This window comes from Blautia faecis, assembly GCF_020554845.1.
Lineage (GTDB): Bacteria > Bacillota > Clostridia > Lachnospirales > Lachnospiraceae > Blautia_A > Blautia_A faecis.
The window spans coordinates 1-93,452 of sequence record NZ_JAJCIA010000015.1 but is presented as its reverse complement, the minus strand read 5'-3'; the positions used below and the strand labels follow the sequence as shown (position 1 = coordinate 93,452).

At 41.7% G+C, this 93,452-nt stretch carries 90 protein-coding genes and 7 tRNA genes; 78 read left to right on the top strand and 19 right to left on the bottom strand.

The window, feature by feature from the left end:
- The first annotated feature begins 177 nt into the window (after positions 1 to 177).
- Entirely contained in the window at positions 178 to 1,347 is a 1,170-nt protein-coding gene (locus LIZ66_RS09445; RefSeq protein ID WP_148461774.1) for a PP-loop family protein, read from the top strand.
- A gap of 330 nt (positions 1,348 to 1,677) precedes the next feature.
- Here LIZ66_RS09445 and LIZ66_RS09440 read toward each other — a convergent pair whose 3' ends face one another.
- A complete protein-coding gene (locus LIZ66_RS09440) occupies positions 1,678 to 2,814 on the bottom strand; it encodes a sodium ion-translocating decarboxylase subunit beta (RefSeq protein WP_148461773.1) in 1,137 nt (378 codons plus the stop codon).
- Between the two features lie 553 nt (positions 2,815 to 3,367).
- Here LIZ66_RS09440 and LIZ66_RS09435 point away from each other — a divergent pair.
- The 6 genes from LIZ66_RS09435 to LIZ66_RS09410 all read left to right on the top strand — a co-directional run bounded on the left by LIZ66_RS09435 (position 3,368) and on the right by LIZ66_RS09410 (position 11,942).
- Positions 3,368 to 4,387, top strand: a complete 1,020-nt coding sequence (locus LIZ66_RS09435) for a threonine aldolase family protein (RefSeq protein WP_148461772.1) — start codon at positions 3,368 to 3,370, stop codon at positions 4,385 to 4,387.
- A gap of 316 nt (positions 4,388 to 4,703) precedes the next feature.
- Positions 4,704 to 5,795: a GntR family transcriptional regulator gene (locus LIZ66_RS09430; protein ID WP_148461771.1), complete on the top strand. Its 1,092-nt coding sequence runs from the start codon at positions 4,704 to 4,706 to the stop codon at positions 5,793 to 5,795.
- Between the two features lie 127 nt (positions 5,796 to 5,922).
- Complete coding sequence (gene araA, locus LIZ66_RS09425) at positions 5,923 to 7,422, top strand: L-arabinose isomerase (protein WP_148461770.1); 1,500 nt, start codon at positions 5,923 to 5,925, stop codon at positions 7,420 to 7,422.
- 103 nt (positions 7,423 to 7,525) lie between these two features.
- Positions 7,526 to 9,130, top strand: coding sequence for a xylulokinase (locus tag LIZ66_RS09420; protein WP_118581787.1), 1,605 nt, complete (start codon positions 7,526 to 7,528; stop codon positions 9,128 to 9,130).
- A 252-nt stretch (positions 9,131 to 9,382) separates the two neighbouring features.
- A complete protein-coding gene (locus LIZ66_RS09415) occupies positions 9,383 to 10,798 on the top strand; it encodes an MBOAT family O-acyltransferase (RefSeq protein WP_227200724.1) in 1,416 nt (471 codons plus the stop codon).
- Between the two features lie 10 nt (positions 10,799 to 10,808).
- Entirely contained in the window at positions 10,809 to 11,942 is a 1,134-nt protein-coding gene (locus LIZ66_RS09410; RefSeq protein ID WP_173772828.1) for an alginate O-acetyltransferase AlgX-related protein, read from the top strand.
- Positions 11,943 to 12,185: 243 nt separating this feature from the next.
- Here the strand turns inward: LIZ66_RS09410 and LIZ66_RS19295 are convergent, their stop codons facing one another.
- On the bottom strand, positions 12,186 to 12,338 hold the full coding sequence (locus LIZ66_RS19295; RefSeq protein ID WP_308768401.1) for a DUF6783 domain-containing protein: 153 nt from the start codon (positions 12,336 to 12,338) through the stop codon (positions 12,186 to 12,188).
- Here LIZ66_RS19295 and LIZ66_RS19290 point away from each other — a divergent pair.
- From LIZ66_RS19290 to LIZ66_RS09375, 8 genes are all read left to right on the top strand, one after another.
- The gene (locus LIZ66_RS19290) at positions 12,270 to 12,443 is read left to right on the top strand and encodes a DUF6783 domain-containing protein (RefSeq protein WP_308768402.1); all 174 of its coding nucleotides are present in this window, start codon (positions 12,270 to 12,272) and stop codon (positions 12,441 to 12,443) included. The genes LIZ66_RS19295 and LIZ66_RS19290 overlap by 69 nt on opposite strands.
- A complete protein-coding gene (locus tag LIZ66_RS09405) occupies positions 12,440 to 14,101 on the top strand; it encodes a hypothetical protein (protein ID WP_173771189.1) in 1,662 nt (553 codons plus the stop codon). The genes LIZ66_RS19290 and LIZ66_RS09405 overlap by 4 nt, the downstream gene beginning before the upstream one ends.
- 204 nt (positions 14,102 to 14,305) lie before the next feature.
- Positions 14,306 to 15,589 carry a phosphodiester glycosidase family protein gene (locus tag LIZ66_RS09400; RefSeq protein WP_173734929.1) on the top strand — a complete coding sequence of 428 codons (1,284 nt, stop codon included), beginning with the start codon at positions 14,306 to 14,308 and terminating at the stop codon, positions 15,587 to 15,589.
- Between the two features lie 313 nt (positions 15,590 to 15,902).
- Entirely contained in the window at positions 15,903 to 16,436 is a 534-nt protein-coding gene (locus LIZ66_RS09395) for a methylated-DNA--[protein]-cysteine S-methyltransferase (RefSeq protein WP_173734928.1), read from the top strand.
- Positions 16,437 to 16,873: 437 nt separating this feature from the next.
- Entirely contained in the window at positions 16,874 to 17,134 is a 261-nt protein-coding gene (locus tag LIZ66_RS09390; RefSeq protein WP_118581766.1) for a DUF4160 domain-containing protein, read from the top strand.
- 19 nt (positions 17,135 to 17,153) lie between these two features.
- Positions 17,154 to 17,438, top strand: a complete 285-nt coding sequence (locus LIZ66_RS09385) for a DUF2442 domain-containing protein (RefSeq protein WP_118581763.1) — start codon at positions 17,154 to 17,156, stop codon at positions 17,436 to 17,438.
- 67 nt (positions 17,439 to 17,505) lie between these two features.
- Positions 17,506 to 17,727, top strand: coding sequence for a DUF3791 domain-containing protein (locus LIZ66_RS09380; RefSeq protein WP_173719176.1), 222 nt, complete (start codon positions 17,506 to 17,508; stop codon positions 17,725 to 17,727).
- A 149-nt stretch (positions 17,728 to 17,876) separates the two neighbouring features.
- Positions 17,877 to 18,158 carry a hypothetical protein gene (locus LIZ66_RS09375; protein WP_118581757.1) on the top strand — a complete coding sequence of 94 codons (282 nt, stop codon included), beginning with the start codon at positions 17,877 to 17,879 and terminating at the stop codon, positions 18,156 to 18,158.
- Between the two features lie 58 nt (positions 18,159 to 18,216).
- On the opposite strand, the gene LIZ66_RS09370 is transcribed toward LIZ66_RS09375, so the two are convergent.
- Positions 18,217 to 18,522 (bottom strand): helix-turn-helix domain-containing protein, encoded by a 306-nt coding sequence (locus LIZ66_RS09370; RefSeq protein ID WP_173719177.1) that lies wholly within the window; start codon positions 18,520 to 18,522, stop codon positions 18,217 to 18,219.
- 158 nt (positions 18,523 to 18,680) lie between these two features.
- On the opposite strand from LIZ66_RS09370, the gene LIZ66_RS09365 reads away from it, so the two are divergent.
- The 6 genes from LIZ66_RS09365 (at position 18,681) to LIZ66_RS09340 (ending at position 24,546) form a co-directional block, all read left to right on the top strand.
- Entirely contained in the window at positions 18,681 to 19,151 is a 471-nt protein-coding gene (locus LIZ66_RS09365) for a hypothetical protein (protein WP_173719178.1), read from the top strand.
- A 143-nt stretch (positions 19,152 to 19,294) separates the two neighbouring features.
- Positions 19,295 to 20,197, top strand: a complete 903-nt coding sequence (locus LIZ66_RS09360; RefSeq protein ID WP_173719179.1) for a zinc ribbon domain-containing protein — start codon at positions 19,295 to 19,297, stop codon at positions 20,195 to 20,197.
- Positions 20,198 to 20,200: 3 nt separating this feature from the next.
- Entirely contained in the window at positions 20,201 to 20,908 is a 708-nt protein-coding gene (locus tag LIZ66_RS09355) for a hypothetical protein (protein ID WP_173719180.1), read from the top strand.
- A gap of 37 nt (positions 20,909 to 20,945) precedes the next feature.
- Positions 20,946 to 22,712 (top strand): hypothetical protein, encoded by a 1,767-nt coding sequence (locus LIZ66_RS09350; RefSeq protein ID WP_173719181.1) that lies wholly within the window; start codon positions 20,946 to 20,948, stop codon positions 22,710 to 22,712.
- A 15-nt stretch (positions 22,713 to 22,727) separates the two neighbouring features.
- Positions 22,728 to 23,834 carry a hypothetical protein gene (locus LIZ66_RS09345; protein ID WP_173719182.1) on the top strand — a complete coding sequence of 369 codons (1,107 nt, stop codon included), beginning with the start codon at positions 22,728 to 22,730 and terminating at the stop codon, positions 23,832 to 23,834.
- A gap of 109 nt (positions 23,835 to 23,943) precedes the next feature.
- Positions 23,944 to 24,546: a DUF4258 domain-containing protein gene (locus LIZ66_RS09340; RefSeq protein ID WP_227200725.1), complete on the top strand. Its 603-nt coding sequence runs from the start codon at positions 23,944 to 23,946 to the stop codon at positions 24,544 to 24,546.
- Positions 24,547 to 24,648: 102 nt separating this feature from the next.
- On the opposite strand, the gene LIZ66_RS09335 is transcribed toward LIZ66_RS09340, so the two are convergent.
- Positions 24,649 to 24,864 (bottom strand): helix-turn-helix domain-containing protein, encoded by a 216-nt coding sequence (locus LIZ66_RS09335; protein WP_173719184.1) that lies wholly within the window; start codon positions 24,862 to 24,864, stop codon positions 24,649 to 24,651.
- Between the two features lie 340 nt (positions 24,865 to 25,204).
- Here LIZ66_RS09335 and LIZ66_RS09330 point away from each other — a divergent pair, with 340 nt between their 5' ends.
- From LIZ66_RS09330 to LIZ66_RS09270, 13 genes are all read left to right on the top strand, one after another.
- Entirely contained in the window at positions 25,205 to 27,811 is a 2,607-nt protein-coding gene (locus LIZ66_RS09330; protein ID WP_173771187.1) for a hypothetical protein, read from the top strand.
- A 917-nt stretch (positions 27,812 to 28,728) separates the two neighbouring features.
- Positions 28,729 to 29,046 (top strand): helix-turn-helix domain-containing protein, encoded by a 318-nt coding sequence (locus LIZ66_RS09325; protein ID WP_173771185.1) that lies wholly within the window; start codon positions 28,729 to 28,731, stop codon positions 29,044 to 29,046.
- Positions 29,047 to 29,105: 59 nt separating this feature from the next.
- A complete protein-coding gene (locus tag LIZ66_RS09320) occupies positions 29,106 to 29,564 on the top strand; it encodes a hypothetical protein (protein WP_173771184.1) in 459 nt (152 codons plus the stop codon).
- Between the two features lie 504 nt (positions 29,565 to 30,068).
- Positions 30,069 to 30,233 carry a rubredoxin gene (gene rd / locus LIZ66_RS09315; protein ID WP_005608410.1) on the top strand — a complete coding sequence of 55 codons (165 nt, stop codon included), beginning with the start codon at positions 30,069 to 30,071 and terminating at the stop codon, positions 30,231 to 30,233.
- Between the two features lie 77 nt (positions 30,234 to 30,310).
- Positions 30,311 to 30,745: a bacteriohemerythrin gene (locus tag LIZ66_RS09310; RefSeq protein WP_118579835.1), complete on the top strand. Its 435-nt coding sequence runs from the start codon at positions 30,311 to 30,313 to the stop codon at positions 30,743 to 30,745.
- Positions 30,746 to 30,924: 179 nt separating this feature from the next.
- Positions 30,925 to 31,113 carry a CatA-like O-acetyltransferase gene (locus LIZ66_RS19285; protein WP_306467787.1) on the top strand — a complete coding sequence of 63 codons (189 nt, stop codon included), beginning with the start codon at positions 30,925 to 30,927 and terminating at the stop codon, positions 31,111 to 31,113.
- 263 nt (positions 31,114 to 31,376) lie between these two features.
- Positions 31,377 to 31,718, top strand: a complete 342-nt coding sequence (locus LIZ66_RS09300; RefSeq protein WP_173771182.1) for a DUF3848 domain-containing protein — start codon at positions 31,377 to 31,379, stop codon at positions 31,716 to 31,718.
- On the top strand, positions 31,715 to 32,215 hold the full coding sequence (locus LIZ66_RS09295; RefSeq protein WP_173771180.1) for a JAB domain-containing protein: 501 nt from the start codon (positions 31,715 to 31,717) through the stop codon (positions 32,213 to 32,215). The genes LIZ66_RS09300 and LIZ66_RS09295 overlap by 4 nt, the downstream gene beginning before the upstream one ends.
- Before the next feature lie 41 nt (positions 32,216 to 32,256).
- Positions 32,257 to 33,189, top strand: coding sequence for a DUF932 domain-containing protein (locus tag LIZ66_RS09290; protein WP_173719761.1), 933 nt, complete (start codon positions 32,257 to 32,259; stop codon positions 33,187 to 33,189).
- Positions 33,190 to 33,464: 275 nt separating this feature from the next.
- Positions 33,465 to 34,409 (top strand): YqaJ viral recombinase family nuclease, encoded by a 945-nt coding sequence (locus LIZ66_RS09285; RefSeq protein ID WP_173771178.1) that lies wholly within the window; start codon positions 33,465 to 33,467, stop codon positions 34,407 to 34,409.
- A gap of 14 nt (positions 34,410 to 34,423) precedes the next feature.
- Positions 34,424 to 35,128, top strand: a complete 705-nt coding sequence (locus LIZ66_RS09280; protein WP_173771176.1) for a hypothetical protein — start codon at positions 34,424 to 34,426, stop codon at positions 35,126 to 35,128.
- A gap of 143 nt (positions 35,129 to 35,271) precedes the next feature.
- Positions 35,272 to 36,186: a DUF5688 family protein gene (locus LIZ66_RS09275; protein ID WP_173718870.1), complete on the top strand. Its 915-nt coding sequence runs from the start codon at positions 35,272 to 35,274 to the stop codon at positions 36,184 to 36,186.
- On the top strand, positions 36,186 to 36,800 hold the full coding sequence (locus tag LIZ66_RS09270) for a recombinase family protein (RefSeq protein WP_173718871.1): 615 nt from the start codon (positions 36,186 to 36,188) through the stop codon (positions 36,798 to 36,800). The genes LIZ66_RS09275 and LIZ66_RS09270 overlap by 1 nt, the downstream gene beginning before the upstream one ends.
- A 189-nt stretch (positions 36,801 to 36,989) precedes the next feature.
- Here the strand turns inward: LIZ66_RS09270 and LIZ66_RS09265 are convergent, their stop codons facing one another.
- Positions 36,990 to 38,711: a hypothetical protein gene (locus LIZ66_RS09265; protein ID WP_173718872.1), complete on the bottom strand. Its 1,722-nt coding sequence runs from the start codon at positions 38,709 to 38,711 to the stop codon at positions 36,990 to 36,992.
- A gap of 99 nt (positions 38,712 to 38,810) precedes the next feature.
- On the opposite strand from LIZ66_RS09265, the gene LIZ66_RS09260 reads away from it, so the two are divergent.
- Genes LIZ66_RS09260 through LIZ66_RS09240 form a run of 5 tightly spaced genes read left to right on the top strand, consistent with a single transcriptional unit; the run spans position 38,811 to position 43,522 of the window.
- Positions 38,811 to 40,766 (top strand): hypothetical protein, encoded by a 1,956-nt coding sequence (locus LIZ66_RS09260; RefSeq protein WP_227200726.1) that lies wholly within the window; start codon positions 38,811 to 38,813, stop codon positions 40,764 to 40,766.
- 18 nt (positions 40,767 to 40,784) lie between these two features.
- Positions 40,785 to 41,849 carry an ATP-binding protein gene (locus tag LIZ66_RS09255; RefSeq protein ID WP_173718874.1) on the top strand — a complete coding sequence of 355 codons (1,065 nt, stop codon included), beginning with the start codon at positions 40,785 to 40,787 and terminating at the stop codon, positions 41,847 to 41,849.
- Between the two features lie 45 nt (positions 41,850 to 41,894).
- Entirely contained in the window at positions 41,895 to 42,059 is a 165-nt protein-coding gene (locus LIZ66_RS09250; RefSeq protein WP_173718875.1) for a hypothetical protein, read from the top strand.
- Positions 42,060 to 42,107: 48 nt separating this feature from the next.
- Entirely contained in the window at positions 42,108 to 42,311 is a 204-nt protein-coding gene (locus tag LIZ66_RS09245) for a hypothetical protein (protein ID WP_173718876.1), read from the top strand.
- Positions 42,312 to 42,367: 56 nt separating this feature from the next.
- A complete protein-coding gene (locus tag LIZ66_RS09240) occupies positions 42,368 to 43,522 on the top strand; it encodes a tyrosine-type recombinase/integrase (RefSeq protein WP_173771173.1) in 1,155 nt (384 codons plus the stop codon).
- A 54-nt stretch (positions 43,523 to 43,576) separates the two neighbouring features.
- Here LIZ66_RS09240 and LIZ66_RS09235 read toward each other — a convergent pair whose 3' ends face one another.
- Positions 43,577 to 44,569, bottom strand: a complete 993-nt coding sequence (locus tag LIZ66_RS09235) for a Fic family protein (RefSeq protein WP_173718878.1) — start codon at positions 44,567 to 44,569, stop codon at positions 43,577 to 43,579.
- A gap of 524 nt (positions 44,570 to 45,093) precedes the next feature.
- On the opposite strand from LIZ66_RS09235, the gene LIZ66_RS09230 reads away from it, so the two are divergent.
- Positions 45,094 to 45,264: a hypothetical protein gene (locus LIZ66_RS09230; protein ID WP_173734927.1), complete on the top strand. Its 171-nt coding sequence runs from the start codon at positions 45,094 to 45,096 to the stop codon at positions 45,262 to 45,264.
- A gap of 178 nt (positions 45,265 to 45,442) precedes the next feature.
- Here the strand turns inward: LIZ66_RS09230 and LIZ66_RS09225 are convergent, their stop codons facing one another.
- Together LIZ66_RS09225 and LIZ66_RS09220 are read right to left on the bottom strand one after the other, a co-directional pair.
- Entirely contained in the window at positions 45,443 to 46,927 is a 1,485-nt protein-coding gene (locus LIZ66_RS09225) for a tagaturonate reductase (protein ID WP_173734926.1), read from the bottom strand.
- Positions 46,928 to 47,036: 109 nt separating this feature from the next.
- Entirely contained in the window at positions 47,037 to 48,518 is a 1,482-nt protein-coding gene (locus LIZ66_RS09220; RefSeq protein ID WP_173771171.1) for a UxaA family hydrolase, read from the bottom strand.
- A gap of 258 nt (positions 48,519 to 48,776) precedes the next feature.
- On the opposite strand from LIZ66_RS09220, the gene uxaC reads away from it, so the two are divergent.
- The 16 genes from uxaC (at position 48,777) to ade (ending at position 58,675) form a co-directional block, all read left to right on the top strand.
- The gene (gene uxaC / locus LIZ66_RS09215) at positions 48,777 to 50,183 is read left to right on the top strand and encodes a glucuronate isomerase (RefSeq protein WP_173771169.1); all 1,407 of its coding nucleotides are present in this window, start codon (positions 48,777 to 48,779) and stop codon (positions 50,181 to 50,183) included.
- 136 nt (positions 50,184 to 50,319) lie between these two features.
- Complete coding sequence (locus LIZ66_RS09210; protein WP_227200727.1) at positions 50,320 to 51,327, top strand: LacI family DNA-binding transcriptional regulator; 1,008 nt, start codon at positions 50,320 to 50,322, stop codon at positions 51,325 to 51,327.
- 127 nt (positions 51,328 to 51,454) lie between these two features.
- Complete coding sequence (locus LIZ66_RS09205; RefSeq protein WP_148461761.1) at positions 51,455 to 51,772, top strand: rhodanese-like domain-containing protein; 318 nt, start codon at positions 51,455 to 51,457, stop codon at positions 51,770 to 51,772.
- 143 nt (positions 51,773 to 51,915) lie between these two features.
- Complete coding sequence (gene yfcE / locus LIZ66_RS09200) at positions 51,916 to 52,458, top strand: phosphodiesterase (RefSeq protein ID WP_118579808.1); 543 nt, start codon at positions 51,916 to 51,918, stop codon at positions 52,456 to 52,458.
- Positions 52,459 to 52,475: 17 nt separating this feature from the next.
- Positions 52,476 to 53,657: a THUMP domain-containing class I SAM-dependent RNA methyltransferase gene (locus tag LIZ66_RS09195; protein ID WP_173716167.1), complete on the top strand. Its 1,182-nt coding sequence runs from the start codon at positions 52,476 to 52,478 to the stop codon at positions 53,655 to 53,657.
- Positions 53,654 to 54,244, top strand: a complete 591-nt coding sequence (locus tag LIZ66_RS09190) for an XTP/dITP diphosphatase (RefSeq protein ID WP_118579802.1) — start codon at positions 53,654 to 53,656, stop codon at positions 54,242 to 54,244. The genes LIZ66_RS09195 and LIZ66_RS09190 overlap by 4 nt, the downstream gene beginning before the upstream one ends.
- Positions 54,241 to 54,720, top strand: a complete 480-nt coding sequence (locus LIZ66_RS09185; RefSeq protein WP_148461758.1) for a metallophosphoesterase family protein — start codon at positions 54,241 to 54,243, stop codon at positions 54,718 to 54,720. The genes LIZ66_RS09190 and LIZ66_RS09185 overlap by 4 nt, the downstream gene beginning before the upstream one ends.
- Positions 54,721 to 55,007: 287 nt before the next feature.
- Positions 55,008 to 55,082 (top strand) — tRNA-Pro (locus LIZ66_RS09180).
- A 33-nt stretch (positions 55,083 to 55,115) separates the two neighbouring features.
- Positions 55,116 to 55,186 (top strand) — tRNA-Gly (locus LIZ66_RS09175).
- 20 nt (positions 55,187 to 55,206) lie between these two features.
- Positions 55,207 to 55,280: transfer RNA gene (locus LIZ66_RS09170), tRNA-Arg, on the top strand.
- 5 nt (positions 55,281 to 55,285) lie between these two features.
- A tRNA-His gene (locus LIZ66_RS09165) sits at positions 55,286 to 55,359 on the top strand.
- Between the two features lie 9 nt (positions 55,360 to 55,368).
- A tRNA-Gln gene (locus LIZ66_RS09160) sits at positions 55,369 to 55,440 on the top strand.
- Between the two features lie 8 nt (positions 55,441 to 55,448).
- Positions 55,449 to 55,521, top strand: a tRNA-Lys gene (locus tag LIZ66_RS09155).
- Between the two features lie 62 nt (positions 55,522 to 55,583).
- Positions 55,584 to 55,664: transfer RNA gene (locus LIZ66_RS09150), tRNA-Leu, on the top strand.
- A gap of 301 nt (positions 55,665 to 55,965) precedes the next feature.
- Positions 55,966 to 56,724 (top strand): RNA polymerase sigma factor region1.1 domain-containing protein, encoded by a 759-nt coding sequence (locus LIZ66_RS09145; RefSeq protein ID WP_148461757.1) that lies wholly within the window; start codon positions 55,966 to 55,968, stop codon positions 56,722 to 56,724.
- Between the two features lie 253 nt (positions 56,725 to 56,977).
- A complete protein-coding gene (gene ade / locus LIZ66_RS09140) occupies positions 56,978 to 58,675 on the top strand; it encodes an adenine deaminase (protein WP_148461756.1) in 1,698 nt (565 codons plus the stop codon).
- A gap of 152 nt (positions 58,676 to 58,827) precedes the next feature.
- Here ade and LIZ66_RS09135 read toward each other — a convergent pair whose 3' ends face one another.
- The 4 genes from LIZ66_RS09135 to LIZ66_RS09120 form a co-directional block, all read right to left on the bottom strand.
- The gene (locus LIZ66_RS09135; protein ID WP_227200728.1) at positions 58,828 to 61,473 is read right to left on the bottom strand and encodes an ABC transporter permease; all 2,646 of its coding nucleotides are present in this window, start codon (positions 61,471 to 61,473) and stop codon (positions 58,828 to 58,830) included.
- Positions 61,474 to 61,488: 15 nt separating this feature from the next.
- Entirely contained in the window at positions 61,489 to 62,160 is a 672-nt protein-coding gene (locus LIZ66_RS09130; RefSeq protein WP_227200729.1) for an ABC transporter ATP-binding protein, read from the bottom strand.
- A gap of 135 nt (positions 62,161 to 62,295) precedes the next feature.
- Positions 62,296 to 63,195, bottom strand: coding sequence for a sensor histidine kinase (locus tag LIZ66_RS09125; RefSeq protein WP_173734922.1), 900 nt, complete (start codon positions 63,193 to 63,195; stop codon positions 62,296 to 62,298).
- Entirely contained in the window at positions 63,188 to 63,865 is a 678-nt protein-coding gene (locus LIZ66_RS09120) for a response regulator transcription factor (RefSeq protein WP_173734921.1), read from the bottom strand. The genes LIZ66_RS09125 and LIZ66_RS09120 overlap by 8 nt, the downstream gene beginning before the upstream one ends.
- 704 nt (positions 63,866 to 64,569) lie before the next feature.
- On the opposite strand from LIZ66_RS09120, the gene hflK reads away from it, so the two are divergent.
- The 6 genes from hflK (at position 64,570) to LIZ66_RS09090 (ending at position 71,187) form a co-directional block, all read left to right on the top strand.
- Positions 64,570 to 65,520 carry an FtsH protease activity modulator HflK gene (gene hflK, locus LIZ66_RS09115; protein ID WP_173769614.1) on the top strand — a complete coding sequence of 317 codons (951 nt, stop codon included), beginning with the start codon at positions 64,570 to 64,572 and terminating at the stop codon, positions 65,518 to 65,520.
- 37 nt (positions 65,521 to 65,557) lie between these two features.
- Positions 65,558 to 66,421, top strand: a complete 864-nt coding sequence (hflC, locus tag LIZ66_RS09110) for a protease modulator HflC (protein WP_118579775.1) — start codon at positions 65,558 to 65,560, stop codon at positions 66,419 to 66,421.
- A gap of 62 nt (positions 66,422 to 66,483) precedes the next feature.
- The gene (locus LIZ66_RS09105) at positions 66,484 to 66,756 is read left to right on the top strand and encodes an acylphosphatase (RefSeq protein WP_118579773.1); all 273 of its coding nucleotides are present in this window, start codon (positions 66,484 to 66,486) and stop codon (positions 66,754 to 66,756) included.
- Positions 66,757 to 66,998: 242 nt separating this feature from the next.
- Entirely contained in the window at positions 66,999 to 67,499 is a 501-nt protein-coding gene (locus LIZ66_RS09100; protein ID WP_148461750.1) for a MarR family winged helix-turn-helix transcriptional regulator, read from the top strand.
- Between the two features lie 23 nt (positions 67,500 to 67,522).
- Complete coding sequence (locus tag LIZ66_RS09095) at positions 67,523 to 69,280, top strand: ABC transporter ATP-binding protein (RefSeq protein WP_195699123.1); 1,758 nt, start codon at positions 67,523 to 67,525, stop codon at positions 69,278 to 69,280.
- 59 nt (positions 69,281 to 69,339) lie between these two features.
- Complete coding sequence (locus tag LIZ66_RS09090) at positions 69,340 to 71,187, top strand: ABC transporter ATP-binding protein (protein ID WP_334292553.1); 1,848 nt, start codon at positions 69,340 to 69,342, stop codon at positions 71,185 to 71,187.
- Positions 71,188 to 71,318: 131 nt separating this feature from the next.
- Here LIZ66_RS09090 and LIZ66_RS09085 read toward each other — a convergent pair whose 3' ends face one another.
- From LIZ66_RS09085 to ilvB, 3 genes are all read right to left on the bottom strand, one after another.
- Positions 71,319 to 72,257 (bottom strand): DMT family transporter, encoded by a 939-nt coding sequence (locus LIZ66_RS09085; protein WP_173716183.1) that lies wholly within the window; start codon positions 72,255 to 72,257, stop codon positions 71,319 to 71,321.
- 83 nt (positions 72,258 to 72,340) lie between these two features.
- Positions 72,341 to 72,853, bottom strand: coding sequence for an acetolactate synthase small subunit (ilvN, locus tag LIZ66_RS09080; protein ID WP_118579761.1), 513 nt, complete (start codon positions 72,851 to 72,853; stop codon positions 72,341 to 72,343).
- A 19-nt stretch (positions 72,854 to 72,872) separates the two neighbouring features.
- Entirely contained in the window at positions 72,873 to 74,591 is a 1,719-nt protein-coding gene (gene ilvB / locus LIZ66_RS09075) for a biosynthetic-type acetolactate synthase large subunit (protein ID WP_173716158.1), read from the bottom strand.
- 3 nt (positions 74,592 to 74,594) lie between these two features.
- Between ilvB and LIZ66_RS19960 the strand changes: the two genes are divergently transcribed.
- Positions 74,595 to 74,720, top strand: a complete 126-nt coding sequence (locus LIZ66_RS19960) for a DUF6783 domain-containing protein (RefSeq protein ID WP_368356910.1) — start codon at positions 74,595 to 74,597, stop codon at positions 74,718 to 74,720.
- 249 nt (positions 74,721 to 74,969) lie between these two features.
- Positions 74,970 to 76,130, top strand: coding sequence for an AI-2E family transporter (locus LIZ66_RS09070; RefSeq protein ID WP_173716157.1), 1,161 nt, complete (start codon positions 74,970 to 74,972; stop codon positions 76,128 to 76,130).
- A 141-nt stretch (positions 76,131 to 76,271) separates the two neighbouring features.
- Here the strand turns inward: LIZ66_RS09070 and LIZ66_RS09065 are convergent, their stop codons facing one another.
- Positions 76,272 to 77,507, bottom strand: a complete 1,236-nt coding sequence (locus tag LIZ66_RS09065) for an argininosuccinate synthase (RefSeq protein WP_173716156.1) — start codon at positions 77,505 to 77,507, stop codon at positions 76,272 to 76,274.
- Positions 77,508 to 77,952: 445 nt separating this feature from the next.
- On the opposite strand from LIZ66_RS09065, the gene argC reads away from it, so the two are divergent.
- From argC to LIZ66_RS09045, 4 genes are all read left to right on the top strand, one after another.
- The gene (gene argC, locus LIZ66_RS09060; protein ID WP_148461744.1) at positions 77,953 to 78,993 is read left to right on the top strand and encodes an N-acetyl-gamma-glutamyl-phosphate reductase; all 1,041 of its coding nucleotides are present in this window, start codon (positions 77,953 to 77,955) and stop codon (positions 78,991 to 78,993) included.
- A gap of 100 nt (positions 78,994 to 79,093) precedes the next feature.
- Positions 79,094 to 80,317, top strand: coding sequence for a bifunctional glutamate N-acetyltransferase/amino-acid acetyltransferase ArgJ (argJ, locus tag LIZ66_RS09055; protein WP_148461743.1), 1,224 nt, complete (start codon positions 79,094 to 79,096; stop codon positions 80,315 to 80,317).
- Between the two features lie 109 nt (positions 80,318 to 80,426).
- Positions 80,427 to 81,323 (top strand): acetylglutamate kinase, encoded by an 897-nt coding sequence (gene argB, locus LIZ66_RS09050; RefSeq protein WP_118579746.1) that lies wholly within the window; start codon positions 80,427 to 80,429, stop codon positions 81,321 to 81,323.
- The gene (locus LIZ66_RS09045; protein WP_118579743.1) at positions 81,310 to 82,500 is read left to right on the top strand and encodes an aspartate aminotransferase family protein; all 1,191 of its coding nucleotides are present in this window, start codon (positions 81,310 to 81,312) and stop codon (positions 82,498 to 82,500) included. The genes argB and LIZ66_RS09045 overlap by 14 nt, the downstream gene beginning before the upstream one ends.
- A 278-nt stretch (positions 82,501 to 82,778) precedes the next feature.
- Here LIZ66_RS09045 and LIZ66_RS09040 read toward each other — a convergent pair whose 3' ends face one another.
- Positions 82,779 to 83,108 carry a DUF1292 domain-containing protein gene (locus LIZ66_RS09040; RefSeq protein WP_173718892.1) on the bottom strand — a complete coding sequence of 110 codons (330 nt, stop codon included), beginning with the start codon at positions 83,106 to 83,108 and terminating at the stop codon, positions 82,779 to 82,781.
- 340 nt (positions 83,109 to 83,448) lie between these two features.
- Here LIZ66_RS09040 and LIZ66_RS09035 point away from each other — a divergent pair, with 340 nt between their 5' ends.
- Positions 83,449 to 83,664: a helix-turn-helix transcriptional regulator gene (locus tag LIZ66_RS09035; RefSeq protein WP_118579737.1), complete on the top strand. Its 216-nt coding sequence runs from the start codon at positions 83,449 to 83,451 to the stop codon at positions 83,662 to 83,664.
- A complete protein-coding gene (locus tag LIZ66_RS09030; protein ID WP_173718893.1) occupies positions 83,657 to 84,460 on the top strand; it encodes a DUF3169 family protein in 804 nt (267 codons plus the stop codon). Before LIZ66_RS09035 ends, LIZ66_RS09030 begins: the two co-directional genes overlap by 8 nt.
- Here the strand turns inward: LIZ66_RS09030 and LIZ66_RS19280 are convergent.
- Positions 84,429 to 84,710, bottom strand: coding sequence for a DUF6783 domain-containing protein (locus tag LIZ66_RS19280; RefSeq protein WP_308768403.1), 282 nt, complete (start codon positions 84,708 to 84,710; stop codon positions 84,429 to 84,431). The two genes, LIZ66_RS09030 and LIZ66_RS19280, sit on opposite strands and share 32 nt — an antisense overlap.
- On the opposite strand from LIZ66_RS19280, the gene LIZ66_RS19275 reads away from it, so the two are divergent.
- The 8 genes from LIZ66_RS19275 to holA all read left to right on the top strand — a co-directional run bounded on the left by LIZ66_RS19275 (position 84,630) and on the right by holA (position 92,871).
- The gene (locus LIZ66_RS19275; RefSeq protein ID WP_308768404.1) at positions 84,630 to 84,803 is read left to right on the top strand and encodes a DUF6783 domain-containing protein; all 174 of its coding nucleotides are present in this window, start codon (positions 84,630 to 84,632) and stop codon (positions 84,801 to 84,803) included. The two genes, LIZ66_RS19280 and LIZ66_RS19275, sit on opposite strands and share 81 nt — an antisense overlap.
- Positions 84,785 to 85,219, top strand: a complete 435-nt coding sequence (locus LIZ66_RS09025) for a DMT family transporter (protein WP_173769620.1) — start codon at positions 84,785 to 84,787, stop codon at positions 85,217 to 85,219. The genes LIZ66_RS19275 and LIZ66_RS09025 overlap by 19 nt, the downstream gene beginning before the upstream one ends.
- Positions 85,220 to 85,345: 126 nt before the next feature.
- On the top strand, positions 85,346 to 86,182 hold the full coding sequence (locus LIZ66_RS09020) for a helix-hairpin-helix domain-containing protein (protein ID WP_226837378.1): 837 nt from the start codon (positions 85,346 to 85,348) through the stop codon (positions 86,180 to 86,182).
- Positions 86,183 to 86,195: 13 nt separating this feature from the next.
- On the top strand, positions 86,196 to 86,885 hold the full coding sequence (locus LIZ66_RS09015; protein ID WP_173771138.1) for a response regulator transcription factor: 690 nt from the start codon (positions 86,196 to 86,198) through the stop codon (positions 86,883 to 86,885).
- A gap of 3 nt (positions 86,886 to 86,888) precedes the next feature.
- Positions 86,889 to 88,316, top strand: coding sequence for a sensor histidine kinase (locus tag LIZ66_RS09010; protein ID WP_148461740.1), 1,428 nt, complete (start codon positions 86,889 to 86,891; stop codon positions 88,314 to 88,316).
- Between the two features lie 10 nt (positions 88,317 to 88,326).
- Entirely contained in the window at positions 88,327 to 89,265 is a 939-nt protein-coding gene (locus LIZ66_RS09005) for a GerMN domain-containing protein (RefSeq protein WP_195477720.1), read from the top strand.
- Between the two features lie 61 nt (positions 89,266 to 89,326).
- Positions 89,327 to 91,705 carry a ComEC/Rec2 family competence protein gene (locus LIZ66_RS09000; protein WP_226837375.1) on the top strand — a complete coding sequence of 793 codons (2,379 nt, stop codon included), beginning with the start codon at positions 89,327 to 89,329 and terminating at the stop codon, positions 91,703 to 91,705.
- Between the two features lie 179 nt (positions 91,706 to 91,884).
- On the top strand, positions 91,885 to 92,871 hold the full coding sequence (gene holA, locus LIZ66_RS08995) for a DNA polymerase III subunit delta (RefSeq protein ID WP_226837372.1): 987 nt from the start codon (positions 91,885 to 91,887) through the stop codon (positions 92,869 to 92,871).
- Between the two features lie 123 nt (positions 92,872 to 92,994).
- Here the strand turns inward: holA and rpsT are convergent, their stop codons facing one another.
- Complete coding sequence (gene rpsT, locus LIZ66_RS08990; protein ID WP_330382769.1) at positions 92,995 to 93,258, bottom strand: 30S ribosomal protein S20; 264 nt, start codon at positions 93,256 to 93,258, stop codon at positions 92,995 to 92,997.
- Positions 93,259 to 93,452 lie beyond the last annotated feature (194 nt).

The window sequence follows — 93,452 nt, the reverse complement described above, 5'->3', positions numbered from 1 at the left end:
CGCAATTCTCGGGTTTTCTGTGAACTTTGTTCACAAAAAACGCCTCGCGGAACGTGACCAGTGAACAGTAACAATCATATTCAGCAAGGTTTCTTCTGAGCAGGAACGAGTTACAGTTTTGTTGAGATCGTGATATAAAGTATGGACATTATAGAATATATTCAGGGAAGGATTTAAATGAGCAGTATAACAATAGAAGAATTAAAAAAGTTACCAGCGGAGTCCTATCAGATCATTGATGTCCGCGACGAGATTGAGATTTCCCATGGCGCTGTTAAGGGGGCTTTGGCCTGTAAGCCAGAGGAAATCATGGAGAATCCGGAAGTGGATAAGACCAGAAAACTGGTTATTTGCTGCAGCCGCGGAATCAATAGTAAAGAAATCGCTAAGAAGCTCGAGGAAGAGGGGCTGGATGCAGTAAGCCTTGAGAAAGGGTACATTGCCTGGCTTATGGATGCCATGAAGAGTTCACAGGACGAAGATTTTGTGAAAAATGTGGAGATCAGTCTTCGCAAGAAATTTAAGAAAAAAATCTGGTCCAGGTTTACCAAGGCAATCAATACTTACGAGCTTGTGAAGCCGGGAGATAGGATTGCAGTCTGTATTTCCGGCGGCAAGGACTCTATGCTGATGGCAAAGTGCTTCCAGGAACTGAAGCTTCATAATAAATTTGATTTCGAGGTGAAATTTCTGGTTATGGATCCGGGCTACAGTCCGGCCAACCGTCAGGTAATCGAGGAAAACGCCAGAAGGTTAAATATTCCTATTCGTATTTTTGAGTCTGATATTTTTGAGTCTGTATTTAATGTGGAGAAATCTCCTTGTTATCTTTGCGCAAGAATGCGCCGCGGGCATCTCTATGCTTTTTCAAAAGAAATGGGTTGCAACAAGATTGCACTGGGTCACCACTATGATGATGTGATTGAGACCATTCTTATGGGCATGCTTTACGGTGCCCAGGTACAGACTATGATGCCCAAGCTTCACAGCACCAACTTTGAGGGAATGGAATTGATCCGTCCATTGTATCTGGTGCGGGAGGATGATATTAAGGCATGGCGTGACTACAATGATCTCCATTTTATTCAGTGTGCATGTAAATTTACAGATACCTGCACTACCTGCAATAACGAAAATCGCTCCAAACGTGTAGAAATCAAGGAACTGATCCGTGACCTGAAAAAGGTGAATCCGTTTGTAGAGGGCAACATTTTCAAGAGCGTAGAGAATGTAAATATTGATACAGTTGTGGGATATAAACAATATGGTGTGAGACATTCTTTCCTGGAAAATTATGATGGGGAGCCCGGTTCTGCCTCTGAGAATGCTGCTGATGCAGTAGAGTAACAGAGAGAAAATGTGGATTTTAGACCTGCACACTCGGATCTACATCCTACGCGATTGGTATAGTTATTTACGAAACGATGTATTAGTAAAAATATTGAGCCAAGGTCAATGCTGCATGTGACCTTGGCTCGTTTTTTGTCGGGGATGAAAAGAGAAGCGCTATAGATATATTGGAGTATTTATTTTCCGATTTTTCCGAGAAGCCATACACAAAGAATGATGAACAGAATGGCAGTAAAGATTCCTGCCATTCCTTTTGCCATGATTTCAAGTGCAATAATGATATTGGATGTATTCATAGATAAGACCCTCCTCATTATAAAAATTTTTTTATAAAAATTTTGTGACCAGGTTGATAACCATGCCGCCTGCGATTACAGAAGCAATCTGTCCGGACACGTTGGCACCGGCGGCCTGCATGAGAATTACATTTGTGGGATCTTCTTCCATGGCCATTTTCTGAACAACTCGGGAGGACATTGGAAATGCAGAAATTCCGGCACCGCCAATCATTGGGTTGATCTTTTTTTTCAGGAAAAGATTCATAAATTTTGCCAGGAGAACGCCGCCGATGGTGTCCATGACAAAAGCAAAAAGTCCAATCACCAGGATCAGTAAAGTCTCTTTTGTTACAAACTGGTCTGCACGCATGCTGAAGGAAATGGTGATTCCAAGAAGCAGGGTGATCAGATTTGCCAGAATATTCTGGGCTGTGTCGGACAGGGTGCCCAGGACGCCGCATTCCCGGATCAGGTTGCCGAACATGAGAAATCCAACCAGCGCAACAGATTGAGGTGCTACCAGCCCAACGATTACAGTAACTATAATGGGAAAAGCAATTTTCATGGTTTTGGAAACGGATTTCGGATTATATTCCATGTGAATGCAGCGTTCCTTCTTTGTAGTGACAAGCCGGATGGCAAAGGGCTGTACAATTGGGACAAGTGCCATGTAGGAATAGGCGGCAACTGCAATGGCGCCGATATATTTGGAATTCAGGACCTGGGATACCAGAATGGAAGTAGGTCCGTCGGCAGCACCGATGATTCCGATAGAAGCAGCGTCTTTTAGGTCAAATCCAAGGATGGTGGACAGTAAAATTGCAGCAAAAATTCCAAGCTGTGCACCTGCGCCAAACAGGAACAAAGAGGGATTGGAAAGCAGGGGACCGAAGTCGATCATAGCGCCAATTCCGATGAAAAGTAAAATCGGCATGACTTCTGAGGCTTCAATTCCCACATGGAACAGCCATTCAATGACTCCGTTTGCCTGGATCCCGCCAGCCAGAGTCTGGTTTAAAACTCCGGAAAAAGGCAGGTTCACAAGTATGGCACCAAAGCCCATTGGCAGAAGCAGGGCTGGTTCAAATCCCTTTTTGATAGCCAGCCAGATCAGGGTGATTCCGACGGCAAACATCACAATTTGCTGCCAGGTTAATGCAAGGATTCCGTCTGTTAAAAATTCCATTTCTTTTTCCTCCTTTTGGGTGTTTGAATGTAAGTGCTTAAATAGATAAAAATACTTGCATAATGTTAATATTGTTATAAAAATGAAAGCTTTGTAGGGAAGGAATTTTATAACCTGTTTTTGGGGTATAAAAAAGACTTTTATTACAATACTGCATATCTGAAGATATGCGACTATTGTAATAAAAGTCTTGCCATTTCAATTTTCTGCGGGCGACAGATTCATGGAACTGTCTACCGTTCTGACGCATGAAAATCCATATACAAAAATGCACTAAAACAGAAACAATGCATTTGATATGCCAGCTACTCCCTTTTATTGAAGCGTGACTGCAAATGTATTTTGTTGTGGTAATTATAATTCGGCAAAGGTGGGAATGTCAACCCTGAATTATATAAAAGAAAGAATTTATTGGCCATTTGGTTACGGAACTGTTATCCGGAAACATTTTTCTTGTAAAAAATTCAGGGCAGGTATATGATTAAAAAACGAAATCAAAGTAAAATATACCTGTATGGTACAAGTGAAAAATATGAAACAAAGGAGTTACATCATGTTGTATTTTGAAAATGATTATTGTGAAGGTGCTCATGAGGCAATCTTAAAAAGATTAATGGAAACCAATATGGAAAAGGTTCCGGGATATGGACAGGATCCTTTCTGTGACAAAGCGAAGGAAAAAATAAAAGAGGCATGTGGCTGTCCAGATGGGGAGGTCTATTTCCTGGTAGGGGGTACCCAGACAAATGCAGTGGTGATCGCGTCCGTGTTGAACCGGTATGAAGGAGTGCTTTCCGCAGTTACCGGTCATGTAAATGCGCACGAAGCCGGAGCAATTGAATTTACCGGACATAAAGTTCTTCCACTTCCCCAGGACAATGGTAAAATTTCTGCCGCAAATCTGAAAGATTATCTTCAGACCTACTATGCAGACGGAAGCTATGACCACATGGTTTTTCCGGGCATGGTTTATATTTCACATCCGACAGAGTACGGAACTCTTTACACAAAGCAGGAACTGGCAGATATTTCCAGTGTATGCAGGGAATATGAGATCCCGTTATTTCTGGACGGAGCCAGACTGGGCTATGGACTGGTGGCAGAGACAGATGTGACTTTGAAAGATATTGCAAATTATACAGACGTATTTTATATCGGAGGAACCAAGGTTGGTGCCCTGTGCGGTGAAGCAGTCGTTTTTCCGAAGAAAGCACCGAAACATTTCTTTACTATGATCAAACAGCAGGGAGCGCTTCTTGCGAAAGGCAGACTGCTTGGAATTCAGTTTGATACTCTTTTCACAGGAAATCTGTATCTGGAAATCAGCAAAAATGCTATCGAAACCGCTGCAAAACTGAAAGCTGCATTAAAAGAGAAGGGCTATGAATTTTTCATTAATTCCCCAACCAATCAGATTTTTGTTATCCTGGAAAATAAGAAAATGGAGGAATTGGGCGAAAAAGTGAAGTTCAGCTTCTGGGAAAAATATGATGATAGTCATACAGTAGTCCGCTTTGCAACAAGTTGGGCAACGAAAATGGAAGACATTGACTCGCTGATTGAGACATTGTAATAAAACAAGAAAAAGTTATGTTTCGCGAGTGTTGTTTGTTATCGTGCAGGCGGTAAGGTCCTGTGAAAGCATGAATTTCGGATGCCCATTGTGTAAATGAGATAACACTTGTGTAAAACAGATGGCTATGTAAGCGTTGATTTACATAGCCATTCTGTAAATAAAATCTTATGTTTTCACTTCTTTCATTTTAGAATCCCCAACATTTGTTAAAAAAGCATAAAATATAGCTGATTATTTTGTATACAATATCCAAACACAACAACTTGTCCGTATGTGCGTACAAGTTGTAAGATGGAAACAGGAGGAAGGAAGAATGACTGAAAATGGCAAGCCAAAATATTTTACTCTGATGGAAGAACTAAAAGAGAAGATCATTTCCGGCAGGATTCAGCCAGGAGAGAAGCTGCCATCAGAGAATCAGTTTACAGTACAATATTCCCTCAGCCGGCATACGGTGCGAAAGGCACTTAGTCTTCTGGAACAGGAAGGCTATATAGAAGCCTGCCATGGAAAAGGAACTTTTTGTTCCGAGAAAATGCGCCATATGAAAAAGTCCAGAAATATTGCGGTAGTGACAACTTATATTTCTGACTACATTTTCCCAAGGCTGATTCAGGGAATGGATAATGTACTGTCTGAACAGGGCTACAGCATCATTTTGAAAAATACAGGTAACAGCCGTCAGAAAGAGGCAAAATGTCTAGAAGAGCTTTTGCAGAAAGATATTGATGGTCTGATCATAGAGCCAAGTAAAAGCCAGCTTAGCTGTCGGCATCCTGGCCTTTACGAAAATCTAGAGAAATATCAGATTCCATACATTTTTATCCAGGGAATTTACACGGAAATGAAGGACAAGCCCCACATTCTTATGGATGATGCCAGGGGCGGCTATCTGGTGACAAAGTACCTTCTGGAGCAGGGACACCGCAGGATTACCGGTTTTTTCAAGGCAGATGACATTCAGGGTATCCAGAGACATAAAGGGTATGTGAGGGCATTGCAGGAGGCTGGTATTCCTTATGATCCAGATCTGGTAGTATGGTTCCACACCGAAGATCGGCGGAGTAAACCATCTATGATGGTAAAAGAAATGGTAAAAACCGGATCGCTTCCTCATGGAATCGTCTGCTACAATGATCAGATTGCTGTACAGGTGATTGAATCTCTTGAAGATTGTGGTCTTCAAGTACCAAAGGATATTTCCGTCACAGGCTATGACAATTCCCTCTATGCCCAGCGCGGAACCGGAATCACAACCATTGCCCATCCACAGGAGCGGCTTGGAGAGATGGCAGCAGAATTGATATTAGAAAAAATCAATGGAGTGTCAGAAGAGGATAGCAAAGTAGAACGTCTGATTCAGCCGGAATTAATTGTTCGTGGTTCCTGCAGAAGGCTTAAATGATATTTTCTGCAAAGAATTACTGATAATTGTTTCCTTACAATTGGAAATATACATTGCAAACCATCACCTGAAAAATTGAATCAATAACAATATTTACAAAAATATAATAAACAGGAGGATTTTTACAATGAAAACAGGAAGAAATTACAAATTCTGGTTTTGTACAGGTTCACAGGATCTTTATGGGGATGAGTGTCTCCGTAAAGTAGCTGAGCATTCCTGTATTATTGTGGAAGAGCTGAACAAATCCGGTATGTTTCCATACGAGATTATATGGAAACCAACCTTGATTACCAATGAACTTATCCGTAAGACTTTCAATGAGGCAAATGCTGATGAAGACTGTGCTGGTGTGATCACCTGGATGCATACTTTTTCCCCGGCAAAATCCTGGATACTTGGTCTGAAAGAATATAGAAAGCCTCTTTGCCACCTTCACACACAGTTCAACCAGGAAATCCCTTACGACACCATTGACATGGACTTTATGAACGAGAATCAGTCCGCACACGGTGGCCGCGAGTATGGTCACATGGTAACCCGCATGGGAATCGAGCGAAAGGTAATTGTGGGCCACTGGGCTGACAAAAAGGTTCAGGAGCGTCTGGCTTCCTGGATGCGAACTGCTGTTGGCATTATGGAGAGCAGCCACATCCGAGTTTGCCGTGTGGCCGACAATATGCGAAATGTTGCCGTTACAGAGGGGGATAAGGTAGAAGCTCAAATTAAATTTGGCTGGGAAGTTGATGCCTATCCGGTAAATGAAATCGCAGAATATGTGAACGCTGTTTCCAAGGGAGATATTGACGCTCTTGTGGAAGAATATTATAATAAATATGACATTCTTTCTGAGGGAAGAGACCCGGAAGAATTCAAACGTCATGTAGCAGTACAAGCAGGAATTGAGATAGGCTTTGAGAAATTCCTGGAAGAGAAAAACTATCAGGCAATCGTAACTCATTTCGGTGATCTTGGAGCACTGAAGCAGCTTCCGGGACTGGCAATCCAGAGACTTATGGAGAAGGGCTATGGATTTGGCGCAGAAGGTGACTGGAAAACAGCTGCAATGGTTCGTCTGATGAAGATTATGACAGCAGGCATGAAGGACGCTAAGGGAACCTCCATGATGGAAGATTACACCTACAATCTTGTTCCTGGAAAAGAGGGAATCCTGCAGTCACATATGCTGGAGGTTTGCCCATCCGTAGCAGATGGCAAGCCGGCTATTAAAGTCTGCCCGCTTAGCATGGGTGAGAGAGAGGATCCTGCGAGACTTGTATTTACATCCAAGACAGGCCCTGCAATCGCAACATCCCTTGTTGATCTGGGGGATAGATTCCGTCTGATCATCAATGATGTAGATTGCAAGAAGGTTGAGAAACCTATGCCGAAGCTTCCTGTAGGAAGTGCATTCTGGACACCACAGCCAGATCTGGCTACCGGCGCAGAAGCATGGATCCTTGCAGGTGGAGCACATCATACTGCCTTTACTTATGATCTTACAGCAGAGCAGATGGGTGACTGGGCTGCAGCAATGGGAATTGAAGCTGTATACATTGACAAAGATACTACAATCCGTAACTTCAAGAATGAGCTTCGCTGGAATGAAATTGCGTTTCGAAGGTAAAAACGCATAGAATGGCAAACACGCTCTGGAGCCTGTTTACGGCGTTGGGTTGAACAGTGAAGAATGTTACACATTATAAAAAGACAACGGGAGGATTTTACACATGGGAGCAGCAGAAGCAAAGCAGGCAATCCTGGATAACAGGACAGCACTTGGAATCGAGTTCGGTTCCACAAGAATCAAGGCAGTTCTGGTAGATGGAAATAATGCACCAATCGCATCCGGCGGACACGAGTGGGAGAACCGCTATGAGAATGGGGTATGGACATACAGTCTGGAAGATATCTGGTCCGGTCTGCAGGACTGTTATCAGCAGATGGCAAAGGACGTAGAGGAGAAATATGGTGTAGAGCTGACAAGCGTTGGTGCTATTGGAATCAGCGCCATGATGCACGGCTACATGCCATTTGACAAAGAAGGAAATCTTCTGGTTCCGTTCAGAACCTGGAGAAATAATATTACGGGAGAGGCAAGCAGAAAACTGTCCGAACTTTTTCAGTATAATATTCCTCAGAGATGGAGTATCGCACATCTGTATCAGGCAATTTTAAAAGGCGAGCCTCACGTAAAAGATATTGATTACATTGCCACTCTGGAGGCATATGTACATTGGAAACTGACTGGAAAAAGAGTTCTTGGAATTGGCGATGTTGCAGGAATGTTCCCGGTGGACAGCACTACCAGGGATTACAATGAAAAAATGGTTCAGCAGTTCGATGAGCAGGTTGCTTCTTATGGATTCCCATGGAAGCTTCGCGGCATTCTGCCGAAATGTCTTGTTGCGGGACAGGACGCTGGCTGCCTGACAGAAGAAGGAGCAAAGCTTCTTGATGTAACAGGCAGGCTGAAAGCCGGAATTCCTATGTGCCCGCCGGAAGGTGATGCTGGCACTGGAATGGTAGCTACCAACAGCGTTGCAAAGCGTACCGGAAATGTTTCCGCAGGTACTTCCGTATTTGCCTCTATTGTTTTGGAAAAGGAGTTATCTGCACCATATTCTGAAATTGATATGGTTGCGACTCCATCCGGACATCCGGTTGCAATGGCACACTCTAATAACTGTACTTCTGATCTGAATGCATGGGTAAATATTTTCCGTGAGTTTGCAGAAGCAATGGGTATGGAAGCTGATATGAACAAGCTTTTCGGAACCTTATACAACAAGGCTCTGGAGGGAGATGTGGACTGCGGCGGACTTTTGTCCTACTGCTATTTCTCCGGTGAGCATATGACTGGATTTACAGAAGGAAGACCACTGTTTGTACGTTCTCCAGAGAGCAAATTCAATCTTGCCAACTTTATGAGAACCAATCTTTATACCTGCCTTGGCGCTATGAGAGTTGGTCTTGACATCCTGTTTAAGAAAGAGGGGGTAAAGGTTGACCGTCTTCTTGGTCATGGCGGACTGTTTAAGACAAAAGGTGTTGGACAGCAGATCCTTGCAGATGCTGTAAATGCCCCGGTTTCTGTTATGGAGACTGCCGGTGAAGGCGGTGCATGGGGAATTGCAGTGCTCGCTTCCTATCTTGTAAACAAAGAGGAGAATGAGACCCTGGAAGACTTCCTGGATACCAAGGTATTTGCAGGAAATCAGGGAAGCACCCTGAATCCGGATCCGGAGGGTGTAGAAGGCTTTAATATGTTCATGGAAAGATATATGAAAGGCCTGCCGATCGAGCGCGCAGCTGTGGACTCCAAAATCTGGTAAGTGGCTTGAAATGAGGCGGAGATGCCTCAGATCATTCCTGCAATCTGCACGCGAAAAAAGTTCTGTGTAGTTATAAAACGAAATAAGTGAGAACGGATGGATTTTTCTCTCAGTTAAAAACGGAGACCTTTCTCATACCAGAATGTGAATTTTTTCAGGATACTGGTATGGGGAGGGTCTTTTATGTTATAATACTGAGCATTGACAGACAAACATGCTCCAGAGCCTGTTTGAAAAATAAAGGAGATACACATGGTTTTCAGCTCGATGCTCTTTCTATGGATCTTTCTGCCCTTAGTACTGGCAGCATATTATATAAGTCCCGGAAAAATCCGAAATGGAATCCTGGTATTTTTCAGTCTGCTTTTTTATGCATGGGGAGAGCCGCTTTATGTTTTCCTTATGCTGTTTTCCGTGGCGGTGAATTTTACCGGCGGAATTCTGATTGAAAAATATCAGACCAGGAAAAAAAAGATTCTTGTGGCAACTTTGATTATTAATCTGGGGTTGCTGGGATATTTCAAGTATTTTGGCACTCTGACAGAAGCCATAACCGGACTTTTTTCAGCAGATGGAACAGGAACCACTCTTTTTCAGGTGGCGCTTCCAATTGGAATTTCTTTTTATACTTTCCAGGCGTTGTCCTATGTGATCGATGTGTACAGGGGAGAGGTGCCGGCACAGCACAATTTCTGGCATATGCTTTTGTATATTTCCTTTTTTCCACAGCTGATCGCAGGACCTATTGTAAAATATCGCGACATTGCAGCTCAGATTACAGGAAGAAAAGAGACTATCCGAAAATTTGCAGCCGGGATAATGCGTTTTTGCTGGGGACTTGGGAAAAAGGTTCTCCTTGCCAATTCCTTTGCCCGTGTGGTGGATGAAATTTTTAAATATGGTCCATATGCGGTATCCAGGAAGGCTCTGTGGCTGGGCGCAATTCTTTACATGATGCAGATTTATTACGATTTTTCAGGATATTCCGATATGGCCATTGGTCTTGGAAAAATGTTCGGATTTGAATTCCAGGAGAATTTCAATTATCCCTATACAGCTGGTTCCGTGCAGGAATTCTGGCACAGATGGCATATTTCCCTGTCTTCCTGGTTTCGTGATTATGTCTATATTCCTTTGGGAGGAAATCGTAAAGGCGCGGCATGCACCTATCGAAACCTGCTTATCGTATTTTTCCTTACCGGAATGTGGCATGGGGCTGGAATGGCATTTATCCTCTGGGGGCTTTATCATGGCCTTTTTCTTATACTGGAACGTGTGTGGCTTGGAAAAAAACTGGAAAAACTGCCTGGAATTGTGGGCTGGGGCTACACGGTGACCGCGGTGTTTTTTGGATGGATTCTGTTCCGTGCAGAAAATATTTCCCTGTTTTTTACTTATGTGAGAAATATGTTTGTGGCACATGGAGGAACCATTCTTCTTTCTGCATATCTTGACAGCAAAATGATCTTTCTGATCGTTATGGGTGTTTTATTTGCAGGAGTTTTGCAGAAGATATATGAGAAGGTCCGGGTACATTCAGATGGAAAAATCCCTGCCAATGGAATGGTGACAGTTCCGAGAATGATCGCCTGTCTGGTGATTTTCTGGCTGAGTGTAGCGGCACTTGTAAATAACAGCTATAACCCGTTTATTTATTTCAGATTTTAACAGGAAGCATATGAGAAAACAGAAAATTCTGATCGTATTATTTGCAGGAAGTCTGGTTCTGCCAGGAGTGGTGTGGACTGGATTTTCCGGCAGATTTGATACGGAAAACAATGAAAACAGAAAACTGGCTGAATTTCCGGAGGTGAATCTGGAATCTCTGGGAGACTTCCCGGAGCAGTTTGAGGCGTATTATAAGGATCATGTGCCCTTCAAAAATGACCTGGTGAAGTTCTGCAACTTTATTGATACGGAAGTTTTCCGCAATACAAAGATCGGGGATGTGGTGATCGGAGAAGATAACTGGCTGTTTTACCTGCCGGAAAGGGAGGGAGAAAATGCCATGGCAGATTACCAGAAAACCAATGTGTATACACTGGAACAAAGTGCGGAAATTGCATCCGGAATTGCAAAAGTGCGGGACTGGTTTCTGGACAGGGGTGTGGAACAATTCCATTACTACGTGGCTCCCAACAAAGAGACACTTTATTCGAAGTATATGCCGGAGAAGCCAAAGGTGATTGGAATCGGGGATTCCAGAATGGAGACTTTTGCAAAATATATGAAAGAAAATTCCGACGTGGAATTTGATTTTCTGGCAGATTATCTGAGGGAGTTTACTGAAAAATACCAGCTGTTCCGAAAATATGATACTCACATGAACAATTTAGGCGGATATATTACCAACGAGAAAATTGTACAGGATATGACAGGTGAAAGTCTGCCCATCGAAGATATTCAGGTTATGATCGGGACTAAGCCTTGCAGGGGGGATCTGTCCAGGATGATCGGGCGATATAAAGAGCTGGATGATGACAGGGAATATGGGTTGAAGTATTTTCACGATGGTATCCGTTACAAGGTGAAAAAAGAGGAGAGCGAAGGCGGCGAGGAGATCCTGAAAGTGTTTAAATCCAATTCGGATAATGAGAAAACTTTAATGGTGATCGGGGATTCTTTTCGCCTCCGCCTTGAAAAATACATGCCCTATCGCTATCAGAAAACCTTATTTGTGAGAATTGATGACTTTGACCAGGAGCTTTTGGATAAATATGAACCGGACGACGTGATTGTGATTACTGTTGAGCGTGATCAGAGGTATATGGAAAAGCTGGATAGTTATATTATACAGGACAGCGGAGAGTAAATGGTACAATATAACATATCAGAGCCTGTCCGGAATTATAGGATTTGTTTGTGGGAAAAATTTTTGTTTTATTGGTCACAGATGGAACAGTAACCTTTTTTGTCACGGGAATCGTCAGAATATTTATGGGTTATTGACAATAAGTTCGGCAAATGCTATTCTGATATTAACTTGTTTTGTCAGATATGTCTATTATGGATCATTGTATGGTCTGTAGCGGATCATTGACAGAAACCGGCTGTTTTACTGGTAATGAGAGCAGTTGGGAATGTTACTAGAGCCTGTTTGAAAAATCATTCCCGCAATCTGCACGCCCCACTTTGCGGTATATTTTGCCCGAATTCGGTTGCCGTAGCCCGCTACGGCGCCCTCATCCGGACAAAATCTCCCACAAATTGTGACGCACATCTTGCAGAAAGCCTTTTTCAAACACGCTCTAGTGAACAGCAACGGAAAGATTGCAGAATCCGTAAGGATTTATACCAAAGGAGGATCTTATGAAGAGAAAGAAAATTACCGCAATTTTGTTAGCATCCCTTATGGGAATCAGTGCAGTACCGGCTACCACATGGGCAGCAGATTCTTACAAGGAAACTGAGAAAGCAGCCTTTGCCAAAATGATCGAGGAATTTGGTGCAGATTACGCAAAGAGCCTTTCTGAAATGGATACAGAAGAAGTTAAGGGAAATGCGGAAATAAAGGTCAGTCTGGAAGATGGTGGAAAAGCAATTCTGGGAATGCTTTCTCCTGTGGATATCTCCTGGCTGGCGGATGCTTCCATCAGTGGAAATGTAAGCATGTCTGATAAGTCCATGACTGAGTTTATGGATGTGAATGTAAATGGAACCAAGATCTGTACAATAGAATATTATTTTGATACAGAGAATTCTGAAATTTATATGAGAATTCCGGAGCTGAGTGATGGCTATATTAAAATGAACATGGAGCAGATGACTCAGGAAGCTGTGGAAGAGGCAGATCAGGAACTGGATTCTTCCTTTACCACGAGTCTTGATCTGGCAGATAGCATGAACAGTTATTTTTCCACTCTGGAGAACCTTCCGGAAGCAGACTTAGTGACATCTATTCTTACAAGATACACAGATATTATTTTTGATAATGTTGCAGATGCTGAGAATCCTGGAGCACAGGAAGCTGTTGCAGGAGATGTAAGTCAGGAGCTTAGCGTTCTGGAAGGACATGTTACACAGGCAGAGGCACTTCCAATGTTCCAGCAGATTCTGGATACAGCCAAGTCTGATGAAGAACTGAAGGGGCTTATTGAGACCTGGACAGAAGCCATGAATGATCCGGATTATACTTATGAGACTTTCCTGGAAGCAATCGAGGATATGGAGAAAGATCTGGATACAGAAGCTGATGAGACTGACGAGTCCGGATTTATTTTAAGGGCATGGGTTGACAGTGATGGAGAGGTTGTTGGACGCCAGTTCCTTCTGAATGATGATGAGCAGGAGGAAGAGCTTTTCGGATATCTGTGTACAGCGGATGGAGAGAAGAGAGGATTTTCCATGCAGCTGGGTTCCGGAGATGACAAGGTTGCCATTGAAGGAAGCGGTGAGCTGAATGGTGATCTGTTAAGCGGAACTTACACGCTTTCTTCCGGTGACGCAGATGCTGCTGTTATTGATGTTGCAGACTATGATACCAAGGCAGTACAGGACGGAATCTGGAAGGGAACTTACACAATTTCCGGAGCACCTGTGGAAGATGAAGATGGAAATTCCTATGATCCATTTGGTGGAATGCAGCTGATCTTTACAGCCGATGGTGCAGATGAGGACAGCATTGACTGGAATCTTGCTATTGCAGCAGGTGGTGCGACTCTTGGTTCAGTTTCTCTGACCGGCGGCAATGGCGGTGAGACACTTGCCGCAGTTGATGTTGCTTCTCTGACAGATGTTTATGATTTCAGTAATGATGATGAAGTTGAGGCTTATACAGCTTCCATGAATATGGATGCAATCACAGAGAATCTGACCAACGCAGGCATGCCTGAGGGATGGCTGGACGATGTGATCGCTGCTACAGGCGACAGTGATATTGAGAGTGCGGAGACAGATGGTGTTGCTGAGTCCGAAGAGCAGACAGATATGGCTGGAGATACACTGGATGACAGTGAGACACCGGCAGCTTAATCAGTAATTTATGCGAGCAGGCGACCGCATAATAATTACCTGCAGCAAGGCAAATACAGCGGGGCAGACGAAGTAATTTGTCTGCCCCGTAATTTTTTATAACCAGAAAGTAAAGGTTTAGTGAGTTCGGTGCATTACGGAGCGTGTAACTGTGAAGGTACTGAACCGTTACGATTTTCTTATTGAAATGAGGGGGAGAAGGAATTGAAAAAAAGAAGCTTTGGGATTATCTGTTTTTTGTTTTTGATATTTACCATGTGTTCCTCTTCGGTGTGGGCCGCTTCTTATGTGAAGGCTTCCAATACGACTGTGAGTATCACTTCGAAAAAGCATGGATGGGTGAAGCGGGGGAAAGACTATTATTTTTATAATTCCAAGGGAAAACTGCTTTGGGGAAAAATTACCTACAAAGGTCAGCGTTATTACAGCACAAAGAATGGCAAACGCTATACAGGCTGGCTGAAATCAGGCGGAAAACGGTATTATTATAACCGGAAGAATGGCATTATGTTCCGTAACCGCTGGGCTACTGGAACAAAATACTCTTATTATTTTAATAAGTCAGGTGTTGCAATTGCCAACCGCTGGCTAAGCTACGGAGGAAAGCGATATTATTTCCTTCCTAATTCCAGAATGGCAACAGGATGGCAGAAAATTGGTGAATATCGTTATTATTTTGATAAGAAAACAGGTGCTTTGTATACAAATGTGTGGGTGGGGAAATATTATGTAAATGATAGCGGGAGAAGAACAGGACAAACCAGACCGGATGTGAAGGTGAATGATAACCGCTATACATATAAAAGCAGCTCTCTTAATATTGATCTGCGCAGAAAATTCACACATAATGTTCCTTACTGGGTAGCGCTGATAAAGATCAAAAATTCCAGACAGCTGAAATCTGCTCTGTCTTATGGAAGCTATGGTGGTGCCAGACAGACTACCTCCGGTGCAGTTTCTGGTAATGGGGGTATTATCGGAGTGAATGGAAGTGCGTTTAGTTACCAGACAGGGCGGCCGTCACCTCTTGGAATGTGCATCAAGAATGGTGTGATTTATGGAAATTATGAGACCAGTTACAGTGTAATGGCTGTAAGGTATGATGGCACTATTTATACACCAAAGCAGGGATTGAAAGGCGAAGCTCTTCTGGAAGAGGGGGTAAAAGATACCTATAATTTTGGCCCAATCCTGATCAAAGATGGCCAGGCCCAGCCGGCCTGGTCAGAAACAGCCAAATATTATCCGAGAACTGCTGTGGGAATGGTGAAACCTGGCATTTATGTGCTTCTTGTCACCGACACTGGCAGTTACGCCGGCCTGAACCACTGGGATCTTGTTAATATCTTCAACAGCTATGGCTGTCAGTACGCTTACAACCTGGACGGCGGCGGCTCCGCCACATTGTATTACAATGGTCAGGTCATGAATAAGCTGATTAATAATTACGAGAGACCATGTGGGGATTTTCTTTATTTTACGAATTGATGTGTTGACAATGAAAAGCATTTAAGGATCATGTTGTTTGAACGACGGTAGTGTAAAACGAATTAAGAAAAAATTATCTCTTTTTTCCTTGGTGCTGACCAAGTATATTTTACTTACGGAAACCCCGTCAAGGCTGAATTTTACGGGCTTTCAGCCCGGCCTTGACAGGTTTTCCAACGTAAAATTAAGGTCACCTAAACCAAAGAAAGGGGAGGTAAAGGCTATATAGCCCAGAATCGTTGATTTTACTGGGGGTGAGCCGATTTTGGAGGTATGAAGTTGACACTACCTCATGCATTTTTGAGGTATAAATATGATATACACATACAAATATAAATCGCCGTTAGGGCGTATTTTACTGGCGGCAGATGAAGTGGGAATTACTGGTCTATGGTTTGAAGGACAGAAATATTTTGGGAATACACTTCCAGACAAGCATATTCCACAGGAAACAGAGATTCTCACGGAAGCAAAAAAATGGCTGGATGTGTATTTCTCCGGTGAAGAACCGAAATTTACGCCGCCACTCCATCCGGACGGCTCAACATTCAGACAGGCAGTGTGGAAGATTTTATTGCAGATTCCCTATGGACAGACGATCACATACGGAGAAATTGCCCGCAAAATGGCAGAGCTGAAAAATGTATCCCGCATGTCTGCCCAGGCAGTTGGAGGTGCGGTTGGACACAATGAAATTTCTATTATCATTCCCTGCCATCGTGTGATAGGCACAAATGGAAGTCTGACAGGGTATGCCGGAGGAATTGATAGAAAGCTTTCGCTGCTTGAACTGGAACACGCGGATATGAGTTATTTATTTGTTCCAAAGAAAGGGACAGCATTGTAGGAGGCAGTGATAAAACTGTCCTCATTTTGGGTTATTTTGGAGAGCCAAGATTGGACGGAAAATAGAATTTTGGACATATTTTGGACATATCTATTAAATATTACAGAAATATTACAAGAATGGTGAACCCCAAAATCCCGCAAACCCTTATAAATCCAAAGAGAAACACCCGGTAGGGGAGCTACCGGGTGTTTCGAGGGGAGTATAAATAATTAAATAAGGGGTTATAAACGGCATAGTTTGATAGGGTATGAAATGGCGTAAATACGCGGAAAATCGGGTGTTGAAGTTTACGAAAGTTTATAGGTGAGGAAGAAATCTTGGGTATATTTTGGGTACGGAAACAGAATGAAAAGGCAAATTCTTATCCTATTTTATGGCGCTTATTATAAAAAAATGGTACACTATAAAAAAGCATTGAAAAGGAGATGTTGTATATGCCAGAGATATCATTATTTTATGGGATTCGGGTAACGATGTATTATAATGACCATATGCCACCGCATTTCCATGCAGAGTACAATGGACATAAAGCATTAGTTGATATCAACAATATACAGGTAATAAAGGGATCATTACCAAATAAGCAATTACGATTGATACTGGCGTGGTGTACAATTCACCAGGACGAATTGATGCAGAACTGGGAGCTGTCAAAGGACATGAAGCCGTTGAACAGAATTAATCCGCTTATATAATATGTGGAGGTGAACGTTTATGAATGAGTATTTTCCTACAGTTGTACAGGTGATTCCTTTGGATAATTTTCATGTACAGGTCTTTTTTGATGATGGAAAAATAGTTGATTATGATGCTACAAACGATTTAAAGGCTGAGATTATGGCACCAATGAGGGATATTGAGAACTTCAAAAATGCTTGTACGGTAATGAATGGAACGCTTGCCTGGGATATTTCTGGCAAATGGGACGAAGCTGATTGCGTAGATATTGATCCATTTACGTTATATGAACTCGAGGAAATCAATGGTATGATAGCGTGAAATGCTGTCAGTCAGAAGTAAAGTATTGAATGACGATTACGTGACACGTAGAGAAGGGACGTGAGAGATGAGTAAGGAATCAAATTTCTTAATTTACTGCATGGAACGATACCGCCATTTTAAAGGACTTTCTAGAGCTGATGTGACAAAAACTTTTGAAAAATACGGTATCTGTGGGGATATTACAAAGTATTTTGAATCGCTGCATACAATGGGAGATCATTGCATTGTACAGGACATTGACGATTATATCAGCAGTATTACAGGCAATGGTTTGGGAAAGGCATAATTTAGCTGATATTCCAAAAGGTGATGAAGGATTGTAATTTTATATAGAAGATTGATTAGAGACTGGAAATTTGAATTCTGGTCTCTTTTTTTATATCTTCAAATCTGTAGCAAGGTGTAAATATTTAGATATGCTCATAGAAGGGAGAATTGGAACCAGAGCAGGTTCAGAACATTATGGACAGTATGATAAAAAAATTGTATGACATGGAACTGGAAGAACTGGGACGGAGCGGCTGGCAGGATGAAAAATTACTGTCAGAAGTCAGAAAACTTCTGGAAAATAACAAGGCTTCTATCCAGGTTGAAGATAAAACTGGACGAGAAGGCGTTGATCTGGCATTTGCGATTGCTGAGATAGGAGAAGAAATTGGGTTTACACAAGGCTTCAAGTGTGCCTTTCAGCTTTTTATGGAATGCAAAAGGGAATAGGTTCAAATGATACAAGGTGTTAAAGAGAAGGCTATGCGTGGGGAATACGCATAGCCTTTTAAAGAGTCTTTATAAATTCGATTAATGCAAGCTGTTGTTCTTCTGAGAGGGCTGCTGATGCTTCAAGTAAATTTCTCTGCGTTTTGGTAAGCACATAGGGTTCCTCGTTTTCAGAAAAGAATTGTGAGAGGGTAATCCCGAAAGCACTACATATTTTTTCAAGAGAAGGAATTGAAGGCACTAAATCTTTCCGATACCAGGAAGAGATGGTTGATTGAGTCAGACCAGATTTTGTAGCAAGCTGGTATTCTGTCCAGCCTTTTTGATTACGATAAGATGTAATTCTATCAAGCACAGGCACCATAATATCACCGTCTTTCTGTTAGTATATGGTTTATAGTAGAGGAAAAACAGTGATAAAATAATATGCTATATCGTATTTAAATAACGAATATTAGTTGAATAACGAAAAAAAGCTGTTATAATAGTAAGTACATAAGAGAAAAGAAGGGGGACTGCTTTATGTCAATTGGAATTGCAGCAACAATAGGAATGATCGCAACAGTAGCAGCAATCGTGCTGTTATATGTGAAGGTATTGCCAAAGAAATATGATGGCAAACTGGACAACAAATATTTACAGTGGTTACATAATTATTTTAATTTTAAGAGGTTGTATATAGAGGACATCTTAAAGTTCTTATTTGTAGTGGGAACAGTTATGTGCGTATGTTTTGGATTTTTTATGATGTTCTCAGTTACTGAAACGTATTTCGGGGATCAGAGTAACTTTACAACTGGATTGGTACTTTTAATCGTTGGACCAATAACAATGCGCTTCATTTTTGAATTACAGATGATGGGCGTCATGCTGGTTCGTAATGTTATGGATATCAATAAAAAAATGAATAAATCATTATCAGAAAATGAGGATTCAATTAGAAAGGAAGATTCTATCAATCCGGTTAATTCACAGCCAAAGATTAAAGAATAATAAGGAAAAGACATTGAACTATAGAAAAAAAGCTATATTCAATGTCTTTTTTTATTGAGATTAAACAAAATATATTGTAAAATAATACGTATAAACGTATAAAAATAACGATAAAAACAAATGCTAGGAAAGGGTGGGAGAATATGTATTGTGAAAATTGTGGTAAGTTAATTGAGGAAGGTAATAAGTTCTGTCCATATTGTGGAACCAAGTTGGTAGGAACAGAAGAAAAAGTTGAGGAAGAGATTTCGCATGAAATACGAACTGACGAAATACCCGAACAGGAAATACCCAAAAGAAGTACCATGCAAGATAATATGGAAGAAAAACAGGTAAATCAGAGAGAAAGCACAGAAGAAAAGACTGTGCAGAAAAATAGTGGAAACCCAAAGGGGGCAGTTATTGAAAATCCAGGTGTTCCTAAAAAGCAATCTCATTTGATAAGAAATGTTGTTATTGCTGTAGCTGCATTATGTGTTGTTGGTTATGCTGTTTCCAGAAGTCAGAATAAAAATAAGCTCAGTCAGGAAAAGATTGATATAATCACCGAGCTCAAGGAAAATGCACCATTGCAATCTGAATATTTTGAGCAGTGGGATGGCACAATATATAGTTTTTGCAACGGAGACAAATGGAAAATTAAATATTCGGATGAAAATGTTTCGGTACGAATTACAGAGCCAGAAATACAAGAATGTCTTTCAGGCTGGTTTGATACGGATAATCTCGGAAATGATGGAACATTTGCATATATTTTTAATAAAAATCAGATAAATATATATCTTGACGTCGATACTTCGGAAGGCAATATATCTATTTTAATGTATGATGTTGGAAAGGATGAATATACTCTTATGTCTGATGGAGATACATATTACATATCAGATGAGTTGAAAGATTATCTGAATACATATGGACTAAGTGAAATTTTGTTAGACGATGTGGATAAATTCAGAACTGATATATCGTCTATGGATTTAACTGTTCAAGATATATTGAAATTGGATAACACAGATATTGAAAAATATTTGGCAAAGGATAAGTAAAATATGAAGTATTGTGAAAAATGTAATAAATATTATTCTGAAGATAAACGCTATTGTTCTGAATGTGGGTGCATATTGATTAATAAGGATAAATCGCAAAATAGTAGTAAAGCAGGGAATGTGCATTGCGATATTGAAAATTTAGAGATACCACCATATGAACATTTTCTAATGCAATTTTTGATTCCTACTGTAATTGGGCTAAGTATTGCAGAACTAATTTTTACATGGCAAATGCTTGCAACTGGTATTCCGAAGATATTGGATGGATTCTGGGGAAGTTTTGTATTTTATGTTGTTATATGTGCAGGGCTAACGAAAGCTCGAGAATGGCTTATAGAAAAATACGCTGGGAACACTGAAATGCGAACATTTGGTATTAGTAGAACAATTTTGAGCGATTTAGAGAATGCATTAAGCTGGCTGTATCCGGTTGTTGAAATTTTATGTGGGATTCTTTGTTTAAGATATGCAGGAGAAGTTCTTGAACTTTTCGAGGGGGCTCCAGATTGGACGAGTGTCGAGTTTTATGTAGACTTTTTGTTGGTTTGCTTACGTTGGGCGTATAAAGTGAAAGATTGGGTGATGATACCTAAGGGAGTGGAATTACTATGGAATATTTCAACTGTACATAGAAAATTTGATAAGGATATAAAGATTGGGGGTGTATGGAAGAAGATTAAGGAGCGAATACTTAATTGTTTGCCATAAAAAAATGATGTAAATGGTTGAAAAATGGAGGGAATAAATGAAAAGATTTCTTATATGGGGAATAAAGTGGACTTGTCTTAGTCTGTGTGGTTTTGCGTTATGTGGAAATATGGCATATGTAGCTGTTAGTGCTAATAGTTTGGCTTATGATGAGGATAGCTCAAGTGATGAATCGTATACGAATAGTAACGATTATACAGAAAACAGTTTTGCAGAATCAGATACCAGTGTGAAAAATTTTGCAGAATCAAATGATAATGATGATGAAAGTTATTCAGAACCCAATGATTATGAACAGCCAGATGAAATACAGGAGGCACAGGACAATGAACCAGAAACAGGATTAAAGGCTATACAGGGATTTGGGAAAAAATCTGAAGAGAATATAGCGGAGAAAATCTCTAATCCTTACGGTGTATACTATACAACACCTAAATGCGAGGATATGGATGATTACTGGGGAGAAAAACATCACGACAGCATTATATTTGTAATATCAAAATCTTTGGATAACAAGGAAAATTATGCGATTATTGATATTACAGCAGCTATAAATGATAGCTTAGACGATACGATACAAGTAAAATATAATTCAGAAAAAGAAAGATGGGAAGGCAAAGGCAATATTTTGTTGGAATACGATTCTGCTTTAGGTAAGTATGTTTTTACGAACGACAAAATTAGAGTTTGCTTAGAAGAAATTACATCAGAAAGTGCTGCTTTGTATGACAGCTCGCACCAACAATATAGCTATCAAGATCCTATGCTTGAAGGAGCCTTTGTGTCAGAAGTTGGGATGAATAATGGTTTGACGGTGTATATATACAACTTATATAATACGAAATACTATTGCGTCATGTTAGAAACGAAAGATGGGACAACCACCGTAATTGGAGAAAAACAGACACTTGGCGAATATATTTATAATGATTTCACGATTAATATAGATGGTACGGAGTATTATATTGATGGAGTAGATTTAGATGAAAATAGAATTGCAACTGCCATTCGCGTATATTCGTTGTTAGGTGAAGATGAAAATGAATATTATCTAAAACGTTCAGAAGATTATTTTGATGGAGCATTGAATCAAGATATATATTCTGGTACATATAGTATTAAAGATCTTAATGCTACTATAAATTTGAAATATGATAAAGAAAGCGAATTATTTTCTTATGATATATCTGTAAATGGAACAAGCATTGATACAAGTTCTTCAACTGCAATTTGTACTGGGAATCTTGGATATAGAATAGTGTCAGCTGATTTTATAATGGATTATTCGGATTACATATTGAATGGTTCTGATATACAAATTAAAATTCCAAGTATTAGTTCGGAAACATATTCATGTGTACTTGAATCATCAGGAAATACTGTGAATTATCGTGCAGCATTCCAGTATATACTTGAAGATGCATATAAACATTATGGAGAGTCTTGCAAATATACTCTGTTTGATCTTGACAATGATGGTGTAAAAGAGCTGATTCTTTCAGAAGGTACATGTAATGCAGATTGGATTAATGATGTATATTGTGTGAATGACTATGGGTTGGGACTTGGAATTGGATCATTTGCCAGACCGGTTGTGTTATACGAAGCTCCGGATGGCAATGGAATTTATGCAGTCTGGGGAAATCAAGGCTTAGAAGAGGTTACACGAATCACAAAGAATGGTTCAGAGCTAGAGGAAGAATTGATTTTATCGGACAGCATAAATTATGATGAGAATTATATCACATATCCGAATGAAATAATGACCGCGTATGCAAATGATTATTCGTTGTTAGAAGGATGACAAAGGAGGGGGCTTATGAGAAAAAAAGCAATAGAAACAGTATCGGGTATATGTTTACTGATTTCTGGGATGTTTATTCCGATGAAAAATGTAGAGGCGTTTGATACTTATACTGCTAGTCTGGCAGAATCGGAAAGTGATACTTCTGATGATTGGTATAATGAAACAAAGAAGAGACTATTAGGAGATATTAGAGACCCATATGGTTTTTATTATACTATACCATCGTGTGAAGAGTCAGAACTATATTATGGTTCGGGACTGGGAGATACGCTTTATATTTGCATATATCCAGGAGAAAGCGATAGCATTTTTGTTTCTATGCAGAGTTTACTTGGGGATGATTTATATGCGTCAAATGAACATCCTGTAGAATTGTATTTTGATTCGGATGGGGAAAAATGGGTAGATGATAATGGAGCTTTTTTAGCATTTGATGAAAATAGTAGTAGGTTTATTTATTCAGATTCCAGTATACAAATTTGCCTGGAGAAGTTTTCTGTTAGTTCTGCTTGGGAGGGACCAACTCATTTATGGGGAGATATACATCCAGAGGGAGAATATATTGCGGATGATGGGACAACGATAACTGTTATTGATTTATACAATAGGTTTTATGATATTATTTTGAGTGATGATATTATACTTATGGCAGAAATGGACTTTGAAACTGATGATACATATGATATATATCAAAGTGGAAGAACAAAAGTTCTTGAAATGACTTGCTCGGATGTAACTGATGATACAGTTGATACACTGACGTTTACAGATCCCGATACAGGAGATTATCAGATTTTCCATAAAAACTCATCGGCATATGATATATATTTAAGGGCAGCTGATTTTTCAGGGAAATATAAAATTACAGGTGGATTAGCTGGAGATGATTCATATATAACTATGGAGTATGATCCGGATGGTCGCTACTATACTTACAAATTTATATGGCAAGGCAAGGAATTAGTTGAACTTGGTACTGCATTTCCAAGTAATGTATCTCAAATTCAGTCAGAAACATTCTGTATGAGCTTAGCTCCGTATATTAATGGAGAGGAAGAGTACATTGAAACATTTATTCCAAGATTTGGAGACTATTTTTATTTATATCCTGAAGAGTGACAGTATTTAATTATTGGATTTTAAGCATATGTTGTAAAGGTATATGTTATCAGGTCAGAGAAGTGTATACTTTTTTGTCTAAAAACTTTTATACAAGGAGGATGCTATTATGTCAAGGAAAAAAAGATTGTTTGTATTATTAATCTCTATTATTTTGTGTTTTGCTATGGCTGTACCGGTAAGTGCTGGAACAACTTACAACCAGCGTAAGAAAGCTTCTCAGAAACTGTTTAATGCTATTTACTATGGTAAATATAGTAAGAGTTATAAGCTTGGTAGCGATTGCTATATGTATGATATGGATATTAATAAAGATGGATATCCAGAGCATGTTGTTACCAATTTGGATGAGGATATGTGCATAATATATACTATCTATAAAAGCAAAATACGAAGGTATGTATTTAAAAATGCATCTGTAAGTAGATACAAAAAACAGTTTCTTATAACAACAAATTATGATAATGATGATTCTGGCATTCAGATATTAGAAAGTAAATTTTATAATGTCGTAAAAGGTAAATTGGTATCTAATCCAAAGCAGAAATTGACAGATGTAAACGATTGGCTTAATGGCTACGAGTCAAAATATCTTAAAGCTGGCAAAGAAATTTCAATAGATGCTTATTACAAAATATTTAATAAGCAGAAGCGATTAAAATCAAGCTCTTATTGGAGCAAACTGTTTAACGCTACCAAAAACTTTAGTTAAATAAATTGAGGGTGATCGATGATCACCCTCTAAAATATAGATAAGGTATGGTGCTGTGAGATAGCATCATTTTTTTGTTTTAATAATGAAAATCTGTTTGAATTAAAGTTCCGAAGCATTCAAAATATAATTCTCCAAAGCCATTCGGCTGATCTTCCAGGTAGCCCCCATACGGAATCCTTTAAGGCTACCGTCATTAAGCAATTCATAAACTCTGTTCTTACCCACGCCGAGATACTCAGCAACTTCTGAGACACTTAAAACAGTCAAAATAGAATTTTCCTTCCCTGCAGGCACTGAATTAGATGTAGTTGACATAATAGTTACCTCCTGTCTGATATTTGGTTTTACTTATATGTGAGCAAGGTTAGTTTTGTAAGAAATAAATATAAGCAGAACAGTCCTGTAAAAATGCTATAGATGAATTTCAAATGCCATATAAAGTTTTTTCAAGCTCAAACACTTATATGAACCGTAACTGGAGCTACTGAGAGCTGATATGAGCAGATTGTAAGCAAAAGTGTATATTTATAGAAATCTCATAGGTTTAAATAGAGCATTCCCAATTTGCTTACAAACTGCCATGCCATATTTCCAGAGTGCCCAGTTTAGCCTGAATAAAGTATGTCAGTATGAAATTTATCGGAAAGGAAGAATAATGCTTATAAATATAGATTCTAACAAATATAAGGATATGACACTTGCTTCATTACATATGGGACTGATTGCTGATCGTTTTAAGAAGAGGCAAAGTATTAAAGACTTAACCATAAAAGAAATTATAGAGAGCGTTGGAAATAATGGACAGGCTTTTTGCAGGGCTTTATTAGATGGTGGAACAGATGAGGAAAACTTTGTAGGACAGACACTTTTGGTATTGGAATTTGATGGTGATCTGAAATATCGTGAGTTTAAAGAAAAATGTGAAAAATATAGCTTGTCCTATGCTTTTACATATAAAACACTTGGAAGCTGTGCAAACCAAAAGGGATTTGGAGCTGTTTTTTTGATGGATCGTTGGATAAAGAATCCTGCACTTGCGAAAGCTGCTAATATTCTGCTAAGGGCATTTTTTTCACCTGTGGGTGCAGAATGCCTTAATTTAGGCGGGTATTTTCTCGGAGGAAAAGGGATAATAGAGAAGAAGCCGTATGCAAAAATTAATATTGTGGAGCTTGCAAGGAATCTGGAAATTTATTATAGGGAGACAAAGGGGCGTAATAATAGTAAGGAACTAAAAAGACTTGGAAAAAAGAGCGGGATATGTGTTAAGAACGGAGAACTATGTATTTACAATGAGAATGAATTTGATTTAGAAGGAATTGAAGACAAAATTAATGATAACGGCATAATCATGCTTCCATATAGCGAAGGCAAAGCGTGTGAGGGAGATTCTGCGAAAGAGCAGAAAATAAGAAAGGATATTCCAACACTGACCGGATATAACCAGGAATCATTATGTAAACTATGTCCTCTGTTAAATGACTTTGTTAATGGAGAAGACATACATTATGATCAGGAGTTCCTTCTTGTGACCAGTCTGGTACATATAAAAGGTGGAAAAAAATTATTTTTTGATAATTTGCAGAAACGTACTGGTAAATGGAACCATACTTTAAACCAGAATAGAAAACATAATATATTAAATGGCAGCCCTATGTACTGTGAAAATTCAAAAACAACCTGTCCATATTATAATAACTGTAAAGGTAAATCCCTCTATGACAAAGCAAGCAGGAAAATCAGAAAATTAGAAAATACAGAGGTTTTTTACAAAATTGATAAATGTGTATCTGTGCTTAAAAAAATGCTTGAGGAAGCGGTAGCTGCCAGAAATGCAGATATCCACATTATAAAAGCACAGACGGCTTTAGGAAAAACGGAACAGTACGCTGAGATTGTAAAAAACTGGATAGGTAAGAAATTTATCATAGCAGTGCCTACAATCAAGCTGCAGCGTGAGGTGGCTGAAAGAATAGAAGCCAAAGGTGTTGAGTGTGAAATAACAGAAAGTATGTATACCAAGATTGCACAATTAGGTCTTCCGGATTTAGAGGAGAAACTTAACAAGGACTTTTCCAAGGGGTTCACCAAGAGAGGAAAAAAGACCATACTGGAATATAAAAAGGAACATATGGATGAACTATCCCCAAGACAGTTAGAGATATTTAACGAGATACTGAAAAAAAGAAAAATAGGCTACAGCGGAGCGCGGTGTATTGTTACGACACATGCGCTTTTTTTAATGAAAGAATTATACAAAATGCAGGACTATGAAATTATCATTGATGAAGACCTGCTTATGACATTATTTCATTTTACAAGTAGTTTACCGCTGTCAGATATTGAGAAATTATTGGAACTGCCATTTATAGATGCGGATAATAGAGAGCAGCTTGAGAGAATTTTAGAACTGGATAATGAAGAAACCATTCAGGTCAATTTCACCAGTCTGTCAGAATCAGTTTTGGAAAAGCTGTATGAGCAAAGAAATGAGTTTACAGGACCGGTTCCAAAGTTGTTTGATAGTACCCATGTTATCATGTGCAAAAATAAGAAGGAAATTGTGTTTATTAAGAAGTATGATTTCGGAGACTGTAGTAAGATGACTATATTATCAGCAACTGCTGACAGAGCTTTATATGAGGATTACTTCTCTGGAAAAACCATTAATTTCAGAGAAGTATACAAGGCTGAATATAAAGGAAAGGTGCTCCAGTACACGGCACATACTCTCAGCAGAGCTTTTTTCAATAAAAATGGAGGGACAGATGTTCTGGAAGAGATAAAGGAAAAGTATATCGGGGATATTCCGATTATCACCTTTAAAATGCTGGCACCAGACTCAGAAATTCATTTTGGTAAGACGGAGGGATTTAATGTATATCGTGGAATGGATATAGCTGTAATAGGTACACCACATAATTCACCAGTTCTGTATAAAATGGTAGGAGCAATGCTTGGATACGATACAAGTGGCAGCTTACACAGATACCGTGTGGAAAGAGGTGGATATAGTTTCCCTATGATGAGCTACGCTGATAAGAAAATGAGAAATATGCAGCTCTTCTTCATTGAGTCAGAATTGGAACAGGCTGTGGGAAGAGCAAGACTTTTAAGAGAGAATTGTACCGTATATGTTTTTTCTAATTACCCCTGCCAGCAGGCTGAAATTATTGAGAATCCATATCTGAGAGTAAAAACAGAAGAGGATACAGAGAAAAACGAAGATGAAATAATCCAGAATGAGACGATGGAATATTAAGAATAAATTCTTCAGAAACATATATGTGGCGGACTCTGATCGAACAGGGTTGACAGTCATCCCTTAAAATATTATAGGCAACATACTTAAAATGATAATATGGAGAGGAATATACGAATCGGGCACTGCCAGGATTGATACATCTGCCTGGCAGTTAGCCAGAAATATTATAATTTCTGGCTAGGCGGGAATCAGACACTTCGGTTGGACGGAGACATGTCTGGCAGTATCCCGGACATGTGTGTTTGGGAGAGGGCGTATATTCCGTGAAAGAGATGTTGAGAAGGTCACAAATGTCATTGGCATTTGTGACTATTGATTTGCTAAAAGCAATAATATGTTAATATGCGACATGGGTAGAAATGTTTGAAAATTTCAGTGGGAAGGATTGAGGCAAATGCATAAAGACCAGGCTCGCGCGAAGCGATAGAGCCTGGTCACCTAGGCATTTGTCTCAAGACTTTACAGTGAAATTTCTCAAAGATTTCTATCCGTGGAGCTGGTTATATTTAACTTGATAAGAGAAGGCTAATTATAATCTCCCACGAGGTTTTGGCACGATGCGATAGCAGAGTGACAATAACCGAGTCAATAAAACGAGGGCACTGATAATTACATTATTATTAGGCTACTTTTATGGATAAAGAAATGAAAAAGATTCATCTTCAAATTGTGCAATGGAAGATTATTATATTAGACAAAATAACTCATACATGGTAGAATAAATTTGTTATTATAATTGGTATCAGTAAAACACGATACATAAGAACCGGAACATATCTTCGCTTTAGTAAATTTTCTTTTTTTGTATAAATACTTTTTAAAACACAACTAAATGCTTGCGTAATATACCTCTAATAAAATGCTGAGATTGAAGGTAAAATAAAACCAGTAATGATGAACGGAGGTGTATTTACTTGCAGATAGAAGAGTATGTTGCTGGGAATATAAAAGATTTATGCAAAAAACGTCATGTGAGTAAATACAGACTGGCACAGCTGACAGGAATTGCACAGTCTTCCCTTGGAAGGATTATTGCAAATGAGAGTACACCATCATTACAGACGCTTGAAAAGATATGCAGTGCACTGGATGTAACACTGTCCCAGTTTTTCCAGGATGAAAAAGAAAATCATCTGACGGATAAACAGAATGAAGTGATGGAGATATGGAATGATCTGAGTGCTGATGAGCAGGCTGTTGTATTGGCAATGCTTCGAGGACTTAAGAAGTGAGGGAACAGTTCGAACGTATTTGTTTGACTGTTCCCTTTTTGTCTACAAGGAGAAGATAAATGCTGATAGAATGTAAATATTATGACGTTGCAGCTAAGGAAATGGAAGAACTGGATAAGCAGATAGCAGAAGAATCTGAGAATCTTTCTGAAGGAGAATTACAGCTGGAAAATGACCGGAGAGATTTTCAGTTAGCAGAAATTATCAGAAGCTTTAAAGAGAAGGAAAAAATGAAAGAGATTGTTCCTGATCCCGAGAAGATTGCTTTGTTTATCAGACTGCAGAGAGCTTCGATGGAACTGGCTAAGTTATTGGAATTGAACATTGTGACCATGAAAAAAGATGATGATACCTATGGGTATATTGAATTATCTTATGGAATTTCCTGGATTCTTTCAGATTCTCCGAAGATGTGTAAAAAGACAATGGCAATGTTATATGAGAATGCAGATCAGATTTGTTCTGAGGTAAAGGATAACTGTGTTGTACAAAGGTTTGAGTTCGAATTGGAGAAATAGAAACGATAGTGGCAATATCTTTGACTGCAAGGTATAATATTACCACAAATTCTTTAGGTTAGAATCGATGATGGAGTAAACGAAAAAGCAGTTTTGACATTTCAGTGAACTGCCCCTTCGTTTACTCCATTTTCGATTTGACCTAATTGAACAAAGTGAGCGTCCGAGTAGCTACTACCTATGGACTTTTAATCGTTTGTTCAATCGGAATTTGGAGGAATATATATGGTAAATTCATATAGGATAATGAATGATGCTACATGAGAAAGAGCAATGCACTGTCAGATTTTCAGAAATAGTGTAGAACCAGTCTTTTTCGTAACATTTTAGTCAGATATTACTGAATTTAAAATACACAAAATAAAAATAATAACAATTACTATTATTGACATAATAGAAAGTATCATGTATAATACAGACATACATAAAAAGCAACAAAATACTGAAAAATTCAGTAGGAATCTATTAACAAAATGAATCAACATTGAAAAGGAGAAAATAACTATGAAAAAATATGAATGTGAACCATGTGGCTATATTTATGATCCGGCAGTAGGCGATCCAGACGGAGGTATCGCTCCAGGAACTGCATTTGAGGATATTCCAGATGACTGGGTATGCCCGATATGTGGATTAGGAAAAGATGTTTTTGTTCCTGTAGAAGACTAAGCAGAAAATGCAGGTGTGAAACTGACAGACACAAAAAAATCCCAAGAGAACATATAAAAAGAAATGGAGACCAGATTATGACTTACGATTTAAATATTACCTTTGATGACAATTTAGTAACAGGAAATGAAACAATTGATACCCAGCATAAAGAATTGATCGACCGTATCCAGAACTTTGTAACTGCCTGTCAAAATGGCGACAGCAAAGTAAAAGCAATCAAAATGCTGGATTATCTGGATGAATATACTGACTTTCATTTCAAAGAAGAGGAAAAGCTTCAGGAAAAATCCGGTTATCCAGAGCGTGAAAACCATCATGAAAAACATGAAGAGTTTAAAAAGACAATTCAGGAACTGCATGAATACCTTCAGGATTATGAAGGACCAACTGATCGGTTCAGTGAACTTGTACAGAAGAATGTGATTGACTGGCTGTTTGGACACATTAAAACATATGACCGCTCTGTAGCAGAATTTATCTTTATGAGAGAAAATCCAAAACGATACTAAAATAAAACAGGGAAGGTGTTCCCTCAGAGAATTCAGACAAAAGGGTGAATATTTCTATGATGGATAACCTTAGAGAATACTGTGTCAATGCTAAGAAGATTACAAATAAACAAGAACCCTATTTCACAGGCCCATTTGGGAATGATATTTTTCAATGTTCCCCTAGCTGCGAATAAAATATGTACATGTTTCTCATACAAATTCAGCTAAAAAATAATACCACACCTTTATTGGACTGGGGAAAGTATTGGGAAAAAGATGTAAGGATAATGGTGCCTATATCTGTACAGACTCATTACTCATTTATTGATGGAATTCATATTGGTGAGTTTGTAGATTCATTAGAAAAATATTTTGCAAGTTTTTAACAATCAAGTTCCAGTTTGTGGAATTGGAGTAGTGTAAAAACAAGTTCAAAATTTCAATTACATATTATAATTATGAAAAAGCAAAGGCTGAAACATTCCTTTGCTTTTTTCATGTCCAAATATATCAGAGAAAGGAGTTATGCCAATGGATTTTTCATGGGAGCTGTTATTTGAACTGCTGGGTAAGGTTGCAGATACAATCGGTAATGTTCTCGGCGGCACAAAGAAAGATTGAGAAAAACGAAAACAGGAGGTGATGAAACATGGGAGAGGATGAAATTGTAAGGCTGTTCAATGCCAAGATCAAGCTGGAACGGAAGCAGTATAAGAAGCGAGTATTACAGTTAGCCCCAGAGAGGATTTACCAGAGGGCGTATCAGATCAACTGCCGGGAGAATATTGCAGAGACTTTGCTTGAAAAGAGCAGTGAGATGAAATCAGAGGTCCTGCGCTGTCTTCTGGTCCTGCCAAATGTGATCCAGTTCTTTTATGCCAGGTGGATGGGAAAAGGAGATTCCTTCCAGCTGGAACTGGAAAACAGCATGGATACCGGGATCAAGGAAATTGGCTTGCTCCTGGAGCAGGAAGAAACGGAGGCGGCATGAAGAAAAGAGTCATGTGTGTACATACGGAGCTGGTAAGGGAAGGCTCCGTATTATACGAAGGGAAAGATGGAAACACTGGTATTACAACAACGGAGGAGGCTGCAGGTTTTGCAGCCTCTTTTTTCGGCAAGCAGGATAAGGAACTGCTCTATGTGTGCGCTGTGAATGGGGAACTGGAGCCTGTATTAATGGAACTGGTTGCAAAAGGCAGTAAAAATGTGTGCTATGCAGAACCGGCAGATATATTTAAGTCAGCAATCCTGGCGAATGCATACGGCATCTTCTGTTTTCATAACCACCCGGGAGGAAGGGCAAAAGCGAGTAAGGAAGATATAGACCTGACTGCAAGGCTGGAAGCCTGCGGTGTCATGCTGGGGATTCCGTTGCTGGACCATATTATTATCAGCAGCCAGGGAGAAGCTTACAGCATAAAAGAACAGGACGAGGAAAAGCTTAACGAAACCATGAACAGGATGTTTGATAAAAAGAAGCAGTAGAAAGAACGAATAAAAATCAATGGAAAAAGGAGAATGAAATTATGGCTGCAGAAGTTGAAACAATGTTTTATACAAGAGAAAAACCATGGCACGGACTGGGAACCCTGGTGGCAGAAGCACCGGAATCAAGGGAAGCACTGCGGATTGCCGGACTGAACTGGAAAGTCCTCCAGGAACCTGTCTATACGGAGAATGACGAGCTGATCCAGGGCTATAAAGCAAATGTAAGGGATTCTGACAGGAAGATATTAGGCGTGGTCACAGACCGCTACAAGGTCATCCAGAATGAGGAAGCCTTTGCATTTACAGATGCCCTGTTAGGAGAGGGCGTGCGCTACGAAACAGCAGGCTCCCTGCAGGAGGGGAGAAGGGTGTGGCTGCTTGCAAGACTTCCAAGGGAATATATCATTGCCGGCGAGCGTATCAGCCCATACATGGTATTTTCCAATACCCATGACGGTTCCGGGGCGGTGAAGACGGCGCTTACCCCTATCCGTGTAGTATGCAATAATACGCTTAACCTTGCCCTGCGCACGGCAAAGAGGAGCTGGTCTATGATCCACACAGGGGATATCAGCGGAAAGATCGAGGAAGCGAAGAATACCCTGTTCCTGGCGGACGAGTATATGTCTGCTCTTGGAAAAGAATTTGAAAATCTGAGGGGAATCAGGCTGTCTGAAAAACAGGTCATGGATTATATCGAGATTCTGCTTCCGGTAGAAGAAAATTTCACCCCACAGCAGAAGCGTGGCATTGAAAGACTGAGGGAAGACATGAGAATGCGCTACTTTGACGCTCCAGATCTGAAAGACGTAGGAAACAATGGCTACCGCTTTATCAATGCAGTATCGGATTTTGCAACCCATTCTACCCCAAGAAGAAAGACTGCAAACTACAGGGAGAATATTTTTGCCAGAACCGCGGACGGAAACCCGCTGATCGACAAGGCGTACCAGATGGTGCTGACAGCATAAGGAGGAACAGATGAAAAAATTCGGTTTGGTAGAGATTATCATTGTTTTATGCTTGCTGATCCTGGAGGTGCTGATATTCCGGGATCAGCTTATTTCATTTATAAGGGCTGTAATAACCGGAATTTAAGAACGGAGGAATGGCTGAAAAGCCTGTAGAAAGTAAGGATGAAGATTTTTGAGATCATAGCAGGGATCTGCATATTGGTAGTTGATGTTTTGGTAGCTGTAAATCAGTTTATGAAAGTAATGGATATTTTTACAGGGGAGAATGCAGAATGAAGAATATTATGATTCCGACAAAAGATTTAACAAGGGAAGAGTGGCTGGAACTCCGCCGAAATGGAATCGGAGGCTCTGATGCTTCCGTGGTGATGGGGAAGAATCCCTGGCGTTCCATCCAGCAGCTGTGGGAAGACAAGACTGGCAAAACGCCGGTGCTGGAGAACTCCAATGAGTATACATACTGGGGCAATGTGATGGAGGGGATTATCCGTAAGGAATTTATGAACCGTACAGGTCTGAAGGTACGGCAGAAACATTTTATGATGTTCCATCCGCAGTTTTCATTCATGTTTGCGGATGTGGATGGAATTGTCACTGACGAGCAGGGGGAAAAATGTATTTTTGAAGCCAAGACTGTCAGTCAGTATCGGGAGGATGAATGGAAGAATGGAAAGATTCCTACAGAGTACATGATGCAGGTCCAGCATTACCTGGCAGTCTGCAATATGCAGAAAGCGTACATTGCGGCTTTGATCGGCGGCAACCATTTTATATATTATACGATCTTGCGTGATGAAGAGATGATTGCTGATCTGGTCTATGCAGAGAAAAAGTTCTGGGAGTATAACGTAAAGTGCGATATCCGCCCGGAGATAGATGATTCTGAGGCTACGAAAGAGTTTCTGGACAGAAAGTATAAGGAATCCGTGAAGGACAGTGTCCCGCTTGACCGTTCCCTGGTGAAAGTCCTGAAGGAATACCAGGATGTAAGTGACCAGCTGAAGGATATGGAGAAGCGGAAAACAGGTCTCTCCAATCAGCTGAAAGCGGCTCTAGGGGAGCATGAAGAGGGAAAATTTGACAATGGGCAGATCGTACGCTGGAAACGGATTGAGAAGAATTTACTGGATTCTAAAAGGCTGAAAGCAGAAAAGCCGGAGATTTATAACCAGTATACCAGTGTAAATGCTTACCGTACCCTGTCCATTGCGTCTTAAAGGGGGCTGGTACTATGGCTGTGGAATCGAAGATAAGAAGCTTACATGCAGATGAAATCGAATGCAGGGTAGGCAGTATCGGTGAGAAAGGAATCTCGCTTCTGTTATATAAGAATGCAAGGGTAGACCAGGCAATCCTAGATGAAGTCTTTGGCATATATGGCTGGCAGAGAAGCCATATGATGATTGGAAATTCCCTGTACTGTACCGTGAGTATCTGGGACCCGGAGAAAAAGACCTGGATATCCAAGCAGGATGTGGGAACAACAGGGGATTTTGAAAAGGAGAAAAGTGCTGCTTCGGATTCGTTCAAAAGAGCATGCGTGAATCTGGGAATTGGAAGGGAGCTGTATACGGCTCCCTTCATTTTTATCCCAGCCAGTAAAGTGGTGGTTACAGAGAAAGACCGGAAGAAGGTTGTGAAAGACAGTTTTAGTGTAAGTGCAATCACTATTTCGGCAGATAAGGTCATTACAGGGATTTCGGTTATCAATCAGAAGAAAGCGGAGGTTTTCAGATGGGGAAACTTAAACGCTGCAGAGAAGAACAATGGAGATGCAAACGAGGAATGGCAGGAACTGTACAGGGAGCTGGAAAGGACGAAGGTGCCAGAGGAACAGATTCTAAAGCGGTATGGTGTTAAGTCTCTTTCCGAACTGGATGAGGTATCAAGGAAAAGAGCACTGAATGGACTGAAACGAACAAAATCAGCCGCCTGATTATGGGCGGCTGATCGAGAAGCTGGAAATTGTAGATATGGGATGACGCAGCATTTAGTTATGTCAGACCCAAGAAAAAATGTACGGCAGTCAGAAGTACCGCTGCGGAGCTACAAAGAGTAAAAATAACGGAGGAATTGCAGATGGATTACATGGAATTTAAAAATCAGATGTTAGCAGAGATAGAGGAACGCCTTACTGAAAAAGAATATGCCTGTTATGAACCGGCAGATGGCAATATGCTGGAAGAAAGTCTGGTGATCCAGGAAGGAAACGAGCTGATAAGATTTGGTGCGACTACGACAAGCATGTACCGGGCTTATAAATCCGGTTACAGTATAAAGCAGATCGCAGAAGAAATCATAAGGGAAAAAGAGGCACATAAGGAAATCAAGGGGCTGGAAAAGATCAGAATGCTTGATGATTATGAGCGTGTGAAGGAAGACTTATATATTCGTATTGTCAGTACAAATAAAAAAGTGACAGTACTGGAACGAGGAATTTACAGAAAGATTGGAGATATCATTTTGGGGGTGTATCTGCGGATAAATGAGGATGATGGAAAACTGTACACAACACTGATAGACAATACTTATCTGGATAAGTGGGAGCTGTCAAAAGAAGACGTTTTGGAGCAGGCTATGGATAATACCGTGAAAATGGCACCGCCAAGATTTTATGACGGTATGCAGCTGAAGCTCTCTATCCTTACTGGCAGATATGGTGGAATTCCCATAAAAGAATTCAGTCCTACGGAGAATGAGAGAAGATATGGCTGTTTTCTAAGCACGGATAAAAAAACGAATGGTGCGACGGCTGTGTTCTATCCCGGAGTAGCAAGGATGATATGTCTGGCATATGGTACACAAGCTATTTATATTGTACCGACCAGTATCCATGAAGTTGCGATACATGACAGCAGATACACAGAGGATGTAGAGATGCTGTCAAAATGTCTGGAAGCTGTAATACAGGAATCAACACCAGATGATGAAGTCGCAAGCAATCATGTTTTCATGTATGAACTGGAGACAGACAGGATTACCGAGGTGATGTGATGATATATGGTTACGCAAGGGTAAGTTCTACAGAGCAGAATCTTGACCGTCAGATCCTTGCATTGCAGAAATATGTGGAACCAAAAAATATTGTAACCGACAAGCAGTCAGGTAAGAATCTGGACCGCCCTGGCTACAATGCATTGAAAGGAATATTCGGCTTGCGCCCAGGGGATGTCCTATATATAGTGAGCCTGGACCGTCTCAGCAGGAACAAGGAAGATATCAAGAATGAGGTGGCATGGTTCAAGGCGCACAAGGTAAGGCTGATGATTTTAGACCTCCCAAGCTCCATGGTGCAGGTGCCAGAGAACCAGAAATGGATCATTGACATGATACAGAATATTCTGATAGAAGTATTATCTTCCATGGCAGAGCAGGAGCGTCTGACAATCCGCAAAAGGCAGAGGGAAGGGATCGAAGCAGCCAAAAGGAAAGGCAAGCACCTGGGACGTCCTTATCTGAAAGTGCCCGATAATTTTGAAGAGGTGTATGCCGAGTGGAAGTCTGGAGCAATCACAGCCAGAGCAGCACAAAAGAAACTTGGAATGTCCAGTGCGAGTTTCTATCGTATGGTGAAAAAGCAGCAAGCGGCTGAATCAAAAGGTGTGTGATTTTTGTTACATGTATCAAATGCAGAAACTAAGATTTTGAGAGACCAGATAAGGGGGCTTATCTGGTCTCTCGTAAGGTAGAGGTTGTGAAAATGTCCTCGTTTGAAAAAAATCAAAGGAAAAGTTGAATTATAAGGTTATTTTTAGAAAAACTATAATTTTTTTTCTAAAAGAGGGCAGATTTAATCTTTACTCGTGAAAGAGGCGGAAGATCTCTTGTGCTCGTTTATATTGGAAATTATATAATTCAATCTCAGCAGGATCTTTGCTTAACCCAGCCTTATCTTGAGAAATATAAGAAAAGGGATATAAACTCTTGGAGCTTACTATAGAAGATTTCATGGGACGAAGCAGAAATCCACGTAACAAGGAACTGTTGAATGAATTATTTGCGGCTTTAGAAAAATGCTCAGAATAAAAAGCCTGGTCTGGTGCTGCCAAATTTTGTGAAACATGGATATCGACTGTCTGTTTTGTTACACATAGCGCTTCAATGCTGTGAACGAACTGACTCCAATAGAGATCTGAGTTGTTGATAGAATTACATTTTCTATAACAAGCTAAAATGTCAGTATGACTTAAATGTGTAAAATCAGCAGTAAGAAGACGTCGGTGTTTCTCAATGTATGACTGAAAATACCTGGTTGGTTCTTTCGTCATAAAATCTGGAATAAGATGTTGGAGAGTCGTTTTCCAGAGTGCTGAAAATATAGGAAGAACCATTTGGTTAAGTGTTTGAAAAAATTGATCTAATAACTCTTTGCCTCTTAAACTTTTTTGTATGTCATTTAAAACTTTGCTGGGAACGGAACGAGTTATTACTGATTGCGGAGTGTACTGTAAATACTTTGTTTCCAATGTATTATTGTCCTTAAGTGCTTCTAAGGCATAATGAAGAAAAAAGTGTCTGGAATATACTAATGGGCAGAGAGCTAAATTTTCCAGCAAGTTATTGAAGTCTGTTCCGGCAAATTTTGAAGGAACGGACTCTAAATCTGTTTTAGATCCATCTATTTCTGAACTAATGTCCATAATATACGAGAAAGTAGAAAATCCAAAGTAACGTTCATTTAAAGTATGAAAGAGATATGCGTCAGTAGCTGAAAAAGAATGAGCATTTTTGGGGGCGTCTGAAAGTTCCTTATATAACTGTGCATAAAGTGAAAGTCTAGTTCGGGCAGCACTCTTGGTATTTGAAGACAGATTGCGACTTAGGGCACTAACTGCATTTCCGCTAAAATATGTGTAAAGTGGAAATTTATAAATCCAAGGAACATATATTTCTGAGTTGGTTGAAGGTGCAATTTTTTTACAGTCGTTAAAAACAAAATGAATGAAATCTTGTTTATTCTTACCTTTTACATTGTTCTTATGGTACCACCAATTTTGGCGGCGATCGTCTGTTGGATCTGAATTTAGGCTGGAGGATTTTTCATAGTCTGAATTGGAAAAGTACCCAGAACTAAAATAATCTTCATATTTTACAGATAAAGGCGAACAGCGCTTAGGATCGTTGTAAAAATAATCCTGCTCAAGATAGTGAAAGAAACCTTCTGAAATGCAGTAATTATAAAGCGAAAGCTTGAGAAGTGCAGCCAACGCAGAAAGTAATGATTCAGAATCTTTATACTTCTCTTTATTGTCATCTGCTGGTTCTCCAAAAAAGGAATCTTTGAATCCATTTGTAGGAATAAATTTTACGTATTGATAAGCATGGGTATATACATGGTGAAAGAGTGTATGGAAAAAGAGCTCAATATTCTCAGAATCAATATCTAATTCTACTATCCCCTTTTGTTCTAATTCTGCGTGTACCTCAGTAGCTATGGCTTGTGGATCAAGAAGATAGAAGTACTTTAGGATATATTCTTGTTCCAATAAAGAATTGGTACTGAAAAAATCTAAATTCATATTATCATCTCCTGCAAAAATATTTTACATTTGATTGAATTATACAATATAAATCTAAAAATGTAAAATAAAATCACATTATTAAATCATATATATGAAATGGTAATATTACAAAAATGGATATATTATAATAGCATAAAAACAAAGGAGGACATGAAGATGACAAACGGATTTAATCCTGGCTATCCAATGAATACTTGCACAGGACCGGGAATGAGTATCCCAGTGAGCGAGCCAGAAAGAGTTCTTTATGAGGTTACAAAGAGTAATGCAGAGATGGTGGCTGCTGTAAACACGCTGCATAATAATACGCAAAAGAGCTTGTATGACAATCAGAAGCTCATGGAACGGATGGCAAGGAAGAGCAAAAAACTACATGGAAAACCTTGTATTATGATAGGTGGGAATGGAGTTTATTGCCTTGCTCAGTTATATGATGATGGGACTTCTACGCAATCTCAACTTATTTTTAACATAACCGGCGAGTGTGATATATACAATCTCAGTTTTCCAAAATTACATGGAAAAACGAAAAGATATGTAGCGATTATTTTTATGAACGAAAGGACATGGGTTATATGCGATAAAGAAAAAGTAACTGGAATAAATCTATATAAATGGTTCGTGGAGGCTGGGATTCAGTTTGATCCATGCTTTAAAGATAAGCTGATTAAGGAGGCTCTCTTTGATTATTTTGCCCCGAAAATTGCAAATGCTAGAAGTATAAAGGAATTGGATGGAATGGCAGGATGGTGGCAAAGCCAATGGAGGTATGCCGAATGGTTCCAGACATTTATACCTAGCGGTATGCCGGAACTTCCGGTTATGGATAAACACTTTACAACAGAATATCGTGGAAAGGAACTACTGGAAAAGTTTCTGAAGGGAATTGCCAGTATAGAAAGTAAGCATTACCGCGTTGTAGTGCTGGAGACACTGGTTAGCGGTGTACTGGCAAACCTTTTTCAAGAGGCAGGGATTTATAGTAATTACTTTTTGAACTTTGTGTTAATCGGTAGACTGGACAAGGAACTGTTCTGTCGGTTATATCAGGTGTTCAACAGAGGAATTTGGGAAATCCAGGAAGCAAATGTTAGATCAAAACTAATTTCAGATTATGTTCGTACCATAAATGATGAGGTGTTGATAGTACATGTACCAAGTGACGAAGATTCTCATAGGCGGAAGAGTATAGAACGGAATCTGGGAGATATTGTGAATAAAATATGTGAAAGAGACTGTTCATCCTTGAATATCCCATGGAAGGTAAACGCTTCTCTAGTGGTGCTAAATGAATTTGTATCAGATTTGGACAGTGCGATCAATATTATCGCTGATGAATGTATTTTTACATCAGAACTTACAGACATGCTAAAAGGAAATGCAGTTGACGCATTCCTGTATGAGCTAGTGACATATGTAGAAGCACATATGGCTGAGGTAAGGGCTGTTATAAAAAAGTGGTCGAGCAACCAGGACGGCAATATGAGCCTGGTGCTTCTGAAAGCAATTTGGGAAATACTGTCAGAGTTTGCAAGAGATAAAGGCATTGATCTTGCAGCTGCTTTGGGAATACCTGGAAGTCCAGATTGGGGAGTTATGTGGCGCAGCTTAACTGACCGACAAGAAATGGGCGAAAGGATGGTAAAGGCTGTGAGAAGCTCGATGAGTAAGTTCTACGTTAAAGAGAAGTATTTCGGTTGTGGATATGTGAAGGACAGTTGTTACTATGACAACGAATATTTCTGGATTCCAATTAAGGTGTTCAAGGAAATAATGAAAACCAACTGCATTCCATCCAATAAGTATCGGGAGACGCTTGTAAAATGGAAACAGCAGGAACTTTTATTACCAGATGAGAGTGGGCTGACATACAAACTACGTGTGGATGGAGCAGCTATACAAACTTATCGGTTTAGAAAGGCATTATTCGATCAGCCGCTTTTTGTTCCGATTGAAGGACTCGGAAAAGATGAAGAGCATGAAAGTGAAAAGGGTATGCGTGTAGTTTGGCACCCTCAAAACAGTGAAAACTATAAACAGTGTAAACACTAGAAAGGAGACCACAGTACAATGCTGAGAGATTTAGAAGGAAACATAATAAACCTAAAAGAATTCCCGGATGCGTTAAATAACCATAGACTTATTTGGGGTAAATCCGGTAGTGGTAAAACCTGGTGCTGTTACAGGATGATTGAAGAGGCAGTAGAACAGAAGAAAAAGTGCGTGATTTTTGACTACTCTGGAAGTTATACCACAAAAGAACAGGAAAGAAGCAAGTTTGCTAGCAGGGATCAGACATATGTGTTTGATGGAAACCAGCCGGGGATTACATACTGGTATACAGGCAAGAATGTCTATTCTGCTTTTGAAGAGGCATTGATAGTGGCGCTCCCATTTAGGGGACACCGACAGCGGGAGTTTCTGCACAAAGTGATGGAACTTCTAAAGGAACAGGAGAAGGAGCTTACGTTTGCTTCGGTAATATCTGTTCTGGATGGGTATGTGCAAGGTTTGACGGATGACGAGAGTAAGGAACGTGGTGAGAAACTGTTAGATATCATTGGACAATATGAAAAGCTTGATATCATTTTTCGCAAGAAGACGCCAGAGATGGACAAGGAGCTGGAAGATAACAAACTTGTCACTATAATGCAGTTTACTGAACTTGAAGGTGGCACGAAAAAGTTTTTGACGGAATTTATGTCAGCGTTGCTGTGGCAGAGTGTGAAAGATGAAGGTAACAGTGCAGATTTACACAGTGTAGATTACATCTTGTATGATGAGTTTCAGAATGTTGCACTTGGCAAAGAGAGTACACTTGGAGCAATGCTGCGTGAAGGACGCAAATGTGGACTGGGTGTATGGCTGGCAACTCAGATTCTTTCAAATTACAAGCCAGAGCAGATTGATACGTTACAGCAGGTAGATACAATGTTGCTGTTTCAGCCTTCAGATCGAAGTATGAAGGGGATTGCACAGCTTGTAGATTGTGAAGCTTGGGAAAGTTGTCGGAGCGCACTATCAGATCTGCAAAATGGACAGGCCATCTTAAAAGGAAAGTACAGTGTTAATCACAATTCAAAAATTTGGGACATACCGATCATATGTGCGGTGGATTCAAAGTCCAGTAACTGAAAACTTGTCAGAATTTGAAAATAAGAAAGGTCAGGGATTGATATTATGAAGAAAAAAGAAAGCACTGATTTAGAAGTAAAGGTTGTAGATTGCAGTAAATTAGAAGAGCGTGATTTAAACAAAGTTTTGGGGAAAATCTTTGAAGAGGCATATGGATCTGCAGAAGATGGCAGTACCACGTTGCAGAAACCATTTGTTCTTATCATTTGAAACATCGTGAAAAGCTAATAATACAGGGGAAAACTAGGAGGAATTGCTATGACAGACACTACTATTAATGAGATTTCAGCTACTCCGGTATGTGTAAACCGGAAGGAATTTATGAAAATTCTGGGCTGTGGACAGTACACCGCTGACAAGATCGCACGCCAGTCTGGGGCGCGGGTTGAAATTGGAAGGCGGGTACTGATTTATATGCCAAAGGTTAATCAGTATCTTTCAGATGTAACAAACTTAAAGTGATGTCTATGGTGCTCTCCAGTAAATGCTGGAGGGCACTTGAAAACTGGAGGGATAATATGAGCACAGATTCTAAAGAAAAAAAGCTACCCAAGGGTATAAGGCGTAGAAAAAGTGGACTATATGAAGCTCGTTTTACCTATAAAGGAGAATTATATACTTTATACAATACAAATCTCAAATTGCTTCAGAGTGAAATTGCTGAAAAAAGATATGAAGTTGAGCATGGGCTTTATGCGAAAGAAAGCAATGTGACTGTAGATTCCTGGTTTTATACATGGATGGAAGAGTATAAAAAGAACAGTGTAAAATACGGAACTTACAAGGTATATCTGGATGAATATAAATCACATATCAAAGAACCCTTTGGCAGAAAGCACTTGAAAGATATCAGAGGAGAACACATACAGAAGTTGTTTAATGATATGGCACGTCGTTATAGTTCCACGACCATTAACTTGGTGAAGGTTATATTGAGTGGGATGTATACACAGGCTGTACGCAATGGAATGGTACTGCGAAATCCTGTTAAGAACACTTCTGTTAAGAAAGAAAAGAAGAAAAAGAAGATACGAGTAATGTCGATAGAAGAACAGAATTTGTTTATGAGATATTCGAAGAACAGTCAGTTCTATGATCTTTATATGGTAGCCCTTGGAACGGGAATGCGTAACGGAGAACTGCGTGCGTTGCAATGGGCAGACATAGATTTTGATAATAAAATTATACATGTGAATGGGACTTTGAAGTACATAGCGAAGGCTAAAGTAAAATATATGATTGATGAGCCAAAGTCTGAAACAAGCAAAAGGGACATTCCAATGCTTGACAATCTGGTGACCGTACTGCGAGAGCACAGGAAGCGCCAGCTCGCGACAAGAATGCTTCTGGGTGATAAATGGAGACCAGAGCCAGGTTTTGAAAATCTGGTGTTTACAGGCAGTTTTGGAAGGTGCATTTCTGAGAATGCATTGTATCAGGACATGAAAAAAATCATAGTTCAAATCAGGGAGGACGGACACACGTTTGGAGAGCATACACCCCATTCGCTTCGTCATACATTTGCAACACGCGGTTTTGAGAGGGGAATCCCGCCAAAGGTCATGCAGGAAATTCTGGGGCATAAGTCAATCACGATGACTTTGGATATCTATTCTCATGTACTTCCGGACAAGAAGGCTGAGGAAATTAACAAGTTAGCAGCGATGTTTTAGCAAGGGGGAGCAAAGTCCCCCCTTGAATTTTTCTGCCAGAAAGTCTGCTTGGGTTCAAAGCTTAATATATTTCTGACTTCTGCTCCTGGGCTTATCCGGGATAGTCATGCGGATCAGATCAAGCTTAATGGCAGGATGTAAATAATTTTTTCGGAAAGTTTCTTTTGATTTCAAATCTAGTTTTTTCATTAGTGCGTTGCTGGTATAAGGAATGTCATACTCCATTACAGAAAGTAGTTTCTGAACATAATCTGAGAGCAGATGGTTTTCTTCATTGATTTGGGCCGGGATGTCATCCAGGATTTTATCAATCTGTGACAGCATAAATTCAATAAAGCCAGTGGAAGAGCCTGCCCTATGGCATTGGGCGATTGCGTCATAATATTCAGTCTGGAATTTCTCAATCTGGCTTTCGATAGGAATATATTCAAATATAGGCTTCCATTTTGCGAGAATAGCGGTGTGCCATAGCCTTGCCATTCTGCCATTTCCATCAGAAAATGGATGGATAAAAACAAATTCATAGTGGAACACGCTGGCAAGAATCAAAGGATGGATCGTGTTTCTGGATTTATTCATCCAGTTAAAAAGATCACTCATTAATTCTGGAACAAAGTGTGCGGGTGGAGCCATGAAAATACACTGGTCACCATTAAAAACGCCTTCTTCCCCATGTCTGAAGTCCCCAGATTCATTTACAAGATATCTGGTCATTATGCCGTGAAATGTTTTTAAATCTTTGATACTGTAAGGGTCGATTTCTGACAGGCATTCATAAGCTTCGTATGCGTTTTTTACTTCCTGTATTTCTGTTTGTTTTCCAAGAACTGTTTTTCCCCCTATTACATCCCGGACTTGTCCTAAAGAAAGGGAGTTGGCTTCAATTTTCAGAGATGAGTGGATGGATTTAATGCGGTTGTTTCGTCTAAGGTGCGGCTTGGATTCAAGGCTGCTGGTAGCTGTAATGCGTCCGATTTTTTCTGAAATAGAGGACACATATGTTAGTATTTTGTTGGTAATGGTAAAAGGTGGTGCGTAATCTCCCATAAAATACCTCCGTGTATAATGATTAACTTGCTTATTAACTTGCGTATTTTCTTGCTTAATTATACATGGGAAGAAAGAAAAAAACAATTTCTGTTTTTGAAGAATTTGAGTGAGGGTGGTTAAAAGCTGCCCTCATTTTTGCGTCGGAGGAAACTGATTTGGGTACTTGAAATGCAATCTTGGGTATATTTTGGGTACGGGGAGTAAATGTTACAGAAATATTACGAGAATGGTGAACCCCAAAACCCCGCAAACCCTTATAAATCCAAAGAGAAACACCCGGTAGGGGAGCTACCGGGTGTTTCGAGGGGAGTATAAATAATTAAATAAGGGGTTATGTAAAAAAATTTTTGAAGGGTAAATTCTTTTACAAAGTCAATTATAATATAAATTGGAAAAAAAAGCAATATCATTTTGATGAATATTCTTTCTGTAATTGGTCACAATACACAAAGTAATCTGAAAACAGCTGCTGGATGCGGAACAGAACGTGGACAGCGGCATTCAACAGGAGGAATACTCAAATGGCTAAAAATTATGAGTCTGAAAACAAGAACAGCAAAAATGCAACAAACAGATCTTATGAAAGTGAGATAAATTCTCAGGATTGCAAGAACTCTTACACAAAAAACAGCAGCAAAAACAAGAGCCGCAATTCTTACGAGTCAGGGGAAGATACTACTTCCAGATATTAAAATATTTTAAGAAAGGGCGCAGGGTCTGTTGACTCTGCGCCCATGTTGGGAGGTTTAATGTATGCCAGACGTTTTTGATGAGTAATCAGGAATGATTTTTCAGACACGCTCTAACGCTGCACGCGTCCTGCACCGTCGCTTTCAATCATGGAAAGAACTTATGATTCTGTAATATAATTTAAGCCAGTGCTTTCATTACTTCATACGCACCATTTTCACGGATCTGAGTTAAGTAATTGCATACAACTGCTTCAAATCCGGAAATCTGTGTCAGATCTTCGCCCCAGAAGGAAGTATTGGTGCAGACTGCATGAACAAGATCCGCTGCGGAATCATCTTTATGTGCAAGGTAGAATTCGAGAACTGCCTTGTCATCTTTTACAGTGTATTCATTAGCTGCTCTTTTTGCTGTAAGTACGTCTTCGCTCATAGCATATCCGTTATAGAATGCAATGTAGAAGGCGAAAGAAGCTGTGATGCATGCAGGAAGTGTACCTTTGCGTTCTACATATTTTTTGAGTGACGGCATAACACGTGCTTTCCATTTTGATGTAGAATTCAGAGAAATGGAAAGAAGAGCATGGTCGATAAATGGGTTTTTGAAACGTTCTGTAACAGCTGCAGCAAAATTTTCGAGTTCTGTTTTTGGAAGGTCCAGAGTAGGAATAATCTCGTCATAAATAGTTTTGTTCATAAATCCACAGATTACATCGTCGTTCATGCAGTCTCTTACAATATCCTGTCCTGCAAGGTAGGCACCCAGCACAAAGGAGGTATGTGCACCATTTAAGATACGTACTTTTCTCTGCTTATATGGTTTGTGATTGTCTGTGATCAGGATTGGAAGGTTCGCTTTGTCAACCGGGAATTCGTCTTTGATTGACTGAGGACCTTCGATTACCCAGAAGCCAAAGATTTCACCTGTGTCGATCAAGTTATCTTCATAGCCAAGTTCTTCACAGATTGCAGCAGCTTCAGTTCTTGGATAACCTGTTACAATACGGTCTACAAGTGTAGAGCAGAAGATGTTTTCAGTTTTGATCCAGTTGATAAAGTCTTCGCCGAGATTCCACTGCGTTGCATATTTTAATACACATTTTTCAAGCTCTTTTCCATTATCCTCGATCAGCTCACAGGAAAGAATGATAAATCCTTTGCCGGCTTCCTGACCGAATTTCTGGAAACGACGGTACATAAACTGAGTAAGTTTTCCAGGATAGCTACCAGCCGGAACATCATTAAACTGACAGGAAGAATCATAAGTAATTCCGGCTTCTGTTGTATTACATGCGATAAAACGGAGGTCCGGGTTATCTGCACATGCGAGAACTGCTTCAAAATCCTTATATGGATTGAGACAGCGGCTTACACAGGAGATAACACGTTTTTTATTTATTTTTTTGCCATCCTGGAATCCACGGAGAAATAAGGTATAAAGACCCTCCTGTTCGTTGAACCTGTCATCAAGATCTGGAGCGATTGGCTGGCACAGAACAACTTTGGAGTTGAATCCGGCTTTTTCGTTTAACTCATCTATAAAATAATCTACAAATGCACGGAGGAAGTTTCCTTCACCAAACTGAAGTACACGTTCCGGCGCTGATTCAAGAAGGTATCCATCATAGCCCTGTTCTTTTAAAACAGCATAAGATAATTTTTTCATTTTCATTTTTCCTCATATATAATGATATGAGTGTTAAAAGGTCTTTTGACACTCATTTGATATCCGGATTGCTACGCAGCTACGCTGCTTCCGCAATTCGATTTATGTTTTATAAAGTAACGCCCTGTTTGAAGATTGCCATATCATGGAAACCTGCTTCTTCGGATTTTGATTTCTTTCCGGATGCAATCTCAAGGACAAAATCCAGAAGATTTTCTGAAAGCTCATCAAGAGGAGTATCATTTACCATGACTCCACAGTTGAAATCAATCCAGTTCTGCTTCTTTTTTGCAAGCTGGTTATTTGTGGAGATTTTTACTGTAGGTACAGGACTTGCAAATGGTGTTCCGCGTCCGGTGGTAAAAAGTACAATGTGTGCACCGGATGCAGCAAGGGCAGTAGAGGCGACAAGATCATTGCCAGGTGCACTCAGCAGGTTTAATCCTTTTTCCTTTACAGGTTCTCCATAAGAAAGAACTCCCATGACAGGTGCACTTCCGGATTTTTGCGTACATCCGAGAGATTTATCTTCCAGACTGGAAATACCGCCTTTTTTGTTTCCAGGAGAAGGATTTTCATAAATGGTCTGGTTGTGACTTTTAAAATAGTTTTTGAAATCGTTGACAAGGGCAACTGTCTGGTTGAACAGATCTTCTGTCTCGCAGCGGTTCATAAGTAATTCCTCAGCACCGAACATTTCAGGAACTTCTGTAAGAATTGTAGATCCTCCCATAGAAATCAGTTTGTCAGAAAATGCACCAACAGTAGGGTTTGCCGTGATTCCGGACAAACCATCAGAGCCGCCGCATTTCATACCGATTATCAGTTCAGATGCACGGATTGGTTCACGTTTAAATGAGGATGCATAGGAAATCAGTTCTTTGACAGTTTCAATACCATCACGGATCTCGTCTTCACATTCCTGGGCAACGAGAAAACGTACACGCTCAGGATCATAGTTTCCGATAAATTTCTTTAATTCATCGATGTTGCTGTTTTCGCAGCCAAGTCCAAGAACCAGAACACCGCCTGCATTGGGATGGTTCACTAAATCAGCAAGAATCTGACGTGTGTTATTCTGATCATCACCCATCTGGGAACATCCGTAAGGATGGGGAAAAGCGCAGACACCATCAATCTGGTCTGTCATGTATTTCTGTGAGGCCCGCTCAATAGCAGATGCGACATTGTTAACGCAGCCTACTGTAGGGATGATCCAGATTTCATTACGTACACCAACACGGCCGTCTTTTCTGCGATAGCCCTGGAAGAATTTTGGCTTCTGGTGTGGAAGCTCTGTGACATTTTTATTGTATGTATAAGTAAGAAGATCTCCCAGCCCTGTTTTTAAATTGTGAGTATGAATCCAGGAACCTGCGGAAATTTCTGTGGTTGCACATCCAATGGGATTACCATATTTAATAATGGAATCACCAGGCTTGAGATTTTTTAATGCAAACTTGTGTCCTTGCATGATGTCTTCTGTAAGAGTGAGTGTGGAGTTATCAAGTTCGATCACAGTGCCTTTCGCCAGAGGCTGAAGCGCAACGGCTACATTATCTGAAGGATTAATTTTAATAAAAGATTTCAAGAAATCAACAACCTCCTTTATGTGAAAATAATATATGTAAGAGCTTACATTCAAATTACATCAACAAAACAGGAACGTCAATAGAAAATGGAAAAAAAGCTAAAAATGGTAAAAATACACAATATATCATGCGTAAATTTGGCTGTTCTTCAAATGCTGTATGAATTGAAAATGACACTTATTTATCGTATACTGTGATTAAAATGTAAGACCTTACATTTTCGCTGGAACGGATAGAGAGAAGAGGAGAATTATTCTATGAAAGCATTTATGGACAAAGATTTTTTACTTTCAACAGAAACTTCAAAAAAGTTATTTCATGAGTATGCAGAGACAATGCCAATTGTAGATTACCATTGCCATATCAATCCCCAGGAAATTGCAGAGGACCGTAAGTTTGAGAATATTACCCAGGTGTGGCTTGGCGGTGATCATTATAAATGGCGTCAGATGCGGTCAAATGGAGTAGATGAGTACTACATTACTGGTGGTGCCAGTGACCGTGAAAAATTCCAGAAATGGGCAGAAACTCTTGGTAAAGCAATCGGAAATCCGCTCTATCACTGGAGCCATCTGGAATTGCAGAGATATTTCGGATATACAGGATATCTGAACGGAGATACAGCCGAAGAAGTGTGGAACCTGTGTAACAAAAAGCTTCAGGAAGATGATATGTCTGTAAGAAACATTATTCGCAAATCCAATGTAAAATTAATCTGTACAACAGATGATCCGATAGATGATCTGAAATGGCATAAAGTTCTTGCAGAAGATGAAAGCTTTGAGGTAAAAGTGCTTCCTGCATGGCGTCCGGACAAGGCAATGAATCTGGAAAAACCGGAATATCCGGAATACATGAAAAAGCTTTCACAGGTTAGTGGCGTTGAAATTGCTGATTTCGCAGATCTGAAAGAAGCCCTTCTTAAGAGAATGGAATTCTTTGCACAGATGGGATGCAGTGTATCTGACCATGCACTGGAATATGTTATGTATGCGCCTGCGGCAGAAGAAAAAGTAAATGAAATCTTTAAAAAGAGACTGAATGGCGAAAGCATCTCAAGAGAAGAAGAAATGATCTTCAAGACAGCTTTTATGCAGTTTGTTGGAAAAGAATATCATAAAAAGAACTGGGTAATGCAGATCCATTATGGATGCAAGAGAGACAACAATGCATTTATGTATGAGCAGCTCGGACCGGATACCGGATATGACTGCATCAATAACTATGCGCCAAGTGCTCAGACAGCAGATTTCCTGAACTCTCTGATCGCATCAAATGAACTTCCAAAGACAATCCTGTACTCCCTCAATCCTAATGATAATGAGGCAATCGGAACAATCCTTGGCTGCTTCCAGGGAACAGAGGCAGCAGGCAAAATTCAGCAGGGAAGTGCATGGTGGTTCAACGATCACAAAACCGGTATGATCGCACAGATGACATCACTCGCAAATCTGGGACTGCTTGCAAACTTTGTTGGCATGCTTACTGATTCAAGAAGCTTTTTGTCTTATACCAGACATGAGTATTTCCGCAGAATTCTTTGCGAGCTTATTGGCGGATGGGTGGAAAATGGAGAGTATCCAGCTGATTATAAAACTTTAAAGGAAATTGTGTGCGGAATTTCGTACAATAATGCAGTAGACTATTTTGGATTTGACCTGTAAAATTATTGATGTTAAAATAAATAAACAGCTTGATAAAAGCATATCAGATATGAATCTGTCTGATATGCTTTTTCAATAGAATGTATTAAGCGAATGCTTATTTTCTATTATTACCAGAACGAACAGGAGAACTATAGTGAATATATATGATATTGCAAAGCTGGCAAATGTTTCCATCGCAACAGTATCCAGAGTGGTCAATAACAGTCCGAAAGTCAGCCCGAAGACAAAAGAAAAGGTTCTTACGGTTATGAAAGAAAATGAATACACGCCGAATGCGTTTGCCAGAGGCCTTGGTCTTGGATCGATGAAAACAGTAGGAATCATCTGTCCAAACATTGACGATATCTATATGGCAAAAGCAGTATCTTATCTGGAGCGAAATCTTCATGCTCATGGATATGACTGTATTCTTGGCTGCAGCGGATTTAAACAGGAAGAAAAGGTGGATTATGTCAGACTCCTTTTGTCTAAGAAAATAGACACGTTGATACTGGTTGGTTCTACATATGCAGGAAATGGTAAAGATGAATCTGACACAGATTATATTCGGGAGGCAGCGGAACAGGTTTCGGTATTTATGATTAACGCAAAGGTTTCAGGCGATAATATTTATTGCACCTATGCAGATGATTTTCAGGCTACTTATGAAGTGACAAAAGCTTTTATCCGAAGAGGAAAAGAGAAAATTCTTTTTATGTATGATTCAGAATCCTACAGTGCCAGACAGAAAATGGCGGGATACGAAGCTGCATTGCAGGACGCCGGATATCCCATTCGTGGAAATCTGAAATTCAAGACCAAAAATGACATTGAATATACGCGGGATATGCTGCTTGAATACAACCGGACCCTCGATTTCGACAGCGTCCTTGCAACGGAGGATGGAATTGCAATCGGAGCAGTAAAGTATGCAAAGATTAAGGGACTGGCGATTCCTGAGGAACTGGCGGTCGTCGGATATAATAACTCAATTCTTGCAATCAGCAGTGATCCTGAGCTTACATCGGTGGACAGTAAGCTGGGGGTAATGTGCAAAAAGACAGTGGAACGGATGATAGACCTTCTTGAGAGAGAAATACAAATTGAAAAGAATGTGTGTGTTCCATGCGAAATAGTCCGCAGATGTACAACGGATTTCTGATCTTGTTTCATATTTAACCGAATCAAGTAAGTCCCCTGCGGAGGTTGCGAAAAGCAATACTTAAAAAAGGTGCATTTTGGCACCTTTTTTGTATTTGCGGATATACTGATAAAAAAGGGGATTTTCCATGTTTCCTGTAGAGCCGATTTCCGGAAAAATGCTGGATTATTATGTTGGACGGAAAGATTCCTTTCTTATAGATTTAAGAAATCCGAAAGAGTACCATACCGGACATATAAAGGGAGCGGTAAATGTGCCATATGAGGAATTTGAAGAAATGCAGACATATGATTTTCCAAAAGGGAAAATACTGGTGCTGTATTGCGACCGGGGCGGGGCAAGTCTTCAGGCGGCCAGGATTCTGGCGCGAAATGGATATAAGACAAAAACGGTGATCGGGGGAATGAAGGAGTACAGAGGGAGAAATCTGATATGCGATATATGAGAAAAAATTCAAAAGAGTACTATCTTGTAATTTCCATCAAGGCATGATAATGTAAAGAAGAAAAATGTCCTTTTCATGAGGTTATGTAAACCGAAAAGGAGAGAGACAATTCGAACACTAAAAACAGAGGAGAAACCAAGTTTATGAAATATATGTTTGCTTCTGACATCCATGGTTCTGCTTACTATTGCAGGAAAATGCTGGATGCTTTTGAGAAAGAAGGGGCAGAGCGCCTGGTTCTGCTGGGCGATCTGCTTTATCACGGACCAAGAAATGATCTGCCAAAAGAATATGCACCTAAGCAGGTAATTCCCATGCTGAATGCCATGAAAGACAAAATTTATGCTGTGCGCGGTAACTGTGAGGCAGAAGTGGATCAGATGGTTCTGGAGTTTCCGGTGATGGCAGATTACTGTATTCTGTCAATTGACGGCAAGACACTTTATGCGACGCATGGACATGTTTATAATCAGAATAACCTTCCGCCTTTATGCGAGGGAGATATTCTGATCCATGGTCATACCCATGTGCTGAAAGCAGAGCAGATGGAGGGATACATTCTTTTGAATCCGGGTTCCGTATCCATTCCGAAAGAAGGAAATCCGCCTACCTATGCGGTGCTTGAGAACGGTGTTTTTTCCATCATGGATTTTGAAGGAAATATTGTAAAAAGCATAGTGCTTTAAGAAGGGAAAAACGGTGAATGAGTACAGAAAGATTTGAACTGATCGCTCCCTGCCATTTTGGTCTGGAAGCGGTTTTGAAAAGAGAAATACTGGATCTGGGCTACGAGATCAGCAAGGTGGAGGATGGTAAGGTTACTTTTCTGGCAGATGCCCAGGGAATTGCAGATGCCAATGTTTTTCTGCGTACCACAGAGCGTATTCTACTGAAGGTTGCGGAAGTGAAAGCCGAGACATTTGATGAGCTTTTCGAGGCAACGAAAGCTTTGCCATGGGAACGTTACATTCCTGCAGATGGCAAATTCTGGATTGCGAAAGCCAATTCAGTGAAGAGTAAGCTGTTCAGCCCGTCTGATATCCAGTCTATTATGAAAAAAGCCATTGTAGAGCGTCTGAAGGGCGTATATAACGTGTCCTGGTTCCCGGAGGATGGGGCAAGTTTTCCTATCCGTGTGGCGTTTATGAAGGATGTGGCAACTATTGGAATCGATACTTCCGGTGTTTCTCTTCATAAGAGAGGGTATCGTCAGATGACCGTGAAGGCACCTATTACAGAGACTCTTGCCAGCGCATTGATTATGTTAACTCCGTGGAAAAAGGACAGAAGTCTTGTGGATCCCTTTTGCGGAAGCGGTACTTTTCCAATCGAGGCAGCTATGATGGCTGCAGATATTGCACCGGGTATGAACCGTTCTTTCCTTGCCGAGGACTGGAAGCAGGTTGTGCCGAGAAGATGCTGGTATGAGGCTGTAGAAGAGGCTCAGGACAGAGTAAATCTGAAAATCGAGACAGATATTCAGGGCTATGACATAGATGCTGAGGCACTGAAGGCAGCCAGGGCAAATGCAAAAATGGCAGGGGTAGAAAGCCTGATCCATTTTCAGCAGCGTCCTGTGAAGGAGCTTCATCACCCGAAGCCTTACGGATTTATTATTACGAATCCACCTTATGGTGAGCGTCTGGAAGAAAAAGCAGCTTTGCCGCAGCTTTACCGCGAGATCGGTGAGAGCTACCGCGGCCTGGATAAGTGGTCTATGTACCTGATCACTTCTTATGACAAAGCTGAGAATGACATTGGACGCAAGGCGGATAAGAACCGTAAAATCTATAACGGAATGCTGAAAACATATTTTTACCAGTTCCTGGGACCAAAGCCTCCAAGACGTGCGGCACAGGAAAAGAAAGAGGGCACTGATAAATGAAGAAGATAATTTTTGCAACAGGAAATGCAGATAAAATGAAAGAAATCCGTAAAATTCTGGCAGATCTGGATGCAGAAGTGGTATCTATGAAAGAAGCCGGGATTCAGGCTGATATTGTGGAAGATGGCAAAACCTTTGAGGAAAACGCAGTGATCAAGGCGACTGCCATCAGCAAGCTTACCAGTGATGGCGAAATTGTACTTGCAGATGACTCGGGGCTTGAGATTGATTATCTGAATAAAGAGCCGGGAGTTTATTCTGCTCGTTATATGGGCGAGAATACAGACTATCATATTAAGAATGCAAATTTGATCCAGAGACTGGATGGCGTGCCGGATGAGCAGCGTACAGCCCGTTTTGTCTGCGCTATTGCAGCTGCCTTTCCAGACGGAAGAGTGGAAACTGTGCGTGGAACCATGGAAGGCCGTATTGGATATGAGGAAAAGGGTGCCAATGGATTTGGGTATGATCCTATCTTTTTCCTGCCGGAATATGGCTGTACATCTGCAGAGCTGTCTATGGAAGAAAAAAATAAAATCAGCCACAGAGGAAAAGCTTTGCAGGCAATAAAGGAAGAATTACGATGAAGGTGCTGGTTGTCAGTGATACTCATGGGAGAGATGAGTCACTGGAGATGGCAGTAGCTTTGGAGCAGCCCTTTGACTATCTGATCCATTGCGGCGACGTGGAGGGCAGGGAATTTTTTATTGAAGCGCTGGCAGAATGTCCCTGTACCATTGTGGCAGGAAATAATGATTTTTTCAGTGATCTTCCAAGAGAGGATGAGATTTTGCTGGAAGGACATAAGATCATGGTGACTCATGGGCACAATTATGGTGTGTCCATGGATCTTTATGGGGTTTCGGAAGAGGCGGCAGCCAGAGGCTGTGAGATTGTTTGCTTTGGACATACCCATAAGCCAGTGGTGGAGAAGAAAAATGGTGTACTGGTGATCAATCCGGGAAGCCTTTCTTTTCCGAGACAGGAAGGCCGCAGACCAAGTTATGCGGTGATGGAGCTGTATAAAGGGGAAGAGCCGGAAATTGAAATTCGGTATTTGTAACTGAAAATACTTGTATGTTTGACTGTGGAAATGAAATGTTTTTTGAAATATTTTTTTGAAAATAGTCGAAAAAGAGAAAAATGCAGGTGGTGGAGGGCCTGAAAACCCGCATTTTTAGCGGGTTTTCGGGAATTACATCTTTTTTCGAAAAAAATATAAAAATTTATAAAAAAGGTGTTGACAAATGGGAGACCATATAATATAATAACTCTTGCCTTGAGCGAGAGAAAAGAAATTCTTGAGAGCACAAGGAACGACAACTTCATAGAAATGATGTTGTAAGACATCGGGGTGTGGCTCAGTTTGGCTAGAGCGCCTGGTTTGGGACCAGGAGGCCGCAAGTTCGAATCTTGTCACCCCGACTGCTGTAACAACATTACCGTTTCAGCGTAAATGCGGGTGTAGTTCAATGGTAGAACACTAGCCTTCCAAGCTAGATACGTGGGTTCGATTCCCATCACCCGCTTCTCTGATGAAGAGAGATATGTGTCAGTAGCTCAGCTGGATAGAGCAACGGCCTTCTAAGCCGTGGGTCGGGGGTTCGAATCCCTTCTGACACGCTGTGGTGGGTATAGCGCAGTTGGTTAGCGCGCCAGATTGTGGCTCTGGAGGCCCAGGGTTCGAATCCCTGTATCCACCCTTTGCCTTTGGGCTATCGCCAAGCGGTAAGGCACAGCACTTTGACTGCTGCATTCGCTGGTTCGAATCCAGCTAGCCCAGTCCTATATGGAGCATTAGCTCAGTTGGTAGAGCACTTGACTTTTAATCAAGTTGTCCGGGGTTCGAATCCCCGATGCTTCACTTGCGAATGAGAACCGGAAGCCTTATGATTAGGGCATTCCGGTTTTTTAAATAATATATATGCGGATGTGGCGGAATTGGCAGACGCGCCAGATTTAGGTTCTGGTGTTTACGACGTGCAGGTTCAAGTCCTGTCATCCGCAGGAAATGAGGAATGATCTGGATCGGATTTTCGAGATGAAAATTAGATCTGGGTCATTTTTTTAATTTGTTTGTTGCTGTTCACTGGTAACGTTCCGTGAGGTGTTTTTTGTGAACAAAGTTCACAGAAAACCCGAGAGTTAAGTTTGCGCAGCAAACGCTACTTCTTGTGCTTGTCACAAGAAGGTTCGTCTTTCTGTGCATCGCGAAGCGCGTTACTGTGAACGGAGTGAACAGTAATGCCTTGATTTTACAGGACGGATTTGTTATAGTTTACACAACGAAGAAGCATGGAGGAATAATATGGACGTTGTTCAGTTTCAGGAGAAATTAAGAGAGATTTGTGAGCTTGGAAAGCAGAATAGGAATATGCTGACACATGAGCAGATCCGGGAGCATTTTGCAGGTACTGATCTCGAGACCAGTCAGATGTTAAAGGTACTGCAGTATCTGAAACTGCAGGGAATTATGATAGAGGGAGACACTGCCCCGGTGGAGACAGAGGAAGTGGGCGAGACGGAGCCGGAGTCAAAAGGAACCAGCACCCCGCTTACTTCAGAGGAAGAAGCATATCTGAAGGATTACCTGGCAGAGGTAAGCAACGGTAAGGAAGTGAGTCCGGAGATGCTTCACACATTGTTTGAGAATCTGGCAGATGGGGATGCCATTGCAGAGGCAGCTCTTACCAGCATTTATCTGCCGGTAGCGGCAAATATGGCCGCTGATATGAACTGTACAGAGATTCAACTTGCAGATCTGATTCAGGAGGCGAATGTGGTGCTGCTTACGGCTCTTTCCGACCCGGAGACAGAACGTAAAGATGATGCTTGGCTACGTCTTCAGCTTCGCAAGGGAATCATCGCTGCCATTGAGGAGCAGACACAGCAGAAATTCCAGGATGATTGTCTGGTAACGAAGGTGGAGAAACTGGAATCGGCAGTGAAGGATCTGACGGACGATGACGGGGAGAACCGTTTTACCATTGATGAGCTGGCGGTTATTCTCGATATGAATGTGGATGAGATCCGGGATATTCTGCGTCTTACAGGAGACGATAAATAATTATGGCAAGTGAAATTCCGGGAAAATTATGGAGATAAGGCTATCCTGTCGGAAATGAAAAGAATGCTTTAGAATTGATGGAAACACCGGAGGTGATTTAAAAGTAAAAATCATCTCTGGTGTTTTTTTGTCTTTTCTGGATGTTTTGAAATTTACATTGAAATTTCACTGTACAAGTGTTACTATCATAAATAATAATCAAAATATTTTTTCGTACAATAAATATTATTTGATAAATGAAAGGAGGATATATATGAATTTGGAAAAATATCAGCAGTATTCCAGAATTGCAAGAGGTTTGGAAAAGGCAGACCTGGTATTGAAGGATGCGAGGATTGTGAATGTTTTTACGGAAGAGATCATCCGCGGAGACATTGCCATACAGGATGGGATTATAGCAGGAATTGGAAGCTTCCATGGGAAAGAAGAACGTGATCTGGCCGGCAGATATGTATGTCCGGGATTTATTGACAGCCATCTTCATCTGGAATCTACACTGGTTACACCGGCTGAACTGGTAACAGCTGCCTCCAGGCACGGAACCACTACTTTTATCGTGGATCCCCATGAATCAGCCAATGTGTCCGGTTTGGCAGGAATTGATTATATTCTGGATCAAACCGAAGATGTGAAAGCAAATGTATATGTGATGATGCCATCCTGTGTTCCTGCTACTGCCATTGATGATAATGGATGCACTCTTACTGCTGAAGATATGGTTCCTTACCTTCATAACAGCCGGATTCTTGGACTTGGAGAAGTAATGGACAGCATTTCTGTGGTACAGGGCGAGAAAAGCATGCATGACAAGCTAGAACTGTTTGAGGGCAGAATCCGTGATGGCCACGCTCCGTTTCTGGAAGAGGGAGATCTTCAGGCATATGCTATGGCAGGGATTGCTACAGACCATGAGTGCAGCTTCTTTGATTATGCCATGCGAGAACGGCGGAACGGTCTTACCATTCTTGTAAGGGAAGGCAGCGCTGCCCGAAATCTTGAGGCACTTGTGGGCGGTCTGGTACAGAGACACATGAATGGTGACGGATTCTGCTTCTGCACAGATGACAAGCATATTGAGGATATCCAGCGGGAAGGGCATATTGACCATAACGTGCGAAAAGCTATCCGCCTTGGCATGAATCCGGTGTCCGCTATTAAGATGGCAACCATCAATGCAGCTAATTGTTATGGACTGAAAGACAAGGGGGCAGTGGCACCCGGCAGACAGGCAGATCTTTTGGTTCTTTCGGATCTTGTCAGTGTGACCATAGAAGATGTGTACTTTAAAGGGCAATTGGTAGATAAAAATGCAAAGATTGTTATAAAGCCGTGTGCCCCTGAATTGAAAAATACAGTGCATGTGGCTGAATTTTCCAGAGAGGCATTTCAGCTGGAGTCTGCAGATGGAATCTTTCCGGTGATTCTGGCAGAAGAAGGACAGATTACTACCAGAAAGGGAACTCTGAAAGCAGGGGATGGTCCCTGCAAATTCCAGTCCGATGACGATTATCAGAAGATTGCAGTTGTAGAACGTCATAAGATGACGGGTAAAATCGGCTGTGGCGTGATCGGAGGTTTTGGTATCCGTGGTGGAGCAATTGCGTCCAGTGTATCCCATGATTCCCACAATATTATTGTGATCGGAGATAATGATGAGGACATGGAGCTTGCTGTGCGGGAACTGATGCGTACTCAGGGAGGCTATACGATCGTAGAGAATCATAAAGTATTTGACACTCTTGCCCTTCCTGTAATGGGACTGATGAGTGATAATGGTTTTGAGAAAGACAATGAGACTCTTGGGCGAATGATCCATAAAGCTCATGAAATGGGTGTGAAAGACGGTCATGATCCGTTTATTACGCTGTCCTTTATGGCTTTGCCGGTTATTCCGCAGATCCGAATTACACCGAGAGGCGTTTTTGATGTGGAAGCGTGGAAGTTTTTATAAGATACCAGGATTGCGGGAGTGCAATACACGAGACGGTTGTCTTGTTTTGAACGAAACCCCGAAACCTATTTAAGAACTGTGACGGAATATAAACCCGTAGATTTTCAGCCCTCTGCCTTTTCATTGGCAGAGGGCCGTTTTTTGCTTAACAGTTATTGAGCATCCCTTAATTGCTCTACAACACTGCATTTCGCTGCGTTGTCATACATCATGCAAGGAATCAGCCACCCCAGCAGAAGAAATACCGGAATTGTCAGCAGGACAGGCAGAATGGTGAATCGATACTCAAAGAACCAGAACATACTGCCCAGCATTTTTCCCGCAAGAGGTCCCACCGCCAGCGACAAAATAAAGGCCGCCGCTACAGAAGACATTGCGTAAAACAACCCCTCGTAGATCAGCATGGTTTTGAGCTGCCGGTTCGTCATTCCTACAGCCTGAAGCACAGCAAATTCACGGCGGCGGGAAAGAATACCGGTCATCATGGCGTTGAAGAAATTTAAGAGTCCCACCAGCCCAATGATAGCACAGAGGATACCACCTATCAGAAGGAACATCTGCCGGAACTGAGCAAATTCAGAGCGAGCCGTGGCTTTGCTTTCATACATCAAGGGCGAAAACTCACCGGCAGTGAGCTTCGATAGATATTGCTCTGCTTCGGCCTCGTCAACTTCGTCCGCTGTGTCGAACAGGTAGAGCATCGGAATGGCTGCACCACCGCTGTCCCTCTGTGCGGTGTCCACAGACAAAACTGCGTCATATCCAATACCACCATAACGATAACTCATGGAATTCGGAAGTTCTACCAAGGCGCAGACCGTGTACTCTACATCTCTGGCTCCATACAATTTTGCCTGAAAGTACTCCTCCGGTGTATCTTCGGTGCGGAGTTCCCCGGTGCGGCTGTCGATATATTTCACATCATCCGCATAGGTAGCGGTAATCGTGTCTCCCACCTTGGGGTAGTATTCAGGATTGAGCAGATTGCCGTAATCATCCAAAGAAACCGCAATGGCAATAGCGTTATTGTTTGGCTCCAGCATAGGAGAAATATCTCCGTCGAGCACTTGCAGCTTGTCAAACAGACTGTTATCCAGAGCCTCGATTCTGGTATCTCCCATCACCATATTGCCCCGGTGCTCCAGACGGCTCATATGGCTGTCCAACTGCTCAGCACTTTCGTACCTTGCATAGTCCTGCCGCAGAGCATCCTCCGTCATCCACAGGTATGCGGGTTTTCGCACAGCATATCCCGTGCCGGAAAGATTGGCCTTTGTGTTTGCTGCGATCTCTTCGATTTGTTCTGGCGTGATGAATTCATCTGCCGGGTTGTAACGGAAATAGTCGGGCGTGCTGACGATAAAATCGGCGCAGGTCATGAAGGATACATACTTCTCCATGCTGAAGCCTCCCACAAAGGCACACAGCGCATTGAACAGTGTCACCGACAGTGCCAGAGACACCACCACCAGCACCGTCTTTTTCTTGTTTCGTCCCAGATTGGCAAAGGCCATCTGATGGAGCTTGGCTCCCCGGGTGCTGCGCTGTTTTTTCTTAGTCTGCATTGCATCCGTATATTTGGTAGCCTCTACCGGAGAGACCCTGGCTGCCATTTTTCCGGGCTTGGAACAGGACAAAAGCACCGTCAACAGGGCAAACAGCATGGAACCAAGGAAGATCACAGACGAAGTGCTGATGGTGGTGATGCCTGCATCCAACTGGGTGGAGCGCAAGACAACAGGTACCAGAACAGCGCCGATGCCGTAGCCCAGCAACAGTCCTGCCGGAATGCCGATCAGACAAAGTAGAAGTGCCTGCTGGCGAATGATACGTTTGAGCTGCCGGGGCGTTGTGCCAATGGTTTTCAGAAGTCCGTAAAACCGGATATCCCCTGCAACAGAGATCTGAAAAATGTTATAGATGATAAGATACCCCGTGAAAATCACCAGCAGCAAAAAAGCTGCTATGGCGATCATCAGCTCTGGATCGAGCTGTGACTCCAGCTGGGATGAGGTATATCCCCAGTTGACGCCGATCCGGACGCTGTTGGGATCGGTATAGCTGTCCCATGTGTAGCCAAGATCGGTATCCACCTGCTCCATCTGCCCTTGAATATTTGTGCTGGAGGCCAGCATGACATTCAAATCGGTGCGGAAAGGCTGTAACCCTGTTTTCACTGCCTGCGCTTCGATGTCATCTGCGTAATCACGGCTGATGTTGATGTAATGAACAGGCATTAGTTCATCATAGTCCCAATAGCCCACCAGCGTAAAGGTATCTGTTACAGTAAAGGCGGTTTGATCCTTGTCCGTGATGGAATAGGAAACCGTGACCTCGGCGCCCAGCTCCGGCGTTACGCCAAGCAGCTGCAACGCTGCCGTATCCATGGCTACTTCTTTGCCGCTTTCGGGCATCCGCCCGGTAGTAGGGGTGGCATAGCTCCATTTGGTGCAGTTGGCATCCATGTAGCTGATCTCTGCAGGCGTTTTGGAAAAGACACCATCCACAGTGATGCCGATCACCTTCCGTGCCCCCGCAGCCTTCACCTTTGGGTGGGCAGCGATACGTTCCGCCTGCTCGGGGGAAACATCTTTAAAGGTACCGTGTGCATAGCCACCTACCTGCCGAAACTGGTAGGTTTCATAACTGGCGTTCAACGACAAGACAATGGTGAACATGGACGTAAATAGCATCGTTGTCAGCGCAATGGCAAAAATGGCGATCAGATTGCGGCGGCGGTTCGTATAAAGGGATTTTAAGCTGAGCTTTCGAATACATTTTCTGTTTTTGACATTCATCGTAGCCACCTCCCGTTAGTTCTGGGAGACGATCCGACCGTCTTCGATACGGATAATGCGGTCTGCCATCTGCGCAATTTCTTCGTTGTGGGTAATCATTACGATTGTCTGGGCGAACTTTTGACTGGTTACTTTCAAAAGGCTCAATACATCCTGGCTGGTTTTGGAATCCAGATTACCTGTCGGTTCATCTGCCAGAATGATAGCGGGTGCTGCCGCCAGCGCACGGGCGATTGCCACACGCTGCTGCTGACCGCCCGAAAGCTGATTGGGCAGGGCATCCAGACGCTCATCCAGCCCAAGGGTCTGCACGATCTGCTGTACGAAATCCTTGTTGACCTTGCCGCCGTCCAGCTCAATGGGTAGAACGATATTTTCATACACATTCAGCACCGGAACAAGATTATATGCTTGGAACACAAAGCCTATTTTTCTGCGGCGGAAGATGGTCAAGGCTTCCTCCTTCAGGGAGAAAATATCCTGTCCGTCCACCATGACCGTGCCGCTTGTAGGGCGATCCAGCCCGCCCAGCATATGCAGCAGTGTGGATTTGCCGGAGCCGGATGTGCCGACAATCGCCACAAATTCACCTTTCTGCACACTTAAATCCACTCCGTCCAACGCATGAACCGCATTATTGCCGGAGCCATAAATTTTTCTCAGGTTTTTTGCCTGTAAAACTTCCATAAACGAGTACCTCCATGAAAAAATCTGTATGTATGCAAAGAAATCATCCTTTGATACATACAGATTATCGCATAGGATTCTTTCCACATTCTTTCCAGCGGAAAATGAAATCTAACAGTTTTGAAAGAATGGATGCTATTTCGGCAGAAATATGGAAAACGTACTTCCTTTTCCCGGAACGGAAGCGACCTTGATATAACCGTCCTCGCCGGATATGATCTGTCGGGCAAGGTATAAGCCGATGCCTACACCTTCTTGTTTCCGCACACTATTTGAGCGGTAAAAGCGAGCAAATATCTTCGCTTGCTCGCTTTCCGAAATGCCCGAACCGGTATCCGATATATCGATCCTTGCAAACATTTCATAGCTTACAGCAGAAATCCTGATTGTGCCATGCTCTGTATATTTGATGGCATTATCTACGATATTAGCCAGTGCTTCCGCTGTCCATTTGAAGTCGAATACAGCAAAAGCATCGGTATCTTGCAGTTGCAAAGACAATCCTTTTTCAGAAACCTTGGCGGCATATTGTTCTGCAATACCTTGAAGCAGTGGCTGTAATGCTGAGCGCTGCGGCGATAGTGAAATAATTCCGTTTTCCAGCCGGGACAGCTTTACAAGCGAGTCAATCAAAAATCGCAATTTCTCCGATTGATTGTACAGTGCCTCCATATTTGCCTTCGCCGATACAGGCAGAGTTTCCTCCATCAAAAGCTCGCTGTATAACAGCAGGTTTGCAATCGGCGTTTTTGTCTGGTGGGAGATGTCCGCAATCAAGGTCTTAATTCTGTCCTTCTCCTGTGCTACATTTCGAGAGGAAGTTTCTGCTGCGGAAAGATAGTGTGCAAACTTTGTTTCCAAAGCAGACAGCTGGCTTTCATCAAAAGTGGCTTCAGAAAAGGAGCCGGTCATGGCAGCGTCCAGCATCCTTTCGATTTCTTCCATCGTTTTTCTGACCTTTCTCCGCTCCCATAATACAGTAGCTATCGCCGCCAGAAAACATAGCAGTATGATCACAATGCCGGTTTTATTCATCTTTTGTCACCCAGCTATAACCGATTCCATAGATGGTTTTAATGTATTTCTGTGCACCAAGCTTATCCCTCAGACGCTTGATCGTAACAGACAAAGCATTTTCATCCACATATTCTGCGCCATCTGTCCAGATCCGGTCGACAAGGTCTCCACGGGTCATGGTTCGACCACGGTTTTCAACAAGCAGACGCAGTAATTTTTGTTCTGTTTTACTCAATTCCACTTTTGAATCTCCCACATAAAAGGTCATAGCCTCAAAGTCAAAGTGAAATAGATCCATATGGAACGGCGCATTTTTTTGGTTTGACGCTTGCTTTCGCAGTTGGGTATTCACCCTTGCCCGCAAAACCGAAAGAGAAAAGGGCTTGGTAATGTAATCATCAGCGCCCCGCTCCAGTCCGTCTACGATGTCCAGATCAGTGTCATTGGCAGTCAGCAGAATAACAGGAACTCCGGGCAGGTTTTTCTTGACCTCCCGGAGCAGCTCAAGCCCACTGCCATCTGGTAGATTGATATCCAGCAGGATCAGGGATACACTACCGCAAAGCAATTGCTCTCTTGCCGCTTTTAGCTCATGGCAGGATATAATTTGACGGTCATCTGCTTTTAGTGCTTTACTTAAACCTTGATTCAACCCTATATCATCTTCAATAATCAATAATTGTTCCATGTATCTCACTCCCTCGTTATTCAAAGGCCGCCATCATTTCCTTGGGCAATTTTTCGTTCTCACAGTTCAGAAGATAGGCTATTGGCTATTGCTCTGTTTGCAAATTTGTTTGTTTTCGCTGTATCCCAATCAGCAAGCCGGATGATCTATGCTGTGCCGTTTTTTTACTTTCTTAATTGTATCATGCTAATGTAAAGAAATCCATATTCTCTAAAAAGTTGTCCTGTTTTTTGAAACAGGGTTGTTACTGTTCACTGGTAACATTCCGCGAGGCGTTTTTTGTGAACAAAGTTCACAGAAAACCCGAGAATTGCGGCGCGAAATCATGCGAATGCATGATTTCTGTGCATCGCGAAGCGCGTTACTGTGAACGGAGTGAACAGTAACACAGGGTTAGCCCCTGAACAGCAACAAGGCATTAATAAGAACTGAAAAACATAAAAAAACATCTTGATTTTCATGAATACTTATGATATGATATCGCTCAAAGAAAAGGGAGTAGCGGCCATGAAGAGATAAAAGGAAATCCATTTTTTCTGAATGGTGCATAAATGCGTCAGAACGGTAGATGAAACTACCCGCATTATGAGATAATCAGCGAGACTTTTATTTCAGGCATTATAACAGTGCCTGGGATAAAAGTCTTTTTTTTCCCTTTTTGAACGCTTTACAACTATTGTTAGTAAGAGAGATGGAGGAGAAAAATGAGTAAGCGAAATGGAAAAATGAAATATCTGGCAATCGGTGCTATTGGGCTTATAGCGGCAGGGGGATTGGCTCTGGATACAACTTACCAGATTCAGGAGCAGGAACAGGCAGTACTCACAACCTTTGGAGTGCCAAAGGCAGTGAATGAAACGGGATTACATTTCAAAGTCCCTTTTGTACAGCAGGTGCAGAAGGTAAATACCACGATCCAGGGATTTCCAATAGGATACAGTATGGGGAACAATGCGGTGGTGGAAAATGAAGGAATCATGATCACTTCGGATTACAATTTTATTGATGTGGATTTCTTTGTAGAATATCGAATTTCAGAACCTGTAAAATACCTTTACACCTCTGAGCAGCCGGAAGAGATTTTAAAAAATATTGCGCAAAGCTGTATCCGAACTGTAATAGCAAGCTATAACGTGGATGAGGTTCTGACCACCGGAAAAGGAGAAATCCAGAGCAAGATCAAAGAAATGATTTTGAATCAGATGGAGGAACAGGATCTGGGAATTCAATTGGTCAACATAACAATACAGGATTCCGAGCCGCCTACTGAAGAAGTGATGAAAGCATTTAAAGAGGTGGAAACTGCGAAACAGGGAAAAGAAACGGCGCTTAACAATGCTAATAAATACAGGAACGAAAAGCTTCCCGAAGCGCAGGCCCAGGCAGACCAGATTATTCAGGATGCGGAGGCACAAAAACAGGTGAGGATCAATGAGGCAGAAGCTGAGGTGGCAAGATTTAATGCAATGTATGAGGAATATGTGAAGAATCCGGAGACCACAAAAATGCGAATGTTCTATGAAACCATGGAAGATGTGCTGCCTGGTATGAAGATTGTGATCGACAACGGAAGTGGCGTGGAAAAGATATTGCCGCTGGATTCTTTTTCCGGAGACTGGAAAACAGAAGAAGATACAAGTGAAGAAACTAAGTGAAGTTAAGATAAGTATCTGATAGAAAGGATAAAAAATTATGAAAATGAAAAAAGCGGCACTTATAGCAGGCATTCTCGGAGCAGTAATAATCGGTTCTTCCATAACTATAACCCAACAAAATGAATACAAGCTGATCCGTCAGTTTGGTAAAGTTGACAGAGTGATCTGCGAACCGGGAATCAGCTTTAAAATTCCATTGATAGAAAGAACACAGTCTTTACCAAAGGAAACGTTGTTATATGATTTGGAAGCATCTGATGTGATTACCAAGGACAAGAAAACCATGATCAGTGACAGCTATGTTTTGTGGAGAATTACAGATCCACTTAAATTTGCACAGACTCTGAACTCTTCTTTGGAAAACAGCGAAAGCCGAATTAATACGGCCGTATATAATGCCACAAAAAATGTGATCAGCAGTCTTTCCCAGGACAGAGTGATCACAAGCCGGGACGGAGAATTATCGGATATGGTGATGGAAGCCATTGGAGATAATATGGAACAATATGGAATAGAGCTGATTAAATTTGAAACAAAGCAGCTGGATCTGCCGGACGATAATAAGGCTGCTGTGTATGAGAGAATGATCTCAGAGCGTGATAATATTGCTGCTACATATAAAGCAGAAGGCGATTCAGAAGCAAAGGTAATCCAGAACAAGACGGATAAGGAAGTGACCATTCAGATTTCAGATGCGAAGAAGCAGGCTGAGATTTTGAAGGCAGAAGGGGAACAGGAATATATGAAAATTCTTTCCCAGGCTTATGGGGAAGATGAGAGAAGTGAATTTTATTCCTTCGTAAGAAGTCTTGAAGCACTGAAAGCTTCTATGCAAGGAGAAAACAAGACCGTTATTTTGTCATCGGATTCCCCGATTGCTCAGATTTTTGAGGGAAAATAATAAAAATTCTTGCATCTGCCGGTATTGACGTATATCATAAGGTACATAAGGAGTGACAAAAGATGGCGATAGTGAGAAAACACATATATTTTTCCGGGCAGGTGCAGGGCGTTGGATTTCGTTACCGTGCCAAAAATGCGGCGAGAGCCAATGATCTTACCGGCTGGGTGGACAATCTGTGGGATGGCAGAGTGGAAATGGAAGTCCAGGGAGAGCTTTCCGGAATTGAGCGTATGATTCAGGAAATCGAGATGGGAAGTTTCATCCGGATTGAGAATTATCAGATGGAAGACCTGCCTGTGGATGAAAGGGAGTGGAGCTTTTATTCGAAATAAAAAGGGATACCAGGAGCAATGGGAATTTTGCTTCTGGTATTTTTTTGTGTAATAGGAATATTACGGAGTAATTTCCTATTACACAAAAAACGCTCCGCGAGCAAATAGCAAAGCGGATATTGAAAAAACAGGATTGACATTCAGAAACATGCCCCTTATAATTAGTTCGTGCACGAACAGTTCGAACCCGAACAGTTCGCACATGAACTATTTTGTATGGAAGTATATGAAAGAAGGGAAAGATGGAGAAAAAGAAGAAAACTGGTCCTGATGAGTGCTGCAGGGCGGAACGGCAAATAGGGTATGAGGTTCGTACTCTCAATCAGGTAATTGGGCGTCTGGTGAATTCGTATCAGTCCAAGGTGGATGAAAAAGCCGGAATTAACCGCATGCAGGGGTGGATCATTGGTTATCTGTACCGACATTCAGAAGAGGCTGTTTTCCAGAAAGACCTGGAAGCAGAATTTCAGATGGCGCGTTCTACTGCTTCAGGAATCCTTCAGGCAATGGAGAAGAAAGGGCTTATTACCAGAGAACCTATTCCAAGAGATGCCAGACTGAAGCGTCTGGTGCTTACAGAAAAGGGAATGGAATTTCAGATGGAAATTATGGAGAATTTTGACCGGATCCAGAAAGTATTGAAGTCTGACATTCCCCAGGAAAAACTGGAATGCTTCCTGGAAGTTCTGGACATGATCCGGGAAAATGCCCAAAGAGAGTGCTGTCTGCGGGATGAAAACTAACAAAAAAGAAAGGGGAGAACCTGATGATAAAGACATTACTTGCCCAGGTAAAGGAGTTTAAGAAGGCCTCCTTCCTCACACCGGTATTTATGATACTGGAGGTTGTGGTGGAGACAATGATTCCGCTTGTAATGGCAGATATGATCGACAACGGTGTGGAAGCCGGTAATATCAGTTATCTTTACAGAAAGGGTGCCATTATGGCGCTTCTTGCTGTTGCAGGACTTGTTACCGGTATTCTTGGGGGAAAATACGGAGCATACGCATCCTCCGGTTTTGCCCGTAATCTTCGTAAAGCAATGTATACTAACATTCAGACATTTTCATTTTCAAACATTGACAAGTTCAGTACTGCAAGTCTGATCACACGTCTGACTACAGACGTGACCAACCTGCAGAATGCATACCAGATGATCCTGCGTATGTGTACCCGTGCCCCGGCCAGTCTGATCTGTGCCATGGCGATGGCGTTTATGATCAATGCAAGAATTGCCAGCATTTACCTTATTGCCGTTATTTTTCTTGGATGTTTTCTCGTATTTATTATGAAAAAGGCGACGAAGTATTTCCGGGAAGTATTTGAGAAATATGACGATTTAAATGCCAGCGTACAGGAGAATATCAGCGCAGTCCGCGTTGTGAAGGCTTATGTACGTGAAGAATATGAGACCACTAAGTTTCAGAAAGCCTGCAATAAAGTTTACGAAATGTTTGTAAGAGCTGAGAAACTGGTAGTTATGAATATGCCGGTTATGCAGTTTACAGTATATGCATGTATTCTTGGAATCAGCTGGCTGGGTGCGAATATGATCGTTGGCGGCAGTCTGACTACAGGTGAATTGATGAGTCTTCTTACATATTGTATGAATATTCTTATGAGCCTTATGATGCTTTCCATGGTATTTGTTATGGTCACCATGAGCGCAGCAAGTGCAGAGCGTGTAACTGAGGTTATCAATGAAACAGCAGATCTTCATGATCCGCAGGATCCGGTTATGGAAGTTGCAGACGGAAGTATTGAATTTGACCATGTGGATTTCAGCTATAAGAAGGACAGTAAGGAGCCGGTGCTGAAGGATATCAATCTTTCTATCCGCGCAGGAGAAACTATTGGTATTATCGGTGGAACCGGAAGTGCCAAGTCCAGTCTGGTAAACCTGATCAGCCGTCTTTATGATGTGAGCTCCGGATCAGTGAAAGTTGGCGGCGTGGATGTGCGTGACTACCATATGGATAGTCTGCGTAACCAGGTAGCAGTTGTACTTCAGAAGAATGTGCTGTTTTCCGGTACCATTCTGGAGAATCTGCGCTGGGGAAATAAAGAGGCTTCGGAGAAAGAGTGCCGCAGAGCGTGTCAGCTTTCCTGTGCGGATGACTTCATTGAGAAAATGCCGGACAAATACAATACTTATATTGAGCAGGGCGGAACCAATGTTTCCGGCGGTCAGAAACAGCGTCTGTGTATCGCCAGAGCTCTTCTTAAGAAACCCAAAGTACTGATTCTGGATGATTCCACAAGTGCGGTAGATACTGCCACAGATGCACGTATCAGAAGAGCTTTTGCAGAAGAAATTCCGGATACTACCAAGCTGATCATTGCACAGCGTATTTCCAGTATTCAGAGTGCGGACAGGATCATTGTCATGGATGAGGGAAAAATCAGCGGATTTGGAACTCATGAGGAACTGATGAAAACCAATGCCATTTATCAGGAGGTTTATAATTCACAGATAAAGGGTGGTGGAGATTTTGATGAGAATAGAGGAGGTGAGCAGGCATGAGCAATGAAAGACCGATAAAGAAGCCAGGCCGCAGCGGGGCAGCCTTCCGTTCAGGCCCTATGGTAGAGAATCCGGGCAAGATGCTTGGAAGACTGATGGGGTATATTTTTAAGAACTACAGGATCCATATTATTGTAGTTGTGATCGGCATTGTGGTAAGTGTTCTTGCTAATGTGCAGGGAACCATGTTTATGAAGACTTTGATTGACCAGTATATCATGCCTATGCTTCAATCTGAGACTCCGGATTTCCATCCTCTTGCAATGGCAATTCTTCGTGTAGCCTGTTTTTATGCAATTGGGGTGGCGTGCACATATACGTACAACCGTCTGATGATCTATGTCAGTCAGGGCACCCTACGCAATCTTCGAAATGAGATGTTTGAGCGCATGGAAACACTTCCTGTTAAATATTTTGATACACATGCACATGGCGATATCATGTCTATCTACACCAATGATATTGATACACTGCGCCAGATGATCAGCCAGAGTATTCCACAGCTGATCTCCAGTGTGATTACCATTGTCAGTGTATTGGTAAGTATGATTATTTTGAATGTGCCTCTTACCATCGTGACTCTGGTCATGGTTGGAGTGATGCTGGTGGCAAGTAAAAATCTTGCAGGACTCAGCGGCAAGTATTTCATGGAGCAGCAGAAGAATCTTGGTATTGTAAATGGTTACATCGAGGAAATGATGGAAGGCCAGAAGGTTGTAAAGGTATTCTGCCATGAGGAAGAAAGCCTTGAGAAGTTTAATGAGCTGAATGACCAGCTGTTTGAGAGCGCGAATAATGCCAATAAATTTGCAAACGTGCTGATGCCTACCTGTGCGCAGATTGGAAATATCAGCTATGTGCTGTGCGCCATTGTTGGCGGTGTGCTTGCCGTAAACGGTGTGGGTGGATTTACTCTTGGCGGCCTGGCAAGTTTTCTCACTTTTAACAAGAGCTTCAGCCAGCCGATCAACCAGGTAAGCCAGCAGTTTAACAGTATTGTTATGGCACTTGCCGGAGCGAAGCGTATCTTCGATCTTCTGGACGAGAAGCCGGAGGTAGATGACGGATATGTGACCCTGGTAAATGTGAAAGAAGAGAATGGTAAGCTGGTTGAGTCCAAGAAACGTACAGGACGCTGGGCGTGGAAGCATTTTCACAAAGCCACCGGCAAAACAGATTATATCGAATTGAAAGGTGATATTGTTCTGGATGGCGTTGATTTCGGATATCGTGATGACAAGATCGTGCTTCACGATGTGAAGATGTATGCGAAGCCAGGACAGAAAATTGCATTTGTCGGCTCCACGGGTGCCGGTAAGACGACAATTACCAATCTTCTGAATCGTTTCTATGATATTCAGGATGGTAAGATCCGTTATGATGGCATCAATATAAATAAGATCAAAAAGGGTGATCTGAGACGTTCCATGGGTATCGTTCTTCAGGATACTAATCTGTTTACTGCTACCGTTATGGAGAATATCCGTTATGGAAAACTGGATGCCACAGATGAGGAAGTTATTGCAGCTGCCAGGCTGGCGAATGCGGATGGCTTTATCCGAAGACTGCCGGATGGTTATCATACTATGCTTCGCAATAATGGTGCTAATTTAAGCCAGGGACAGAGACAGCTGCTTGCAATCGCCAGGGCGGCAGTAGCAGATCCGCCGGTTCTGATCCTGGATGAGGCTACCAGCTCTATTGATACCCGTACAGAGAAGCTTGTACAGGATGGTATGGATAAGCTGATGGAAGGCAGAACTACATTTGCAATTGCACATAGGTTATCCACAGTCAGAAACAGTGACTGTATTATGGTTCTGGAGCAGGGACGTGTTATTGAGAGAGGCTCTCATGATGAGTTAATTGCGCAGAAAGGTAAATATTATCAGCTGTATAATGGGTGATATGGGGTAAATAAGTAAGAGGTAACGTTTGGAAGGTTCAAGCGTTACCTCTTACTTTTGGTTTTGGAAGATTTAGAGCGTGTTTGAAAAAGGCTTTCTGCAAGAATTTTTCAAACAGGCTCTAGAGCGCGTTATTTTTCACTGGCAGTTTCTTTCTGCGGCAACTGGGCAAGAACGATAGCCCCGAACATTACCACACAACCGATGATTTCCCGGGTGCTTAATTTCTGTCCTAAGATAATCCAGCCGGCGAGGACAGAGATGCAGGATTCCAGACTGAGAATCAGGGAGGCTACGGTTGGGTTCATATTTTTCTGGCCCACGATCTGGAGGGTGTAGGCGACACCGCAGGACATAACGCCGGCATAGAGAGTAGCGCCCCAGGCACCACTGAATGAAGAAAGACTGGGATGCTCCAGAATTATGGCTGGGATAGCAGTGAGGATTCCGCAGACCAGAAACTGGATGCAAGACATTTTTACTCCATCTGTCTTTGGTGAAAAGTAATCAATGACCAGAATGTGCAGGGAAAACAGGAAAGCACAGATCAGGACCAGAAAGTCTCCCTTTCCAATGGAAAAGCCGTCTGTGATGCAAAGCAGATAGAGACCAATCAGTGCCATTACAACCGCAACCCAGATAAAAGGACTGCATTTCTTTTTCATAAAAAGTCCAAGGATCGGGACGATGATAATGTAGCATGCAGTGAGAAAACCTGCTTTTCCAACGGAGGTGTACTGGATACCAAACTGTTGGAAGTTGGAAGCAAGACACAGGCAGATACCGCAGATTATGCCGCCGGCAATTAAGGTTTTGTTGCGGGAAAATGGATTTGAACCGCTGGATGCCATTGGCTGTCTGTCGGATTCTGTGAAATCAGCTGAATTGCTCTGTGGATTTATTTTATTGAGCAGTAAAATAACCGGGATCAGCACCAGAGAACCGATAATGTTTCTTGTGGCATTGAAAGTGAGAGGGCCGACAGCTTCACCGCCCTCACTTTGTGCTACAAAGGCGATTCCCCAGATCGTTGCTGTCAAAAGGAGAATCAGTGAATTTTTTAATGGTATTTGTTGTTTTTTCATAATGGATTATCCCCTCGTAAAATTTACAAAAATGCCCTCCTTTAACAGGAGGGGCATCATCGTTTAAATTATCTTTCCATCATGCTGATGGATTCAATTCCTACACTTCCACCTCGGACTACTTCGATGCGGCCGAATTCTTCTTTGATCAGTTTGACAACTGCATCATTTTTGGTCGCTGTCTGTACGAATTCCAGAAGCAGGCTGTCTTTACCGTAATCAATGACTCTGGCTTTGAAAGTCTCAGCAATCTGGAATAATTCAACTTTGTCCTCAGAAGAGCAGTTAAAAACCTTGATGTAAAGAATCTCTTTCATGCGGACGAACATATTGGTGAAATCAATAACTTTGATGACTTCTACCATTCGGTTCAGCTGTTTCTTGATCTGTTCGAACGTTTCATCGTCGCTTACAGTTCCGATGGTCATTCGGGAAACGGTAGGATCCTCTGTAGTACCAACGGTGAGGCTGTCCAGGTTATAGCTTTTGCCGGAGAAAAGTCCGGAAATCTTGGACAGAACACCTACCTGGTTTTCTACGTAGAGGGAAATCCATCTTTTTTTCATGCCTTTATCTGCCATTGGATAAACCTCCTGTTAATTAACAATCCATAATTAAATCTTCCAGTGTTCCGCCAGGCTTTACCATCGGATAAACCATTTCTTCAGGATCAATGATGAACTCGATCAGGGTCGGAACTTTGGTATTTTTCTTTGCTTCTTCAAAGGCTGCGGCAACCTCATTTTTATTGAAAACCCGGATCCCTTTGGCACCGTAGCTTTCTGCCAGCTTTACAAAATCCGGTGTATATTTCGGGTATTCCTCGCCATTTGTACGGCGGGAAAGGGCACCGGAGCGAAGATTGGTCATGCTGTAGCGTTTGCCATAGAAAAGCTTCTGCCACTGACGAACCATACCAAGATATTCGTTATTAAATACACAAAGAATCAGTGGGAGCTCTTCCAGAACAGCTGTGGCAAATTCCTGAATATTCATCTGCATTCCACCGTCGCCGGAAATAACGATAACCGGTTTGTCCAGATTACCGATCTTTGCTCCTACACCACCAGGAAAACCGTATCCCATGGTACCAAGGCCCCCGGACATAACAAGCTGCTTGCCTGGTGTGATCTCAGCATACTGGGAAACCAGCATCTGGTGTTGTCCGACATCCGTGACAATGATGGCTTCTTCAAACTGGCAGTTGATCTGGTTAATGATGTCAACCGGACTTAATCTGTCATTTGGACGCATTACAAGAGGATGTTCCTGCTTCCAGCTGTTTATCTCACTGTTCCATTTTTTGCTGGCATAGTCGGAAACGTATTCGGACATTTTTGCAAGGGCATCTTTTGCATCTGCAACGATTGGAATATCTACCTGGATGTTTCTGGAAATAGAGGCCGTGTCAATGTCAATATGGATAATCTGGGCATTAGGGGCAAATTCATGAAGCTTTCCTGTGATTCGGTCGTTAAAACGTGTTCCAATGGAAAAAAGTACGTCACAGTTGCTTACAGCCATATTGGCTGCATAGGCACCGTGCATGCCAAGGTTTCCGATAAAAAGCGGATGGTTGGTAGGGATTGCACCTCGTCCCATAATAGTAGTTACAACCGGAACACCGGTCTTTTCCACTACTTCCTGGAATACCTTATTGGCATGGGAAATATTGATTCCGCCGCCTGCCAGGAAGAGAGGCTTCTTTGCCTTGGAAAGTGTTTTGATCGCACGTTTCAGCTGTCCGATGTGGACACTGGTGTTTGGCTTGTAGCCGCGGATATTTACGCTCTTTGGATATTCTGCACTGCCCAGTTCAGCCATTACATCCTTGGGCAGGTCAATGAGAACCGGTCCAGGGCGTCCGGTACGTGCAATATAGAAGGCTTCCTTGATGATACGTCCAAGATCTTCACGGTTGCGTACAGTGACTCCATACTTGGTAATACTGCGGGTAATTCCTACAATATCAACTTCCTGGAATGCATCGTTTCCAATCAGATGACGTGCTACCTGACCGGTGAAGCACACCAGAGGAACGCTGTCGTAATTGGCTGTAGCAAGGCCTGTGACAAGGTTGGTAGCACCAGGACCGCTTGTTACAAGACATACGCCAACTTTTCCAGTGGTACGTGCGTAAGCATCGGCTGCGTGAACCAGTGCCTGCTCGTGACGTGGAAGGATTACGGTGACATCATCCTGTTTGTATAATTCATCGCTGATATCAATGGTACATGCTCCGGGATAACCGAAAACGTACTCAACATCTTCTTCTTTCAGTGCTTTTACCAGCAGCTTATTGCCTGATATCTGTTTCATTTAGTGAAGATACCTCCTTTTCGCCGGGGAAAAACCCACAATATAATTATAAAAAAATCTTCCACAAGTTGTGACGCACATCTTGCAGAAAGCCTTTTTCAAACACGCTCTAGAGCAAACGATATTTAATCAATATTATAGCGTTAACGTGGAAAAGTGTCAATAAAGTTCACAGAAAACCAGAGAATTGCGGCGCGAAATCATGCAAAGCATGATTCTTTTGCATCGCGAAGCGTGTTACTGGTCACGGAGGGAACAGTAACACGTTGAATTAAAAGAGGTGGGAAAAAGAAAGGGATAACTGGTCAAAAAGTGGATTTTGTGGTAAGATATGCAGAACAAAAGTGTACTGAGAAAGAAAGGAGGAGGTTGAAAATAGTGGAACTAAATAAGGAAAATATGAAAAAGATAAGGTGGCTGATCGCTTTTTCAGTGCTTCTGTATCTGGGAGTGCAGAATCTGGATGTGGTGCTGAAGTATGTGAAAATTGTGTGGGGACTTCTTCTGCCATTTGTGTTGGGTGGAGCTATGGCGTTTGTGCTGAATGTACCTATGGCATTTATTGAGCGGCATGTTTTTGGAAAAGCAAAGGAAAAAGAAAACAGGAGGGGACGTGCAGCAGCAAAATTTGCAAGACCGGTGAGCCTGATCTTTTCCATTGTTCTGGTGGTGCTGGCGATTCTCGTTGTAGTACTGATTGTGGCACCGGAGCTTGGAAGAACTCTGGTAAATGTTGTGAAAAAGGTGGAAGAAGATATTCCGTTAGTTCAGAAATGGCTGACAGATACCTTCCAGAGTGATTCTGAAATTGTGAAATGGGCATCTACCATAGAAATTGATCCGCAGAAAATTATTGATTCTATTGTGAGCGTTTTGAGAAGTGGGGCGGACAATCTGGTATCCTCCACTATTACCGTGACTATGGGACTGGTGAGTATGGCTATGAATTTTGCAATTGGTTTTGTGTTTTCCTGTTATGTGCTCCTTCAGAAAGAGAAGCTGGGCAGGCAGGTCCTGAAAGCGGCTTATGCGATCTTACCTGTGAAAACAGTGGAATATCTGGGACATGTTTGTACACTGGCAAGTAAGGTGTTTTCAAGCTTTATTACCGGGCAGTGCATAGAGGCGGTGATCCTGGGAAGCATGTTCTTTGTTTCCATGACGATCGGAAGATTTCCATATGCAATGCTGATCGGAGTGCTGATCAGTTTTACGGCGCTGATTCCTGTGTTTGGCGGAATTATTGGATGCTGGGTGGGATTTTTCCTGATTTTGATGGTAAGTCCTCTGAAAGCTTTGGCATTTCTTATATTGTTCTTGATCCTGCAGCAGATTGAGGGAAATCTGATCTATCCTCACGTAGTTGGAAACTCTGTGGGACTGCCGGCAATCTGGGTACTGGTTGCAGTGACTCTGGGCGGAAATCTTATGGGAATTGTGGGAATGCTGATTTTTATTCCGTTGGTGTCTGTAATTTATACATTGTTTAAGGAATGGGTGTCTGAGAGGCTGGAGCAGAAGAAGGTAAAAATCAGTTGAGAAAATTTTTAATAAGTGCTGGTTGCTAAATAAAATAAGCGCTGGAAAATAATTGGTTTACATAAAACAAAAAAGTTGTAAAAAACATCTCCGGGAGGATTAAGAACTTCCGGAGATATTTTTTGCTTATTTTTATGAAGATCAGTCGTTGGTCTGTTTCTGACTTTCTACTTCTGCAAGCTTCATTGCACGAACCTTCAGCGGCAGACCGAACAGAGTGATGAATCCGTCTGCATCATGGTGATCGTACATATCACCTGTTGTGAAGGAAGCAAGAGATTCATTGTAAAGGCTGTATGGAGAAGTGGTTCCGGCTTTGATGATGTTGCCTTTGTAAAGTTTGAATTTTACTTCACCGGTTACATATTTCTGTGTGGACTCTACGAATGCCTGGATTGCCTCACGAAGTGGTGTGAACCATTTTCCTTCGTAAACAACCTGAGCCAGCTGGCTGCCAAGTTTCTTCTTGGTTTCCAGAGTTTCACGATCAAGGATCAGCTCCTCAAGCTGTTCATGTGCTTCCATAAGGATTGTTCCACCAGGAGTCTCATAAACACCACGGGATTTCATACCTACAACACGGTTCTCAACGATATCGATAATGCCGATTCCGTTCTCGCCGCCAAGCTTGTTCAGTTCTGTGATGATCTCGGAAACTTTCATTGCCTTTCCATTTAAGGTCTTTGGAACACCTGCCTCAAATGTCATGGTGATTTCGGTCTCTTTATCCGGAGCTTTCTTAGGTGTTACGCTGAGTACTAACATATCATCATAGTTTGGAGCCTGCGCCGGATCCTCAAGTTCAAGTCCCTCATGGCTGATGTGCCACAGGTTACGGTCACGGCTGTAGCTGTGTTTTGCATCGAATGGAAGGTTGATACCATGAGCCTGGCAGAACGCGATCTCGTCTTCACGGGACTGCATGGTCCAAACGTCTGTCATACGCCATGGAGCAATGATCTTGATGTCTGGTGCAAGAGCTTTGATTCCAAGCTCAAAACGGATCTGGTCATTTCCTTTACCAGTTGCGCCGTGACAGATTGCAACAGCGTTCTCTTTTCTTGCGATCTCAACCAGTTTCTTGGCAATAGCAGGACGTGCCATGGAAGTACCAAGAAGATATTTGTGCTCATATACAGCACCTGCCTCAACACACGGCATAATATAGTTGTCGCAGAAGTCATCTACGATATCCTCAATATATAATTTGGAAGCTCCGGAAAGCTTTGCTCTTTCCTCAAGTCCGTCCAGCTCATTTCCCTGTCCGCAGTTAACGCAGCAGCAGACAACATCATAATCAAATGTTTCTTTCAGCCACGGAATCAATGCTGTGGTATCAAGTCCGCCTGAATATGCAAGTACAACTTTTTCTTTCATAATATTTACCTCTTTTCTTTTATCCCTCTGAAACAGATAGGGTTATAAAGCATATTAAATTTTGAATAAATATTCATCGTGATAACGGCTCTTACGTTCTGTACGTTATTCACAAAGAATAATATACAACAATACTCATAAATATGCAATAGTAAATTTGAAAAAATTTATAAAAACTTTGCATAAAAATGCATAATATAATAGGTAAATACGCGTTGAAATGCACAAAAAAAGATAGATTGAATGGAAAATAAGGAAAAAATGACTATTGCATAATATGCAAAGAAGATGTATAATTCATTCATCATTGTTTATAAAGCACATGTTACTGTTCACTCCGTTCACAAAACGGACATTGTTGCCAGTGAACAGAGTAACAAGTATGAGTTCCAGAGCCTGTTTGAAAAAGCATGCTTTTGACACCATAATAATGGAGGACACTAAAATGATAAAAGCTGGAATTATTGGAGCAACCGGTTATGCGGGAAATGAAATTGTACGTCTCCTTCTGGGACATAAAAATGTGGAAGTAGCATGGTATGGATCCAGAAGCTACATTGATAAAAAATATGCAGGAATTTATCAGAACTTTTTTAAGCTGGTAGATGCAAAATGTATGGACGATAACATGGAAGCTCTGGCAGATGAGGTTGATGTGATTTTCACTGCAACACCGCAGGGGCTGTGTGCTTCTCTTGTAAATGAGGGAATCCTTTCCAGAGCGAAAGTAATTGATTTAAGTGCAGACTTCCGTATTAAAGATGTGAAGAAATATGAAAAATGGTACGGAATTGAGCACAAATCCCCTCAGTTTATTGATGAAGCTGTGTACGGATTATGTGAGATTAACCGTGAGGACATCAAAAAAGCTCGTCTGATCGCGAATCCGGGATGCTATCCAACTTGTTCTACACTTTCTATTTACCCATTGTTAAAGGCTGGAATGATTGATCCGAACACGATTATTATTGATGCTAAATCCGGAACGACGGGTGCTGGAAGAGGGGCTAAGGTTGATAATCTTTATTGTGAAGTAAATGAAAATATCAAGGCTTACGGTGTTGCCACACACAGACATACACCAGAGATCGAAGATCAGTTAGGATATGCCTGCGGACAGGAAGTGACCATTAATTTTACCCCGCATCTTGTTCCAATGAACAGAGGCATTCTGGTTACAGCATACGCTTCCCTGACAAAGGATGTGACCTACGAAGAAGTAAAAGCTGCTTATGATGCATGCTATGAGAATGAGACATTTGTGAGGGTTCTGGATAAGGATGTGTGTCCGCAGACAAAGTGGGTAGAGGGCAGTAATTACGTGGATGTGAATTTCAAGATCGATCCGAGAACCCACAGAATCATCATGATGGGAGCTATTGACAACCTGGTAAAAGGTGCTGCCGGACAGGCAGTTCAGAATATGAATCTGATGTTTGGGTTTGATGAAGCGGAAGGATTATTACAGGTTCCGATGTATCCGTAAAAGTGAAATTGGAGACAGGCTCCGGGCCTGATTTCAGGACTGAGTTACATTGAAAAATAAACATATAATTTGCTTGATCGGGCAAAGGAGGAGTATCAATATGGAAATAATTACAGGTGGTGTTACCGCAGCAAAGGGGTTTAAAGCAGCTGCGGCAGCAGCAGAAATTAAATACAAAGGCCGTACAGATATGGCCATGGTTTACAGTGAAGTTCCATGTGTTGCAGCTGGCACTTTTACAACAAATGTGGTGAAGGCAGCTCCTGTAAAATGGGATCAGAATGTGGTCTATAATCACCCATCTGCACAGGCTGTGATCTGCAACAGCGGTATTGCAAATGCATGTACCGGAGCAGAAGGATATGGCTATTGTAAGGCGACTGCTGATGCAGCTTCTGAGATACTTGGAATCCCTGCAGATAGCGTGCTGGTTGCATCTACAGGCGTGATTGGAATGCAGATTCCGATTGACAGAATTGTAAATGGTGTAAAGGCTATGGCTCCGAAGCTTGACGGTTCTTTAGAGGCCGGAACAGAGGCAGCCAAGGCTATCATGACTACAGATACCGTAAAAAAAGAGGTTGCTGTACAGATCGAAATTGGTGGAAAAACAGTAACAGTTGGCGGTATGTGCAAGGGATCCGGAATGATCCATCCTAATATGTGTACCATGCTTGGATTTGTCACAACAGATGCTGCAATTTCCAAGGAAATGCTTCAAAAAGCACTAAGTGCAAATATTAAAGATACCTTTAATATGGTTTCTGTAGATGGCGATACTTCCACAAATGACACTGTTCTGCTCCTTGCAAACGGCATGGCAGGCAACCCTGAGATCACAGAAGAGGGTGCTGATTTTGATAAATTTATGGAGGCTTTGAATTATATTAATACCTGTTTATCAAAGAAAATTGCAGGTGACGGAGAGGGCGCGACTGCACTTTTTGAAGTGAAAATTGTGGGCGCTAAGACAAAAGAAGATGCAGTTACGCTTAGCAAATCCGTAGTAACTTCTTCTCTTACAAAGGCTGCAATTTATGGTCACGATGCAAACTGGGGACGGATTTTGTGCGCTATGGGATACTCTGGAGTGCAGTTTGATCCGGAAAAAGTTGACCTGTATTTTGAGAGCCGCGCAGGAAAATTAAAGATTATTGAGAACGGTGTTTCAACAGGATATGATGAAGCAGAGGCAACCAGAATCCTGTCTGAGGATGAGGTAACAGCTATTGCAGATGTGAAGATGGGTGACGCAAAAGCAACTGCATGGGGCTGTGATCTTACTTATGATTATGTGAAAATTAATGCAGATTATCGTTCTTGATATTAAAGCTTGAGAGTGTGTAAATTAGATGCCAGAGGAAGACTGAAAGGCATGCAGTTGTAGGACTTTTGTAACATAAAAATATAGGAAAGAAAGGTTAAGAGAAAAAATGGTAAATCAGAAATATCTTGATAAGGCAGAGGTACTGATTGAGGCGCTTCCTTACATACAGCGTTTTAACCGTAAAATTGTTGTAATAAAGTATGGCGGAAGTGCTATGCTGGATGAAAAATTGAAGGCGAATGTAATTAAGGATGCAGTTCTCCTGAAACTGGTTGGATTTAAGCCAATTATCGTACATGGTGGCGGCAAGGAAATCAGCAAATGGGTTGGAAAAGTAGGCATGGAGGCTAAGTTTATCAATGGTCTTCGGGTAACAGATTCCCAGACAATGGAAATAGCAGAAATGGTCCTTGCCAAAGTAAACAAAGAACTTGTTTCCCATGTGGAATCCCTTGGCGTACAGGCTGTTGGTATCAGTGGAAAAGACGGTGGATTGCTGAAATGTAAGAAGAAATATTCCAATGGAGAGGATATTGGATTTGTAGGGGATATTACAGAAGTAAACCCGAAAATTCTTTATGATCTGCTGGAAAAAGATTTTCTTCCGATTGTTTTTCCAATCGGATTTGATGATAATTATGACAGCTATAACATTAATGCAGATGATGCAGCCTGCGCAATTGCAGAGGCTGTACATGCAGAGAAGCTTGCATTTCTTTCTGATATTGAGGGAGTTTATAGGGATAAAGATGATCCGTCATCTCTGATTTCTGAGCTTCATATTCAGGATGCCAGAAAACTGATCGAGGATGGATATGTTGGCGGCGGAATGATTCCGAAGCTGAATAACTGTATTGAAGCAATTGAGCATGGTGTTAACCGGGTTCATATTCTTGATGGAAGAATTCCTCATAGTTTACTGTTGGAAATCTTTACAAACAAAGGTATCGGAACTGCTATTTTAAGAGAGGATGGAGAGAAATATTACCATGAACATGAATAATCAGATGGAAGAAGCGGAGTCCAGTATTCTTCATACATATAATCGTTTTCCTGTTGTTTTTGAACGTGGAGAGGGTGTGCACCTTTTTGATTCCGAAGGCTCCAAATATCTGGATTTTGCAGCAGGAATTGCTGTAAATTCGCTTGGATATCATTATCCTGGATATGATGAAGCACTGAAAGAACAGATTGATAAGCTGACTCATATTTCTAATTTGTATTACAATGAGCCAATTATCGAAGCTGGCGCAAAGCTGGTAAATGCAAGCCGCATGGACAAGGCTTTCTTTACAAACAGTGGTACAGAGGCTATTGAAGGTGCATTAAAGGCTGCGAAAAAGTATGCTTATGAACGTGACGGACATGCAGATCATGAGATCATTGCCATGAATCATTCTTTCCATGGCAGATCTATTGGAGCACTTTCTGTCACTGGAAATGCACATTACCGTGAGCCTTTTGAGCCGCTCATGGGTGGTGTGAAATTTGCTGATTTCAATGATCTTGAGAGTGTAAAAGCCCAGGTTACAGATAAAACATGTGCAATTATTATGGAGACCGTACAGGGAGAAGGCGGTATTTATCCAGCGGAAAGAGAGTTTCTGGAGGGCGTTCGCGCACTGTGTGATGAGAAAGATATTCTCCTTATTCTGGATGAAATCCAGTGCGGAATGGGACGTTCCGGATATTATTTTGCATGGCAGGCATACGGTGTACAGCCGGATATTATGACCTGTGCAAAAGCGCTTGGATGCGGTGTTCCTGTTGGTGCATTTGTGTTGAGTAAGAAGGTTGCACAGGCTTCTTTGAAGCCGGGAGACCATGGTACAACTTATGGCGGAAATCCGTTTGTATGTGCGGCTGTAAGCAAGGTTTTTGACATTTATGAGAAGGATATGATCCTTACTCATGTACAGGAATTAACCCCATATCTTGAAAAAAAACTGGATGAACTTGTGGAAAAACATGAGTGTGCTGCAGCAAGAAGAGGTATGGGATTCATGCAGGGAATCGTCATTGCAGGACGACCTGTAGGAGAGATTGTTAAGAAGGCTCTGGAGAAGAAACTGCTGGTTATTTCTGCAGGAAGCGACGTGCTTCGTATTGTGCCTCCGCTTGTGATTACCAAGGCGGATATTGATGAAATGGCGGAGATTTTGGATGAATGTCTGGCGTAAATCAGGGCTGGAGTTTTGGTGAAAAAATAGGTGAAAATTAAAAAAGATTCACTAAAAAAGCATTGTAGGTTGATTTTAAGCTATAAATGAGAATAAAATGACAGAAAAAAGGTACTTTGAAATGGTTTTCAGGTACCTTTTTTCTATTGCTCAAGATTCTGTTTTAAAAAATTATTCCGGAAATCTCCCATAAATCCTGACATACATCTTGTCAAAAGTTGGGGGATGGAACTTTTTACACTGTATGGAGTACAGCTGCTTAAAAGCTTTTTGTAAATTTACTCTTCTGAGAAGTCGAATTCGTCTTTAAATTTCTCTTTGAAAATGTCAAAAACAGCGGTGAGAATGTCATCGTCATCAACGAAAACATAGCTCTCGTTTTCTTCATTTCCGTCGTCCTCAACCTGAAGAATCAGTACTTCTTCATCTTCGTTCTCGTCCTCACCTTCCACGTCCTCTACAGGTGGGAGAAGAACTGCGTAACGCTTTCCTTCATATTCAACAAGGTCCAGGAACTCAAAATCCATGTCTTCGCCGTTTTCGTCTGTGAGAGTGATGATCTCGATTTCCTCTTCTGCTGGGGTACCAATGTTCTTTTCGTTTGCCATTGTGATTCTCCTTTCAAGTTGACATGCCAGCCCGGCTGTCATATTTGTTGAAAATATTATATCAATTGTGAGAGCTGTTGAATAGATGGAAAATATAGAAAATTTCGAAAATGTTTTTGCATAATGTCAGAAGAAAGACTGGAAAAGCGGTTTTCAGTAGAGATGTAACAGGATTGCAAGGTTGTTTTGGGAAAATATAAAAAACATGTTGACAAATAAAGTTGTCAATGATACTATTCAAATACAGGAAATGACAAACAAACTTGTCATAATGACAATGAAATAAGTCATTTCAGAAAAAATAATTGAATACACTACGAATGAGAAAGGAGCCTTTGAAATGGCGCTGGAGAATCGATTGAAGGAATATCGTGCCAGGCTTGGAATCAATCAGGCGGACATGGGGAAACTGGCTGGTGTGTCCAGACAGACGATCAGCCTGATTGAGAGGGGAGACTATTCACCTTCAGTGACGCTGGCTTTGAAGCTGGCGAAGATCTGTCAGGTGACAGTGGAAGATATTTTTACTTATACGGAGGATGGAGAAGATGAATAAGGGAAAATCTAAGAAGAAAATGAATTCCTATTTAAAAATGGTACTGATTATGCTGGCTGGTGGTGTTGTTGGAGGAATTTTTGGTTTTGTTACATCATACAGCGGGGAGAATTCTATAGCAGTTATTGGGCATGGGATGAATGCATTTCTTTTGGCTGTACGTGATCATACAGTGCTGTTGGAATGTATCTGCGGTGCAATCTGTATTATGATCTGTGAGATCCATTTTGGAAAGATGAAGAGAATGGGAAGCCAGATACAGGATGCAGAGGATGAAGAATATCATGAATTGCAATATCATATTGAAGTGTCCTCCAGCTGGGGGATGATCGCAAGTACAGTGGGAACTGTTCTTATGATGCTGATCATTTCACCAGGATATTCTATGAAATATATTGAGAGCCAGAGTGACGGTGAGACCGGGAGGTTCTTAGCAGGACTAGTTGTGTTTATGGGAATGGTTGTATATTTTGGTATGTGGCAGGTTCGTTATGTAAAGATGGTCCAAAGAATTTATCCTGAGAAGAAAGGCGATCCTGCTTCTATGAAATTCCAGGAGCAGTGGCTTGCAAGCTGTGACGAAGCAGAGAAGGAAGAAATCTACGAAGCAAGTTATAAGACTTACCTGTTGACTGGAAAGGTACTTCCTTTTTGCACATTGGTAGCCATGCTGCTTCATATGGTATGGAATACGGGCGTTCTTGCTATTATCATTCCTGCTTTTCTCTGGATCTTATCGGCGTTTAATTTCTGCCGGTGCTGTGTTACGAAAAAAAGCGAAAAACTTGCGAAGTGAATGAATCTTTGAAAAATACATATAATACTATTATGGAGGTGCCTGCTGCAAGTGCACCTCCTTTTCTTCCCGGGAAAGGGAGTATCCTTTTGGAGGCTGTCAGAACATTGATTGGCTTAGAGCGTGTTTGAAAAATCATTCCTGCAATCTGCACGCCCCACTTTGCGGTATATTTCACTCGAATTCGGTTGCCGTAGCCCGCTACGGCGCCCTCATCCGGGCGAAATCTCCCACAAATTGTGACGCACACCTTGCAGAAAGCCTTTTTCAAACACGCTCTAGAGAAAGAATCTGGAAGTATAGGATAGTTTATGGAGGTATTGTATGTGGGGATTTCTTGTAGCGTTGATATCTGGTGCATTGATGAGTATTCAGGGCGTTTTTAACACAGAGATGACTAAGCAGACCAGCTTGTGGGTATCCACCGGCTGGGTACAGTTTTCTGCGTTTTTGGTCTGTGTGTTGGCGTGGATTTTTACCGGGAGGGATAGTATTGGCGCGTTGTGGCAGGTGGAGAATAAATATACTTTACTTGGCGGTATTATCGGAGCATTTATTACCATAACTGTCATTCAAAGCATGGGAAGTTTAGGTCCTGCAAAGGCTGCTATGCTGATTGTAATTTCCCAGCTTGCAGTTGCCTATGTAATTGAATTATTTGGTCTGTTTGGTGTAGAAAAAGTGGATTTTCAATGGCGGAAACTGATCGGTATGGCTGTGGCTATTGTAGGAATTGTCATATTTAAATGGGAGAAATAAGGTAAATAGATAAAAGACTGATAAAATTTAGAAATGGTATTGTAAAAAATGTAAAGTTTCGTTAAAATAGATTAGGTAAAGCATGAGTGGAGGGGAACCTGCGCATAAAGCGAAAGGGGAACCTGCATGGGAAGAAAAATGAAATACAGATGTGGAATCTGGACAGTTTTGTTCTTTCTCTGGACGGCGTCTGCAATGACAGGCTGCGCACGTCGGGAAGAGGTTTTTCTGGAAGAGTTGGATTCAGATGAAGAGAACTCGAATAGAAAAGCCGGAGAAGAGAGCACTGCGTATGAGAGTAACGTGGCGGCAGGGGAAAATCCCGAAAAACAGTCTGCTGTTTCAGATGCTGGATCAGAGGGAAATACAGAAAATTCAGCTTTGGATTCGCCACCAGAAACGCCAATTCCACAGAAAATATTCGTTGATGTATGTGGAGCCGTTGTAAATCCAGGCGTTTATGAGCTGGATGAAGGAGCGCGTATTTTCCAGGCTGTTGATGCAGCTGGAGGATATTTGCCAGAGGCAGCCATAAATTATCTGAACAGAGCCAGAAGCATTGGAGATGGGCAGCAGATTTATGTGCCTACTGAGAAAGAAGTGTCTGAGGAGCTGGAACTCGCTATGGCGAAAGTGCCAGAGGCATTGAACGATGGTGACAAGTCTGGAAGTTCAGGATTGGAAGAAATTCAAGGCAGCTCAGTGGAAAATCCATCGGGAACTGTTGAAAGAGATACAGGAAGTTTCGGAGATGGCGCAGGCGATGATCCGCGAATTAATCTGAATACTGCAGATGCCGGGCAGCTTTCCACATTAAGCGGAATCGGGCAGTCAAAGGCAGAAGCCATTATTGCATACAGAGAGGAGCATGGAGACTTTGCTTCTATAGAAGAGATTATGAATGTAGAAGGTATCAAGGAAGGTACCTTTTCAAAGATAAAAGACAAGATATCAACTGGATAAGGGAGATTCTTAAATGAGCAGGAAAGTTTTGGTAGTAGATGATGAGAAACTGATAGTAAAGGGTATCCGTTTCAGTCTGGAACAGGATGGAATGGATGTGGATTGTGCCTACGATGGAGAAGAAGCCCTGGAGATGGCCAAAGAGAAGAAATATGACATTATTCTCCTGGATCTTATGCTTCCCAAGATGGATGGCTTTGAAGTATGCCAGCAGATCAGGGAATTTTCAAATGTTCCTATTGTAATGCTTACAGCGAAAGGTGAGGATATGGATAAGATCCTCGGTCTTGAGTATGGCGCGGACGACTATATCACCAAACCATTTAATATTCTTGAAGTAAAGGCAAGAATCAAGGCCATTATGCGCCGTGCTGGCAGCAATCAGGAAGAAAAAGACAAGGCGAAGACAATAGAGGCTGGTGACCTGAAAATGGATTGTGAGAGCCGCCGCGTGTTTATTGCTGGTAAGGAAATCAATCTGACTGCCAAAGAATTCGACGTGTTGGAACTTCTGGTGTTCAATCCAAATAAAGTTTACAGCCGTGAGAACCTGCTGAATATTGTATGGGGATATGAATATCCTGGTGATGTTCGTACAGTGGATGTACATATCCGTCGTTTACGTGAAAAAATTGAGGCGAATCCCAGTGAGCCGAAATATGTACACACCAAATGGGGTGTGGGATATTATTTCCAGGCATAAGCCATGCCAGAGAAAAAGAAACCCAGCTTTTTAAAAAGTCTGCGTTTTCGTATTCTGATCATTCTGGTCATTCTGGGAATCGTACCAAGTGTCATTGTTGCTCATGTGATGGTGGCAGCCTATGAGAGCAAGGCTGTGGCTGTCCGTAAGCAGACTGTTGAGAAGCAGTGTGACATTCTGTGTAACCTGTTAATTAAAGAGAATTATATGAATGACTCCAGCTCGCAGGATGTAAACAGCAAGCTGGAGTTGTTGTCTAATGTGTATGACGGCAGAATTCTGTTAGTTGACAGGGATTACAGGATTATCAAGGATACCTATGGCGTAGATGAGGGAAAGACTTTGATCTCCACTATGGTGATCAAATGCTTCAAAGGTGAGGAAGCCAGCCGCTATAATAGTAAGACACAGAAGATTGAGATGGCCCTCCCTGTGAAAAGCCCGGAAGTGAAGCAGCTTCAGGGTGCTATGCTGATCAGCTTTTCCTCCAATGAAATTGCAGAGAATATTCTGGAACTGGAACAGAAGAGTCTTCTGATCACAGGAATCATTATTGTGCTGGCGGTCCTTCTTGGATATGTGCTTTCTACGGTTCTTGTAAAGCCGTTTGCCAGAGTTACCAAGTCCATTGAGGATTTGACGGATGGATACCAGAATGAGGAGATTTCTGTCCCGGATTATACAGAGACAGCACTTATTACGGATGCGTTCAACAAAATGCTTTCCAGAATGAAGATTCTGGATGAGTCCAGAAATGAGTTTGTTTCCAATGTGTCTCATGAGCTGAAGACACCGCTTACCTCCATGAAGGTACTTGCCGATTCCCTGGTGGGGCAGGAAGGGGTGCCGGAGGAGCTTTATCAGGAGTTTATGGGCGATATCACTGCAGAGATCGATCGGGAGAATAAAATCATTACAGACCTGCTTTCTCTTGTAAAAATGGATAAGAAGGCAGCAGATCTGAATGTGGAGCACCTGAATATCAATCAGCTTCTGGAGGATATCCTGAAGAGACTCCGTCCAATTGCAGATAAGAGGCACATTGATCTGATCCTGGACAGTTTCCGCCCTGTTGAGGCGGATGTGGATGAGGTGAAGTTTACTCTTGCCGTGAGCAATCTGGTTGAGAATGGTATTAAATACAATGTGGATGATGGCTGGGTTCGTGTAACCCTTGACGCTGACCATAAATATTTCTATGTGAAGGTTGCAGATTCCGGAATGGGCATTCCGGAGGAGTCCATCGGAAGAATTTTTGAACGTTTTTACCGCGTAGACAAATCCCATTCCAAAGAAATTGGCGGCACAGGTCTTGGACTTGCGATTACCAGAAGTGCTGTGACCATGCACCATGGAACTATTCAGGTGGCAAGTAAGGAAGGCGAGGGAACCACCTTTACTGTCCGCATTCCTTTATCATATATTCCGTAGGAGGTGCCAGATGAAGAAATTATTGAGTACAGCGATGGCTCTGGTTCTGATCATTGGCCTTCTTACCGGATGCTCGGTGGAAAGCCAGGGCGAGAAGACTGAAAGTGTCAGTAATCAGTACTATCTATATTACCTGAACAAAGATGAAACGAAAGTAACAAAGACAAGATATTATCCGGAGCAGGAAAGTGCGGAATTTATGCTCCAGGATTTAATGGGAATCCTGAATGGACAGGAGAGCAGCGGCGAGAACCTGCCTTTGCTTCCAGCAGGAGTTCAGCTGGTGACTTACCGCTTAAATGAATCCCTTCTGGAATTGGAGTTTAATGCAGATTACAGTAATATTTCCCGAACCAGGGAGATTCTGGTGCGCGCAGGTGTGGCAAGAACATTTCTTCAGATCCCAGGAATCACCGGCATAAAGATTTTTATAGGAAATCAGGAGCTTACCGATTCCAAGGGACAGGCTGTAGGCGTGCTTGACGGCAACACTTTTGTAGAAATGTGGGGCTCTGATAAAGATGCGTATCGGTATGATACTTTTACTCTGTATTTTACAGACAAGACAGGAGAGCATCTTGTGGCAGAACAGAGAAATGTATATTATAAGAGAATTCTGCCAAGAGAGAGAGTAATACTGGAACAGCTTGCCAAAGGACCGATGGTGAAAGGGCATTATCCAACAATTCCGCAGGATACGGATATTCTGGGAATAGAGGTGTCTGATAATGTGTGCTATGTGGATTTTAGTTCCGCTTTTTCAGATTCAGGAATTGATATTCCGGTGAACACCATGATTTATTCCGTGGTAAATTCTCTTCTGGATACGACATCTGCTGATAAAGTGCAAATTTCAATCGAAGGTGATACAGAGGCTAAGTTAAGTGATGGAACATCTTTGTACAGTCTTTTCAGTAAAAATACAGATCTGATCCTGAAAGAGAATTAGAGCGTGTTTGAAAAAATCAATCAATAACGCTTATAAAATGAAATACTAAAGGAGTTTATAAATGACGAAAAGACCGCTTTGCATGGTGTGTCTGGTCTTGATGCTCCTTATGTGTGTGGCCGACCGGGCAGGATTTCCACTGATCCGAGGAAATCCTGTGCCGGAAAATGTGGACTCCTGGATCCGGAAGCATCCCAAGGTCACAATCTGCGGAGAAGTGACACAGACCACAGAAAATGAATTTTCACAATCTGTTTATCTTAGCAATACATATCTGATTTATCAACCAAAGAAGAATCAATCAAAGGAAAATCAACCGAAGAAAATATCTATTGAAAATGTAAAAGTATTTTTAAAGAAAAAAGAAGATGTTCCGGCAGGAACTGTTGTTTTGGTGTCTGGAAATCTGGAGAGAGTAGGTGAGATGCGAAATCCAGGAGAATTTGATGCCAGACAGTACTACGCCAGTCAGCATATTTTCTATTTTATGAAAAAGGCGGAATTGTTAAAAAAATCGGAAAATTATTCTGCTTATCGACAAGGTATGAATGATCTAAGAAAATATTTCAGTGAAGTTCTGAATGGAATTGGTGGAAAAGAAGCTGGGATTTTTCAGGCAATTGTTCTTGGGGATAAAAGCAGCCTGGATGAGGAAGTGAAGCTTCGCTACCAGATGGCTGGTATTGTGCATGTTCTGGCAATTTCAGGGCTGCACATCAGCGTGATTGGAATGGGAATTTATAATCTTCTGATGAAGACGGGAATGGGAATCTGGCCGTCTGGGATAATTGCCCTGCTGATTTTGCTTCAATACGGTGTGATGACTGGTGGAAGTGTGTCTACTATGCGTGCGGTCTGTATGTTTTTGATATCTGTAGGGGCGAAAATAACCGGAAGGATTTATGATCTGCCAACGGCGCTGGCTGTTTCGGCTATGTTAATTCTTGGAGATTCAGGAGCATATTTATATAACAGTGGGTTCCTTTTGTCATTTAGCGCGGTAGCAGGAGCTGGCGTAGTGGTTCCTGCATTAACAAAGAGTATGGATTCATCCCGGATTGAAAAAGGGAAAAATGAGCGGAGAAGAAAGAGTGCATGGAAAAGACATGCTGGAAAAAAGTTTAAAGATATTTGCTGTATGATTTTAGGAAAACATACAGGGCAAATATATGAAAAATTCGCCAGAGGTTTTTGCAAAGCAAATCTGGCTTTAGGCGCATCTATAGGAATACAGCTGACCATGCTTCCTGTTTCCTTATATTTTTTCGGAGAAGTTTCACTGGTTGGAATTTTTTTAAATTTGCTGGTGCTTCCTACAGTAGGAATTGTTCTGGGAAGCGGAGCTACTGGATTGCTTGCAGGGTGTGTAAGCTTTTCTGTTGGGCGTGTTGTGATTTTGCCTGGAAAGGTTCTTGCTGGAATTTATGAAGAGTTATGTAAACTATCCGGAAATCTGCCTTTTGGTATCTGGATCACAGGACAACCAAAGCTGTGGCAGGTGGCTGCATATTATATTTTGTTTGCAGGAGCAGTCTGGATACTTACACAGAAAAGAAAGCGGGAGAGAAAAATAATTGCTTTCGTAGTTGCATGTCTGGCCATATCTATTCTTATATGGCGTGAGCCGGAACCATTTTCTGTCAGCTGTCTGGATGTGGGACAGGGCGACGGGCTTGTGCTGCGGACGCCGGAAGGAAATTGTTTTCTTGTGGATGGTGGAAGCACAAACAAATCAGGTGTGGGACAATATCAGATTTTACCTTATCTGAAAAATCAGGGGATTTCTCAGATTGATGGAATTTTTATATCTCATACAGATCAGGATCATATCAGTGGTGTACAGGAAATATTGGAGATGGCTGTAAAAAAACTGAATTCAGTAAAATTGGGATGTTTGTATCTGCCCGAGTGGGAAAATCCCCCTGCTGCATGGGAAAAACTGAAACAGACAGCAAAAGAGGCCGGAATTCCAGTGAGAACCCTGAAGGAAGGAGACTGCCTGAATGCAGGTAAATTGCAATTGCAGATAATTGCTCCTGCGGTCAGTGCTTCTGGCGCAGATGTAAATGAAGATGGCATGGTGATTAAAGTAAAATATGAGGAGTTTCTTGGTCTTTTGACAGGTGATATCGGGGAAGAAACAGAAAAGAAATTGCTGGAATTGGGAGTGTTGGAAGATGTGGACTTTTTGAAGGTGGGACACCATGGCTCCCATTACTCTACCTGTCAACAGTTTCTTGATACAGTGCGCCCGGAATATGCTGTGATTTCCTGTTCTTCTACCAATACTTATGGTCACCCGTCACCGGAAATTACGAAACGCCTGGAAGAAGCCGGATGCCAGACAAGTTTTACTATGGAAAGCGGTGCTGTAAAAGTTTGCTGGGAGAAAGAGAGGATAAGGATTAAGAAATTTTTGGAAAAGGGAAATGGTTTGTAGATCGAAAAAGGTACTTTTATAAAGACACAATTTGTGGTATGGTTTAATAGAATGTCGGATACAGCTCTATCCTCCCTGGCAGAAAGAGTTTGGGGGGGGGCTACTGGTCAGATCAGATCGTGAATAGTAACCTTTTGGGAAAAGTCCTGACCGACAAGAAGATAACAGGAGCGTACATTTTGAAGAATATCAAGGAAGATATAAAGACGGGTAATTTTAAACAGGCGTATTTGCTGTATGGTGAGGAAGCTTACCTGAAACAGCAGTATAAACATAAACTGGTACAGGCACTGAATCCGGAAGATGACACCATGAATTTTAATCATTATGAGGGTCGGAACATTGATGTGAAGGAATTGATCGACCTTTGTGAGACCATGCCTTTTTTTGCGGACCGTAGGGTGATTCTGTTGGAAGATACCGGATTTTTTAAGAATAAATGTGATGAACTGGCTGATTATATGAAAGAACTGCCAGACTATCTTTGCCTCATTTTTGTGGAAAATGAGGTGGACAAAAGAAACCGTATGTATAAAGCTGTAAAGGCAGCAGGAAGAATCGGAGAATTTGTGCAGCAGGATGAGAAAACGCTAATGCGCTGGGCTGCCGGGCTTCTGAAAAAAGAAGGCAAGATGATCACCCAGCGGGATATGGAGCTTCTTCTTACCATGACTGGTGTGGACATGGGAAATCTGCGGATGGAGCTGGAAAAGATAATTTCCTATACCGGTGACCGGGATGTGGTAACGGGAGAGGACATTCTGGAGATTTGTACCACTCAGACCCAGAATAAGATTTTTGATATGGTCCGGGCAGTGACGGAGAAAAATCAGAAGAGGGCACTGGATCTGTATTATGATCTTCTTATGCTGAAAGAGCCCCCGATGAGAATCCTTTTTCTTTTGGCGAAACAGTTTCGCCAGCTGCTTTTGGTAAAAGAATATGCAGAAGAAGGAATCCCTCAGCCGGTGATGGCATCAAGACTGGGAGTGCCGTCTTTTGTGGCGAAAAATATTGCAGTCTGTGCAAGATCCTATAGAATCAGTGAACTTCGTCAGGCAGTGACGGATTTTGTGGATGCAGAGGAAGCTGTGAAGACAGGCAGATTGCAGGATGTGCTTAGTGTGGAATTACTGATCGTGAAGTATAGTTCAGCCAGAAGATGATGTTTGCCAAAATAGACAGTGGGCTGAACAGGAATGAAAAAAATACAGAAAAAAGGCAGTCGATGACGGTTCGACTGCCTTAATTTTCACTTATAAGCTTATAACTAAAAATTCAGATATCTATTAGCCAATGCTGTTAACGGCTTTGGATAAACGGGAAACTTTTCTTGCGCAGTTGTTTTTGTGATAAACACCTTTGGAAGTTGCTTTGCTGATTGTAGAGATAGCCTCTTTTAATGCAACCTCTGCTGCTGCCTTATCGTTGTTTGCTACTGCTGCGTCAACTTTTCTGATGGAAGTCTTAACAGCAGAACGGATGGATTTGTTTCTCGCAGCTTTTGTTCTGTTAACTAAAATTCTCTTTTTTGCAGATTTGATGTTAGCCAATTCGTACACCTCCAATTCGTGAATGATGATTAATTTTTTGCATCATAAGAACAGACACGGGCGTTCCTATGAACATGCTTATATAGTTTATAATAATTCCCCTGGATTGTCAATACATATTTTCAAAAATGCTTGACATATTATGAACCATTTATGATAATGTCCTAATATACCACAAAGGAAAATGTCCCAAT

Bases quoted from the DNA above. Each gene is read 5' to 3' on its own strand.
- LIZ66_RS09440 (WP_148461773.1), bottom strand. From the start codon at position 2,814: ATGGAATTTTTAACAGACGGAATCCTTGCATTAACCTGGCAGCAAATT.
- LIZ66_RS09445 (WP_148461774.1), top strand. From the start codon at position 178: ATGAGCAGTATAACAATAGAAGAATTAAAAAAGTTACCAGCGGAGTCC.
- LIZ66_RS09435 (WP_148461772.1), top strand. From the start codon at position 3,368: ATGTTGTATTTTGAAAATGATTATTGTGAAGGTGCTCATGAGGCAATC.
- yfcE (WP_118579808.1), top strand. From the start codon at position 51,916: ATGAAATATATGTTTGCTTCTGACATCCATGGTTCTGCTTACTATTGC.
- LIZ66_RS09350 (WP_173719181.1), top strand. From the start codon at position 20,946: ATGAAAAGATTTCTTATATGGGGAATAAAGTGGACTTGTCTTAGTCTG.
- LIZ66_RS09090 (WP_334292553.1), top strand. From the start codon at position 69,340: ATGGTAGAGAATCCGGGCAAGATGCTTGGAAGACTGATGGGGTATATT.
- LIZ66_RS09300 (WP_173771182.1), top strand. From the start codon at position 31,377: ATGGGAGAGGATGAAATTGTAAGGCTGTTCAATGCCAAGATCAAGCTG.
- LIZ66_RS09040 (WP_173718892.1), bottom strand. From the start codon at position 83,108: ATGGCAAACGAAAAGAACATTGGTACCCCAGCAGAAGAGGAAATCGAG.
- ilvB (WP_173716158.1), bottom strand. From the start codon at position 74,591: ATGAAACAGATATCAGGCAATAAGCTGCTGGTAAAAGCACTGAAAGAA.
- LIZ66_RS09125 (WP_173734922.1), bottom strand. From the start codon at position 63,195: ATGAATAAAACCGGCATTGTGATCATACTGCTATGTTTTCTGGCGGCG.
- LIZ66_RS09340 (WP_227200725.1), top strand. From the start codon at position 23,944: ATGTCAAGGAAAAAAAGATTGTTTGTATTATTAATCTCTATTATTTTG.
- hflK (WP_173769614.1), top strand. From the start codon at position 64,570: ATGAGTAAGCGAAATGGAAAAATGAAATATCTGGCAATCGGTGCTATT.
- argB (WP_118579746.1), top strand. From the start codon at position 80,427: ATGGTAAATCAGAAATATCTTGATAAGGCAGAGGTACTGATTGAGGCG.
- LIZ66_RS09270 (WP_173718871.1), top strand. From the start codon at position 36,186: ATGATATATGGTTACGCAAGGGTAAGTTCTACAGAGCAGAATCTTGAC.
- LIZ66_RS09295 (WP_173771180.1), top strand. From the start codon at position 31,715: ATGAAGAAAAGAGTCATGTGTGTACATACGGAGCTGGTAAGGGAAGGC.
- LIZ66_RS09230 (WP_173734927.1), top strand. From the start codon at position 45,094: ATGGCTAAAAATTATGAGTCTGAAAACAAGAACAGCAAAAATGCAACA.
- LIZ66_RS09195 (WP_173716167.1), top strand. From the start codon at position 52,476: ATGAGTACAGAAAGATTTGAACTGATCGCTCCCTGCCATTTTGGTCTG.
- LIZ66_RS09310 (WP_118579835.1), top strand. From the start codon at position 30,311: ATGACTTACGATTTAAATATTACCTTTGATGACAATTTAGTAACAGGA.
- LIZ66_RS09250 (WP_173718875.1), top strand. From the start codon at position 41,895: ATGAAGAAAAAAGAAAGCACTGATTTAGAAGTAAAGGTTGTAGATTGC.
- argJ (WP_148461743.1), top strand. From the start codon at position 79,094: ATGGAAATAATTACAGGTGGTGTTACCGCAGCAAAGGGGTTTAAAGCA.
- LIZ66_RS09045 (WP_118579743.1), top strand. From the start codon at position 81,310: ATGAACATGAATAATCAGATGGAAGAAGCGGAGTCCAGTATTCTTCAT.
- LIZ66_RS09205 (WP_148461761.1), top strand. From the start codon at position 51,455: ATGTTTCCTGTAGAGCCGATTTCCGGAAAAATGCTGGATTATTATGTT.
- LIZ66_RS09390 (WP_118581766.1), top strand. From the start codon at position 16,874: ATGCCAGAGATATCATTATTTTATGGGATTCGGGTAACGATGTATTAT.
- LIZ66_RS09355 (WP_173719180.1), top strand. From the start codon at position 20,201: ATGAAGTATTGTGAAAAATGTAATAAATATTATTCTGAAGATAAACGC.
- LIZ66_RS09330 (WP_173771187.1), top strand. From the start codon at position 25,205: ATGCTTATAAATATAGATTCTAACAAATATAAGGATATGACACTTGCT.
- LIZ66_RS09105 (WP_118579773.1), top strand. From the start codon at position 66,484: ATGGCGATAGTGAGAAAACACATATATTTTTCCGGGCAGGTGCAGGGC.
- LIZ66_RS09025 (WP_173769620.1), top strand. From the start codon at position 84,785: ATGTGGGGATTTCTTGTAGCGTTGATATCTGGTGCATTGATGAGTATT.
- rd (WP_005608410.1), top strand. From the start codon at position 30,069: ATGAAAAAATATGAATGTGAACCATGTGGCTATATTTATGATCCGGCA.
- ade (WP_148461756.1), top strand. From the start codon at position 56,978: ATGAATTTGGAAAAATATCAGCAGTATTCCAGAATTGCAAGAGGTTTG.
- LIZ66_RS09190 (WP_118579802.1), top strand. From the start codon at position 53,654: ATGAAGAAGATAATTTTTGCAACAGGAAATGCAGATAAAATGAAAGAA.
- LIZ66_RS09365 (WP_173719178.1), top strand. From the start codon at position 18,681: ATGTCAATTGGAATTGCAGCAACAATAGGAATGATCGCAACAGTAGCA.
- LIZ66_RS09000 (WP_226837375.1), top strand. From the start codon at position 89,327: ATGACGAAAAGACCGCTTTGCATGGTGTGTCTGGTCTTGATGCTCCTT.
- LIZ66_RS09285 (WP_173771178.1), top strand. From the start codon at position 33,465: ATGAAGAATATTATGATTCCGACAAAAGATTTAACAAGGGAAGAGTGG.
- LIZ66_RS09280 (WP_173771176.1), top strand. From the start codon at position 34,424: ATGGCTGTGGAATCGAAGATAAGAAGCTTACATGCAGATGAAATCGAA.
- LIZ66_RS09260 (WP_227200726.1), top strand. From the start codon at position 38,811: ATGGTAATATTACAAAAATGGATATATTATAATAGCATAAAAACAAAG.
- LIZ66_RS09410 (WP_173772828.1), top strand. From the start codon at position 10,809: ATGAGAAAACAGAAAATTCTGATCGTATTATTTGCAGGAAGTCTGGTT.
- LIZ66_RS09145 (WP_148461757.1), top strand. From the start codon at position 55,966: ATGGACGTTGTTCAGTTTCAGGAGAAATTAAGAGAGATTTGTGAGCTT.
- LIZ66_RS09265 (WP_173718872.1), bottom strand. From the start codon at position 38,711: ATGAATTTAGATTTTTTCAGTACCAATTCTTTATTGGAACAAGAATAT.
- LIZ66_RS09030 (WP_173718893.1), top strand. From the start codon at position 83,657: ATGAATAAGGGAAAATCTAAGAAGAAAATGAATTCCTATTTAAAAATG.
- LIZ66_RS09320 (WP_173771184.1), top strand. From the start codon at position 29,106: ATGCTGATAGAATGTAAATATTATGACGTTGCAGCTAAGGAAATGGAA.
- LIZ66_RS09240 (WP_173771173.1), top strand. From the start codon at position 42,368: ATGAGCACAGATTCTAAAGAAAAAAAGCTACCCAAGGGTATAAGGCGT.
- LIZ66_RS09380 (WP_173719176.1), top strand. From the start codon at position 17,506: ATGAGTAAGGAATCAAATTTCTTAATTTACTGCATGGAACGATACCGC.
- LIZ66_RS09360 (WP_173719179.1), top strand. From the start codon at position 19,295: ATGTATTGTGAAAATTGTGGTAAGTTAATTGAGGAAGGTAATAAGTTC.
- LIZ66_RS09290 (WP_173719761.1), top strand. From the start codon at position 32,257: ATGGCTGCAGAAGTTGAAACAATGTTTTATACAAGAGAAAAACCATGG.
- ilvN (WP_118579761.1), bottom strand. From the start codon at position 72,853: ATGGCAGATAAAGGCATGAAAAAAAGATGGATTTCCCTCTACGTAGAA.
- LIZ66_RS09225 (WP_173734926.1), bottom strand. From the start codon at position 46,927: ATGAAAAAATTATCTTATGCTGTTTTAAAAGAACAGGGCTATGATGGA.
- LIZ66_RS09235 (WP_173718878.1), bottom strand. From the start codon at position 44,569: ATGGGAGATTACGCACCACCTTTTACCATTACCAACAAAATACTAACA.
- LIZ66_RS09335 (WP_173719184.1), bottom strand. From the start codon at position 24,864: ATGTCAACTACATCTAATTCAGTGCCTGCAGGGAAGGAAAATTCTATT.
- LIZ66_RS09010 (WP_148461740.1), top strand. From the start codon at position 86,889: ATGCCAGAGAAAAAGAAACCCAGCTTTTTAAAAAGTCTGCGTTTTCGT.
- LIZ66_RS09345 (WP_173719182.1), top strand. From the start codon at position 22,728: ATGAGAAAAAAAGCAATAGAAACAGTATCGGGTATATGTTTACTGATT.
- LIZ66_RS09420 (WP_118581787.1), top strand. From the start codon at position 7,526: ATGGGAGCAGCAGAAGCAAAGCAGGCAATCCTGGATAACAGGACAGCA.
- LIZ66_RS09130 (WP_227200729.1), bottom strand. From the start codon at position 62,160: ATGGAAGTTTTACAGGCAAAAAACCTGAGAAAAATTTATGGCTCCGGC.
- LIZ66_RS09395 (WP_173734928.1), top strand. From the start codon at position 15,903: ATGATATACACATACAAATATAAATCGCCGTTAGGGCGTATTTTACTG.
- araA (WP_148461770.1), top strand. From the start codon at position 5,923: ATGAAAACAGGAAGAAATTACAAATTCTGGTTTTGTACAGGTTCACAG.
- LIZ66_RS09035 (WP_118579737.1), top strand. From the start codon at position 83,449: ATGGCGCTGGAGAATCGATTGAAGGAATATCGTGCCAGGCTTGGAATC.
- LIZ66_RS19285 (WP_306467787.1), top strand. From the start codon at position 30,925: ATGTACATGTTTCTCATACAAATTCAGCTAAAAAATAATACCACACCT.
- LIZ66_RS09405 (WP_173771189.1), top strand. From the start codon at position 12,440: ATGAAGAGAAAGAAAATTACCGCAATTTTGTTAGCATCCCTTATGGGA.
- LIZ66_RS09275 (WP_173718870.1), top strand. From the start codon at position 35,272: ATGGATTACATGGAATTTAAAAATCAGATGTTAGCAGAGATAGAGGAA.
- LIZ66_RS09020 (WP_226837378.1), top strand. From the start codon at position 85,346: ATGGGAAGAAAAATGAAATACAGATGTGGAATCTGGACAGTTTTGTTC.
- LIZ66_RS09120 (WP_173734921.1), bottom strand. From the start codon at position 63,865: ATGGAACAATTATTGATTATTGAAGATGATATAGGGTTGAATCAAGGT.
- LIZ66_RS09430 (WP_148461771.1), top strand. From the start codon at position 4,704: ATGACTGAAAATGGCAAGCCAAAATATTTTACTCTGATGGAAGAACTA.
- LIZ66_RS09185 (WP_148461758.1), top strand. From the start codon at position 54,241: ATGAAGGTGCTGGTTGTCAGTGATACTCATGGGAGAGATGAGTCACTG.
- LIZ66_RS09370 (WP_173719177.1), bottom strand. From the start codon at position 18,522: ATGGTGCCTGTGCTTGATAGAATTACATCTTATCGTAATCAAAAAGGC.
- LIZ66_RS09255 (WP_173718874.1), top strand. From the start codon at position 40,785: ATGCTGAGAGATTTAGAAGGAAACATAATAAACCTAAAAGAATTCCCG.
- uxaC (WP_173771169.1), top strand. From the start codon at position 48,777: ATGAAAGCATTTATGGACAAAGATTTTTTACTTTCAACAGAAACTTCA.
- hflC (WP_118579775.1), top strand. From the start codon at position 65,558: ATGAAAATGAAAAAAGCGGCACTTATAGCAGGCATTCTCGGAGCAGTA.
- LIZ66_RS09415 (WP_227200724.1), top strand. From the start codon at position 9,383: ATGGTTTTCAGCTCGATGCTCTTTCTATGGATCTTTCTGCCCTTAGTA.
- LIZ66_RS09245 (WP_173718876.1), top strand. From the start codon at position 42,108: ATGACAGACACTACTATTAATGAGATTTCAGCTACTCCGGTATGTGTA.
- LIZ66_RS09385 (WP_118581763.1), top strand. From the start codon at position 17,154: ATGAATGAGTATTTTCCTACAGTTGTACAGGTGATTCCTTTGGATAAT.
- LIZ66_RS09005 (WP_195477720.1), top strand. From the start codon at position 88,327: ATGAAGAAATTATTGAGTACAGCGATGGCTCTGGTTCTGATCATTGGC.
- LIZ66_RS09135 (WP_227200728.1), bottom strand. From the start codon at position 61,473: ATGAATGTCAAAAACAGAAAATGTATTCGAAAGCTCAGCTTAAAATCC.
- LIZ66_RS09065 (WP_173716156.1), bottom strand. From the start codon at position 77,507: ATGAAAGAAAAAGTTGTACTTGCATATTCAGGCGGACTTGATACCACA.
- LIZ66_RS09095 (WP_195699123.1), top strand. From the start codon at position 67,523: ATGATAAAGACATTACTTGCCCAGGTAAAGGAGTTTAAGAAGGCCTCC.
- LIZ66_RS09015 (WP_173771138.1), top strand. From the start codon at position 86,196: ATGAGCAGGAAAGTTTTGGTAGTAGATGATGAGAAACTGATAGTAAAG.
- LIZ66_RS09100 (WP_148461750.1), top strand. From the start codon at position 66,999: ATGGAGAAAAAGAAGAAAACTGGTCCTGATGAGTGCTGCAGGGCGGAA.
- argC (WP_148461744.1), top strand. From the start codon at position 77,953: ATGATAAAAGCTGGAATTATTGGAGCAACCGGTTATGCGGGAAATGAA.